The organism is Herbaspirillum rhizosphaerae (genome assembly GCF_001189965.1).
GTDB classification, from domain to species: Bacteria; Pseudomonadota; Gammaproteobacteria; order Burkholderiales; family Burkholderiaceae_D; genus Herbaspirillum; species Herbaspirillum rhizosphaerae.
The window spans coordinates 228,916-317,085 of record NZ_LFLU01000005.1 but is presented as its reverse complement, the minus strand read 5'-3'; the positions used below and the strand labels follow the sequence as shown (position 1 = coordinate 317,085).

Sequence of the window (88,170 nt, the reverse complement as noted above, 5' to 3'; positions counted from 1 at the left end):
GTGTGTATTTGTCCAAAGAGCTCCGGGGACGCCTGTCTGCATAGGCCGGCTCAATGGTTTCAGCGCGAATGTAGCGCCTGACAGTGTTGCGTGAGATGCCTAAACGTCTGGCGATCTCTCGCAATGGGACCTGGTCACGAAGGTGCCAGCGTCGAATAATGCCTAGTAATGCCACGTCGATCACTCCGATCTCCTGCTTATGGTCATAAGCAGAATTGTGTTCTAAACGTGGGTCAATTCTCGGTGCAATTTATGCGGCAAAGTGGGTCAATTTTCGACGCAAATCAACAGATTTCTACGTCGGACTTGTAATCAGGCGCTTCAGACGGCAAAACGCCCGCAATACGCGGGCGCTTTTTCTTGCATGTCGGATGTCCTCTTCTGGCAGGTGCCGGATACTTCATAAAGTTTCGACGATGAACAGGCAGCCAAATAATCGCGATAGAAAAGCCAGCTATATAGCTGGCTTTTCAGAGTATGGCTTTATAAAGTTCAATAAAGTGCTAGGGCTTATTTAAAATCGTAGGTTGTGTAGAGCTGACCGGCAATGGTCCCGAGATTTAACGTTACCGACAATCCCACGCCAGCGGGCAGGTCAACTGGATAAGGAAGCACGACCATTGGTGATACCCCCGTCCAACTAACCAGGAATGCAATGGTGCGTGTACTTCCATCGGGATAAACCGCATTGACGAACATCTGACTCCCGTTAGTTGCACTGCCGCTCAGAGTCTTAATGGTCGCTCCGTTAACGTTACTTGCTGGAGAAAAAATAACTGTCGTTGCATTAGTCGGCACGACTGCTCCGAAGTAACGCGCCCCTATCGTTTCGGCAGCATTAGCTTGAGAACAGACAATCAATAATCCTGCAATTAGTGACGTAAAAAATTTCAGATGTTTCATGGATTTTTCTCTCTTAAGATTATAAAAAATGGAGCGCTCTATTAGGCACCCCATCTTGGTCGTTTCTTTCTGGTAAAACGACCTTCTGCATTTATACTCCTGCTAAGAAAATTTTGTTGATTTGCTCGCCGCGATCAAATTGCTTCAGTCACATCGGCATGAAACTGGCCGATAGGTTGTGCATCTTCAACGCATCCCTGCGTCCGACTTTGCCCCTGCGAATATGGCTGCAAACCTGAATTTTAAATTGCAGGCTATGGCTGCAGATATCTGACTGAGGGCAATTTGGTCGATTTCTACATACGCAGTCAGCTTGTGTAATTTGGGACGTAATGACAGCTCTTTGCCAGCATTTCCAACGACGCCGCGCAGATATTGGACATAACGTTAATTCGAATCCCCCGATAGAAAAAGCCCGCATCGAGCGGGCTTTTTTGTTCCTTGTGAATGTCCGTTATTGGCCGATTACAGACATCCGCATTCACCGGTTGAACCCGCCCTCCAAAGCAGACATTGTGCTGCACGGCTAACTTGGCTTTCTTCCATTCTGTTCACTTTCGCGCGTGATCTCACGATAAATAAGCACCGAGGCGGAAAACCAATGCACAACCCCAATGAGAACCTCCGGATGAAGCACAGTTTTTCCCGGAAGGTCAAACCTCAGCAGCACTGAACGACTCGGGTCGCTGCGTAAGCAGATGAGACAGTCGTTGAAGACCTGCTCGCAAGCGTCCACGGTCCTTGATGCTGCCCAAAGATATCCGAATGGCGTTCACGGATCCGCTGCCGGTTGCGAATGCCTCCGCCGGCGTGACGGCAATGCCCGCGCTGTCGGCTGCACGCGCAAGCTGTGAGGAGTTCCAATACGACGGCAACTCGAGCCATACATGCAGGCCGTCTCCCGCTGCGCCGCCGCTGTAGCGCCCTGCCAGAATATCCCCGGCCATCCTGTGCCGCAGGCGCGCCTCGTTGCGCACACCTTCCATCAATCCGTCAGCCGAACCGTCGAGGATCCACTGCGTGGCCAGTGCAGCCGTCAGAGGAGCGACCATCAGTGCAAATGATCTTAGCGCGATCAGGAAACGTTCGCGTTCGTGCGGGTCGCGTATGAGCACGAAGGCGACACGCAAGCCGGGTGTCAGGCATTTCGACAGGGTCGAGATGTAGTACGCCTGTTCCGGGGCAAACGTGGCGACAGGTGGCGGCGGGGCATCGGCAAGGAGCCAGTAGGGATCGTCCTCGACGAGGCGTACATTGCAGCGCTTCGCGACGCCGGCGAGCTCCTTGCGCCGAAGTTCCGGGATGGTGACGGCGGTCGGGTTCTGTAATGTCGGATTGAGATAGACCAGCCCGGGCTTGTGCCGGCGGCACGCTTGCTCAAGCATCTCAGGCAGCATCCCGTGCTTGTCCGCGTCCACCGCAATGATGCGCCGGCCGAATTGGGTCGCTGCGGCACGCAAGCCGGGATAACTCATCGGCTCTGCCAGGATGACATCGCCAGGCTCCGTCAGCGCGAGGATCAATGCGGCGATCGCCGCTTGCGCACCCGGACAGACAACAAGCTGTCGATAATCCAGATGTCCAAACATCGGCGCCAGCCATTTGGCTCCAGCCTTACGATCAGAGTCGCTGCCACCGGCCAGGTGGTAAGTCATCAGCAATTCATTGTCGGCCCTCATCAGCACCTGAGACAAACCTTGCTTCAACATGTCGTCGAAGTCCACGCCATCCGGCGGTGGCGGGGTATTCATGCTCAGATCGAGGATAGGGGTCAATTCGACTTTCGGCGCCGCGACATAGGTGCCGCGAGCGCCGCGCCCCTCCAACAAATTGCGGCGTCTGGCTTCGTCGTATGCGCGCGTGATCGTCGTCAGGTCGACGTCCAGTTGTGCTGCCAACTGGCGCTGCGGAGGCAGACGGTCGCCCGGTTTCAGCGATCCGTCTGCCATCGCCGCCTGCAAGGCATCGGCAATCTGCAAGAAACGCGGCCCGCCGTGCACGGCCAGTCGCGGCAACCAGATGGGCACATTGTCGTCTTGCATGGTTTTCAGCTGGGACATTTTGTCTCAATGTATGGAAATTGCTTTTAAGTAGTATGCATCAGAACGTGCCGCAACATCATCCTTGCACGGCAGTCGCGGACGTTCTCTCCTATCTCATCTGCATTCGGCAAGTCGCTCCGCCGGATGCCGTTGTTATTTCACAGACAGAGGTAATGAAGGATTCAAGCGGGATGCCTGGGGAATGGCCAGAACAAAAATGAAGCTGCGGAAGCGGCGTTTTGAGGTAGTGTTCCTCACGATAGATAGTGTCAATTAATAGCCTGGAAATACTCGAAATGATGGATTGGGTCCCGATAGTCTTCGTTACGTTCAAAGTTCTCGTGCTCGGCATAGGCATGTTCTTCGCCATCAAGTGGCATTACGATCAGGGGAAGAAAGAGAAGAAGAGCGAAACAGAAAAGCGCGCGGTGCTGCGCGCGAGCGGCAAGGTAGCCGCAGTTTTCGTGTTATCGCTGCTGGGCCTGGGGCTAGCCACCTTCTTCCTTGGCAGCACACTTGGTTTGGACTTGACCTTCCCGTGATATTTTGCCGGACGATGCGACGCTCATCTCTTGATGATCGCCTGCTTCCTGACACCGTTCCGATGCAACGGACCGGCTCGTAAAAAAAACCGCATGAACCTTGATTCATGCGGTTTTCCATCAATGGCATTGCGCCCGATGCCGCCGCACGATACCGATCAGACCTGCGTCCAACCGCCATCGACCACCAGCTCGGAGCCCGTCATGTAGCTGCTTTCGTCCGAAGCCAGGAAGAACGCCGCCGCGCCCAATTCCTCGGCGGTGCCGAGACGGCTGAGAGGCACCATGCTGGAGAACATCTTGCGCGCCTCGTCCGCTTCTTCCCGGCTGTTGAACTGGCCGTCGATGATCGGCGTTTCGGTGGCGCCCGGGCTCAATGTGTTGACGCGAATCTTGCGATCCTTAAGTTCCGCCGCCATGCTTCTGGTGAATGAACGCACCACCGCTTTGGTAGCTGAATACACCGTGTATTGCGGCAGGCCCTTCATGTGCAGACACGACGAGACGAGCACGATGGATCCGCCGTCCTGCAGCAAGGGCAAGGCCTTCTGCACCGTGAACAGCATGCCGCGCGCATTGATGTTGAATGTCTTGTCGAAGTGTTCCGGCGTGATGTCCGCGAGCGTGCCGAATTCCACGAAACCGGCGCTGGCGACGATGATGTCCACCTTGCCTTTTTCGGATTTCACGGTGCGGTACAGGCGGTCCAGGTCGTCGAGATTGGCGACGTCGCCCTGCACGGCGGTTACGTTATTGCCGAGCAGATCCTTGGCCTTGTCCAGCTCAGATTGGCGGCGCCCCGTGATGAAGACATGCGCGCCGGCTTCTACCAGACGTTTGGCGGTGGCAAGGCCGATGCCGCTGCTGCCGCCGGTGACGACCGCGATTTTTCCGTTCAATTTGCTCATGATGCATTTCTCTTTCTATGTGATGGTGATTGATTCCGCCAGCGATGTGCGCCGGCGATTTACATATCTCGCAGGCCGCCGTCGAGCAGGATTTCCGCGCCGAGCATGAACGCCGACTCGTCCGAGGCGAGATAGGCGGCAGCCGCTGCAATCTCTTCCGGCGCTCCCAGCCGCTTTACCGGTGTGAACTCGCCCATGGCCGCCGCCATCGCCTTGGCTTCGTCGGCGCTGCTGGTGACGGTATCGAAGACGGGGGTATCGATGGGGCCAGGCGTCAAGGCGTTGACCCGGATTTTCCGGCCCAGCAAATCCGCCGAGAAGCTGCGCGCCAGCGAGCGCACCGCCGCCTTGGTCGCCGAATAGGCTGCATGATTGGGAAAGCCCTTGCCGTTGACGGTCGAAGAAACCAGCACAATCGACGCGCCGTCGTTCAGCACGGGCAGTGCCTTCTGCACGCTGAAGAAAGCGCCCTTGAAATTGATGTCGCTAACTTTGTCGAACTGCTCTTCCGTAAAATCGGCCAGCGATCCCAATATGTAGACGCCGGCATTGACGACCAGTGCATCTACCTTGCCAAGCTTGCTTGCGACTGTTGCATAGATGCGTTCCAGGTCGCGCAGACTGGACACGTCGCCCTGAATCGCGAGCGCGGATACGCCCAATTCGCGCACGGCTGCGTCCAGCGTCTGCTGATTGCGTCCGGTAATGGCCACCTTGGCGCCTTCGGCAATGAACCGCTTGGCGGTCGCCAGGCCGATGCCGCTACTGCCGCCGGTGATGACGGCTACTTTTCCATTCAATCTTTGCATGATGTCGATCTCTTTCTTCAGGTCGTTATGATTCAAGGCGCACAAGCTCACACCCATGCGTTGCTGCGACGCAGCTGTTGCTTAAAAAATCCAGGAAACCGTCTCTTATTGCCAGGCCTCGCCGACAGGCGCTTTCAGACGTTTGAGCACGGGCATCAGACGCGCAAGATCGGCGTCGAAATTGAAATCGGGATTGACTTCGGCATAGACGATCACGCCGTCGGGCGCGATCACGAAACAGGCCGGCATGGGCAGCGTCCAGCCCGGCTCGCCGTCGGCGGCGTTGTTCTGAGCATCGCAAAGGATGGAGAAATCGAACGCGCTTTCATCGATCGGCTCGCGGCCGTGGCCCGGCGGCTGCGCGGATACCGCGACCAGCCTGACGCCATGCATCCCTGCCCCTGGCCACGCGGCCTGCATCGCCTGCAATTCCGGATAGGCGCCGGCCTGGCGAATGCCGCGATAAAACATCAGCAGCAGCGGCCCCTGCGCCCGCAGATCGGCATAGGAAACCGCGTTGCCGCCGAGATCGCGCAGCGTGAATGCCGGCGCCGCATCATCGGCCTTGGGCAGGCGGGCAAGCTTGAGCAAGTCCGCGGTTGCGCGGTGCATGGCGGCATGCAGACGCGCCGACGCATTGGCGTGCGCGTTGCCGGAAGCCGGCATCGGATCTGATTTGCGGGAATGCGGAGTAGCGTGGGGTTTCATGATCGTTCCGGGTCGGCAGTGCGTTAAGTCGTCTTGGCAGCAACTATCGTTTATTTGCCAAATGCGCACTAGACCATGAATACCGATATGATATATTTGGAAATCAAATGAATGACCGCATCCTTTCTCTTCGCCTATTTACCCGTGTCGCCCGGACTGGAAGCTTTTCCCGTGCGGGGCGCGAACTCGGCCTGACCCAGTCTTCCGTCTCGCGTATCGTGGCGGCGCTGGAGGGCGAGCTGGGGGTGGCGCTATTGACGCGCACCACGCGTGCGGTCACGCTGAGCGAAGCCGGAACCGATTATCTGGCCCGCATCGAGCCGATACTGGCGGCATTGGAAGAAGCCGACCAGGCCGCCAGGGGAACCGGTGAACTGCACGGCATTCTGCGTATCGGTGTGTCGTCGAGTTTTGCGGTGCGTGAACTGGCGCCGCGACTGCCGGCCTTCATGAATGCTCATCCGGCGCTGCGCGTCGAATTGCTCATGAACGATCAGCGCCAGGAACTGGTCGCCGAAGGTGTGGACGTGGCGCTGCGTTTCGGCAAGCTGGCCGATTCGACTGCGACGGCGCGGCGTCTGGGTGCGATCGGCTGTCTGCTGGTCGCGTCACCCGCCTATCTGAAAAAACACGGCATGCCGGACAGCCCGGCCGCCATCGCCGACCATTCGGTCATCGTCGGGCCGGTCGGATCCGGACGCAGCTGGACCTTCCAGAAAGACGGCCGCGTGACGTCGATCAGGATCGACGGCCGGCTGCTGATTTCCACCAATGAAGCAGCCATCGCAGCGGCGACAGCGGGCCTGGGCATTGCATCGACATCGCTTTGGGGTTGCCGCGCCGAACTGGCAGCCGGCGCCCTTGTGCAGGTGCTCCCTGAATGGGAAATAGCGCCTGTCGAGTTGCACGCCGTGTTTGCGGCAGGGCGAGCGGTAAAGCTCTCGGCGCGTATGTTCGGGGACTGGCTGGCGGAGTCGCTGGCCGATGGCGGGGAAAGCGCGCAAACGATCGCCGCTTAAAAAATGTCATGAGATGCGAAATGATCTTGCAGCGGCACAAAGCGCCATGGTAGATGGCGGATGAGTCGGGAACGGCGGCAGGCGTCGCTTGCCGCGCGTTCGCACCCGCAAATTAATTGTTAGCAGGCCCTAGTGCGGACGGTACTTGGGATTCAGAATGACCTCGCCGGTGAATAATCCGTTTGAATCCACCTTCCAAGCCCCGATCACTGAGCTACAAGAAGCATATTCACCGGGATTGAGAACTTCGTCTATTTTATAAATCCATCCTTTCGGATTTTCTTGCGCTTCCAGAACCATGTCTGGGGTGATATATAAAAGCTTATCTTCGTATCCCATCGTCTTCTCCCGTCTCATGGTTTGCTCTCGCAGCATGAGAGGTACTTTAGATCAGCGATGTTGCAAAAAATATCAGAGAATCCCTTAGAAGCCGGATAGCCGTGAGATTTATTCAATCTTCCTTAGCTTTGCGGGGCATCATGCCTGATGGGTAGCCTCAACGTAAAAGTGGTGCCTTGACCCATGATGCTATTTACCTGAATGCTGCCCTGATGCTTCTGCATGATGCCGTACGATAAAGACAAACCTAGTCCTGTTCCTTGACCAACGGGTTTGGTAGTGAAAAACGGATCAAATATTCTGGAGAGGTTTTCAGGAGCGATCCCGGCCCCGGTATCTTCCACTTCAATCTGAACGTCCGCATCGACTACCTTGGTGGTGATGGATATGGTGCCGCGCCCTCCGTTGATGGCGTGGGCGGCATTGACGACCAGATTCATCACTACCTGATTGATCTGGCTCGGCAAACATTCAACATCCGGCAGGTTTCCATAGTTTTTGATGACATCTGCTTTATATTTGATTTCGTTATTGACGATGTTCAATGTTGAATCTATGCCCTGATGCAAGTTGGCCCATTGCCATTCCAAAGCGGTGTCGGTTCGGGAGAAATCCTTAAGGTCTTGCACAATCTTTCTGACGCGTGTGATTCCTTCTCGGGACTCGCTCATCAACGCGGGAATATCCTCTTTCAAATAATCTATTTCAACGTCTTTCCGCACAGCGTTCAGCTCCTGATAAAGCACTGTTGAACCTCGATCTTTATCTAACTTTTCATAGGCCGTGAGTATTTTTAATAGTGAATCGATATAAATTTCGAGTGTGCTGAAATTCGAAAAAATATATCCGATTGGATTGTTGATTTCATGGGCAACTCCAGCAGCAAGCTGGCCGATGGAGGCAAGCTTTTCAGATTGCATCAGCTGCTCTTGGGTCATGGATAATTTTCGATTGACTTCAGTCAGCTCTGCGTTTCTCCGAACAAGCTCAGCCTCTGCCGCCGTGAGGCGCCGCAAATCCTCTTCCATTTTTTCATTGGCTGCAGCAAGTTCATGTGTGCGCTTCACCACCTGAAGCTCCAGATCCTGATGCATTCTTCTCAAATCCAACTCTGCGGACTTTTGGGCGGTAACATCCTGCAGTACCTCGATGGCGCCGACAATCTCCCCGGAAGGTGCGCGTAAGGGCGCCGCCGAAAAGTATAACCACCGACCATCATGTCCAAGATGAGGAAAGAATTTTTCAGCCTCTACGGCGCCCGGAATGACTACCGAACTACGAAACTTATCGTCGTCGTGGTAATAGGTTCCTACGACATTCTCGAGAGATCCGGCAACAATCAGATCCGCAAGCACGGGCCGCTCATACAGATAGAACGGCTTCCATTGATTTTTTGTCCCCACCATCTGCGCCGCAGATACGCCGAGAATATGCTCGCAGGCCTTATTCCAATGCGTAATAAGATGATTGCTGTCGATCGCGAATGCAGGTACGGGACAGCCATCAAAGAACTCGGATATCTGCGGCTCTGACAGCTGATTCTGCGAACTGAGAAATGACACGATTTCTACCTCCCAAATAATCCAGACTTCTATCTGTCTCCTGCATTGGCGCCCAGGATCGTGCAAGCTTCTTTGAATTGTCTTTCAGTGGCGCTGAAAACCTCCATCAGTGTCTGTTGGTCCATATTCAGGAGATCCCATTCCTGTTGCGGAATCACAGGAACGCGATCATGTTCTCCACCACTCAGATCCAGCCCGTAGGCAATGGCATCGGCAACGCTCACAATGGACGCCGCCAGAGAGTGCGAAGGAAGGCTGTTATTTCCGGGTGTATTCAATGTCTCGACAATTGATGTCGGGAACTTCCAGTGCGCAAGAACCGCACTACCGGCCACTTTATGATCGATGCCAAAGATGTGAATTTCTGCAGCCACCAAGTCGCCGTCATGCTGAGAACGCCATTTCAGCACCTCTTGATAGCGCGATGGAGAATACGTTGCCAGCACTAATCGACCAATGTTATGCAAGAGCCCACCGATGAAAGCCTGATCTTCGTTTCCTCCGCAACTTCTTGCGATCGCTTTAGCCGTCAATGCCGTCGCAATGGCATGCTTCCAAAATTCCGTGTAGTTAAGTTCCTTCGACTTTCCCTCAGAAAAAGTTCCTACAATTGCAGCAGCTGTAACCAGAGAACGAACGCTATTGAATCCCAGTACGGCAACTGCATGTGGGATAGATCCCACTTTGCTTTGCATTCCGTAAAACGACGAATTGGCCAACCCCAGCACCTTCGCAGTCAAGGCCTGGTCGTGCGAGATTTTTTGTGCAAGCGTATTGGTGTCCACATCGCCGTTGTCAAGCGCGTCAACAAGCTCCATCACGATGTGGGGTAGCGAAGGAAGCCGGAGAACCGCCTCGCTGATTTCCTCGCCGGTTAAGGGGGTCATGGCATCTTCCTGTAACGCCTGAGCGAATCCAGCAGGAGCCGATTGGCTTCTCCGTCGAGACTGTTCCTGAACAGCGCATCTAATCTTTGCAGTTTCTGCTCCTGTGCTTCGTTGTGTCCATCTTCTGTAACCGACGGCTGTACTGTGATGCTTTGTATGCCGCGCTGCTTCAATGCGTGAATCGATTTTTCAGTCAATTCCACACCGGGAGAAATCAAGCGAGTACCGGCCTTGTCCAGCACTGCTTCCGCCAATACCATGCCTGGCTTTGCGTCACTCAGGAGTGTCTCGCGAGACGAATCAATTTCGGCCATGGTTGTTTAGCTCGCGTCCAATTTAATGAGTGTCATCAGCTTCCCTTTGGAGCGAGAGTTTTTCCCCATAGGATGGGTGAGAACCTTATAACGCTCGTTGTGAAAGATAATTTCTGTGCTGGCTTGATTCAGCGCCTGTTCCAATTGGGGAGCATTACGCGCCATCTTCATACCGAGAAAAGTATTGGAGTGACCCAGAAGCTCTTGCGCTGCAGCATTGATGAACACGATATTTTTCTCATCATCGATGCCAAGTATGGGGGTACTGACATGCGCCAGGATCTCATGCGTAATTTGCAGGCTCACTTCATCATTTTCAATCCGCTCTTCCTGCTCTCTCAGCAATTTGTCCAACGCATGATTCGTGCTCTCCAGTGCTGAATTTGCTATTTGAAGCTGACGTTGCAGACGCAGATTTTCATCTGCCATTTCTTTTCTTCGGAAGGCTTCCGCCACATGTCCTCTTAGTTGAACATCGTCCCAAGGCTTGGTAAGAAATTTATACACAGCGCCTTCATTGACCGCATCAGTGACCGACTGTAGCTCCGTATAGCCGCTCAGAACAATCCTAATGGTGTCCGGATAGGATTCTTTGGCCAGACGCAAAAACTCTACGCCTGTCATTCCTGGCATACGTTGATCTGTGACGATGACGTCTACTGGATTTTCCTTCAAAGCATCCAAAGCTTCTTGGCCGTTGTTAGCAGTCATGATGTCGTACTTGTCTTGACGCAGCAGGCGTTTCAGGGCCGACAAGATGTTGATTTCATCATCGACCAACAACAATCGGCGCCGAAATGCCTCAGGAATCGCTTCTTCCGACATAGTTTTTCGCTCCTCCGCTAAGCATCTTTTTCCAAAATCTTGACCGATATCTGCAAAGCGGTGTCTTCCAATTGTTCGAACTTGCGGATCTGTTGAATGTTGTTTGCGGAAATAATGGAATCCCGGACGATAAGAAGCACTCCCTCATTAGTCCGCAAGTCCTCCGCCAGTTGCATGCCGACCTCAAGGTCGCGTGACTTGATATCTCTCGATTGTTCAGACAGCAGAGAGTCGCCCTCATTGACGAGTGCAACAAAACTATCCACCACAGCGGGATCGTAACGATGACCGCTTTGGGATTTGATGATTTGTACCGACTTGTCCAGCGGAAGAGGCAGCGTGGCAATTGCCCCGGATCGCAAGGCCTCGAAATCCCGTGCGACAGCCAGAATACGAGCGCCCAGGGGAATCTTGTCTCCGGCAATTCCTTCCGGCAGGCCCCTCCCGTCGTAACGCTCATATTGGTAAAGAATCAGATCGCCGACATCATTAAATGCAGCTACAGGCGTCAACACCATATGCCCTTTGACGGGATGCGTCATGAAAGCCCGTGATTCCTCACCGGACATCTTCTCTTGAGGCTTGCGAATGAGTTCATCAGGCAATCCGATTTTCCCGATGGCATGGAGTAGCCCTGCAATTGCCAGATCCTGTATTTCAATTTCAGGCAGCTTGAATTTTTTTCCCAAGCTGCGGCACAACGCGCTGACGCGGTCAGATTGTCCACCGAGCATGCCCGAGCGCAACTCAATCATGTTCGAGAAGACCTTGAGCATCGTCAAGAAATTCAGTTTAATTTCTGCCTGGCTGTTTTCAAGGAACATCACTGTCTGGCGAATTTCTTCAGTACGAGCCTGAACTTGTTTTTCTAGCCGTGCATTAAATGTCAGGAGTTCTTCGTTCTGTTTTCGAACCACTTCATTAAGTCTTGCCGCTTCCCTTTTTAGTTGTTGCTGCTCCAAGGCGCGCTGTATCGTCAATATGAGATCTTGTTCATCCCAAGGTTTTTGAAGATAGTGATAAATGCCACCGTCATTAATGGCAGACACTGTCGATGTAATTTCTGAGTATCCCGTCAACAGAATGCGCGTCACCTCTGGATAGCGTTCTTTGGCCTTTCCCAGAAACTGCGCGCCTGTCATCTCCGGCATACGCATATCGGAGATGATCAGATCGACCGCATGTTCTTCGAGAAGCCGCAGCCCTTCGGCGCCACTTTCCGCAGTGATAAGCGTATAGCCTTTAGGCCGGAGTACACGCTTAAGGGATGACAAGATGCTCGCTTCATCGTCAACGAGGAGAATGACGGAAGGCGACATGATGCTCCCTGCATCTGGAGAATCCGAAGCGGTATTGGTATTCGACATACTTAAGGCCCTTTTCTATCAACTCTGCACTACGAGTTCTCAGGTGTATGAATTTGTCGCAGACTACTGACTGACGGGAAGACAGACTGTAAAACTTGTGCCGATACCTACTTCGCTTTGCACCTCGATCCGTCCATTGTGTTTTTGTACAATCCCATAGGACAACGACAAGCCCAGTCCCGTGCCGCTTCCAACAGGCTTGGTCGTGAAAAATGGTTCAAAAATGCGCGACAGATTTTCTGGAGGGATGCCGCAGCCGGTATCTTGAATCCGTATGAACACCCAATCTTCTTTGCATTCTGTATGGATACTGATAGTGCCTCTTTCAGAGATAGCATGTGCAGCGTTTACCAGAAGGTTCATGAATACCTGATTCAATTGAGAAGCAAGACCTTTTATCAGAGGCAACACACCGTAATGCTTTTCAATGACAGCTTTGTATTTAAGTTCATTGTTGGCGATAGTGATCGTGCTTTCCAAGCCTTTGGCAACATCTACCATCTGCCAGTCGCTTTCACCGACGTGCGAAAAGTCCTTCAAGGACTGAACGATGTCTTTCACGCGCTTAAGGCCGTCCAAAGACTCGGCAATCAGATCGACGACGTCTTCTCTCAGATACGCCAGATCTGCCTCCATGCTTAATTTCTTCGCCTGGCTTTTCAGATCGGCGCTGAGTTCATCTTGTTGCAACAATTCTTCTTGCCGCATGACCACTTGCAGCAGCTTATCGACATAGGTATTCAAGGATTTCATGTTGGAACTGACGAACCCAACAGGATTGTTGATTTCATGTGCAACGCCTGCTGCCAGTTGACCAATCGAAGCCATCTTTTCCGACTGCAGAAGCTGGGCTTGCGTCTCCTTCAGCTTTTCAATCAGATTGCGTTGCTCCTCTCCCGTACGGTGCAGAGCTTCTTCCATCAACTTTCTCTCGGTGATGTTGGTTAAGGAGCCTATAACCTCGATCGGATTGTTATTTTCATCTCGGATAAGACGCAAGCTGTCGTGCATCCACAAATACCGCCTGTCTTTGGTGAGAAAACGATACTCATAGGCCCGCTCTCCCTCAACAAACAACAGGGCCAGGCTGGAGAATATGTTCGGCGCATCGTCGGGATGAATATGGTCGAACCAGAAATTGGGATCGTCAACCATCTCCTGGGGAGCATAGCCCAACACTCTCGACGCGTTTTCACTGACGAAGGTCATCTTGAAATCCCCCGACGGCACACTGCTATAGATGATTGCAGGAGTGTTCGCGATCAGATACTCAAATCTCTGCGTCATCTCCATCGGCTGGGCGATGGGCGCGTTCGATTCGAAGGTTTCGAATTGTTGGTTCATGATCTATAGGGTAATAGCCTTACAGACGCTTGATAACAACTGGCAGCCGGTATTTATAGTTCCTTTTTGTACGACTATCCTGCCAATGCTGTCTCCTGTAGACACATTATTATCAGCAAAGACCAATACAAGCAATTCAATTCAGCAACTCTCTTGACTGGTTGAGGACAGAGATACGTTGTCTTTAACCTGCCATAGGCATACCATGAAATTCAGTGTCGGGCGTAGCAGCAATTTTCGCGGCCAATTTCGGTCCAGATCTTTCCTTCCGGTACAAAGTCTATGTATAAAGCGGCGCTTGCTGAGTTTCCTTCATACTCAGAAGAAAACCTTCGCATTATCTTTGTCGAGGATGTAATTGAAGACGCTCAGCTCGTGTATCACGAACTTGAACGATCCGGCCTGCACTCTTCTTTTGAACGTGTTGACACACCTGCCGATTTTCTGCATGCACTGCAAGGTCGCGTAGACATCATCTTGTGCGACTTTTCGCTGCCGGTTTTTGACGGAATGACTGCTCTGCGCATTGCCAAGGAACAAACTCCTGACGTCCCCTTTATCTTTGTCTCCGGAACAATTGGCGAAGAACTTGCGATTCAGGCACTGAGGGTGGGCGCCTACGACTATGTCCTTAAAAGTAATATTGCGCGCCTGCCGTCGTCCGTACGCCGTGCACTACAAGAGTCCCATGAACGTGCAATTAGACGAAGAACCGAAGAGATACTATATGCAGAGAGTCATCTGCTTTCCACTGTCTTTGACACCGCCGGCGCCATAGGCGTCATGCTCGATTTAGAAGGTCGCATACTTCGCTTCAACCATGCAGGAGAAAAGTCCACCGGCTATGCAGGCGCGGATGTTCTGGGATTGTGCTTCTGGGATGTGTTCTTTACTCCCTCCCAGGCACTCGACGAAAAAGAGCGCTATCAAAAAACTGAACGGTCATTGTTTCCGCTGCAGTATCAGAGTGAATGGCTTGCACACGATGGCCGGCCACGTACCATTCTCTGCTCTCTGAATATTTTGGAAAATCGTTATTTCAAAACTATTTTCATCATTAGCGGCATCGATATTACTGAGTGGCAAGAGGCTGAAGAAAAAATTTATCAATTGAGCCACTTCGACCACGTTACAGGATTACCAAATCGCGTAGTTTTGCGAGATCGTTTAAACCAAGCCATTCTGCGGAGGGAATCAGACGACACGTTGGTTGTACTTCTGCTCGTTGAATTGAACGGTCATACTCAGATCCGGGACGCACTCGGCACACAGGCAAGCATCGCTCTATCTATCGCCGTGGCACAACGCCTGCAGTCCTGGAAACGTCCTGAAGAAGCAACAATTGCACAATATTCCGATGGCGTTTTTGCTGTCTTGTTAGAAGGTGCAGAGCAGAACGAGCTGGATATTGTCATTGGAGATTTGATTCGAATATTAATGGATCCTTATCCGATCCCGGATCAACCCAGCGTCCACCTGTTTCCCAAACTTGGCATTTCCATTTCCCCCAACGACACTCACACGTCAGAAACTCTATTGCACTATGCCGAAATTGCTTTGCATCGTGCACAGTTGAGTATCCACGACCATCATCAATTCTATTCTCCAGACTTCAATAAGGAAATTGCACTCCGCCATGTTCTCGCTACTCAGCTGAGAGATGCCATCCGACATGATGCCCTTGTATTGCACTATCAGCCGCAGGTATCTTTGAAGAATGGAAGAATCGCCGGATTCGAAGCATTGGTTCGATGGAATCATCCTGAAAGAGGATTGCTCATGCCCGCCGAATTTATCGCGTTGGCGGAAGAGTCCGATTTGATCTTTGAATTGGGCGAATGGGTACTGAGAACGGCATGTCGCCAGTGCAAGGCGTGGCAAGAGATGGGATTCAAGCCGGGGACTATCGCGGTAAACCTATCCGCGATGCAGTTCACGGAAAAAGATCTCAAGGTACTACTTGGCCACATTCTTGACGAATCTAAACTAGACCCTCAGTTTCTCGAATTGGAGTTGACCGAGAGTGTTTCGATGGACGATCCTGAGAAGAGTATTGCCATCATGGTCCATTTGCGAAAACTCGGCATTACGCTTTCTATTGATGATTTCGGTACCGGTTATTCCAATCTGAGTTATCTGAAGAGATTTCCTGTCGGCCGGCTTAAGATCGACAGGTCGTTTGTGCGCGATCTGGTGGAAGATCCGCATGACTTGGCCATTTGCAGATCCATTATTGCCATCGCAAAAAGCCTGCGTCTGGAAGTCATCGCCGAGGGTGTTGAAACTATCAGCCAACTCAAAATGCTCCATGCCGAGGGATGCGACAAAATTCAAGGCTACTATTTCAGTACGCCTCTGCCGGCCCAGGACTGCACCTCGCTGCTTGAGCGTGATATTTCTTTACCAATGGAATCCATTCGCCGGCAATCCTATGCCCGCGCATTGCTTGTCGTAGACGATGAGGTGAATATCCTCTCCGCAATACGACGCACACTGAGCCGTTCCGGTTATCAGATATTTACAGCCAGTCACGCGACGGAAGCCTTCGAAATCCTGGCGAAACATCAAATCGGTGTCGTACTTACGGATCATCAGATGCCTGATGTATTGGGAACTGAATTGTTGGAAAAGGTGAGCCACATGTTTCCCAACACGGTACGGATCATGTTAACAGGGCATGCGAATCTGCAAAGCGTCACGCAGGCAATTAACCAGGGCGCCATATATAAATTCCTCGTCAAGCCTTGGGATAACGACGAGTTGGAAAAAACCGTCCTGGAGGCCTTCGAGAAATTTGAAGCGACAACGAAATTGCAGTAAACATCGACTACACCAATCAACCTTCCGCGATTTGTTCATGGACTGAATTGCAAGGCTAAAAGATTTACCGGGGAGCATTCGACAAAAGCAACGCTCCTGCACGGATCGCCAATAAAAAAACCCGCAGTGGCGACACTGCGGGGTTTTATCGTTTCGCCGTCTGCTCGATGCCTCAGGCGATCCGTTGTTCCGAAGCCGGATCAAACAACAAGGCCTTGGTCAGATCGAAGGCCAGTTTAAGCGGTTCGTTTGGCAAGGCGCCTGCGCGCGGGTGCGTGCGGCACGTCACCGGCGCGTCGTTGAAACGGGCCACCACCAAGGTATCCGGGCCGGTTGGCTCGGTCAGCTCGACCGTGCAGTCGACTTCGGTTGGGCGATAGCTGCCGGTGGTGCTGAGCGGGTCTCCGTTGCGAGCGCTCATGGCGTCGGTGACGTGTTCCGGACGAATGCCGAGCACGATGTCGCGGCCGACCCACTTTGCAACTGCGTCGGTGTGACCGTTCAGCGGCAAAGTCAGCAAGGTCTTGCGACCGCCGTGGTCCAGTTCGAATGCCGGTGCGGAGCCGTCAGTAGTCAGTTTGCCGCGCAGGAAGTTCATCGACGGCGAGCCGATGAAGCCGGCAACGAACAGGTTGCTCGGCGAGTCGTAAATCTCTTGCGGGCTGCCGAACTGCTGAACCACGCCGTCCTTCATGACGGCGATGCGGTCGCCCAGCGTCATTGCTTCGATCTGGTCGTGCGTGACGTAGACGATGGTGCTGCCGAGGCGTTGATGCATGCGCTTGATTTCGGCGCGCATTTCGACGCGCAGCTTGGCGTCCAGGTTCGACAGCGGTTCGTCGAACAGGAACAGCGAGGGATCGCGCGCAATCGCGCGGCCCATCGCCACGCGCTGGCGCTGGCCGCCGGACAGCAGCGCCGGCTTGCGATCCAGCAGATGGGTGATCTGCAGGATGTTGGCGACGCGCTCGACGATTTCCTTTTGCTCGGCTTTGGGGATCTTGCGAATGCCGAGGCCGAAGGAAATGTTTTCGCGCACTGTCATGGTCGGATACAGCGCATACGACTGGAACACCATGGCGATGTCGCGTTCTTTCGGGGCGACGTTGTTGACGACGCGGTCGCCGATCATGATCTCGCCTTCGGAAACGGTCTCCAGGCCGGCGATCATGTTGAGCAGGGTCGACTTGCCGCAGCCGGAGCCGCCGACCAGAATCAGGAACTGGCCGTCTTCGATTTCCAGATCGATGCCCTTGAGGACTTCATTGCCGTTGGGGTAAACCTTGCGTACGTTGCGAATTGATAAGCTTGCCATTTCTTTTACATCTCCATGAATTCTGTTCTTGAACTGCTTAACCCTTGACGGCGCCGGCTGTCAGTCCACGCACAAAGTATTTACCAGCGAGGATATATACCAGCAGCGTCGGTAGCGCCGCGATGATCGCCGCCGCCATATTGACGTTGTACTCGGTCACACCGGTCGAGGTATTGACCAGGTTGTTCAGCGCCACGGTCACCGGTTTCGCATCCGAACCGCCGAACACCACGCCGAACAGGAAGTCGTTCCAGATCTGCGTGAACTGCCAGATGAAGCAGACCATGAAAATCGGCAGCGACAGCGGGAAGATGATCTTGCGGTAGGTCAGGAAGAATCCGGCGCCGTCGATGCGCGCTGCCTTGACCAGTTCTTCCGGCACCGTGACGTAGTAGTTGCGGAAGAACAGCGTGGTGAAGGCAATACCGTAGACGATGTGCACGAAGATCAGGCCCGGCGTGGTGTTAGCCAGGTCGAACATGCCCAGCAAGCGCGCCATCGGCAGGATCACCACCTGGAACGGAATGAAGCAGCCCACCATCAGTGCTGCGAACAGCGCCTCGGAACCACGAAAACGCCAGTGCGCCAGCACGTAGCCGTTGAGCGAGCCGATCAGTGTCGAGATCAGCACGGCCGGGATCGTCATCTTCAACGAATTCCAGAAGAACGGCGCCAGGCCGCCGCAGTCGACGCCGGTGCAGGCGCTGTCCCAGGCTTTACCCCAGGCGGCAGTGGTCGGCGACATCGGCGGCGCCAGCAGGTTGCTGGTGCGGATTTCGTCGAGCGATTTCAGCGAGGTGGTGATCATCACGTACAGCGGCGCGAGGTAGTACAGCGCCACCAACACCAGCAGGATATAGATCAGCACGCGGCCGATAGTCAGCGGCTTGCGCTCCTGGTTCAGCCCGCCCTTGGGAGCAAATGTATCAACGGCCATTGCGGGTTCCTTTCGTTTCCAGATACATCAAAGGCACCAGCACGGCCAGCACGGTCGCCAACATCATCACGGCAGAAGCGGCGCCCAGGCCGAGCTGTCCGCGCGTGAAAGAGAACTGATACATGAAGATCGCCGGCAAGTCCGACGAGGTGCCGGGGCCGCCTGCGGTCAATGCCATCACCAGGTCGAAACTCTTGATCGCGATATGGCCGAGCACCAGCAGCACGCTGAAGAACACCGGGCGCAGCGCCGGGATGACGATGCGGCGATAAATGGTCGGCAAGCTGGCGCCGTCGACCATCGCCGCCTTGATGATGGCGTCGTCGATGCCGCGCAAACCGGCCAGGAACAGCGCCATCACAAACCCCGACGACTGCCACACGCCGGCAATGACGACGGTGTAGATCGCCATGTCGGAGTTGACCAGCCAGTCGAAGGTAAAGTTGGCGAAGCCCCAGTCATGCATCATTTTTTCCAGGCCGAGGCCGGGATTGAGAATCCATTTCCAGGCGGCGCCGGTCACGATGAAGGACAGCGCCATCGGGTACAGATACACCGCGCGCAATGCGCCTTCGGCGCGGATCTTCTGATCCAGCAAAATTGCCATGAACAGGCCGATGACCAGGCACAGCAGGATGAACAGCCCGCCGAAAATGCCCAGGTTGGCTGCAGCCGTCCACCAGCGGTCGAGGGCGAACAATCGGGTGTATTGATCGAATCCGGCAAATTCGTAGTTGGGCATCAGGCGCGAATTGGTCAGCGACAGATAGCCGGTGAGTGCGATGAAGCCGTAAACAAAGACCAGCGACAAAATGATGGTCGGCGATAAGACCAGACGCGGCAGCCAGTTATCGGCCAGCGCGGCGAATTTTCCACTGTGTCGGCGCGCGGGCTTGCCGGCTGCGTTCGAACCAGTCGACGACAGGGAAACTGTTGAGTTGGACATGCATGTCTCCTGAACCCGGGGAAATATCGCGAAGCCGGCCGGACAATCTTGCCGGCCTTTCACGACGATGGGCGCCTGACCGCTGCGCCCGCCCCGTAAATACCCTGTCCGCAAACACGCCGGAGCGTGCTGCGGAGCAGGCCTTATTACACTGCTTCTAATTACTTCTTATTGCTTATTGAGTTTTAGCTGCTTTTGCCAGGGCTTGCACGGCGGCTTGCGAAGTCATGTTGGAATTCATGAACTTGGCAATCACGTCGAACATCGCGCCTTGAGCGGCCGAGCTGATGGCCATACCGTGGGCCATGCTTGGCTCCAGTGTATTGGCTTTGCTCGATGCGGCAAAGTCGTCCATCGACTTGGTGGCGCAGCTGTCGAATTTGCCGCGCGGGATATCAGGACGGACCGGGATCGAACCCTTGTTCAGGTTGAATACTTCCTGGAATTCCGGGCTCATGATGGCGGTTGCCAAGGTCAGCTGCGCCTTTTGCGAGTCAGGATTCTTGACCTTGAACATGGCGATCGAGTCGATGTTGAAGGTGTAGGACTTGTCGGTGCCCGGTGCTGCTACGCACAGATAGTCCTTGCCCGGCTGCTTGCCGGCGGTGGTGAACTCGCCCTTGGCCCAGTCGCCCATGAATTGCATGCCGGCCTTGCCGTTGATGACCATGGCGGTCGCCAGGTTCCAGTCGCGGCCTGCAGAATCCTTGTCGATGTAGGTCTTGATCTTGCCCAGTGTGTCAAAAGTCTTGACCATGTTGGCGCTGGTCAGGGCTGTTTGGTCCAGTTTCACCAACGCCTTCTGATAGAAGTCGGCGCCGCCGACGCCCAGGGCGACGGTTTCAAACACGGTGGCGTCCTGCCATGGCTGGCCGCCATGGGCAACGGCGACGAAGCCGGCCTTCTTGATCTTTTCTGCAGCGTCGAAGAATTCATCCCAGGTGGTCGGGGTCTTGGCGCCGGCTTTTTTCAGCACTTCCGGGTTGATCCACAGCCAGTTCACACGGTGCACGTTGACCGGTGCGGCGACGTAGTGGCCTTGATACTTCATCACGCTGGAGACCGACTTCGGCAACAGGGAATCCCACTTGCCGGCGGTGGCGGCGGAATCAATATTGGCCAACACACCTTCCTGACCCCATTCCTGAATGGCAGGGCCCTTGATCTGGGCGGCTGTCGGAGGGCTGCCGGCGATGACGCGCGCCTTCAGCGCGGTCGTGGCGTTCTCACCCGCGCCGCCTGCAACGGCGAAATCTTTCCAGGTAACGCCCTTGGCTTCCATGATTTTTTTCAGTTCAGCAACCGATTTTGCTTCACCGCCGGAGGTCCAGTAATGCAGCACTTCCACTTCCGCGGCATACGCTACGGTGGAAGCTGCGATCAGGCTGGTGGCGATCAGACTTTTTTTAATGGCGTGCTTCAACATCATTTTTTATCTCCTGTGTTTTAAAAATTGCCGGCGACTTGCATCGCGGCAAGGTCAGCGTTCCCGGGGGAGAGAACTTGCTACTGGTTGGCGGTGCCTGGTGGACACTCTTTGCCCTGAGACCTGAATAGATCCCAGTCACTTTACTAAAACTACAAAAACTGCCGCAATAAAATTTAATTATTAGGGCAAACTCCCGTCGCTCGCTTGTAATTGTAGTAATGCTACAGTAACATTGCAACACAAGTTTTTGTTTAGTTACATCAAAATCACATGCAAGAAGAAACCAAGTTCAATTTCGTCCTGTTTGGAGCGACAGGCGATCTGGCGATGCGCAAGATCATTCCAGCGCTGTTCTCCGCGCATCTTGACGGCAAATTGCATCAAGACGGTCGCATCATTTGCGTTTCCAACCAGCAATTGAGCCAGGAGGCTTATCTCGACTGGGCGCACACCCAGGCTGGCATGCATGTCAGCGAAGGCATTGCTGCTGAGAACGCAAAAAAATGGCAAAGTTTTCTTCAACGCATTACTTATGTTGTGCTGGATGCCACCAACGCGGCCGACTACGCCCTGCTCGGCCGGCAACTGAGCGGTGAAGCCGTCACGGTGTTTTATCTGGCGACCTCGCCGAAACTGTTTGAACCGATCTGCAACCATCTGGCCGCCAGCGGCATCGCGCTGGACAACGCCCGCGTCGTGCTGGAAAAGCCGCTGGGCCACGACCTGCAGTCCTCGCGCGCCATCAACGACGCCGTGGCGCGCGTGTTCGCGGAAGACCAGATCTACCGCATCGATCACTATTTAGGCAAGGAGTCGGTGCAGAACCTGCTGGCGCTGCGCTTCGCCAACAGCCTGTTCGAACCGCTGTGGCGGCGCGAATCGATCGAACACGTGCAACTGACCATCGCTGAACAGCTCGGAGTGGAAGGCCGCGGCGAGTTCTACGACGGCACCGGCGCCTTGCGCGACATGGTGCAGAACCATTTGCTGCAACTGTTGTGCATGGTGGCGATGGAACCTCCGACCTCGCTTGATGCCAACGCTATACGGGATGAAAAAGTACGCGTGCTGCGCGCCCTGAAACCGTTCAGCCGCGACGACCTGGAATCGCACGCCGTGCGCGGCCAATACGCCGCGGGCGCGGTGCGCGGCCAGCCGGTCGTCGGCTATCACCAGGAAGCAGGCATCCCGAAGCAATCCAAGACGGAAAGCTTTATCGCCCTGCACGCCGAAATCAACAACTGGCGCTGGGCCGGCGTGCCGTTTTTCTTGCGCACCGGCAAGCGCCTGGCGGAACGCACTGCGGAAATCGTGATTACCTTCCGGCCGATTCCGCACGCGATCCTGCCGATGCCGAGCGGCATCCCGACCAGCAATCGGCTGGTGATCCGCCTGCAGCCGGAAGAATCGATACAACTGCATTGCTTTGCCAAAGAGCCCGGCGACGGCATGGCGATCCAGCCGGTGGCGCTGGATCTGGCCTTCGACCAGGCGTTCAAGCAAAAGCGAGCCGATGCGTATGAACGTCTGCTATTGGACGTCATCCGCGGCAATCTGTCTTTATTTGTACGCCGCGATGAGCAGGAAGCTGCGTGGCGCTGGGTGGAGCCGCTGCTCAGCCACTGGCAGAGCACCTCGGCCGCACCGAAATCGTATTTGGCTGGAAGTTGGGGACCCAGTGCATCGTCGGCAATGATGTCGCGCGCCGGCGCGCACTGGCCAGAAGACCGGTGATCGAACCGGTAAAGCGGTCGCGCCGGCAGGATCAGGCGTTAAAGCTTTACCAAAACGGATTTGCGCAAAGCGAGCTACTATACGCCACTGCGATCTGCATACCGTTCAGAATCACCGATAACGCATAACCGTTTTTATTCGGAAAGTTTTACTACATGTCTTCAGCATCGCTCATACATGGCAGTTACAACCCGTCGAACACCTTCATGGATGGTCCGCGCTTGTTGGCTGATATCGGCGGCACCAATGCCCGCTTCGCGCTGGAACGCGCGCCCGGGCAGATAGACACCATCCAGACGCTGCGCTGCGCCGATTACCCGGAGTTTTCGCAGGCGGTCAAAGCTTATCTGGCGACCAACGATCATCCGGCGATTCACCACGCGGCTATCGCCATCGCCAATCCGGTGCAGGGCGACCAGATCAAGATGACCAATCACCACTGGGCGTTTTCGATTGAAGAGACGCGCAAGCTGCTCGGCCTCGACACGCTGCTGGTGGTCAATGACTTCACCGCGCTGTCGATGGCGCTGCCGCATCTGGAGCAGTCGCACTGCATACAGGTCGGCGGCGGACAAGGGCTGGAAGGCGGCGTGATCGGCCTGGTCGGCGCCGGCACCGGCCTCGGCGTGGGCGGCCTGATCCCGAGCGAAGGCCGCTGGATTGCGCTGGGCAGCGAAGGCGGTCACGTCTCGTTCTCGCCGGCCGATGAAAAAGAAGCGGCGATCCTGCAGTATTGCTGGCGCACTTACAAGCACGTCTCGGCTGAACGCCTGATCTCCGGCCCCGGCCTGGAAATGATTTACAGCGCACTGTGCGAGATCAACAAGATCAAGAACGCCGAAGAATTGAGCGCGCCGCAGATCGTCGACCGCGCGCTGAACCAGAACGACGCACTGTGCCTGGAAGTGATCGATTGCTTCTGCGGCATGCTCGGCACGCTGGCATCCAACGTCGCCGTCACGCTGGGCACGCTGGGCGGGATTTATATCGGCGGCGGCGTGGTGCCGCACCTGGGCGATTACTTTGCACGCTCGGCCTTCCGCGCCCGCTTCGAAAGCAAAGGGCGTTTCGACGCCTACATGCAAAAGATCCCGACCTTTGTCATCACCGCACCCTACCCGGCGTTTGTCGGCGTCGCCGCGATCCTGGCGGAACGCCTGGGCGGCGGCAATGCCGTGCCTTTCCTGGAGCGCATCCGCAAGGCGCGCTCGCAATTCTCGCCGGCCGAAGAACGCGTCGCCAGCCTGATCCTGGCGCACCCGCGCGCCGTCATGAGCGAACCGATTTCGGAAATCGCCCGTCGCGCCAACGTCAGCCAGCCGACCGTGATCCGCTTCTGCCGCACCATGGGCTGCCAGGGCCTGGCCGACTTCAAGCTGAAGCTGGCCTCCGGCGTCACCGGCACCGTGCCGGTCGCGCACAGCCAGGTGCACGTCGGCGACTCGCCGCTGGACGTCGGCGTCAAGGTGGTCGACAACACCATCGCGGCCATGATGGAAGTGCGCGACAGTCTCAATGCCGACACCCTGAGCAAGGTCATCGAAGTGCTGAGCCACGCCACCCGCGTGGAGTTCTACGGTTTCGGCAGCTGCGGCCTGGTGGCGGAAGACGCGCAACAAAAGTTCTTCCGCCTCGGCATCCCGTCGACCGCCTACACCGATCCGCAATTGCAGGAAGTGTCGGCATCGCTGTTGAAGAACACGGACGTCGCCGTGATCATCTCCAACTCGGGCCGCCTGCGCCATCTGGCGACCACGGTCGAAGTGGCGGTCAACTCCGGCGCGACCATCATCGCGCTGGCGCCGAGCAATTCGCAACTGGCCAAGCGCGCCGACTTCACGCTGGCGGTCGAGCACGATGAAGGCAGCACCATGCACATCCCGATGGTGTCGCGCATCCTGCTGCTGCTGCTGGTAGATGTGCTGGCAGTCGGCGTGTCGTTGAACCGCTCCAGCCCGTTCGCCGAGCTGCAACGCCAGGCCAAGCGGGGCATCCTGGCGCACATCGCCTCCACGCATGACGTCATCGGCGACAAGGTGTCGGCTGCGGATGATCATCCGGCCGATCGCAGCGAAGAAGGCGGCAAACCCAATCTGATCTCGCATACCAAGTAAGCGAGCGCATCGGTTCACCAGTTAAGCGGCGGAGACAAAGAAGGCAGGCGCAACATATAAGCCTTTTGCATAAAAACAACCGGCAAGACCTTTGGGTCTTGCCGGTTTTTCTTTGCGCCTTGCCAATTTGATTGATGCAAAAAAGTGTATCCCCGTCGTCCTGACGAAAGTCAGGACCCAGCGTCGTATCGGAGGTCGTTACGACACTGGGGCCCGGCATTCGCTGGGACGACTGCAAACCATCCAAGGCGTCAATGTCTCAGAACCAGTGATTGGCCTGCTTCAGATCGTTGCGCAACTCGCGGAAGCAGTGATCGGTCCATTCGCTGCGGCTGACTTCATTACGCCGCATCAGCACGATCTTGCGCTTGAGCGTGGGAAAGCGCAGCGGCGCGACGTGCAGCGTGTCGTCGCGCAGATAGCTGGTGTACAGGCTCGGCATGATCCCGATGGCGATGCCCGAACGCACCACGCCGTACAGCGACTCGCTGTGCACGACCTGATAGCGCTTGGACGACGACAAACCATGCTGCAGCAAGGCCGCCGAGGCGAATTCCCATACGCTGCCCTGGGTGAACAAGACGATCTCCTCGCCCGCCATCTGCCGCCAATGCACTTCCTTGGAACCGGCCAGCGGATGCTCGCGCGACACGATCAGCACCAGTTCATCCTCGAACAGCGTGACGGTATCGAGCGATGCCGCGTCCGGGTCGGGCGGCTTGATGCCGACGCAAAAGTCCAGCTTGCCGGTATGCAGCGCCGCCAGCAGTGCGTCGTTGGGCATGTCCGACAACATGATTTCCACATGTTCGTCATGGGCGGCGTTATAGCGCGCGATCACCGCCGCGGTCAGCGTGACCGCCGAGGGAATGGCGCCGATGCGGATACGATGCCGTCCGGTGCCGATGACGTGCTGGATGTCGTTGAAGGTGTTGGCCGCCGTATTGAGCAGATGCCTGGCGTATTCCAGCACCACCGCGCCCTGCGCCGTCAGGCCGATCTGGTGCGTGGTGCGGTCGAACAGCTTGGTGCCGAGCTGGTTCTCCAGCTGCTTGATGGAGGCGCTGAGCGCCGGCTGCGTCACGGACAGCTCTTCCGCCGCCCGGCTGAAACTGTTGGTGGAAGCCAACGTCGCCAGCGCCTGCAAGTGGCGCAAGGTAACCTTGTTATTGAGCTTGATCATGGCTATGGCCCGCTTTCACCGCCCCATGCGCGTTACCTGCCGGATACGCGCAAGACGGTTATAAGTTAAATTTATGAAATTATAAAAATAAACAAATTATATTATTTATCTAATTATCATATTCTGCATCCCGGTGGCATAACGCCTAAAACGTATTTTTTATTTTCTCGGGCTCTGCGCCCGATTTCCGGGGGGATGATGATGATGAAGCAATGGATGATCGGCACAATGGCAATTCCAGCGCTGTTGGCAGGTGCCCAGGCACAGGCGCAAAGCAAGGTGGAAATTTACGGTTTGATCTCCGGCGGCATCGGCTATCTGAGCAACCAGGGCGGCCCGCACAACCTGGAAGCCCTGAGCGGCACCAACCAGAATCCGCGCATCGGCTTCCGCGGCCAGGAAGACCTGGGCGGCGGCTCGAAAGCCATCTTCAATCTGGAAAACGGCTTCAACATGATGACCGGCGCCGCGTCTCAAAACGGCCGCCTGTTCGGCCGCCTGTCCTACGTCGGCCTGAGCAACAACAGCATGGGTACGCTGACCGTAGGTCGCCAGTACGAAGCGGTCAAGGACTATCTCGGCCCGGTGGTGATTGCCAGTAACGGCGTGCATATCGGCGACAACGACAACGGCTACAACAACCTGCGCGCGCAAAACTCCGTCAAATACATCAGCCCGACTTTCAACAATTTCAACGTCACTGCGCTGTACGGTTTCGGCGAAGTGGCGGGCGACACCAGCATCAACCGCGTCATGAGCATCGGCTCCGGCTACAAGAGCGAGCGCTTCAAGTGGGCCGTGGCCTATACCCAGATGGATACCCCCAACAGCGCCCAGAGCCCTGACGGCGCCATGTCCAACGACTACGCCAGCTCGCTGCTGCTGTTCAACAAGAGCGCCGTCCACAGCACCGTCGGCGTACAAAAGCAACGCATCCTCGGCACCGGCGGCTTTTACACCGTGGGCGATACCGACTTCGGCATGATGTACAGCAACGTCAAGTACGACTACCTGGACAACACCAAGCTGACGCTGCAAAACCTGGATCTGAACCTGGTGCACCACATGACGCCGGCGCTGAACCTGGGCGCGTCCTATTTCTACACCGTCGGCAAGTACGACACCATCAACACCAATCCGAAGTGGCACCAGGTCAACTTCCAGGCCGATTACTTCCTGTCCAAGCGCACCGACGTGGCGATCACCTACAGCTACCAGATCGCTGCCGGCGACGCCAAGAACGCCACCATCTTCGGCTTCCCGTCGTCGAGCGACAAGCATCAAGGCGTCCTCATGTTAGGCATGCGTCACGTCTTTTAAGCAAGGCCCGGGCCTGTCTTCACATGGACAGGCCTAAAATAGGCATCGCATCTGATTATGTCTAAAGGAAATCTATTTTGAAAAAAGCAAGTTTGGCGGGCATGCTTGCCCTGCTCGGTACGGGCCTGCTCACCCTGGCAGTCTCCCCAGCCCATGCCGAGAAACGTACGTTGGTATTGTCCGCCTACCCGATCGCACAGCCGCTGTTCAACAAGTACGTGTATGCGCCGTTCAAGGAAAAATGCGGCTGTGAAATCGTGGTCGAAACCGGCAACAACGCCGACCGTATCGCCAAGCTGGATGCGCGCCGCGACAATCCGGTGGTCGATCTGGTGTTGTTGTCGGACTTCGGCATGCTGGAGGCCTCGCGCAAGGGGCTGATCCAGCCGCTGGACTACAGCAAGCTCAAGAACTATAGCCAGATCTATCCGTTCGCGCGCAATCCCATCGGCGGCAACTACGCGGTCGGCTACACCATTTATTCGGTCGGCCTGGTGTACCGCACCGACAAGATCAAGTCGCTGACCTCGTGGAAAGACCTGTGGCGCGACGACATGAAGGGCCGCATCGCGCTGCCCGACGTCAGCACCACGCAAGGCCCGCTGGCGCTGCAAATGGCGGACATCGCCTGGGGCGGCAAGACTGAAAACTTCAGCACCGGCATGCAAAAGATCCTGGCCATCAAGAACAACGTGGTGACCTTCTCCAAAAACAGTGCGCAATTGTCCTCGCTGTTTGCCCAGGATGAAATCTGGGCCGCGCCGGTGGCGCGCTTCACCTGGGCGCAGTTGATGAAGACCGGCATGCCGCTGAAATGGAGCATTCCGGCCGAAGGCCAGGCCGCCGGCATGAACGTGATGGGCATCGTCAACAAATCCAAAAATGCCGATCTGGCTTATCAGCTGATGGACTTCTGGCTGTCGAAGGAAGTACAGACTGCACTGGCGATGGATCTGGTCGATTCGCCCGTGAACACCCAGGTGGTGCTGCCGAAAGACAAGGCCGAGTTCAACACCTACGGCGGCGAACACATTGCCTCGCTCAAGTTCGTCAAGCCGGAAACCCTGCTCAAGCATCGTTCCGCATGGCTGGAGCAGTGGAACAAGGGCATCAGCAGTAAATAAGCCCTGACAGCTTCACTTGAAGCCCGGGATCGCGGCCACGCCATCCCGGGCTTGCGCATCTGAAGCAGCAAGCAAGTACCAACAAGTAAACGAAGTACAACGGAGTCGCAACACATGGTTGCACATGATAAAAAACGCTTAGGCATCCTGCTGGTGACGCCGGCCCTGATCTTTACGGTGGTGTGCTTCCTGCTGCCGGTGCTGGCGCTGTTGCTGGATGCCTTCCGCGTCGGCGGTCCGGACAGCGTCGACGGCGCAGCGGTGCACTGGGGCGTGGATCGCTTCATTGCCTTCTTTGCCGAACCGCTCAATCGCCAGGTCTTCCTGCGCACCTTGCGCATCGCAGCGTTGGTGACATTGTTCTCGGCGCTGCTGTCGTATCCCGCGGCACAAGCCATCGTGCGCGTGTCGCCGCGCTATCGCGGCCTGGTGCTGGGCATGATGATCCTGCCGCTGATGGTGTCGCCGATTGCGCGCACCTATGCCTGGATCGTGCTGTTCGGCCGCAACGGCGCGATCAATTCCATCCTGTTGCACCTGGGCCTGGCCGATGAGCCGCAGCGCCTGCTGTTCAGCGAAATGGCGGTCTTCGTCGGCCTGCTGCAATTGCTGCTGCCGCTGATGCTGATGTCGCTGGTCAGCTCGATGGAGAATCTGTCGCGCGACATCACGCTGGCCGCCTCCACGCTCGGCGCCAATGCCTGGCAGGTATTCACCCGCGTCACGCTGCCCTTGACGCAGGAAGGCCTGATCGTCGGCGGCACGCTGGTGTTTACCGGCTGCGTCACTGCCTATGTCACGCCGGCATTGCTGGGCGGCCCCAAGGTGCTGATGCTGGAAACCCTGCTCTACCAAAAAGTCAGCGTCGAAAGCGATTTCGGCACCGCCAATGTGATCGCCGTGATACTGGTCGCCATGACGCTGGCCGTCAACGCCGGATTGAAACGCATCTCTTCCAGCCGGAGCTCCACATGAAAGAAGGTCTGTTTTCCCGCACCATCCTGTGGCTGGTGTTCCTGTTCCTGCTGGGACCGTTCATCATCGTCTTCCTGGCCGGTTTCAGCGCCGGCGAAACGCTGGCGTTTCCGCCGACGTCGTATTCGCTGCGCTGGATCGTTGAAGTGCTGGCGGCGGAAGAATTCCAGCGCGCCTTCCAGACCAGCCTTGAAATCGGCTTGCTGGCGACCGTGATCGCCTTGCTGCTGGGCGTGCCGGTGGCCTACGCCATGTCGCGCATGCCGCCGCCGGGCATGGGCGCGATCAAGCAGATCCTGACCTCGCCGCTGATCGTTCCGGCGATGCTGGTCGGCCTCGGCCTGCTACGCCATTTCGTGTTGCTGGTGGATGCACCGGTCTTCCTCGGCTTGCTGATCGGCCACATTGGTTTGCTCACGCCGTATGCGGTGCGCGTGGTGTACGCCAGCCTGGTAAACCTGCGCGTCGACATCGAAGAAGCCGCGATCACGCTGGGCGCCTCGCGCGCGCAGACCTTCTTCCTGATCGTGCTGCCGAATATCCGCAGCGCCGTCATTGCCGCTTTCTTCCTGGCCTTTGTCACCTCGTTCAACCAGGTGCCGGTCTCGCTGTTCCTGACCGGCCCCGGCATCAGCACCTTGCCGATCGAGATGCTGGGCCATATGGAAAACAGTTTCGATCCTTCGATCGCCGCCCTGTCGACCTTGCTGGTCCTGTTCACCATGGCCTTCGTGCTGGTGACCGAGAAGGTGCTGGGAATTTCAAAATACATGTGAGACGCGAGAGCACGATGAGCTATCTGGAATTGCGCCAACTGGCGCTGGGTTACGGCAAAAGCAATGCCGCGGTGGAAAAGCTGGACCTGTCGGTCGAACAAGGCGAACTGATTTCGCTGCTCGGCCCGAGCGGCTGCGGCAAGACCACCACCATGCGCGCCATTGCCGGCCTGATCGACCTGCGTGCCGGCAGCATCACGCTGGACGGCCGCGACATCGGCCGCCTGCCGCCCAACAAACGCAACATCGGCATGGTGTTCCAGTCGTATGCCCTGTTTCCGCATCTGAACGTATTCGACAACGTCGCCTTCGGCCTGCGCCTGCGCAAGGTCGACGACAAGACGCTGCGCGCGAAAGTGGAAAAAGTCATCGCCGCCGTCGGTCTCGCCGGTTTCGAAGCCCGCCTGCCGGCGCAGATGTCGGGCGGCCAGCAACAGCGCGTCGCCCTGGCGCGCGCGATTGTCATCGAACCCAAGCTGCTGTTGCTGGACGAGCCGCTGTCCAACCTCGACGCCAAGCTGCGCGTGCAGATGCGCGCGGAGCTGCGCCGCATCCAGCGCGAGCTCGGCATCACCATGCTGTACGTCACCCATGACCAGGAAGAAGCGCTGGCGCTGTCGGACCGCATCGTGGTGATGAATGCCGGCAAGATCGAGCAGATGGATGCGCCGGAAAACCTGTTCCGCCAGCCGCGCACGCGTTTCGTCGCCAACTTCATGGGCTTTGAAAACATCTTCGATTATCGCGACGGCAACTTGCAGGGCAACGACCAACAGCTGTCATTCGGCGCGGCCGTGCCTGCCGGCACCGCCTGCATCGGCTGGCGTCCGGAGCGCGTGATCGTCGGCATCGGCACCTACATGGGCACCGTCCTGTCGCGCGGCTTCCTCGGCGACTCGGTGGAGTATTTGCTGCAAACGCCATTGGGCGAAGTCAAAGGTTTTGCCGAGGCGCGCTTTGCGACATGGCGTGAAGGCGACACGGTCTCGTTCGATCTGCCGTCAGACAGCGCCTTGTTTTTGCCGGCCTAGAACAACAAGAAAATCACACGCAAGAAAGAATTCATCATGCAAAAAATCTGGCTGGATACCGATCCCGGCTTCGACGACTGGCTCGCGATGCTGATGCTGTCGGCCAATCTCGACGTGCAATGGCTGGGCGTCTCCGTCGTGGCCGGCAACGCTCCGCTGGCGACGACTTACGACAACGCCTTGCGCATCAGGAAACACTATCACCTCGACGTACCGGTCTATGCCGGTTGCGACGCGCCGCTGGCAGGCGCACAGGAAACTGCGCAATGCATCCTCGGCGCCGACGGCATGGCAACCACCGGCGAGCCCCTGCCGACCGTCGACATCCGCCAGTCGGAAGCGGAGCAGGAAGCGCGCGAACAGCGCAGCCCCTTGCCTCATGCGGTCGACGCATTGATTGAAGCGGTGCGCAAGCATCCGGGCGAACTGACGCTGATGTGCATCGCGCCGATGACCAACATCGCCACCGCCTTGCAGCGCGCGCCAGACATCGCGGCGCAGATCAGGGAAATCATCCTCATGGGAGGTTCGGCCGACCAGGGCAACCACACCGCCGCCGCAGAATTCAACATCTTCGCCGATCCGGAAGCGGCCGACATCGTCTTCAACGCCGGTATCCCCTTGCGCATGTTCGGCCTGAACCTGTGCCGCCAGTTGCTGGTGACCTCGGCCGAAGTGCAGCAAGTGCGCGCACTCGGCACGCCGCGCGCAAAATGGCTGGCGGGATACTTCGACGCCTACCTGCGCATCCGCAGCGCCGACGGTTCGGTGCCGATGCCGATGTACGACCCGGCCGTAGCGATCTACCTGCGTCGGCCGGAATTGTTTTCCTTCAAGCCGGCGCGCGTGGACATTGAAGTGCAAGGCCGCCTCACGCGCGGCATGACGGTGTGCGAGTTCCGCGTCCCGCGCCGCGCCGAAGCCAACACCGAAGTCGCCATGACCGTCGACGGTCCGCGCGCCATGGAATGCATGATGCGGGAATTGCTGGGCACGCTGTCGTAGCTCACTTCCCGGCAGCGTACACAAAACGCGTAGAACAGAAAAAACAGCAGCAGAACAGAATGGATTCAGGTTTTATGAAAGCAGTTGATTCATCCGTCATCGCCACGCGCTCCGTGATTTTTGCAATTCAAGGAGCGCGCCATGCATAGCGACAACACAACGCCGCTGAGCCTGGAACAGTTCGTGCGCGCCATGCCCAAGATGGAATTGCATTGCCATTTGTTCGGCGCGGTGCGCAGGCAGACTTTCATCGACTTGTCGGAGAAATCGGGCAACCGCGTGTCGCGCGAAGATATCGATGCGTTCTACACCCGCGGCGAAAAGCCGGTCGGCGTGTTGCGCGTGCTGCGCGCGCTGGATGCACACCTGATCCAGGGCCCGAGCGACCTGCATCGCATCACTTACGAATATCTGGAAGACCTGCACAGCCATGGCGTGCGCTACACCGAATTCTTTTGGAATCCGACCGGCACGGTGCGCGTGTCCGGCATCAGCTATGCCTCGGCGCAGGCGGCCATTGTGCTGGCGATTCGCGAGGCGCAACGCGACTTTGGCGTGATCGGCAGGCTGATCCCCAGCATCGACCGCGAAGCAGATCCGCTGGAAGCAGTCGCCATGGTGCGCTGGATGGCCGAACATCGCCAGCCGGAAGTCATCGGCATCGGCATGGACTACCGCGAAAACGATAGACCGCCGGAACTGTTCCTGCAGGCCTATCGCGATGCGCAAGCCGCCGGTTTCAGGACCACCGCGCACGCCGGCGAATTCGGCATGCCCTGGGTCAATGTGGAAACGGCGATTGAGAAGTTGAAGGTCGACCGCGTCGATCACGGCTACACCATCGTCGATAATCCGGCCTACATGCAGGAATGCATCGCCAAAGACATGATCTTCACCGTGGTGCCGACCAACTCCTACTATCTGCGCACCCTGCCGCCGGAACGCTGGGCGCAGGATCACCCGATCCGCGCCATGGTCAACGCCGGCGTGCGCGTGCATCCCAACACCGACGATCCCACGCTGCACCTGGTGACGCCGACGCGCGCCTGGCTGATGATGACGGAATTCGGTTTCGGCGTGGACGACATGCGTAACTTCATGCTCAACGGCCTTGACGCGGCCTGGATCAGCGACGATCAGCGCAGCCGCTGGCGCGCCGAGTGGACGGCTTCTTTCGATGCGCTACGCATCAGGCTCGCTACGGACTGACTGCGCAATGACGATGGCGAGATGATGAAAATGCAGCGGCAATAAAAAAGCCCGCTCAACATCGAACGGGCCAAGAGGGGGAGTTCCTCAGGATGTCACTACACCTACGACTACTCTGCGTTACGTGTGCCGCCCGACTAAAGTACAGCACGTTTGCTGCAGACCCGCGCAGGACGCCCCTGCCGCGACTATGAACGGCAGAATCATGCCCGCGAGGACGGTGCCGGGGTCGCGGGACCCCGGACTTGTCTTACGTCAGAACAATTAGAACGAGTGGCTGATACCAGTGTAGAACGCGTTCTGGTTTTGGCCCTTGATGCCGCCGCCGCCGTATTCGACCGCGAAGTCGGAGTTGGCGCCGTTACGAACCGTACCAACGGTTGCGTACAGCAGAGTGCGCTTGGACAGGCTGTAGTTGCCGCCGAGGACGAACAGGTTTGCGCTGCCGACGCCTGCATTGACGTTGACGTGATAGGCAGCACCGATCAGCGTCAGAGCCGGAGTGATCTGGTAGTTGGCGCCCAACCAGTAGTGATTGGCGCGATCAGGATTACCTGTCGCTACCGAGTTCGCACGCAGGTTTTCATAACCGGCGAACAATTTCAGCTTGTCGATAGTCAGGGTGCCGCCCAGTGTCAACTCCTTGGAGGAGCTGAACAGCGAGGAGTACTGACCGTTGGTGTCGCGTTGCACATCATAGATGGCGCGCAGTTCGTAGTTCGGTTGCACGAAGGCCAGAGAAATACCGTCGCGGCTGCCGTTGGTGGTGACGGTTGAGCCAACGCCCTTGGTGAACGAACCTGCTGCCTCACCGAAGCCGTGCATCACCGTTGCCGAGAAGCCACCGAAGTTTGGCGACTCATAGCTGACCATGTTGTTGGTTTGCGGCCAGTTACGTTCCTTGACCAGCGTCGCAGTGCTCAATGCTTGTTGACCAGTTGGGTCCAGCGCCCAGATCGGATCGCTTTGGATCGCCAGATCTTTACCCATCTTGATCGTACCGGCAGAACCGCTCAGACCGACGAAAGAACGACGCGACCACAATGTACCCGGATTGGAGGAGGATCCATTGACGCTGCCGTTGGAAGCGTCGAAGCCGCTCTCAATGGTAAACAACGCTTTCAACCCGCCGCCCAGATCTTCATTGCCCTTGAAGCCGAACATGCTGGTGCCCCATTCGTTGCCGTCGATACCCCACTTGCTGCCGCGAGTGCCGTTGGCGTTCAATTGGTTGCTTTGATAGTTGATGCCGGCATCGATACGACCATAGACGGTCACATTGGTCTGAGCCTGAACGGCAGCGGATGCGCATGCCAGAACGGCTGCAACAGCGAGCGGCTTCGCAATAAATGCGACTTTTGAAGCTTTTTTCATTTCATCTCCTAAATTTGCTTGTGGGACTTCCACTATTTTTCGAGCATTGCACCCGAATTCTTTTTTATGGGCATTGTTTCCGTACAGCCATGTAACGGTCCGTACTTCTTTTTGCCTCTCTACATTTTATGTAGTTTTACTAAAAATTTTATTTAATTCTACACATTAAAATTTTTATTTCCATCACTTTTTTACCTCAACTACACAGATTCAATAGATTTAATGCGAATTACAACACTCTTTACCTATAACGCCGAATAATATATGTACTAATGTTACAAGTAGCTTTGCTACTTGCACTTAGTTTTAAAACTACATTTCAGGACCAGGAAAGTTGTTCAGCGGAATGAAAGCTTGCTGTCAGGAACAGATTTGAAGAGAAATTAAAATTATTGCTTAAAAACAATAAAAATCAAATCTACCTACCTATAAGAACGTCGATGAAAAAACAAAGGGTTAGCAGAATCTGCTAACCCTTTTTCCATCTGTTACAGCAACGGCGGTCAACCCGCCTGAGAAATTTTCGAATCCGGTGGGTTCAGCGCACCGGCGCAAACAGCTTGCCGAAATCGATCTCCGCCGGCTGCGTCGGCTCTGCCAGCAGACCCAGCGCATATTCGCCGAGATGATGTTCCATCAGGCGCGCCGCCAGCGCCGGCTGGCCTTGCTCGATCGCATCCAGGATGGCGATGTGCTCGTCGGCCGAGCAGCTGTTGCGCTTGGGCGTCTCGTAGAGACCGATCAGCAGCGAGGTGCGGGCGATCAGGGTCCGCAGATAGCCGCTGACAATGTCGTTCTGATTCACCTCGGCCAGCTTGATGTGGAATTCGCCTGAAAGACGGATCCAGTCGCGCCAGTTGCCGTCTTCGCGCAGGGCGTGTTCTTTTTTGATCATCTCGCGCAGCTCGGCGAAGGCCTTGTTCTTGTTGCCCGGCTTGGCCGCCAGTCCCTTGACGGAGCCGACCTCCAGGATGACGCGCGCCTCAAACACTTCGCGCGCCTCGCCGATGTCATGCAGGGCGATGATGGCGCCGCGATTGGGTTGCAGCTCGATGACGCGTTCATGCGCCAGTTTGACGAAAACCCGCCGCAAGGTGCCGCGGGTGACGCCGAAGGCTTCGCACAATGGCGCTTCGACCAGCCGCGTGCCGGGTGGCAGCTTGTGATCGAGGATGGCGTCGATGAGCGCCATATATATACGCGCATCGACGGCGTCGTTGCTGAGCTCTTTACCCTTTTCCGCTTTGGCTTCGCTCATTCCGCCTCCCGGCGGGCGATGGAGGGACTGCCCATTGTGCTCAATCGACGCATAGATCGTAGAAAATATTTGTACATATGTTCACAGTATAAGTGCTTCGCTCGCGACCTGCACGAGACACACCCACTCCGGATCCAGCCCTGCATCACGCCGCAACCGGGCGTCAGCGGAGCGATCTCCGCGCCGTGCGGAACCCGCCCGGCCGCACGCACCAAAATCTGATCGCGGCTCTCAAATTGTGCACAATCGTGACAATAAGGTGCACAACCCTGGATTTTGTCAGCCTTCCGACAGCATCCACCCGCAGTCCTTCTGCTCGCGACATCCCACATCGCGCCCCGGATACTTCCCTGAAAGCCTTTATCCATGGTGCTTTTCACCACTGCACCCCAACTTTTCGACCGCTCTGGCACGTTTTTCGCTTATCCCCAACTCTAAGATTGTGCACAATCCTAATTGAAATTGTATTCATCTGAACAAGGCCCGCTGATGCCCGGCAGTTTGCATCGGCCGGTGCGACAGACTCGCAGCACGCAACACATGTACCTCGGCAATCCTCGTGGCAACGCGTGAAAAGCCGGTCCGGCAGGGAGCAGGGGGCGGACCGTTATCGCAAACCTATTGAAAACATCAATCAAGACAAGAAGGAAAACATGAGCACTTTCATCAAATTCGGGGCAGCAGCCATCCTCACACTGGGCGCAAGCGGCGTCGCCTGTGCACAATCGAGCGTCACCATCTCCGGCGTCATCGACACCGGCTTCGGCTACACCAGCAATGTCGGCAACGGCTCGCAAAACAAAGTCGGCGCACTCAACAGCATCCTGGGCGTCTCCAATGTCGGCTTCCGCGGCAAGGAAGATCTCGGCGGCGGCCTCAATGCGGTGTTCAACCTGCAGGCCGGCTTCAATCCGACCAACGGTTCGCAATCGGCCAGCGGCCAACTGTTCTCGCGCAACTCCCTGGTCGGCCTGGAAAGCTCGTCCGGCGCGCTGACCGTCGGCAAGCAATGGAACTTCAACGATGACTGGCTGGTGGGCAGCGTGTTCAAGGGCGGCTACAACTCCGGCGCCATCTTCAAGTTTTCCGAGTTCGATGCGGTCAGCGAAATCTATAACAACACCATCAAGTACGTGTCGCCTGAAGTCGGCGGCTTCCAGGGCGGCGTGATGTACGGCTTCGGCGAAGCGGCCGGCAGCCTGCGCACCGGCCAGGTGTACAACATCGCGGCGAAATACACGCAAGGCCCCTTCTTCGTCGGCCTGACCTTCGACCGCGAACAGGACGCCACCATCGGCCTCACCAACACCGGCAACGTGATGAAGCTGACCACGCTCGGCGCCAGCTACACCATCAACGCACTCAAGCTGCGCCTGGGCGCAGCGCGCAGCGATATCTCCGGCCCCGGCTCGTTCCAGTCGATCCCGTCGCTGCCGACTGCACGCAAGGCCTATGCCGTGGAAGCCGGCGTCGACTACACCTTCACGCCTGCCTTCACCGGTTCGGCTGACGTGCTGTATCGCAAGAACACCACGCTCTCCAACAACACCAAGGTCTATCGCCTGCTCGGCATCTACAGCCTGTCCAAGCGCACCAGCCTGATCGCCAACCTGGCGTATCTGAGCAACGGCGACGGCGCCACCGAATCGCTGATCAGCACCAACTCGACCGCCATCGGCGGCGGTTACGCCAACCAGCATCAGACCGCGCTGGCGCTCGGCATCCGTCACACGTTCTAACCAGAAGTACGCGCATACAGATCAGAAGCGGCACGGCGTGATCCTTGCTTGATTCCTTATCTGAGAATTCTTGAATCGACTTTTCTGTTTTCCATTTTTCAAACGGGAGTAATGATGAACAAACGCATGTCCTTGAAAACCTTGGCCGCATTGACGCTGGCCATGTTCGCCGCAGTGCCTGCAACATACGCCGCCGACAACGTCCTGAAGATCGGCGTCAACGGCGTCATGTCCGGCGCCGCCGCATCGTGGGGCCTGGTCAACAAATACTGCGCCGAGACCACTGCCGAAATGTATAACGCCAAGGGCGGCGTCGACATCGGCGGCAAGAAGTACAAGATCGAAATCGTCGCCCTCGACGACAAGAACGATCCGAAGATCTCCATCTCCAACGCCGAAAAACTCGCCAGCGACGGCGTCAAGTACATCATCGGACCGAACATCGACACCACCGCCATCGCGGTCAAGCCGGTGATGGAACGCGCCAAGGCGATGAACTTCCCGTACGCCTTCTCCAAGGAGCTGTACACCGCGCCGGCCAACGCATCGGTGCTCGGCATGGTGGCCTCGTACCAGGTCGGCCCGGTGGTCTACAAATACCTGATGGACAAGAAGGGCGTGAAGAGCATTTCCTTCGTCGCGCGTAACGAGTCCGACGCCAAGAACCAGCAGGAAGAAGGCGTGGCCGCGGCCAAGAGCCTGGGCCTGAAGGTACTGGCCGACAAGGAAAGCTACGAGCCGGGCACCACCGACTTCATGCCCATCATGTCCAAACTGGTACGCGCCAAACCTGACGCCATCGTGCTCTCGGGCGTGGCGCCGTCCGATGCGCCGCTGCTGATCAAGGCCGCACGCGACCTCGGCTTCAAGGGCCAGCTGTCGACCGAGACAGGACAGGACGCCAAGATCCTGGAACAGGTCGCCGGTGAAAAAGCGGCTGGCTTCCTCTCCGTCGGCGGCGCATCGACGCCGGCGATCCAGTCCGACTACATGAAGCAATTCGTCGAGGTCTACAAGAAGCGCGTGGGCGAGTGGAATGACGAAGCCGGCACCAAGGCTTATGCACTGGAACTGATCCTGGCCGTGCTGCAAAAGAATCCGAAGGCATTGACCGACGTCGAGCAATTCCGCAAGGAGATGCCGGCCTTCAAGATGACCAATCCCTTCGTGAAGGACAAGACCACGCTGCAATTCGTCGGCAAGAAAGACTTCGGCCGTCAGTCGCAGGTGGGCGTGCCGCTGGTGGTCAATGCCTATAAGGGCGGCGGTTTCGAAGCGGTCTACGTCGGCCAGGTCGCGAACTGAGAATGCAGCGGTAACGAGCGTTGTTGTACCCCGCCACACGTTGTCCCGCGTGCAGCGGGTTTAGTAGAAGCAAAGCAGTAGGTAGTAAAAAGTAACAACCTGTTCAGGGTCTGTAGCGAGAGGCCGTCAGCCGGTGCCGACCGGAGCGCAGGATACCGGAGTGTACTTGAGTACACGAGGATTCCGAGCACCGTACGGCGCTGGATCACGGCCTCGCAGTAAGACCATGAGCAGGTTGGCTGTAAAAATAGTCTGCTTCACCCATTGCCCGCCCGGCCTCCCTTCCGGCGCGGGCAATACCCCGACATTCATGCAACAACAGAGGATTCATCAACCGACATGCTGCAAATTCTCATCAACGGACTCATCCTCGGCTCGGCCTATGCGCTCATTGCGCTGGGACTGACCATGGTCTTCAGCATCATGCGCGTGGTCAATTTCGCGCATGGCCAGATGTACATGCTGGGCGGCTTCGTCATGTACTACCTGTACGGACAATTCGGCTTCCCGTTCTGGCTGGCGCTGCTGCTGGCGGGCGCGACGCTGGGAGTGATCGGCATGGCGTTCAACCGATTCCTGTTCCAGCCGGTGCTGGCGACGTCCAAGCGCGAAGAAAGCAGCATGCTGATGGCGGTCGGCACTGCGCTGCTGCTGGAAAACGTCGCGCTCTCGCTGTTCGGCGAAAAACAGCGCGGCGTGCCGACGCTGATCGACGGCGTGCTGATCCTCAACGACGGCGATGCTTACCTGCCCTATTCGAATCTCGCGGTCGCTGCGATCTCGATCGGCTTCATCGTCGCGCTGCTGCTGTTCGTGCAATACACCAAGCCCGGCCGTGCCCTGCGCGCCGTGGCGCAAGACAAGGAAGCGGCGCTGCTGCAAGGCGTCAACGTCAAGTTCATCACCACGCTGGGTTTCGCCATCGGCGCGGCGCTGGCCGGCATCGCCGGCGGCCTGCTGGTGACGCTGTACGGCGTCAACGCCGGCGTCGGCACCAACATCTCGACCAAGGCCTTCATCATGATCATGATCGGCGGCGCCGGCGTGACCTCGGGCGCCATCGTCGGCGGCTTCGTGCTCGGCATGGCGGAAGCAGTCGGCTACGACCTGCTGCCGAGCAGCATGACCTACCTGCTGATCTTCGTCGCCATGATCGTGTTCCTGATCTTCAAACCGAACGGCTTGTTCGGCAAACCCTGGGGTTGATCATGACTTCATCCATTGCGTCTCTTCTTCCCCGAGGTACCATGAAATTCGATAAACGCCGCGACTTCTCGGTGATCCTGCTGATACTCGGCGTGCTGATCGTGCTGCCGCTGGGCATCGGCCACTCGCGCTACCTGATGTCGGTGCTGATGAACTGCGCCGGCGTGGCGGTCATCGCCAGCGGCGTGTGGCTGACCTTCTGCATCGGCCGCATCAACATCTGCCAGGCCGGCTTCGCGCTGATCGGCGGCTACGTCACCGCCATCCTGATCGCCAAGGCCGGGCTCAGCTTCTGGATCGCGCTGCCGCTGTCCTGCCTGGCGTCAGCGCTGTGCGGCGCGCTGATCGGCAGCGTCATCCTCAAGCTCAAGGGCATCTATTTTTCCATGCTGACCATCTGCCTGACGGAAGCGATTCGCCTCGCCTTCCTCAACGGCGGCGACCTGACGCAAGGTTCCAGGGGCATCACCGGTTTGCCGCAACCGTTCTCCGGCGATTCGCCGCTGCCGCTGTACTACGTCGGCATCGCATTGCTGGCGATCGCGCTCGGCGTGGTCTGGCGCGTGCACTATTCGCGCCTGGGCGGCATCTTCCGCGCCATGCGCCTGAATGAAGACCTGGCAGAGAGCTTCGGCGTCAACGTCTGGCGTTACCGCATCATGGCCTTCTCCATCGCCTGCGCGCTGGGCGGCCTGGGCGGCAGCTATTTTTCCGTGTTCACGCAGAGCGTGTATCCGCAAAGCTTTACCGTCGAGCACAGCATCTACTACATGCTGTTCTGCTTCCTCGGCGGGCTGGAATACGTCAGCGGCGCGATGATCGGCGCCTTTGCGCTGACCATCCTGTTCGAGCTGCTGCAGGATTTCCAGCAGTATCAATCGCTGATCTACGGCGTGCTGATGATCGTGGTCATGCTGACGCTGCCGAACGGATTGATGGCGCTGCGCGGCTTCTCGTTCTCGCTGCCGTTCCGCAAAGGAGAGGCAAAATGAGCGCCTCCATGAACCCGGTGAGCCCGTCCGTCGTCCCGGCGCCGGACAAGCGCGTCATCCTCGAAGCCAGCAGCCTGAGCAAACGTTTCGGCGGCCTGCTGGCCAACGACGACGTCTCGCTCTCGCTCGGCACCGAGACCGGCAAGGTCACCTCGGTGATCGGCCCCAACGGCGCCGGCAAGAGCACCTTCTTCAAAATGCTGGCGGGATTCTGCACACCGACCACCGGCAAGGTGCGCCTGTTCGGCGAAGACATCACCGGCCTGAATCCGCACAAGATCTCCGCCCGGGGCCTGGTGCGCACCTTCCAGGAAACCACCATCTTCCCCGAGCTGACCGCGCTGGAACATGTCGCGCTGGCGCGCCAGCTCTCGCGCAGCGCCAACGACTTCCAGGTCTTCGCCAACACTGCCTCGGCGCGCCGCGATGAAGACCGCATGCGCGCCGACGCGCTGGAGATCCTGCGCTTCCTCGACCTCGACGGCGTCGCCGACAGCGTCGCCAAAACGCTGCCGCACGGCTACCTGCGCCTGCTCGGCATCGCCATGGGCATGGCCGCCAGTCCCAAAGTGCTGCTGCTGGACGAACCCTATGCCGGACTCAATCCCGACGAAACCGACCGTGCCGTCGAACTGACGCGCAAGATCGCCGCCAGCGGCGTCTCCATCCTGCTGGTGGAACACGACATGAAAGCCGTGATGAAAATCTCCGACCATATCCACGTGCTCTATTTCGGCAAGAAAATCGCCGAAGGCACGCCGGAAGAAATCCGCAACAACGAACAGGTAATCGAAGCCTATCTGGGCAAGGAAGACGAGGATATCGGCCTATGAACGCGACACTGGAATCCGCAGCAATCGCGGCGCCGGCTACCGATGCCGTCCCGCATCTGCAGCTGCAGAACGTTTCGCTCAACTACGGCCAGGTGCGCGCACTGCAGGACGTCAGCCTGCGCGTCGACCGGGGCAGCGTGGTAGCGCTGATCGGCGCCAACGGCGCCGGTAAGTCCTCGACCCTGCGCGCCGTCACCGGCCTGTCGCCGGTGTGCGGCGGCCAGGTGCTGCTCAACGGCGGCAACGTCACCGGTACTTCGGCGCACAAGCTGGTCGAGCAAGGCGTGGCGATGGTGCCGGAAGGCCGCCACGTTTTCCCGTTCATGTCGATCAAGGACAACCTGCTGATGGGCGCCTACACGCGCTCCGACAAGGGCGGCATCGCGGCCGATCTGGACAAGGTGCTGACGCGCTTCCCGCGTCTGAAGGAGCGCTTCGGCCAGCAGGCATCGAGCCTGTCCGGCGGCGAGCAGCAGATGGTCGCCATCGGCCGTGCACTGATGGCGCGACCGCGGCTGCTGTTGCTGGACGAACCGTCGCTGGGCATCGCGCCGCAATTCATCCGCCTGATCGCGCGCACCATCCTGGAAATCAACAAGGACGAAGGCGTCACCATCATGCTGGTCGAACAGAACAGCCGCATGGCGCTGATGATTTCGCGCTACGCCTACATCCTCGCCACCGGGCGCATCGAACTGGAAGGCGTCTCGCGCGAGCTGCTCGACCATCCCGACATCAAGCGCCTGTATCTGGGCGCATAGCATCACAAGGCCAGCGAACACCCGTATCAGCATCAACCACAAAGAACAGTCGAGACAACGTGAAGATCAACATCGTCAACCCCAACACCACCGCCAGCATGACGGCCAAGATCGGCGACTGCGCCCGCCAGGTCGCGGCGCCAGGCACCGACATCTGGGCCTGCAACCCCGCCACCGGACCGGCCTCGATCGAAGGCCACTATGACGAAGCCATGTGCGTGCCCGGCCTGCTGGCGGAGATCCGCCGCGCCGAAGCCGCCGGCGCCGATGCCCACATCATCGCCTGCTTCGGCGACCCCGGGCTGGAAGCCGCGCGCGAAATCGCCAGCGGCCCGGTGTTCGGCATCGCCGAAGCAGCCATGCATGCCGCCAGTTTCGTCGGCAAGCATTTCAGCATCGTCACTACTTTGGGAAGAACCTGCGGCATCGCCGCGCATCTGGCCGAACGCTACGGCATGCAACGCTTCTGCCGCAACATCCGCGCCTGCGAAATCGCCGTGCTGGATCTCGACAATCCAGCCTCCGACGCCTACGCCGCGATCATGCAGGAATGCCATCTCGCGCTGGAGCAGGACGACGTCGACTGCATCGTACTGGGATGCGCCGGCATGGCCGACTTGTGCCAGGCCATCAGCAAGGAACTGGGCGTGCCGGTGATCGACGGCGTTGCTGCCGCGGTGACGTTTGCGGAAAGCCTGGTGCGGCTTGGATTACACACCAGCAAGCGAGGCGAGTGGAATTATCCGCTGCCGAAACAGTATCTGTAAGACACCGCCCGCTCAGTCCGGGTCAGTCCAGATCGGCAAGCGCGCCGCTCGACTGCACGTTGTTGCGGCCTTTGCCCTTGGCCGCATACAAGGCGCCGTCCGCAGCGCTCAGCACCGCTTCAATCGAGTCATGCGCGCCGTGCTCATACGTGGCGGCGCCGATGCTCGCCGTCACATGCCCGCTCTGGCTTTTTGAATGCGGAATGCCCAGCGCTTCAATGGCGCTCCTGATTTTTTCGCCGACCAGCGCGGCGCCGTCCCGATCGGTTTCCGGCAGCACCGCGATGAATTCTTCACCGCCGTAGCGCGCCGCGATATCCGAGCTGCGCGGCAGCTGCGCCGAGATGGCGCGCGCCACGGACACCAGGACGTCGTCGCCCTTCTGGTGCCCATACGTGTCGTTGTAGAACTTGAAATAGTCGACATCGATGAACAAGATGGAGAAGATGCCGTTGCTGCGCCGGTTGCGATTCCACAGATCGCGCAACATGTCATCCAGCGCGCGACGGTTGAGCAGGCTGGTGAGACCATCGACACGCGCCAGCTGGCGCAGTTTCTCTTCCGCCTCGACACGCTTCTTCAGCTCTTTGCGTAATATCCAGAACAAGACCATGCACACCGGCGCGAACAGAAACATCATGGCGACGATGGTGTAGAGATTGTCGATCCAATGCTTGTAGATGTCGGTCTCGGCACGGCCCACGAATACAACGAGCTGCGTGTCCGGAATCCGCCTGAACGCATACAGGCGCTGCACCCCGTCGCTGAGCGCACGTGCAGAGAAGCTACCGCTGTCCTGCTGCATCAGCGGCCGGATCTGCGCGAAGCTGGCGCTGCTGCTGATGTCGCGGCCGATCAGGGACTGCGAATACGGCAAGCGCATGTACACCACGCCGTCGCTGGAATACAGAGACATCACGCCGTTCTCCCCGAGCGCGACGCCGCTGAACAATTCACGGAAATAGGCCAGGTCCAGCGCCATGACGACGACCCCGGCAAAGCTGCCGTCGGACTTCGACAACCGCTTGGACAGCACGATCACCTGCATGTCTTTGGCGAATTTGGCGACGATGGGCCTGGAGATATACAGGCCGGTATCGGGCTGGTCGCGCTGGATGGTGAAGTAAGGCCGGTCGCCGTAAGTATTGGCCGGCGCACCTGGCAGCGATGACACCGAGACCTTGCCGGTTGGATCCAGCACCGCCATGACGACGACGTGCTTTGCCGCCAGCGTGCTGCCGAACAGATAGGAATGTTGCTGGTTGTGCGTGAGCGTCGCGAACATGGGGTTCTGGTAGCGATTGGCCAGCGCGTCCAGGGACAGGGACAGGATCTCGATATTCCTGACGATATCGCGCTGCGCGATGAGCGTAATGTTCTGCGAAGTCTCGACGGCGTAGTGGCGCGCCTCTTCATGGCTCTTGTAGAGCACCCAGGCGCACAAGCCGCACATCATGGCGACCAGCAAGACGCCAATGATCCCCAAGACCTTTCGTAAGCGATTAATTTTACATCCCTATCTGCACCAATGCCAGATCAGAAAATTTCCCCGCCGTCCGGATGCCTGGCAAGCCGGCGACATTTACCTGCGGAAATTCTTTGAGTAGAAATTCGACAGACGGAATTAACGCACAAAAGCACTGCTTTAAACATGCTTCTGCCGGGCAACGTGTGCGAAAGGCGACATTCCCCATGCGCCGCTTTGACGAGGAAATGTCTTGTGCTATGGCCTTGTGGCCGGATCAGATGAGGAGAACAGGATTCTGCAAAAGTCATACCGGACGCGCCGGTCCTTGCTATACGGAAAGATAGGCGCGCCGCGCATCCTCATCTGCCGCCAGCTGCGTCATCGTGCCCTGATAGCGGACATGTCCGTTCTCGAGCACATAGGCGCGATCGCTGACCAGCCCGGCGAAATGCAGGTTCTGTTCCGACAGCAGGATGGACATGCCTTCCCGTTTTAGCTTGAGGATCATCTCGGCCATCTGCTCGACGATCACCGGCGCCACGCCTTCCGACGGTTCGTCCAGCAGCACCAGATAGGGATTGCCCATGAGCGTGCGCGCGACGGTCAGCATCTGCTGCTCGCCGCCGCTCATCTGGCCGCCGGGGCGTTGCGGCATTTCGCCGAGGTTGGGAAACAGGTCGAACAGTTTCTGCGGCGTCCACGCGAAGGCATCGGGGCGCGAAGGCTGACGGCCGACTTCCAGGTTTTCCAGCACCGTCAGGTCGGTGAATATACGCCGGTCTTCCGGCACATAGCCCATGCCCATGCGCGCGATCTGATGCGGCCGGGCGCGGCTGACATCCCGACCGTGAAAATGCACCTTGCCCTGCACGCGATCCAGCATGCCCATGACGGCTTTCATGGTGGTCGACTTGCCGGCGCCGTTGCGCCCCATCAGCGCCACCACTTCGCCACGCCGCACCTCCAGGCCGACGTCGAACAAGATATGGGCGCGGTCGTACCAGGCGTTGAGGCCCTCGACCCTGAGCAGCACGTCGCTCATGCCGGCCTCCCTGTCTGGACAACGTCTTGTTTCTCAAAAGTTTTGCCGGAGCCGAAATAGACTTCCTGCACCCTGGGATGATTGCGGATCGTCTCGCCGTCGCCCTCGGCGATCAGCTGTCCGCGCGCCAGCACGATCATGCGATCGGCGAAGGCGAATACGACGTCCATGCTGTGTTCGGTAAACAGCACCGACAACTGGCGTTCGGTCACCAGTTTCTTGGTCAGCGCCATCAGTTCATTGCGCTCCTGCGGCGCCATGCCGGCGGTGGGTTCATCCATCAGCAGCAAGCGCGGACGATTGGCCAGCGCCACCGCCAGTTCGACGCGCTTGATATCGCCGTAAGCCAGCACGCCGCAGGCGCGCTCCGCCTGCGCCGCCATGCCGACTTGCTCAAGCAGCGCCATGGCTTCATCGCGATACAGCGACGCCGCCGGCCGCCATAACTGGAACAACTTGCGCTCGCGCGAGACCAGCGCCATCTGCACGTTTTCCACCGCGGTCATCGAGGCGAAGGTGGCCGATATCTGAAAAGTCCGTCCGACGCCGAGACGCCAGATGTCGCGCGGCTTCATGCCTGCGATGTCGCGTCCGTCGAGCAGCACCGATCCGGCATCGGGCCGGTACTGGCCGTTGAGGATATTGAAGCAGGTCGACTTGCCCGCGCCATTCGGGCCGAGCAAGGCCAGCAATTGGCCGGCAGGAAGATCGAAGGACACGTCGTCGACCGCCTTGACGCCGCCGAAGGATTTGCTGATGTTGCGCACTTGAAGCAGGCTCATGCAGCATCTCCCTCACGCCGACGTGCGGTGATGCGTTCGAAGAAACCCGCAATGCCGTCCGGGAACAGCAGCACCAGCGCCAGCATGACGATGCCCAGCAAGGCGCGCCAGTAATCGGTCTCGCGCGCAATCACATCCTGCAGCCAGGTGAATGCCACAGCGCCGACCACCGGCCCCAGCAAGGTTTGCAAGCCACCCAGCATGACCATCACCAGGCCGTCGACCGAGCGGCCGATGCTGATCGCTTCCGGCGAAATGCTGCCCTTGGAAAACGCAAACAGCGCGCCCGCCATGCCGCAGAACAAACCTGCCACGACGAACGCCATCCATTGCACGCGCTTGACGTCGATGCCGATCGCCTCGGCGCGCAAGGGTGAATCGCGGCCTGCGCGCATGGTGTAACCGAAAGGAGAAAACAGCACGCGCCGCAACAGCAGTACGCCCGCAACGCTGAACGCCAGCGCCAGATAGTAGAAAGCCGTCGGCGACGCCGCCCACTCCGACGGCCAGATGCCGATCAGGCCGTTGCTGCCGCCGGTGACCTCGTCCCATTGAAAGATGATGGCCCAGACGATCTGCGCAAACGCCAGCGTCAACATTGCCAGATACACGCCCGACAAGCGCACGCAGAACCAGCCGAACAGCAAGGCGCCCGCTGCGGCGACCAGAGGACCGACGACCAGCGCCGCTTCCATCGGTAAATGCAATCCGGTCAGCACCAGTGCGGCAGCGTAAGCGCCAAGCCCGAAGTACGCGGCATGGCCGAAGGAATGCATGCCGCCCGGCCCCATCATGAAATGCAGGCTGGCGGCGAACAAGACCGCAATCAGGATTTCCACCAGCAACACGGTGAGATAGGGAAAACTGCCCGACAACAGCGGCGCCGCCAGCAACAGCAGCAAGCCGGCCAGGGCAAGTTTGCGCTGCAGTGAACCTGCCGGACGCAGCGGCGCTTCCGCTACGCCGCCGCTGCGGCTGACGGCCTGCGGTTTGCCGAGCAAGCCCCAGGGACGCACCACCAGGATCACCGCCATTACCAGGAACTCCACCACCAGCGTCAGCTTGGACAAAGAGATATCGATGCCGCCGATGGACACTTGTCCGAGCGCCACGCACAAGGCCTTGATCTCGGCAATCAGCAGCGCAGCCAGGAAGGCGCCGCTGACCGAACCCATGCCGCCGACCACGACGACGACAAACGCGTTACCGATGGTTTCCAGATCGAGCGCCAGGTTGGCGGGCATGCGCGGCCCCTGCAGGGCGCCGCCCAGGCCGGCGAGAAAGCATCCCAGCGTAAACACGCCGGTAAAGAGCCTGGACTGATTGATCCCAAGCGCGCCGGCCATTTCGCGGTCTTGCGTGGCCGCGCGGATCAGGGTGCCCCAGCGCGTGCGATTAAGCAGCAGCCACAGCAGGCCGAGCACCACCGGGCCAATGACGATCAGCACCAGATCGTATTGCGGCAGGCGGCGTCCCAGCAACTCGACAGAACCGGCCAGCCCGGGTGCGCGCGGACCGAACAGGTCTTCCGGTCCCCACAGATACAAGGCGGCGTCTTTAAGTACCAGCACCAGCGCAAAGGTCGCCAGCAACTGGAACAGTTCCGGTGCGCGATAAATGCGACGCAAGATGACGATCTCGACCACTGCGCCCAGCAGCGCTACCGCGCAGGCCGATAACAGCACCGCGCTCCAGAAACCGAAACCGCTGGCGCCGATCAGACTGACCAGGGTATACGCAACGAAAATGCCCAGCATGTAAAACGAACCGTGGGCAAAGTTGACGATGCGCGTCACGCCGAAAATCAGCGACAGGCCGGCCGCCACCAGAAACATGGCGGAAGCGTCGGCCAGACCGTTGATCAACTGTACTATCAGACTTGAGAGCGTCATTCCCTGTTCCCTGAGGCGCTTTCGGAGGCGAAAACTTGCAAGCCCGCTATTGTAGTCGCGTGGCGGCGCAAGCGTTGCAAGCGCGACCGTGCGCAACATGGCGGTTTACGGCTAAAGTATACGGTCTGGCCGTTTCCACGCCGGTTTCCAAGCCTGTTTCCCACCTTGTTCCGCATCTGATGGAGTTCCCGATGTTTCTGGATTTTTCTCAAGTCGATCCGCGCCAGGCCTATAGCTGGCTGGCTTCGGCCGTCATTCCCCGTCCGGTGGCCTGGGTGTCGACCGTCTCCGCCGCGGGCGTGAACAACCTGGCGCCGTTCAGCTTCTTCCAGATGGTCACCGGCAAGCCGCCCACCGTCATGATTTCGCCGCTGGTGCAGCGTGACGGCAGCATCAAGGACACCGTACGCAATGCCCAGGAAACCGGCCAACTGGTGGTCAACCTGGTCGGTTTCGAGCTGGCCGACGCCATGAACGAGACCTCGTTTTCCTATGACGCCGACATCAGCGAATTCGAACGCTGCGGCATCGCCTCCACGCCGTCGTCGCTGGTGCGTCCGCCGCGTGTTGCGGCCGCGCCGGTCAGCCTGGAATGCGAACTGGTCAGTTGCATGCCCTACCCGGCCGAGGCGCCGTCTTGCCATCTCCTGCTGGCGCGCGTGCTGGCGGCGCATTTCGACGAGCGCATCCTCAACGACAAGCAGTTGCCCGATCCGGAAAAACTGAATCTGCTCTCGCGCATGGGCGGCGACTGGTACGGCCGCACGCGCAGCGACGCCAACTTCGCACTGTCGCGGCCGCGGGGCTGGGAAAAATAAGACCGGCCGGCAGCATCAACGCAGTCGTTGTCCGAATCCCAGCTCGACAGCGCCCAGCCCGTCTATCTCCGCGTTCACCTTGAGCGCCGCATCGGCAAACAACATACCGGTACAGGATCCGGTGGTAATGATCTGCCCCTTCCGCAAAGGCATGCCGCGCAGCGAACAATGCCGCGCCAGCCATGCCAGCACCGGCCAGACGTCGCCCGCCGGATTGCCGCCGACCGTGCGGGCGACTTCGACGCCGTCAAACGACAGCCTCGCTTCTGTCCGCAGCAAATCGGTCACCGCTGCGGACAATGGCATCGCCGCACCGACAACCAAGGCGCCATGACTTTGCAGGTCCGCCAATTGCGTGAGCTTACTGCTGTGAGGGTAGTCGGCCAGGCGGCTTTCCACGACTTCAATCGCGGGCAGCATCGCCTCCAGCGCATCGATGATTTCCGCCTGCTCCGGCAAACGGTCGCCGACATCGAAATCCCGGCCCAGCCGGAAGGCTAGCTCCACCTCCATGCCGCGCAGCGGATAAGCCCCACTCAGCCTCACGCCCGAAGACAGCACGCCGCGCGCAGGCAAGGGTGCGCAGATCGGTTCCTGACGCGGCCCTTTGGCGCCGACCTTCCAAGCGGCGACAGGGCCCAGTTCTCGCAACAACGCGTCCTGCACCGCATAAGCCTGCGCCTGATCCAATACCGGATCGACAGTCGCGCGCTTCCCCTCCGCGCGCGCGTTCAACAGCAATTGCGCAATCGTATTGGCGTCCATCTGCTACTCCATTTGTTCTTATTGAAGACGGATTGCCGCTCACATCGGCAAACGTTCCAGCCAGGGGTGTGCATGTTCATATTGCTGCGCCAGCGCCAGCAATCCGGCATCCCGCCCCTGCATGCCGATCAGTTGCAAACCGGTCGGCATGCCCTCGACCAGGCCGGTCGGCAAGACGATCGCCGGCAATCCGGCGGCATTGGCGAACGCGGTGAAAATGGCATGTCCGCGCGGCCCGACGGCAGTGCCGTCGATCTCGTCCGGATGCGTCTGTTCTGCGGGCCAGGGCAGCGCCGCGGTAGCCGGCGTCAGGATGGCGTCGTACCGGCTGAAAACCTCACGCAGACGCAGCTTGAGCGTATGCACCGCCGCCAGCGTTTCAAACAGGGCCGACGGCGCCAGCTTACGCCCTGCAGATAAATTCTCGCGGGCGGCGTCGCCCAGCAGCAGTTCCGGTTCCTCGCCGCTGCTGCATGCGGCGGCAAATTCCGGATAAGCGGCGACGCGCTCCATCATCCACGCAAGGCCGGCAGTCGAGAGTGCCGACCAACGCTGATTGATCTCTTCGGCAAGATCGAAATATTCGCTGCGTACAACGTCGTGGCCGAGCGCCGCAAACCGATCGGCCGCCTGCGCCAGCTGTGCGGCGATGCCGGCGTCCACCGGATGATCGCCAAAGCGCGGTGCGAACAGGATGCGCGCCGTATACGGCACCGGCGCCGTCAGGTCGCGCCCGGCCAGTACGCTGGTCAACGCCGTGACATCGGCAACGCTGCGGCCGATGCCGCCGGCAACTTCATAGTCGAGAAAAATTTCCGGCAGGCCGCCGCCGCGCGGCACCATGTCGGCCGACGGTTTGAACCCCACCAGTCCGCAATGCGATGCCGGACGCCGGATCGAACCGCCGCCGTCCGTCGCCAGCGCCAGCGGACCGCAACCGGCGGCAACCGCAGCCGCCGCGCCGCCGGACGATCCGCCGGGCGTCATCGCCGTGTTCCATGGATTGCGTGCGGCGCCGTGCAAGGCATTCCACGTATATCCCTGCATGGCGAACTCCGGCAGATTGGTTTTGCCGATCAGCACCGCACCGGCACTGCGCAGACGCGCCACCGGCAACTCATCGCGGGCGGCGACGAAACCCTGCAGCAGGCGGCTGCCCCAGCTTGTCGGCATGCCGGCCACATGCATGTTGTCCTTGACGTTGACCGGCACGCCGTCAAGCGGCCCGAGCGGCGCCGCTGCTTTCCATCGCGCGCTGCTGGCTTGCGCCGCGGCACGCGCGCCATCGGCGTCGACCAGCACCATCGCGTTGATCGCCGGCTGGCATTGTGCGATGCGTGCCAAGCAAGCCTCCAGCGCATCCACCGGCGTGAAAGCGCCGCTGCGGTACCCCGCCGCGAGCTGAGCAGCGCCGAGGCGCCACAGTTCGTCTTTCATGGTCTGCATCAACTTATTCCGGCAGGTCGCCCGCCGGACGGCTCAGCCATTTTTGCGACAGCTTGTCGAGCTCGCCGCTCTTCTTCGCTTCCGCCAGGATCTCGTTCAGACGGCTGCGCAGCTTGTCTTCGTTCTTGGCCAGACCGATGAAGTTCGGCGACACCTTGAGCACGAACTTGAACTCGGTGCCCATTTGCGGGCTCTTCTTTATCATCACGTCGGCCACCTGCACGCTGGTGGCGACCAGTTGCGTCTGTCCTGCCATATAGGCGGAGATGGTCGTGTTGTTGTCTTCGAAACGGCGCAGGGCGGTGGTAGCCGGAGCGATCTTGGTCAGCTCCATGTCGTCCATCGAACCGCGCGTCACGGCGATCGACTTGCCGGCCAGGTCCGTGCCGGATTTGACCGCCATGGCCTTGGGACCGAACACGCCGATGAAGAACGGCGAGTAGGCAATCGTGAAGTCGATCGCTTTTTCGCGTTCAGGATTCTTGCCCAGCGTGGAGATGACGATATCGACCTTTTTGGTCTGCAGGTAAGGAATACGGTTGGCGCTGGTCACCGGCACCAGCATCACCTTGACGCCCAGCCTGGCGCCGACGTAGTTGGCCATGTCAATGTCCAGCCCCTGCGGATGCAGGTCGGCGTCGACAAATCCGTAAGGCGCAAAGTCGGTAGGGATAGCGATGCGGATCTGCTTCGCCTTTTGAATATCGTCGAGCGCGGTCTGCGCCTGTGCGCCGCAAGCCGATGCGAACAGCGCCAACGCAGCGATACCGAGGGAAAAACGACGTTTGGTGATGGTCATCATTACATTACTCCAGGTCAGGTTGAACGGGGCGGCCGCGCGCTGCGGCCCTTTGCTGCGGTTTTCGGCGGCGGATTGCGAAGCGCGCCGGATACGGAAGATGCGCCATGCACATCCAGCGGCTGCAAGACCTCCTGCAGCGTCATCAGGGGATCGGGAGTCTGGGGAATGCCGGCAGCCTCTGCATCGGCCTGCATCGGCAGCTTGACGTGCCAGGTGCCGAGATGCGCCGCCATCAGTTTCTCTGCGCGCACCAGATTGCCGGCCTCGAGCGCCTCGACGATTTGCGCGTGTTCTTCGCAGGAGTGCGCCGCATCGGCGTCGCTCTGATGCTCAATCGCGATCAGCGTAGTGCGCGCCGTCAGGTCTTTCAGGGTATTGGCCAGCACCGCGTTGCCCAGGCATTGCGCCAGGCAGACATGGAAGTCGCCCAGCAAGAAACTGCGCAAGCCGGCGTCGCCGCTCTTGAGCGCGCGGCGCTGCTGCTGCAGATGCTGGCGCAGACGTTTGAGGCCGGCGCTGTCGAGACGCTCCCTGCTGCGCAGCAGGCCGGTCTCGATCACGCGCCGCGCTTCAAAGGTTTCGCTCGCCTCTTCCTGCGTGGGCGCAGCGATATACCAGCCGCTGCCGACGCTGGACACCACGAGTTGCCGCACCGACAAGCGCGTCAGGGCTTCGCGCACGATGGTCCGGCTGCAGCCGAACAGGGTTGCCAGCTGTTGTTCGCTCAGCCGCGCTCCCGGCAGCAGGCGCTTGGCCAGCACGGACTCGAGGATGCGGTCGCTGATTTCGGATGAAGTAGTCATGCCAAAGCTGTATGCAGCTTTCATGCCAAGCTGTATACAGGTTGAATAGCAGGATTTTGCACAACGATGAAGCACGCCTCCAGGCAGCTTGCACAGTTAAGGGCCGTTGCGCTCCCTGACGGCGCAGGCAGGAGGATGATGTCCGCAGGACTACCGCAAGGTAATGGGAATAAAAAAAGCGTGCCGTCCCTGCAGACGACACGCTTCCGGCAACAATGCCGGCTCCTCAAGACCTCAATAAATCAACACATCAGAAGGTATGGCGAATGCCGGTCATCACGCCCAGCTGGTTCATGCCGGTGCCGACCGTGCCGCCCGCATCGACCGCAATCGCCGATGTGCCGGAATTCTTGATGTAACCCACCGACGTGTACAAGGCCGTGCGCTTCGACAAGCTATAAGTCAGGCGCGCCACCGAGAGTGTGGCCGAGTTCGCCGTACCCTTGAACTTCAATCGCGAAATCTGCGTATCCAGCACCAGCGCCACGGTGAACGGATAGCTCAGGCCGAGGTAGTACAGATCGGAATCGCTCTTGGTCGCCGTCTGTGTCTTGCGATCCAGCACACCCAAACCAATGCGCGCATCGCTGATCATGAAGTAGCCGTGCAGGCCGATGCGGGTGTCGGTGTAGCTGCTGCTGTTCATGCCGAAGATGGCGCTGGGGCCGCCGTTGAGCTTGTCGTACGCCAGGTTGACGCCGAAGGCTTTGTTGTCGTAACCGAGCAGGCCGGTGTACTGGCGGCAGGCCTTGCTGTCGCCGGCAGTCTCGCCGGCGCAATTGGTCGATGCCGGGCCGCCTGCTGCGGTGGCGTCGCGGCCGAAGCTGTAGGTCGCGCCCACGGTCACGTCGGAGAAGGTGCCGAGATATCCAATGGAGTTATCGCTGCGCGCATTCGGCAGGTAGGCGTCGAGATTGCCGATGCTGTGGATGTTCGGTCCCATCACGTCGGACTTCAGCGTGGACAGGTAAGTCATGTTGACCTGGCGACCCAGCATGACGCTTTGCGTGGCGTTCTTCAGGCCGACATAGGATTGACGCCCGAACAGGCGGTTTCCCTGCCCCATGCCGCCGGTGTCGACCGCCATGCCGGCTTCCAGCACGAACATCGCCTGCAGGCCGCCGCCGAGATCTTCCGTGCCCCTGAAGCCGATGCGCGAAGGAAACGAACCCGTCAGCGACGGCATCTTGACGACCGAGTTGCCGGCCGCGTTGGCGTTGGTGACGTATTCGACGCCGGTATCGATCAGGCCGTAAATCGTCACCTGCGATTGCGCCATCGCCGACGGCGACAGCAAGGCTGCGGCGATGGTGACTATTGCACCGATTGCACCGGTTACGTTCACGGCGCGTACTGATTTTTTCATCTCTGTGTCTCCTCCAAGGGTTTTCTGTTTGTATGTTCGTTATGTTTTTTCTTTGCGACGCAAGCGATCTGGATGTCGCTTTTTTCTGCGGCAAAGCCATGCAAAAACGCTGCATTCGTATCGATGATTCAGCGTGAATCATTCTAGCGACGAGCCTGCCCGCTTCTGTTGCCGATTGCCGCGGTGGTCGATCTAATCTGTTTATGACGACACAGAAAACGACACTTCTTTTGTTTGCATTTTTCAGATCCAGAACGATCCGCGCCGCTCGCTGAATTTCCATCCCTGCGCAGTGAGCAACAGGCGATCTTCAAAAGTGCCCGGCGCCGGCGGTTTGGACACCGCGTCGACAGTCGCTGCACCGAGCTCCGAACGCGGACCGGACAGCAGCACGATGCGCGAGCGCGCGGTGGCGTGTTCGCGGTCTTCGATCTCAACGATCACATCGGTGCACAAGTGGAAAGTGCGCACACCGGCAGGCCGGCTGCGAAACGATGCCAGGATCGCTTCGCGCCCCACCAGCGGTGTCGTCGGCGCCGAAGGACGGTACAAGATCGCATCGTCGGTGAACAGATCGATGAGCGCGTCGAAGTCGCGTTCGTCGTTGAGATAGGCGTAGCGATGAATCAGGCGTTGGCATGCCTGCCCGATCAGCAGGCGTTGAAGTGCATCGAAAGGCATGGCTGTCAGCTCGCGAGTTTGAGGTCGGGTTTCCGCGCAACGTCGGCATTGTGTTCATGCGCCAGACCGAGCAGCTGATGCATGGTGGCGTCATCCTTGAGCAACTGTTCGCTGCTGCCGTCATGCACGATGCGGCCACGGTCCATGATGACGACGCGGTCGGTGACTTCCAGCGCCAGATGCGCGTGCTGTTCTACCAGGATCAGCGTGAGGCCGCTTTGCTTGAGCTGCTTGACCGCATCCAGCAGGATATCCATCATCACCGGCGACAAGCCTTCCAGCGGCTCATCGAGCAAGAGCAATTTGGGGTTGCCGACCAGCGCGCGCGCCATGGCCAGCATCTGCTGCTCGCCGCCGGACAACTGGTTGCCGTAGTTGTTGCGGCGTTCTTCCAACCGGGGAAACAGCTTGTATGCCGCCGCGATATTCCATTCGCCGGGACGCGCGGCAACACGCATGTTTTGCTCGACAGTCAGCGAAGCAAAGATTTCACGCTCTTGCGGCACGTAGCCGAGACCCATGCGATTGCGCTGGTAGTTGGCGCTGTTGCCGATGTTCTTGCCGTCGAATTCGAGGCAGCCTTTGCTGACCGTGGTCAGTCCCATCATGGTCGCCAGCAGCGTACTCTTGCCGACGCCGTTCCGGCCCAGCAGGCTGACGGCTTCGCCTTGCGCAATGCTGAACGAAAGATCGTCGATGACGACGGCGTCGCGATAGCCGGCGGTTAGCTTGTGGATGTCGAACAGCTTAGCCATGGCGACGCCCCAGATAGACATTGCGCACGCGCTCGTCGGCGCGGATGTCGGCGGGCGTGCCTTCCGTCAGCACGCTGCCTTCGACCAGCACGGTGATTTTTTTGGCGAAGCGGAATACCAGGTTCATGTCGTGTTCGATAAACAGGATGGAAATATCTTCAGGCAGGCGCTCCAGCAGATCGAGGATCATGCCGCTCTCGCCGTTGGGGATGCCGGCCGCCGGCTCATCCAGCAACAGCACCTGCGGCTTCAACGCCAGCGCGATGGCGATCTCGATCATGCGGCGCTGGCCGTAAGCCAGTTCATTGACGCGTCGTGAAGCAAGTTCCAGCAAGCCGAGTTGTTCCAGCAAGGCTGCCGCCTCCTCGACCACGCCGGCATGATGCGCCGGCTTGCCCCACAGCTTCCACGCAATACCCATGCGCTGGCCGAGAGGGATGGCGACGTTTTCGGCCACGGTCAGTTCCGTGAACAAGGTATTGATCTGGAAGGTGCGCGCCAGGCCGCCGGCGACCCGCTTCTGCGGACTGGCCTGGGTGACGTCGCGTCCTTCCAGGTAAATGCTGCCGGCGGTCGGCGCCACCACGCCGGTCACCAGATTGACGAAGGTCGTCTTGCCGGCACCGTTGGGACCGATCAGCGCATGGCGCGCGCCGCGTTCGATGCGCAGGTCGACGTTACGCGTGACTTCGATGGCGCCGTAGCGCTTGCACAGTCCGCGCGTTTCCAATGCGCAGGGAAGCGAGGAAGTGCTCATCGGAGACGCCATGTCCGCATGTGCGGTTTGCAGGACGGGATTCATTTCTGCTCCTTCGCGAGATTGATCGACAGCCGGCTGCGCAGGCGTTCGAACAGCGTGCCGCCCAAGGCCAGCAAACCGCCCGGCGCAAAGCGCACCAGCACGATCAGCGCAACGCCGACAAAGAACATCCAGTGAAACGGATCGATCGCCGCAGCGCGATCCAGCAACAGCATGTACAGGGGGATCCCGATAAACGCGCCATACAGACGGCCGACGCCGCCGATGATGAGCATGATCAGGATGTTGCCCGACAGCTGAAAGCTCAGCAGATCCAGGCTGACCGTGCGCGTGATCTGTGCGCTCAGTCCGCCTGCGATGCCAGCGATCGCCGCCGACAGCGTATAGGCGAGAATCAGCTTGGCATGCACCGGCGTGCCGACCAGCAGCATGCGTTTGGCGTTTTCGCGGATACCGCGGATCGACAGGCCGAACGGCGAATTCGCGATGATGCGCACCGCAACGAACACGAGGAACAGCACGCCGAGTGCATACAGATAGGCCGTCTTGCCGTATAGGTCGAATGCGAACAGGCCGAACAGCGGCGCCGTCTCCATGCCGGACAAACCGTCCGCGCCGCCGGTGACGCCGCGCCAGGTATTGGCGATCTCATGCAGCACGACGGTGGTGACCATGGTCAGCATCAACAATGCCAGCCCGCTGGTGCGCAACAGCAGCCAGCCCGACAGCAGACCGATCAGCGCCGCCAGGCCGGCGGCAGCCAGCAGGCCGCTGAACGGCTCCGGCGAAACGTGCAGCGAGAAATAACCGGCCGCATAGGCGCCGATGCCGAAGAAGGCGGCGTGGCCGAGGGTATTGATGCCGGCGAAGCCGAGCGCGAGATCAAGCGAAATGCCGAAGATCACCATGATCAGGATCTGCGAACCGATCGACATGTAGGTATCGAAGGTGAAGAACGCGGCCAGCGCGACTACCCATGGCAATACATCGGCAAGTCGGATGCGGTAGAACGGCAGCGCGCCGGCCGGCAGAATGTGGCGCATCGTGGCTGTGGTGATTTTCATGCTGTTTGCCTTCCGAAGAGTCCTTGAGGGCGCACCAGCAGTAGTACCAGCGTCGCCAGATAAATCACCAGGCCGCCCGCTTCCGGCAAGAAGTAGCGTCCCAGCGTGTCGATCATGCCCAGCACCAGCGCGGCGATGAGCGTGCCCTTGATGCTGCCGAGTCCGCCGACCGAGACCACGATCAGCACCAGCACCAGATAGTTGAGCGCGTAGAACGGCTCCAGCGGAAACATGTCGGCCCCGAGCGCGCCGCCCAGTCCGGCAAAGCCGCAACCGATGGCGAAGGTGACGGCGAAAAAGGCCTTGACGTTCATGCCGATGCAGCCGGCCATTTTGGCGTTATCCACCGCTGCGCGCAGCCTGGCGCCGACTTGCGTACGCTCCAGCACGTACCAGATCGCCAACGCACAGGTGCAGCTGACGGCGATCAGGAACAGGCGATAGACCGGCAGGCCGATCGCGCCAAGCTGATACGTGCCGCGCAAGGCGCCGGGCACCGGGATGTCCTGGATGGTGGAGCCGAACATGGCGTTGGCGGTGGCGATCATGACGAAGGTCAGGCCGATGGTCATGAGCACCTGGCCCAGCTCGCTCTGGACATAGATCCACGAATACACAGTGCGCTCCAGCAGCGCACCGAGCAGCATGGTGCCGATCACCGCCAGCGGCACGGCGGCGGCATACGGCAGCTGCGCCTGCGTCACCAGCATGAAGGTCATGTAGCCGCCGGCCATGGCGAAGCTGCAATGCGCCAGATTGACCACGCGCATGACGCCCATCGTGATCGACATGCCGATCGAAATCAGGAACAGGATCATGCCGAAGGCGAGGCCGTCGAACAGGAGCGAAACAAGAGAAATGGCAAAGCGGGATAACATGGTTTTCCTTGACTGACTTCACATGGCGAACAAGAACATCGGCATCACGGCCACACCCGATGCGGCACATACACCTGGCCGTCGAGCAACATGCGTGCGGTGCGCAGCAAACCCGAACTGAGGAAACGCATCTCGCTGCCGTGCAGCCCGGTGTGCAATTCAGTACGCAAGGCAACGGTGAACTCGCCGCTAGGATGTTCCACCGAGATCTCGACGTCGGCGCCCTGCGGAAGTCTCGTCATGCCCTCGGCCACCGATCCCGGCAGCAGGCAGGCGCTGGCCACGCTCACCGCGCCGAGCACGCCGATGGCGCTGTGGCAGCGATGCGGAATGAAGGTGCGCGTGGAGATGTGACCGCCGTTGACGGCCGGCGAAATGAGGGTCATCTTCGGCACCACCTTGTTGCGCACGTCGCCCAGGCCCATCAGTTCGCCGGCCTGCAGGCGTACGGCTTCCAGCCGTTGCTTGAATTCAGCGTCGGCGTCGAGCTGCTGCGGCGTCTCCTGCCCGGTCTTGCCGAAGGCGTCGGCACGCATGACCACCACCGGCATGCCGTTGTCGATGCAGGTCGCTTCAATGCCGTTAAAAACGTCGCGCGTGCGGCCGGTCGGCAGCAGGCTGCCGCAGGCCGAACCGGCGGTGTCGCGAAAGGCGATGTTGATCGGCGCCGAGGTGCCGGGCACGCCGGCAATCCTGGCGTCGCCGTCATACACCACGCGACCGCCCGCGGTCTGCACCGTCGCCGTGGCGATATTGCCGCTGTTGACCATGTGGATCACCACCGGCGTACTGTCGCCGCGTATCGCCACCAGCCCGCGCTCGATCGCAAACGGACCGACGCCGGCCAGCATGTTGCCGCAGTTGGGCGAAACATCCACCAGCGGCTTGTCCACCGCCACCTGGGCAAACAGGAAATCGACATCGACGCCCGGCATCGATGATGGCGAAACGATGGCGACCTTGCTGGTCAGCGTGTCGCTGCCGCCCAGTCCGTCGATCTGGCGCGGATCGGGCGATCCCATCACCGCCAGCAGTACCGCATCGCGCGTGGCAATGTCCTGCGGCAAATCAGCAGCCAGGAAGAACGGGCCGCGCGAGGTGCCGCCGCGCATAAAGGCGCAGGGAATGGCGCGCTGTGAAGCTTGCATGGTCGGCCTTCTCAGAGGTAAGTCAGCCCGGCAGCGGCCAGCTTGGCGCGCATGTCGTAGATATCGAGGCCAAGTTCGCCGGCGGCGAGGCGCTTGCGCTTTTGCTCTTCATTGGCGGCGCGCGCTGCACAGGCGTCGGCGACGCTGGCTAGTTGTTCACGCGAGACGACGACTACGCCGTCGTCGTCGGCCACGATCACGTCGCCCGGCTGGATCAGCTGTTCGCCGCACACCAGCGGCAAGTTGACCGAACCGACCGTCGCCTTGACCGTGCCTTGTGCGCAGACGGCGCGCGACCAGACCGGAAAATTCATCTCGCGCAAGGTGCGCACGTCGCGCACGCCGGCATCGATCACCAGGCCGAGCACGCCGCGCGCCTGCAGCGAGGTCGCCAGCAGGTCGCCGAAGTAACCGTCCTCGCAATGCGACGTCGGGCTGACGACCAGTATGTCGCCCGGCTGGCACAACTCGACGGCAACGTGCAGCATCCAGTTGTCGCCCGGCGCCACGCTGACGGTGACGGCCGATCCGGCGATGCAGGTATCGGCGACAACCGGACGCAGGCGATGATGTAGCAAGCCGCTGCGGCCTTGCGCTTCGTGCACGGTGGCGACGCCGTATTGCGCCAGCGCGGCGACGCGCTCGACCGGCGCGCGCGGGATAGTGCGCACGGCAACGTTGCGGCTCATGAGAACTCTCCGCACACTTGCGGAAACACGCGCTGATAGCCTTCGCCGTACTTGATGCTGCGCGACGAATTGCGCGATGCCTGCACGCCGCGTTGCAGCGCCACGCGGGTGTAGTACTCCCACAGGTGCTCTTGCGCATTCATGGTTTCGAAGGCAGCTTTTTTCTTTTCCCAGACGGAGGAAATGTCGAGCAGCACGTCGGGCTTCCAGCCGCATTGCTCGGGTTGGTGAGGTTCATACAGCAGCACCGGCGGTGCGCCGATGACGGGCTGTTCGGGATTGTGGCCATGCGCCTGCGCGATGATGCGTGCTTCCTGCGCGACATGCGTGGCCAGCGGATGATCGAAGTTGTAGGGGTCGTGCAGCGAGTGGCTGAGCACGAACTCCGGACGCAGCTCGCGGTAGATGTCGACCAGCTGGTACAACACCTCGTCGCTGACGCGCATCGGGTAATCGCCGATATCCAAAAATGCTATCTCGGCACCGAGGATGTCGGCGGCCCTGGCGGCTTCTTCGCGACGCGCGTCCTTGACCTTGGACAGTGTCATGTCCGGTTGCTTCCACATCTTGGCCGACTCGCCGCGCTCGCCGTAAGAGAGGCACACCACTTTCACGCGATAGCCGCGTTCGCTGTACAACGCCACCGCGCCGCCGGCGCGCCAGACGAAATCCGCAGCGTGCGCGCTGACCACCAGCAGCGACGGTTGTTGAGTCTTTTCCATGTTTGTCCTGTTGATTCGATAAAAATGAATTGGCTTGTTTGTCTCGTGTCTTTTAATTCTTATTGCGGTCCCTGTGCGCTCGCCGGCCTTGTCTTATTGCCGGTTTTCAGCGCCGCTTTAACGATCTTTGTTAAGTCGATTTATTCTAGGGCAGCGCCTGTCCGCTCGCGTTTCCGTTTGCCTGATAGCGCATCTAATTTACTTATCGACAGCTGCAATGGAGAGAAACCGGGCATATCAAAAAGCGTATTGCGCGGCAAAAGTAAGTCAACACGGACGAAAAAAAACGGCGTTCCTGCCGTGACAGCGAACGCCGTGAATGCTCAAGAAGAATTGTTATGCGGATTCGGGAACGCGCCGCGTCTTGAGGAAGGCTTCCAGCGTCTCGCCGCGCATGGAGGCGTAGACCGCCAGGTTGGACATCTTCACCACGCGGGCGAATTTTTCCAGCACGAAAAAGCTCACGCCGTATCGGATCAGGCCCAGCCAGTCCTGGTTGCTCACCAGCGTGCGCTCTTCATCGCTGAGTTTCAGCTCATCGCAGGCGGCCTTGAAATCGCGCGCCAGCAGCGCGCGGAACTCCGGTTCGCGATGACGCCAGAAGAAGCGGTTCAGGCGCAGCGATTTGACGCTCTGGCGCACGTCGAAGACATAAGTGCCTTCGATGTCTTCGATACCTTCAAGTTGTGGATTCATCGTTTCATTCTCTTCAGGCTTGTTCGTAAATCGCCACGGCCATCGCGGTCGTGGTCGCCAGATAGACGTTCTGGTGGATGCATTTGATCTTGTCGTCGAGCGCGCCGCGCATGGCCAGCCACATGATGACCTCGACGCTCTCGGCGCCGCCCAGGCGCACGAAGTCGGCGTGCTTGAGTTTGGTCAGGCTGTGCGGATCGTCGACGATGCGGCGCAGGAATTCGTCGTCCCATTCCGGATTGTTGAAGCCGGTGCGCTCGCCGTGGATCTGGTGCGACAGGCCGCCGGTACCGACCACTGCGACCTTGAGGTCTTCCGGGAAGGATTCGATGGCGCGGCGCACCGCCTGGCCGAGCTTGTAGCAACGGGCAGCGGTCGGCAGCGGATATTGCAGCACGTTGATTTCTATCGGCACGATGGCGCCCGGCCACGCCGGCTCGTGCGGCCACATCAGCGACAGCGGCGAGTTGCAGCCGTGATCGAGCGCGCGATCCTGGAACAGCGTCATATCGAATTCGTCGTTGACCAGGCATTCCGCCAGATGCGCCGCCAGTTCCGGATGACCGTTGATGTCCGGCAGGGGACGCTTGCCGGCGCCTTCGTCGGCCATTTCAAAACTCGGCGAAACGCCCAGCGCAAAGGTCGGATAACAGTCGAAGAAGAAGCTGTTGGCGTGGTCGTTGTAGAACATGACCAACACATCCGGCGCCTGCTCGCGCAACCATTGCGCGACCGGCTCATAGCCCTTGAACAGCGGCGCCCAGGCCGGGTCGTTCTGCCGTCCCTTGTCGTACGCCAGGCCGATGGTGGGCACATGAGACGTGCCGATTCCTCCTACGATTCTTGCCATGTTTTCCTCAATACGCTTTCAACTCATTCAATAAATCAATACATTTTCACGGCAACGCTGGGCGGATTTTCCGCCTGCACCGTCTCTGCTTCAGCAAGGCGCAGCAGCGTCTTGCGCATGGCCAGGCCGGGACGGTCGGGGCCAAAACTGAGTTCATCCGGCGGGCCGTCGCCCTTCTCGACTTCTTCCTGGATCCAGGTCAGGGCGTCGACGTCTTCCATGTAGGCCTTGACCGAAGCGGATGCCAGGTACTCGCTGGCGCTTGCATCGTCCAGCGCGAAATCGCGGCTGTTGAACCACCAGTAGTGGATCGTGCCCTGAAACTCCGGCGTGAACAAGTGCGTAATATTCACGCGATAGTCGGTGTGCTCGCCTTCGCGCGGTTCCAGATTGGCAATGCGCGCAAACGCGATGTGCCCCGCCGGGGAAACGAAACGGCTGTCGGAGAAACGATCCACCGGACGGCCCGTCAGCTTCATCGGAATGCCGTAGATCGGCGGCGGCGGCGAGTTTTTCAGCTCGCGGCGGATGCGCACGACATCGCCTTCGTTATGGATCTCCAGGCTGGAGCGCGAATACTCGGGCGTGCCGACCGTGTCCGCATGCAGGATCGGGAAGTGGGTCTGGTCCAGCAGGTTTTCGTGCATGGCGACGTAGTTGGATTTCATGTGGAAGTAGCCGGTGACGGTGGTCCACTCCGGCGCATCCAGCCACGAGGTATCGGGGATCAGCGCCGGATCGGCCTTGGCGGCGTCGCCCATCCAGACCCAGATCAGCGGCCCCTTCTCTTGCACCGGATAAGACGCGATGCGCGCGTGCGTCGGCGGATTGGCCAGCGAGGGCATGTGCACGCACTGGCCTTCCGGGTTATAGGCCATGCCGTGATAGCCGCACACCACCTGATCGCCGTCAAGACTGCCCTTCGACAGGGGGAAGGAACGATGAGCGCAACGGTTTTGCATGATGACGGGCGCTCCGTCGACCTTGCGATACATCAGCACGGTCTTGCCGAGCAGGGTGCGCTCCAGCAGCTCGCGCGTGACTTCACGCGACAGGGCGGCGACGTACCAGCAATCCCTGATCAGCGGCGTGGTGTGATTGGCCATCTTCGGCTTGGCGGCTGCAGCTTTCTGAAGCATGGAGAACTCCTCTAAACGATAAGCGGCGAGCGTGGCCGTCGCCGCAATGAACATGGTGTGCGTGACGACTACTGCACCTTCACGCCTGGATCCTTGATTGCCGGATAAGTCTTGAACGGCTTGTTGACGTAGACGCCGTCGACCTTCTCGATGCGGCGGATGTAGATGTTCTGCGTCATTTCGCGTGTCTGCGGATCGATGCTGACCGGGCCGCGCGGGCTTTCCCACGCGTAGCCCTTGATCGCCGCCATGGCCTTGTCGCCGTCCTGCTTGCCGCCGGTGGCGCGGATCATTTCATAGATCATCTTCATCGAATCGTAGGCGGCGATCGACGCCACGTTCGGCGTCTTGTCGGCGCCGTATTTCTTGCGGAAGGCGTTGACGAACGCCACGTTGACCGGCGAGGTGCCGGCCGGCGAATAATGCAGCGCGGTCACGATGCCGACCGCCGCGTCGCCGTAGGAAGGCAGCTCGCTCTCTTCGGTTTCAGCAGTCGCCAGCAGCTTGATGCCGGACTTGTCCAGGCCGCGCTCGACGAAGGCCTTGATGAACGCCACCGCCATCGGACCGACCGGCGTGAACATGTAGACGTAATCGGGATTGGCTTCCTTGATCTTTTGCATGTAGGTCGAAAAGTCGGAGGTGTTGAGCGGCATCTTCAGCTCGGCCACGACCTGGCCTTTTTCTTCGGTGAAGGATTTCTTGAACGAGGTCAGCGCATCGGCGCCCGGCGCGTAATCGGCCACTGCCAGCGCCACGCGCTTGCCGCCCTGCTCTGCGGTCCACTTCGCCAATGGCGTCGCCACCATCCATTGCGTGTAGCCCGCACGCAGCAGGTAAGGCGACTTGCTCAGGATGCCGGAGGTGCCGGCATTGATGATGACGATAGGCACCTTGGCTTGCGTGGCGACGTCGGCCACGGCCAGCGCGGTCGGCGTGAATTCGAGGCCGCTGATGTATTGCACCTTGTCGCGCACGACCAGCTCTTCAGCCAGCTGGCGGGCGCGCGCAGGATTGTTGCCGCCGACGTCGCGATAGATGATCTTGATCGTGTGCTCGCCGGCGCGGCCGTTGTTTTGCGCGAGGAACAGCTCGGTGGCGTCCTGGATCTGTTTGCCCCAGTTGCTGTACGGACCGCTGAAAGCGGCGATCACGCCGATGCGGATTTCATCGGCATGCGCGGCGGGAGTGGTCGCAAATACGGCGGCGCCGGCGAGCGGCAAGGCGAACTTCATGAATCGGTGCAACATCGGTGGTCTCCTGTTGTAGGGAATGTTGTTGTCGGCTTGCTGCCGTTGTTATGGGTGCATTATCGGGTTCAGCGCATGCCGGCGTTATACATTTAGCCTTCCCTCCCCATCTAATTTACTTATTGATTTTTTGAAAGTTGCTGATCGACGGCAAGCTCTCCGCTTGCAACGATAAATTTAAACCCTTTAAAATCAACAAATTAAGATGATTCAACAGAATGAAAACGCTATATCGGCATTGCTGCAGCATGTCAAACTGACTGATTGAGCCGGAATGCCCGGCTGGACACAGGCAAGTCGTTTGGATACATTGCATCTCGTTTTTCACCCTTTCGGAAGCGACATGAAAACGATTTATCTGCTGTGCGGTTTGTTGTGCGACGACGTCGTCTGGGAAGCGCAGGCCAAGGCGCTGCGCGAAAAACACGATGCCGATGTGCGCGTCGTGAGTTTTCAGCAGGATGACTCGATTGCCGGCATGGCGAGCCGTGTGCTGCAGGATGCGCCTGAACAGTTCTGGCTGGCGGGACATTCGATGGGCGGCCGTGTTGCGCTGGAGGTGTATCGCCAGGCGGCGCAGCGCGTGCAACGGCTGGCGTTGCTGGACACTGGCTATGAAGCCGCGACGCCGGGCGAAGATGTGCGCCGTGCAGTGCTGGTCGATCGCGCGCGCGCCGACGGCATCAACGCCATTGCCGAGACTTGGGCCATGCCGATGCTGGCGCCCGGCAATCGCAACAACGCCCCTTTGGTGAACAGTATTCTGGAGATGGTGGGACGCATGTCGCCCGAGATTTACGCAGCGCAAACGCGCGCGCTACTGGGCCGTCCGGATGCGACGCCGGTGTTGTCGGCAATCGCCTGTCCGACCCTGATCCTGTGCGGCGCCGAAGACGCCTGGAGTCCGCCGGAACGGCATGCCCGCATGGCGGCGCTGGTGAAGGGCAGCGTGCTGACCGAGATCCCCGCCTGCGGCCACATGTCGACCATGGAAGAAGCAGACGCCGTCACGCAGGCATTGCTGCGCTGGGCCGCCTGAGCAGACAACAATTCAATTTATCAAGCGGTCATTGCACCGGCAACGCTGCGTCACCAATGACCGCTGTTGGCGGCGCGCCGCTCCATCTGCGCCGTCACTTCGCGGATCGCATCCATCAGCACCACCGCACCCGGCGACGGATGGCTTTCTTCGCGCTGCGTGATGCCGATGGTGCGCGAAGTGCGCGGCAGGTCGAAATCCAGCACCTGCAGCGCATTGGAGTGAATCTCATATTCCAGCTGCTGGGCCGAAATCGCGGTGACCATATCGCTATGCAACAGCAAGCCGCGCAAGATGGCGAGGTCGCTGGTTTCCACAACCTCGGTCGGGGCCGGCGTGTCCTTGCGGCTCATCGACAATTCAAACAGCGTCCGCGCCGGCGTGCCCTTGCCCGACAAGATCCACTGCGCGCGCATCAGGTCGTCGAGCGTCACCTTGGATTTTTGCGTCAGCGGATGGCCGCGTCGCACGATCACCGACATCTTGTCCTCCAGCAGCGGCTCGCCGTGCAAGTCGTTGGCATATTCCGGCGGGCGCAGCGCGCCCAGAATGAAGTCGATGTCGCCCGCGCGCAGGCGCGCCGCCAGGCTGTCGAACGGCCCCTCAATGGTGGTGATGCGCAATTGCGGATGCGCTGCGATCACGCTGGCGATCGCGCGCGGGAGGATGGTGGTGCGGCTCAGCGGCAAGGCGCCGACCACCACGCGGCCTTGCGTGGTGCCCTTGAGCGCCGAGATGTCGGCCTCGGCATGCCGCAGTTCGGCCAGCGCGCGCTTGGCGCGAAACAGCAGCAAGGCGCCGGCTTCGGTCAGCAGCATGCCCTTGGGCGTGCGCTGGAACAAGGTGGCGCCGAGGCTGGTTTCCAGGTCCGAGATGGAAGCGCTGACCGCCGGTTGCGTGATGCCGAGCGCGTTGGCGACCGTGGGCATGTGATGCGATTCGGCCAGCTTGACGAAGATCTGCAGACGACGCTCGTTGAACAGCATCGACAGGATGGAGGTCTTCATCGCGCCGGCCGGCGTCTTGATCTTGCTATAGATTTCATCGCGCGCCAGCTCGAACTCCTGCGCCGCTCTGCGTGCACGGAACAGCAGCGTGTTGCCGAACACCGTCAGCAGCATGCCGCTGGACTTGCGTTCGAACAGCGACTCGCCGATAACCGTTTCAAGCTCGTGTACCGAACGCGTAATCGCCGATTGCGCGCGATACAGCGCATCGGCGGCGCGCGTGACGCTGCCCAGTTCGGCCACGGTGATGAAGGCGCGCAGATGTCGCAGGCTTACGGTGGAAGTCATAGAAAGAGAGCGGCTCCTGGCGTTGCGGAAGAATAATTTTCGGTATCTTTTTTTGTAGGATGAAGGATATGCGCGGTTTTGACAAGCTCGCATTGCGACTACGCGCGAGGTCACGCCACAGCTTATGCAATCGACATCAATTCTTCCACTCCAATAAGAAAATTAGATGGCTATGCGGGCGAATTCGGCTGGTCCGCCGAAGCGAATTCCCACAGAATCGGACGACCGCCCGGTTGCCGGGCTTCTCTTTTTCTCGCGGAAACTCTCATGACTGTGGCCGTGTCCACCCCTGCCCTGATTTCTGTCTGCCTCATCGGTTACGGCGAGGCCGGCAAGATCCTTGCGCAAGGTTTATCGGCGACGGGACGCTGCACCGTATCGGCTTACGACATCTTGCTGCACGATGCCGTCGCCGCGCAAACCATGCACGAGGCAGCCTCTGCCGCCGGCGTGAGGTTATGCGCAGATTCCGTGTCCGCCATCGCCGACGCCGACGTCATCATCTCTGCGGTGACGGCAAGCGCTGCGCGCGAGGTCGCCGTGCAGACGGCGGCGTCGATACGCCCGGGACAATTTTTCCTCGATATCAATTCCGTCTCGCCGGCGCTCAAGCAAGAGAGCTTCGCGCTGCTCACGCGCCGCCGCGCCCTCTATGTGGAAGCCGCGGTGATGGCGTCGATCCCGCCCTACGGCATTGCCGTGCCGATGATGCTGGGCGGCCCGCATGCAGCGGAATTCATGGCGCTGATGGCGACCTCCGGCATGAAGATGACGCACGCATCACCCGACATCGGCTTAGCCTCGGCCATCAAGATGTGCCGCAGCGTGATGATCAAGGGCCTGGAAGCGCTCACCGTCGAGAGCATGTTCACCGCGCGCCACTATGGAGTGGAACAAGAAGTGCTGGCCTCGCTGGCGGAGACGTTTCCCGGTATCGACTGGCAGCACCAGGCCGATTACCTCGTCTCGCGCGTGGTGCAGCACGGCCGGCGCCGCGCCGCTGAAATGCGCGAAGTCGCCCACACCGTCGGCGATGCAGGCCTGACGCCCTGGTTGTCGTCGGCCATCGCCGAGCGCCAGGATTGGCTGGCCGACCAGGTGCTGGCGGGCATCGTCGACAAACAGGAAAAGAGCTGGCGCGAGGTTGCCGACCGTATTGCCGCAGTCTCTGCAACGGCGACCGATATCAAGGTCTCGAAGAAGACTGCCTGATCTGCATCATCCGATTTCAGATCATGGATTAATCAGATTGCAACAGGGATTTACCCATAACAAAGGAGATGATTCATGGCAGAAAATCGTGGTGTGGTGTACGTCGCGCACGGGCGCGTCGAAGTGCAGTCGATTCCGTTTCCCAAGTTCGACAATCCGCAAGGCCGGAAGATCGAACATGGCGTCATCCTCAAGGTCGTGACGACCAACATCTGCGGCTCGGACCAGCACATGGTGCGCGGCCGCACGACCGCGCCGTCGGGATTGGTGCTGGGGCACGAGATCACCGGCGAAGTGATCGAAGTCGGCAAGGACGTCGAAACGCTCAAAAAGGGCGATCTGGTCTCGGTGCCCTTCAACGTCGCCTGCGGCCGCTGCCGCACCTGCAAGGAGCAGCACACCGGCGTCTGCCTCAGCGTCAACCCGGCACGCGCAGGCGGCGCCTACGGCTACGTCGACATGGGCGGCTGGATCGGCGGACAGGCGGAATACGTCATGGTGCCGTACGCCGACTTCAACCTGCTGCGCTTTCCCGACAAGGACAAGGCGATGGAAAAGATCACCGACCTGACCTGCCTGTCCGATATCTTGCCGACCGGTTTCCACGGCGCTGTGACGGCGGGCGTCGGCCCGGGCTCCACGGTATATGTCGCCGGCGCCGGCCCGGTCGGTCTGGCGGCAGCAGCATCGGCGCGACTGCTGGGAGCAGCGGTGGTGATCGTCGGCGACGTCAACGCGACCCGCCTGCAACATGCACGCAGCGTCGGCTTTGAAACCGTCGATCTGTCGCAGGATGCGACGCTGGCCGACCAGATCGCCGCTATCCTCGGCGACTCGGAGGTCGACTGCGCCATCGACTGCGTCGGCTTCGAAGCGCGCGGCCACGGTCACAGCGGTTCACAGGTGGAAGCGCCGGCCACCGTGCTGAATTCGCTCATGGAAATCACCCGCGCCGCCGGCCGCATCGGCATTCCCGGCCTCTACGTCACCGACGATCCGGGCGCGGTCGACAGCGCCGCCAAGCACGGCAGCCTCAGCATCCGCCTGGGGCTGGGATGGGCCAAGTCGCACAGCCTGCATACCGGCCAGACTCCGGTGATGAAATACAACCGCCAGCTCATGCAAGCCATCCTGTGGGACCGCCTGCACATCGCCGACATCGTCGGCGTGCAAGTGATCTCGCTGGATCAGGCGCCGGGCGGCTACGGTGAGTTCGATGCGGGTGCGCCGAAGAAGTTTGTGATTGATCCGCACGGGGCGCTGGCGGCCTAGCTGTTGTTTGCAGCCTTTTGCAGTCGTTCTTCGAAAAAGGGCTTACGGCGCACCGTAAGCCCTTTTCATTGCGGAAGTACAGCCTGAACGCACGGCATCGCTACAAGAACGATGACGACGGCGCAGGCTAAGAGCGATCCGTCGTGTTCGCGCCACCATGATTCCGGCGCACGACATAGGTCGGACGCTGCTTTGTTTCCATGTAAATCCGCCCCACGTATTCGCCAAGGATCCCAATCCCGATCAACTGCAGACTTCCGACGAACAGCACGGCAACCAGCAGCGAGGCATAACCCGGCACGTCGACCCCGTGAATCAGTGTCCTGAAAACGATGTACAGCGCATAAAACAAGGTGATCAGCGTCCCGGCGCCGCCGATGTAGGTCATCAGCTTTAACGGTGCGGTACTGAAACTCGTAATGCCCTCAAGGGCGAAATTCCACAGCTTCCAGCCCGAGAACTTCGTGGTGCCGACTTCTCGCGCACTGCGCTTGTAATCCACGGTGGTCGTCTTGAAACCCACCCAGGCGAACAAGCCCTTCATGAAACGCTGCCGCTCCGGCAGCTGTTTAAGTACGTCAACCGCGGTACGATCCATCAGGCGGAAGTCGCCGACATTTTCCGGAATCTTGATGTGCGACAGGCGATTGTGGAATCGGTAGAACAATTCCGCCGTCTTGCGTTTCATATACGTGTCTGTGCTTCTGTCCATCCGTCGCGCCAGGACCACTTCCGCACCCTTTTCCCACTCGGCGATCATTGCAGAAATCAGCTCGGGAGGATCCTGCAAATCCGCATCGATGGGAATCACGGCATCGCCAACCGCCGCGTCAATCCCGGCGGTCAGCGCCGCTTCTTTCCCGAAATTGCGAGAAAGCTCGACAACGCGGAAGCGTTGATCTTGCGCTGCGATCGATATCAGCTGTTGCAAGGTATCATCCTTGCTGCCGTCGTCGACGCAAATCACTTCAAAGTCATATGCCGGCATGGCATCAAGGATTTCTCGGATCGCATTCCAGAACAGGACGACACCTTCGCCCTCGTTATAGAACGGCGCCACGATCGATACGGATTTTCTTTTGATCACCATGCTTTTCTCATTAAACTCCCCACTCGCGCTGGAGAAAGATGCCATTCTAATGAATTGTGGATACCCTGTGCCATGCAAATTTCCGGCTTTCACCGCATAAGCGGAAAATGCGTCCTTGCCTGCCCGGTGGCGATGGAAATACAATCCCGCGTGATAGTTCGACAAATGCTTCACATATCAAATAGACAAGAAACGCGATACCGATTTGACTACCGAAAAAATATCCTCCGCCACAACACCCGGAAACAGCGTGTTCGACATCTCCGACCGACGGCTTTCGCAAATTTGCCTGATTGTCTTCTCCCTGCTGGGCGTAGCGTTTTTGGGCTGGATTGTATGGAATGCGCTTCTGGCGATCCCTGCGGTCGACGATTTCTGCTATGGCGCCGGCGCGCATGAGCGCGGCGTTATCCAGAACGTCGTGATTGAATACTTCACGTGGGGAGGCCGGTATACGGCAGCTTTCCTGATCAGCGCATTTGCGGGAGCGGACACGCTGCTGTTTCACTATTATTATCTCGTCCCGCTGACGATCCTGGTCCTCAATTTTTTCGCCGTCCGCCATTTCCTGTCCAGCGTCGATCTGAAAACAAAGGCAATGCTGTTGTTGTTCTTTGTCATTCTCATGACGACATTCCGTATGCGGGAATCACTGTTCTGGCTTTCCGGCGGCGCCACGTACGGGGTATCCTGCGCGCTTTTTCTTGTACTGATCGCGGAAGAATGGCGCATCTTTACCGGCGCGGTCCAGTTGCGCTGGCAGCGCACCCTGGTGCTTTCCCTGGCAAGCATACTGCTGGCCAGCTTCAATGAAACGGTCATGCTCGCGCATGTCACCCTGCTCTTTCCCCTGCTCGTCGTTTCGCTCGCAACGAAAAACAACCGAGCCGTTGCATGGATCATGGCTGCGGCAATCGTCGGCGCCCTGATTTCCGGCCTCGCTCCCGGCAACTTCCTGCGGGCCGGTCTGACGCCCCACAACACCAATGTACTGATCGCCGCCTGGGTATCGTTCACGCTGCTGGTGACCAAATACGCGCTGCCGATACTGGTCAGCGTTCTGATGTTCCGTTGCCTGCTGTGGTTCTGCCGCGTCCGCCGGGATTTTTCTTTCACGCGCAACCAGGCTTTTGCGTTCTGCCTGTTTCTTCTCCTCGCGCTGTGGGCCAGTATTTTTGCCAGAGCGTATGCACTCAATGAGCTGGGGCCGGAGAGAGCCAGAACGATTGATTTTCTGCTGGTGAACCTGATCGGATTCTTTGTTGCGACCCAGCTGTATCAACGCAGCCGCGCGAGATCCGAAGGCCAACCCCGGCCGCTCCTGGCAGGCCTGATCGCGTGTGCACTCATTGCCACGATAGTAAGTTCAGTCTTTGCCCCCCATCTGACCTGGAAACCGCTGCTGGATGGCATGCAGGAAAGCGTCCGGTTACGGGACCTGATCACCGCCCGGCTGAACCTCGTCAGTTCGGCAAAAGGCCAGACGCTGGTCGTAGAGGCTTATACGCAAGATCAGAAGCCGATCACCTTCTTCAACGATATTAAGGAAGATCCCAAGCAATGGGAGAACGGCTGCTTTGCGAAGTATTTCGGATTAAAAGAAATTCGCACCAGGAATTGAGCGCGACTTATCGCCAGAATCCCGTATGGAAAAAGGGCCTGCGTTGCAGGCCCTTTTTGTTTCTATCGTTGCATGTCCGGCTCAGTGCGGAGTCGATGGCGGCGATGACAACAACGCCACGATGCTGCGAAACGCAGCAACCGTCAACGCCTCGTCCTGCTCCGCACCGTGATCGCTCAGCTTGACGATGACAGTATCGCTGACCGGATCGATATAGACATACTGCCCGTGGATACCGATGGCCGTGTAATCCTGCCCGTTGGTGGCGCGGCGCGGCAACCACCAGCCGCGGCCGTAGGCAAAGTCCGCATCCGCGACACCGACCTGCTCCGGCCGCTGCATCCAGCTCTCCGGCAATACTACTTTGCCGTTCGCCTGCCCGCGGCGCACATGCAGCAACCCGTAACGCGCAAAATCGACGGCGCGCGCATTGATGCAGCAAAAACTCTTCTCCACCCCACCGGCGTCGCTATCCACACTCCAGCTCGCCGGAAACTGCGCGCCCATCGGCTGCCACAGCTTGTCCTGCAGATAGCGCGTCAACGGCTCTCCTGTCGCCGCCGACAACACCATGCCCAGCAACAGATAGTCGATGCTGCGATAGACAAACCCCTCGCCCGGCGTGAACTGCGTCGCCCCAAGCCCGCGCACGAAACGCTTGAGATCAGTGGTGATGTACATGTAAGCGATCTGCGAAAACACGCTGTCGTATTTCTCATCGACGTGGATGCCGGAATGCATGTTGAGCAGGTCGCTCACTTTCAGCGAATCGAATTTCTCCGGAAGGTACGGGAGATATTTGCGCACCGGATCAGCGAGGGAAAGTTTACCTTCTTGCACGGCGATGCCGGTCAGGTCGGACAGGATGGACTTGGCGACGGAATACGAGGGGAAGATGGTTTCCCGGTTTGCACCGAGTGGATAGAGTTCCTGAACGAGCTGGCCGCGATGAATGACCAGCAAGGCATCGGTGTGGGTTTCGCTTAAAAATTGTGCGAGGCCGATGGTTCCGCCATTGCGCCAGGCCACTTGCTGGGACAGGAATGGCGATGGTGCGGTCGATTGCGCTGGGGACGGTGCTTGCAACGCTTGCGGATTCGTACTCGCTGCGAGCGGGGCGCTGTCGAAATAGACGTAGCTTTGCGAAAACGGCCGCAACTCAAGCGCCAGGCCGACCAACGCTGTGGGTGACGGCAGACGCAAAAAGCGCGTGACGGGCCAGCACAAGCCCGCCAGCAAGCTCAAGCCGACGGCGCAATACAACGTGATCTTCAGGTATTTAGGCATTGTTTCCGTCTGGTGGTGTGTTGCCCGTTCGTCGACAGCACTAATGTCGCAACAGCAAAGCATGCAGTGGAGCGATAGCAGGCTCTTCAGAAACAGCATTAAACACTATTTCAAACTGACGCAGAACCACCAAAACAAAAAGGGCTTACGTTTTACCGTAAGCCCTTCTGAATTGCTGGTGGCCCCCCCGTGAGTCGAACACGGCACCAACGGATTATGAGTCCGCTGCTCTAACCAAGCATGAGCTAGGGGGCCTGAGTCTGGCCGGGACGTGAATCCCGGTCTGACTTAGTTACCTTCCAGGAAGCTCTTGAGCTTGTCGGAGCGCGACGGATGGCGCAGCTTGCGCAGCGCTTTTGCTTCTATCTGACGGATACGCTCGCGGGTGACGTCGAATTGCTTGCCGACTTCTTCCAGCGTGTGGTCGGTCGACATTTCGATACCGAAACGCATGCGCAGCACCTTGGCTTCGCGTGGCGTCAGGGAGTCGAGGATGTCCTTGACCACGCCGCGCATCGAAGCATGCAACGCCGCATCGGCCGGGGCCAATGTGTTGTTGTCTTCGATGAAGTCGCCCAGGTGCGAATCGTCGTCGTCGCCGATCGGCGTTTCCATGGAGATAGGCTCTTTGGCGATCTTCATGATCTTGCGGATCTTGTCTTCCGGCATTTCCATCTTGATGGCCAGCGTCGCCGGATCAGGTTCTGCACCGGTTTCCTGCAGGATCTGACGCGAGATGCGGTTCATCTTGTTGATGGTTTCGATCATGTGCACCGGAATACGGATGGTGCGCGCCTGGTCGGCGATCGAACGCGTGATGGCCTGGCGAATCCACCATGTCGCATAGGTCGAGAACTTGTAGCCGCGACGGTATTCGAACTTGTCCACTGCCTTCATCAGGCCGATGTTGCCTTCCTGGATCAGGTCGAGGAATTGCAGGCCGCGGTTGGTGTACTTCTTGGCGATCGAGATCACGAGACGCAGGTTGGCCTCGGTCATTTCACGCTTGGCCATGCGCGCCTTCTTCTCGCCGGCGCCCATCTTCTTGTTGATGCCGCGCAGGTCCGGCAGCGGCAACACGACGCGCGCTTGCAGGTCGATCAGCTTTTGTTGCAGTTCTTTGATGGCAGGCACGTTACGGCTCAGCACGGTGCTGTAGTCGTGGTTGGCGCTGACTTCGCCATCAACCCAGTCTAGGTTGATTTCGTTGCCGGGGAACACCTTGATGAAATGCGCGCGCGGCATGTTGCACTTGTTGACGGCGACGTCGAGGATCTGACGTTCGATCTGACGCACCTGGTCAACTTGCGCACGCAGGGTGTCGCACAGCTTTTCAACGACTTTGGCGGTGAAGCGGATGCCCAGCAGCTCGTTGGAAATGATTTCCTGCGCCTTGACGTAGGGCTTCGAGTTGTAGCCTTCTTTTTCGAAGGCCTTGCGCATGTTGTCGAATTGGGTCGAAATGGTCGCGAACTTGCCGAGCGCGTCGCGCTTCAACTGTTCCAGCTGTTCAGCGGAGAAACCGGCTGCACCGGAACCGCTGCTTTCGCCTTCTTCTTCTTCGTCTTCTTCTTCGTCCTCGTCTTCTTCGTCTTCTTCCTCATCGGAAGCAGCGGCGGCAACGACGACTTCGCCTTCACTCATGTCGACGAGGCCGTCGACGATTTCGTCGACCTTGATTTCGTCGTTCTTGATCTTGTCGGCTGCGGCCAGGATTTCAGCGATGGTGGTCGGGCAAGCCGAGATCGCCTGGATCATGTCCTTCAGGCCGTCTTCGATACGCTTGGCGATTTCGATTTCGCCTTCGCGGGTCAGCAGTTCCACCGAACCCATTTCGCGCATGTACATACGCACCGGATCGGTCGTACGGCCGAAATCGGAGTCGACGGTCGACAACGCTGCTTCGGCAGCGGCTTCCGCGTCGTCGTCGCTGGCGACGTTGGCGACGTTGTCGGACAGCAGCAATGTTTCAGCATCCGGCGCGTGTTCGTACACGGAGATGCCCATGTCGTTGAACGTGCCGATGATGCCTTCGATTGCTTCCGGATCGACGATGTTTTCCGGCAGGTGATCGTTGATTTCGGAGAAGGTCAGGTAGCCGCGCTCTTTACCTTGCTTGATCAGGGTCTTGAGCTTTTGACGGCGGCGTTCGAGTTCTTCTTCGGTCGCTTCTGTGTCGGACGAGAAAGCGTCTTTCAGCAAGGCCTTTTCCTTGGCCTTGCGGTCCTTGGCCTTGGCTTTGTCGACAGCCTTGAGTTCAGCACGCTCGACCGCGTTCAACGCGGCGATTTCGTCGTTCTCAGGCTGGAATTCCTTCGGCTTGCGGCCGCGGCGGCCAGGCACCTTGACGGACGGCAAGATGTAGCCGGACGTGTCAATGGCTGCCAGCACGGCGGCATCGGTCGTTTGGCTCACGCCAGGCGCGATCATGACGCTGACGTCTTTGGCTTCGCTCTTGGCTGCTGCTTTGACGGCAGGCTTAGCGGTTTTCGGTTCAGGTTTCTTGGTTGTCACAGAAGCTTTCGATTGCACAGAAGCCGTCTTCACGTTGGCTTCAGATAAGTTCTTCTTCGTTGGCGTCGCAGTCGCCCTGGCTGCCGGTTTGGCTACCACTGGCGCTGCAGCGCGAACCGCTTTGGGAGCAGTTTTGGCACTGGATTTTTTCGCCGCCGCTGCCGGTGCAGCTTTCGCTGGCGACGTTACCGCCTTTACTGCCGTTGCTGCTACTTTGCCGGTGGGCTTGGCAACAGCTGCTTTCTTTGGGACCGATCGTGCTGCAGATGCCGAAGGGGTCGATTTGCTTGCCGGCTTGGTGGCCGGTTTGGTGCTCTTTGCGGAAGGTGTCGGAGTTTTTGCGGTTTTCTTCATTGCATTTGCCATAGAATCAAAGCCAAGTGAGTTACCTCATCGCGCCAATCAAACCATGTACTTCATGCAACCCGTTCCCGATATTATTCGGTAGACACGGACTGACCGCGCAACGTTCCTAAATCTTTCGTCCCTTGCTTTCTGCTGTGTCCATGCGATAGCTTATGTGCTGTAAATCGCCCTATGGACCGATGGTTCAATGAATCTTTTCCGCATCACGGAGTATGTTTCGCCGCGGAACTAAAGCCCTAGATTATACCATATATAGGGTGTTTCTCCCCAAGATCAAGCTAATCCTGCACAACATCCGGCATTTCGCAGTGCAGGCCCGACCTTCATTTCAACTGAATTCGGCGCCGCTCAGACGCTTCAAGTGCTCTTTTTGCTGCATCAGTTCGCGGTAGCGGCTGCGCGCGGCATCGTCCCTGAGCCCGCTGCTTGCCAATTGTTCCATCTCATCCTCAACGCCGCGCATCTTGGTCTGGCGGACAGCGCCGGCCATTTCTTGCCTGACGACATCGAATTCGGACTCGGTTTCAGCCGCGATTTCGGCAATCAGGCTTTCAAAATCCGGCCCGGCGTCGCGCAACAGCTCGACCAGCGTGGCGAAATTGGCTTGCTCGCCCATGCTCTGGCAGGCCTCGACCAGCCGCGACAACATGTCGGCGCGGTCAGGCGCCTGGCGGCCGATGGCTTGCATCGCCCCGTCGTCCAGATCCGCCGCCAGCGCGGGATGCGCCACCAGCAGGCGAATGATCTGCCGCTCCAGCCCGACCGGCGCCATGCGCTTGCTCTTGGGCGGCGGTGCGCGGCGTGCAGTGGTCTGCACCACCGGCTTGGCCAGCTCGAACAAGGCCTCGATCTCGGCCGGCGAGGTCTGCGTGACCTGCGCCAGGCTGCGCACGATTTGCAGGCGCAAGGACGACGGCGGCAGTGCCTGCAGCATCGGCTTGGCGTCAAACTGCGCGCGGGCGCGGCCCTCCGGTGTGGTCATGTCGTTGTCGCCGACCACTTCCTTGATCAGGAACTGCGACAGCGGCATGGCTTCTTTAATCTGTTGTTCAAACGCTTCGGCGCCCATTTCGCGCACATAGCTGTCCGGATCGTGCTCGGTCGGCAAGAACAGGAACTTGATGATCTTGTTGTCCGAGGCATGCACCAGGCAGGCGTCCAGCGCCCGTCGTGCAGCGCGCCGACCGGCCGAATCGCCGTCGAAGCTGAACACCACTTCGTCGGTCTGGCGCAACAACTTCTGCACGTGGATCGGCGTACACGCCGTACCTAGGGTCGCCACCGCCTGCGGGAAACCCAGCTGCGCCAGCGCCACCACATCCATATAACCTTCGGTCACCAGCACGTAACCCGCTTCGCGGATCGCCTGGCGCGCTTCGAACAGGCCGTACAACTCGCTACCCTTTTGAAATAGCGGCGTTTCCGGAGAGTTCAAGTATTTCGGTTCGCCGCCGTCCATGACGCGGCCGCCGAAGCCGATGACCTGGCCCTTGGTATTGCGAATCGGAAACATGACGCGATGACGGAAACGGTCATAGCGCTTGCGCCCCATGCGCTGTGAACCCTCTTCTTCACTCTTGTCGATCACCAGGCCGGCCTCGACCAGCGCCGGCACTTCATAATCCGGAAATACCTTGCGCAGGCTGTCCCATTCGTCGGGCGAGTAACCCAGGCCGAACTTGGCGGCGATTTCGCCGGTCAGTCCGCGGCCTTTCAGATACTCGACCGCATTCGGTGCCGCACGCAGCTGCTGGCGATAAAAGTCGCAGGCCGCCGACATCGCATCCGACAAGGCCATGCTCTTGGCCTGCTGTTCGGCGCGCTGCTGCGGCGGGATGCGGTCGTCATTGTCCGGCACCGTCATGCCCACGCCCTGCGCGAGATCTTTGACCGCCTCGACAAAGCCCAGGCCGGAATACTCGATCAGGAAACTGATGGCCGTTCCATGCGCGCCGCAGCCGAAGCAGTGATAGAACTGCTTGGTCGGACTGACCGTGAAGCTCGGCGATTTTTCGTTATGGAACGGGCACAGGCCCATGAAGTTGGCGCCGCCCTTTTTGAGCTGCACATACTTGCCAACCACATCGACTATATCGACGCGGTTGAGCAAATCCTGAATGAACGACTGTGGAATCACAGGGAATTAGCGTCCTGACAAGATTCAGGCAGCGGTCAAGGCAGCCTTGACCAACGCGGAAACGGCGGTCATGTCGGCGCGGCCGGCCAGCTTCGGCTTCAACACGCCCATGACCTTGCCCATGTCCTGCGGACCGGCGGCGCCGGTAGCGGCCACGGCGGCCTGCACTTCCGCCTTGATTTCGTCTTCCGACAGGCCGGCCGGCATATAGGTTGTCAGAATGGCCAGCTCGGCCTTTTCGATATCGGCCAGATCCTGGCGACCGCCGGCTTCGAACTGGCTGATGGAATCCTTGCGCTGCTTGACCATCTTGTCGATGATCGCCAGCACCATCGCGTCGTCGAGCTCAACGCGCTCATCGACTTCCTTTTGCTTCATCGCCGCCGTGATCAGACGAATCGTACCCAGCTTGGCCGCCTCTTTGGCGCGCATCGCCGCCTTCATGTCTTCGGTGATTTGCTCTTTCAGACCCATTGCATTCTCCAGAGATAGCGATTTATTCAGACTAGCACAAGCCTCACATCCCAGCCGCTGAAGTGCGTAGCAAGGGATTGATATGAGACCGCGTAGGCCGTCGATAAGCGTAGCGAGCAGGACCGACATGTGGATCGAGGAGCTCAATCGTACTCAAGTACGATGAGCACCGCAGGCCGCATGCCGGTTCGCGCAGTAGCTTAGCGATGGCCTACGAATGCGAAAACCCGCTGTGGTCGGACCAGAGCGGGTTTAACGTGGTCGCGCCGCACCCTACAACGAGGCGGCGCGACGGGAATTTCTTAGTACAGCTTCTTAGGCAGTTGCTGGCTGCGGATGCGCTTGTAATGACGCTTCACTGCAGCTGCCAGCTTGCGCTTGCGTTCTGCTGTCGGCTTTTCGTAAAACTCGCGCGCGCGCAACTCGGTCAACAGGCCGGTTTTTTCAATAGTGCGCTTGAAGCGGCGCATGGCGACTTCGAACGGCTCGTTTTCTTTAAGACGAATAGTGGTCATGTAGATTCAAACCAAAGAGGTTAGGTTAGATACGGAAAGAACGCGATTTTAGCAGACCGCGACACCAAATGGAAGCTAATGCGTGGCTTTTTTCCAACCAGCACGCAAAAAACCCAAATAAATCAAGGAATTGGGATGCGTTCCGGAAACATACACCCTGGCATACACGCCCCAGCCTATTCAATAGACTGTCCCGCCGCCACGCCCGAAGCCCAGGCCCACTGGAAGTTATAGCCGCCCAGCCAACCGGTGACGTCCACCGCCTCGCCGATAAAATGCAGGCCCGGCACCTTGGTGACCATCATGCTTTGCTGCGACAGCTCGCGCGTATCGACGCCGCCCATGGTGACTTCTGCCTTGCGGTAGCCTTCCGAGCCGGTCGGCTTGATGGTCCAGCGGTTGAGCGCTTCGCCCAGCTTGCGCAGCTCTTTATCAGGCATGTCAGCAATGCGCGCTGCGCCGTCGAAACCGTTGGCCTTGAGCAAGCCGTCCGCCAGCCGCGCCGGCAGCCATTGCGCCAGCAAATTGCCGAGATTCTTTTTGAGCGTGGTCTTGCCCTCAATAAAGGTTTCGGCAACGTCGATCTGCGGCAACAGATTCAGCGTGAGCGATGCGCCCGGCTGCCAGAAGCTGGAAATCTGCAGGATCGCCGGACCGGACAGGCCACGATGTGTAAACAACAAGTCTTCCAGGAAATAGCCGCGTTCTTTCTTGACGCCGGTTTCAACCTCGACTTCCAGCGCGATGCCGGCCAGGTCGACGAAAGGCTGCCAGCCGGCGCCGTCGAAGGTCAGCGGCACCAGGCCTGGACGCGGCTCGACCAGCTTGAGGTCGAATTGCTTGGCGATGCGGTAGGCGAAGTCGGTCGCGCCGATCTTGGGGATCGACAAGCCGCCGGTGGCGATGACGACATGGCGCGCCAGGATCTCGCCGCTGTCCGTTTCCAGGCGGAACAGGTCGCCTTCCTTGCCGACCGAGGCCACGCCGCAAGGCATGCGCCATTCGACGTGACCGAGATCGCACTCGGCCTTGAGCATCTCGATGATGTCTTCCGCCGTGTCGTCGCAGAACAGCTGGCCCTTGTGCTTCTCGTGGAAGCCGATGCGGTAGCGTTTGACCAGCGCGAGGAAATCCTGAGGCGTGTAGCGCGACAAGGCGCTTTTGCAGAAATGGGGATTTTGCGAGAGGAAATTCTGCGGCGTCGCGCCGATGTTGGTGAAATTGCAGCGACCGCCGCCGGAGATGCGGATCTTCTCGGCCAGCTTGGCGGAATGATCGATCAGCACGACCGACTTGCCGCGCTGCCCGGCCACGGCCGCGCACATCATGCCGGCGGCGCCGGCGCCGATTACTGCTACATCGAATGGTGTTGTCATGTTTGCTTTCGCCAACCTCTTTCGTTGGCGAAAGCAGGCGGGACTATTGGAAGTAAGAAGGCGGAGACTGATCCATCCACAGCTCGGACGACATGCGCATCATATCGTTGAGCGAACCGCGCTGGGTAAACGCCTGACGCAACCAGCCGGCATCGCTGAGCCGGTTGTGCGCCATGTGGCGCAAGCGCTTCAGGGTAATCAGTTCGACCTCGTTTTGCACATACGGCTGCAACAACTGCAATTGCAGCAACAAATGCTCGAAGATCGGCAGTTTACTCGAAGTCGCGGGCGTGTCGCCATGTAAGGCCAGCATGCCGTTCAGGCCGAAGCGGCTGGCTTCGAAACGATTGTACTGGTACAGCAGGTAGAAATCGTCGCGCATCTCGAACGGCCGCTCGGTCAGGATCCAGCGCGCCAACAGCTGCGCGTAGGCGCCCAGATGGGCGGCGTGCTCGATGGTCAGCGGCGTGTCGCACACGCGGATTTCGACGGTGCCGTATTCGGGCTTGGGGCGGATGTCCCAGTAAAAATCCTTCATGCTGCCGATGATGCCCATCTGCAGCAGCTCGTCGTAATAGGTTTCGAACTCGCTCCACTTGGTCTGCACCGGCGCCGTACCCGACAGCGGGAAGGCGCGCACCACGTTGCTGCGCGAGGAGTCGAACTTGGTGTCCGCGCCCTGATAGAACGGCGACGCCGCCGACAGCGCGATGAAATGCGGCACGAAACGCGAAAACGCGTGCGTCAGGTAGAGCGCATCGTCGCCGTTGGGTACGCCGATGTGGATATGCTGGCCGAACACGGTGAAGGTCTTGGCCAGATAGCCATATTTCTCATGCAGATGGAAGAAGCGCTCGCTCGGCGTGATGCGCTGCTCGTTCCAATGCTGGAAAGGATGCGCGCCGCCGCCGGAGACATCGATGTTGAGATGCTGCGCGCCGCGATTCAATGCCGCGCGCAAGCCCTTGAGTTCTTCGATCAGGTCGTCGACGCGCGTATGGATGCCCGAGTTGAGCTCGATCATCCCCTGCGTCATCTCCAGCTTGATCTGCTTTTGCAACTCGCGCGGCGCAATCCAGGTCAGCAGATCGACCGCATCGCTGGCGAGGTTGTAGTTGCGGCGATTGACCAGTTGCAGCTCCAGCTCGATGCCCATGGTGAACGGCGTCGATGACGTGAACGGCAGGATGCCTGCGCTGCTGGTAGCGTGCTGAGTCAGGTGCGGACTGGCGGGAGCCTGCGCCGCCAGTGCGTCTTCTTGGATAAGTGTAGTTGTCATTCGCGTCCACTTTCACCAGATTTGATTAAGGCGAATTGCGTGGCGACCGGGCCAAACAATTCGAGCACGATCAGGCATCCCGCCAAGAGCGGCACGACATCGGCGGTCGTGTGCGGATACAGGCTGGAAATCGTCTGCATCAGGCCGAGCCCGGCTTCCGTCATCGGCAAGGTGCCCAGCGTGAGCAAGCCGGCCTGCTTCCAGTTCATGCGCGCAAAACGGGCAAAGACGAAGACGCCGCAGCCCATCGCCACGAAACGCGCCGCGATCAGGATCAGCACCGACCAGCCGACCATGGTCAGGTCCGCCAGACGCATCGAGGCGCCCACCGTCACGAACAGCATCACCACGAACAATTCGTTGGCGACGCCGAATTCCAGTTCCATCAGGTCGTACTGGCGATCCAGGTTCTTCGACAGGATGGCGAAGATCAGCATCGTCAGCATCACCGGCAGATGCAAGGCGTGCGCCACGCCGATGGCCAGCGCGATGACCGAAATCACCAGCACGAACTGGCGGCTGCCCTGGCGTCCCAGCAAACGCGCCAGCGGCATCATCAGCCAATAGGTCAGATACGCCAGCACGAAGGACCCGATCAGCGAATACGCCGTGTGCTCGACCAGCGTCAGCACCGGCGTGCCGGACTCGTGCGCAATCACCGGCAGCAAAGCGTACGCCGCAAGGATCGCGACGAAATTATTCAGCGCCGTCATCGTCGCCAGGCGGCGCGTGACCTGGCCTTCGGCCTTCAGATCGCGCAACACCACCAGCACCACCGCCGGCGCCGTGGCAATCGCCCACACGCCGCCCAGCAAGGCCAGCACCTGCGAAGTGCCGAACCACGACAAGGCCAGACTGACGAACACGAAACACAACACGGCCGAGGTCGCGACGGTGGCCAGCAGCCACTTCTCGCGCTTGAGCCAGCCGATGTCGACATAACGCCCGAGCTGATACACGACCAGCGCGACGGCAATGTCGGCAAAAATATTGGTGACGCTCAGCACATCGCCCGACAACCAGTTCAGGCCGCCGCCGCCGAGAATGAAACCGACGATCAGGTAACCGGTGATACGCGGCACCCATGGCGACTTCGACACGATATGACCGGCTATCAGCCCGAACAGCAACAAACTGCCGAACAGCAGCAACGCGTTCCATTGAACCGGTTGCGCAAGGGCGAAAGACGGAAGAGTCCACTGCATAGCTCCTCCTGACAGTTATAGATTTTGACGTGCATCCGGCGGCGTCGGTTGTTCCGGGATATCCCCTGCCCGACGCGTAAGTGCTGATGCAATGATGATGAAAATGAAGCGACGCTTAGTGAAACGCTTGAAACGCTTATTGAACATTACCCCGAGAGCGAACCCGAGGATAAACCAGTTTTATATTAAACGAAATTTTTTCCTATCTTATGATCGTCATGTTTTGAATGGTGAAAGCGCCATCATTGTTCCCAAAATTGCCCGTCGGCAGTTATCAGTGCAGACCTGATTCGTTTGTCAGAAAACACTGACAACGCCGCGTCGCGATAGCGTGCAAGCTGCGCTGCATAAGCAGCGCGTTCGCTGTCGAGCAGATTACGCTTGTAGTCGAGAATCCAGACCTCCTCATCGAACACCACCACGCGATCGCAGCGCAACACGCCGTCGCCGGTCACGATATCCATTTCATTACGCGCGTGACGATACAGCGCAGGATTGAAGAAGCGCTCCAGCGCCGGCTGCGCCAGCATGTTTGCTGCCTGCGCGCGTATGGTCGCTGCCAATGGACGCGGGCATGGCAGCCAGCGTGCGATCACCGCATCGTCCGGCAATACCGGCGGCCACGTGCGTGCGTGCGTCATGCGCTCCAGCAAGGCATGCAAGGCGACGCCTTCTTCGATGGCATCGTTGCTGTAATTTTCCGGCGCCGGCGCAACCGACACCGGTTGCGGCTCCGGATCGAACAAAGCCAATGAAAACGTTTTTTCCCCCGTAGCGATCTCGTCGTTGCGTTGCGCTTCAGGATGCACTTCTTCCATGCCCGCGACATCGCCGCTGCGGTCGAACAGCCGGTGATACCAGCTACCTTCCTGCACGCCGCCGTCCAGCGCGCCGCGCGTGCTTGCCACGCCGCCGACGATCAGCAACTGCTTGGCGCGCGTGATGGCGACGTAAAGCAGATTCCAGTCTTCCTGTTGCTTGAAACCTTCTTCCGCATCGAACCAGCGATCGCGCGCCAGGCCGCGTTCGCTCTTGCGTCCGAAGGCGGAGAAATGCGTCGGCGCATCTTCGTCCTGCGGCCAGTCGCACAGGATGCCGACGTTGTCGTTGGCGGGGTCGCTGTGGTTGGTGTCGAGCATCACGACCACCGGCGCCTCCAATCCTTTCGCGCTGTGCACGGTGAGAATGCGCACGGCGTCGGCAGCGGCATCGATGCTGGCCTCGTCCGGCGCATCGCTCTCGGCATGGCGTTGCAGGACACGCAAGGCGTCGATGAATTTCGGCAGGCTGGGATAGCGGCCGGCATCCAGATTGAGCGCCAGCTCGACGAAGGCTTCGATGTTGCCCAGCGCCTGCGTGCGCATGGCCGGCGCCACCGATTGCGCATAGCGCGCCACCAGCTGGCCCTGATGCAAGATCATGTCCAGCAAGTCGTGCACCGGATAATGCGGCGCTGCGTCCAGCCATTGCGACAGCAGCTGCACCGCGCGGCCGATCGCAGGCGACGCATTGCTGCTGTGCTGCTGCGCCCGGACGCGATGCCACCAGTCGCCCTCTTCACGCTGCGCCAGCGCGATCAGATCGTCATCGGAAGCGCCGATGATGGGGCTCTTCAACACATGTGTCAGCGCACGCGCGTCGTTGGGCGTGATCAGGAAAGTGAGCAAGGCGATCAGATCGGCGATTTCCAGCGAGTCCAGCAGACCGCCGCGCTTGTCGGAAACGAAGGGAATGCCGGCCTCGCGCAAGGCGCTTTCGTAAACGATCAGATGGCGACGCTTTTTCACCAGCAGCATCACGTCGCCCCACTTGAGCGCACGTTCGCCATCTTCGCCTTTGACGGTGATGCTGCTGCGCGCCTGCAAGATCGCCTGTGCAATCAACGTGCCTTCATCGCGGCGGCGCGCGTCGTCTTCTTCCTCGCGCGGCGTGGTCAGCGGATTGCGCATCGGCGTCTGTGCATCGGCATCTGCGTCGGCCGTTGCTTCTTCTGCTGCAGCCTCCGGCGCCTGCACCAGCGGTAGTTTCCACACACCGCCGCCCGGCATGCCCAGCGTGGTCTGCGGTGCGAACAAGGCATTGCGTCCGGTGAAGCTGGTATTGAGCACATCGACGATTGCGGTCGCATTGCGGCGCGTCTGGTTGGCGCGCAATACGGCAGCGCCCTGCGCTTGCAACATGTCGCGCGCCGCCGAGAACACGCGCGGTTCGGCGCGGCGGAAGCGGTAAATCGATTGCTTCGGATCGCCCACCACAAACACCGTCGGCTGCGCCGCATCGCCGCCATAGGCGCGCAGCCAGGAGCGCACGATGCTCCATTGCAGCGGATTGGTATCCTGGAATTCGTCCAGCAGGATGTGTTTGTAGCGCGCGTCGAGGCGGCTTTGCAGATAAGCGGCGCTCTCTTCGTTGGTCAGCAGGCGATAGGCTTGCCATTCCAGATCGGCGAAGTCGAAGACGCGCTGCTCAGCCTTCACTTCCTGATACGCATCGAGATACGCGCGCCCGGCGATGAACAAGGCGCGATTGAGCTTGAGCACGATGCCTTCGGCGCTGCGGCGTTGCAGGCGCTTGAGCGCATTGCCGGTCAGTTCGAAAGTCTCTTCGAACAGCGAGACGGCGACTTCTTCATCCACACCGTAGTGTGCGACCAGCGCCGCCTTGAGCGCCTTGGTGCGCGCATTGTTGCCGCGCGTCTTCTCCGCATCGTCATAGAACTGCGATGCCAGCGCGGCGAAATTTTCCGCTGAAGCTTCGCCCGTGACCAGCGCTTCGATAATAGTCGCGCGCTTCTGATTGGCGGCGGCGCCGTTGCCCAGCACGGAAGAAATTTCGTACAGCTTCGCCTTCAGCGCTTCATCCGACCAGACGTCGAGGCGCGCATCGCGTTGCGCATCGGGTCCGCACAAGCTCTCCAGCCATTGCAACGGCATCTCGTCGGAAGACAGCGGCGGCATGGTCGCCGCCCACCATTCGGCGCGCTTGTCGAGGAAAGAATCCAGCAGCCGCTTGGCGCCACTGTCGCCGGCCAGGTCGTATAACTCCAGCAGGGCTTGTTTGATGTCGCCCTGCGGCGGCTTTTGCACGGCTTGCATGAAGCGGCGATAGGCTTCATTCATCAGCTCGCCGTTCTTTTCGGTCAGCGCATAGCCGTGCGGCACTCCCGACGCCAGCGGCGCGATTTGCAGCAAGCGCGCAAACCAGCTGTGGAAAGTATCGATGGAAAGGCTTTGCTGCCCCGACAAAATCTGTTCGTACAGCGCGCGCGCCTGCGGCATCACGCGCGACAGTTCCGCTTCGCCGATGCCGCGCTCCAGCAGCAATCCGCGCGCCTTGTCCGCCGGCGCCAGCGTCAGTTCATGCAACAGCTCCATCAGGCGCTCGCGCATTTCCTGCGCAGCTTTGCGGGTAAAGGTAATCGCCAGCAACTCGGCCGGCTTGGCGCCGGCCAGCAGCAGACGCAGCATGCGCGCCACCAGCAGCCAGGTCTTGCCGCTGCCGGCGCAGGCTTCCACCACCACCGAATGGCGCGGATCGCAGGCGGCGGCGGTGAAGGCTGCAGCCTCGGCAGGCTGGCCGTTGATCTCATAAGCTGAGATAGGCCCGGTATCTTTTTCAGTACTTTCCATGGCGCTCATTGCCAGACTCCCTTGCGACACAAGCCGCGTACTTCGCAATACTGGCAAACCGATTCGATGCCGTTGGCGGGCAGCGGCGCGCCCTGCGTGACGGCGTGCATGACGGTGCCGATCTGCTGTTGCAATGCTTGCTGCTGGCGTTCGAAATCCGGCGCAGCGACGTCACCGGTTTTATCCTTGAAGGTTTCCAGCGCCACGTAATGTGCGGCTGCCATGGTTTGTCCGGACAGCAAACCGTAAAACGGCAACTGATGATCTTCGGCATCCTTCAGCTTGGTGACCAGCGACGGCAAGGGACGCGTCTTGTAGTCG

The 88,170-nt window shown here is 59.2% G+C and carries 78 protein-coding genes and 1 tRNA gene (1 of these 79 only partly in view); 25 read left to right on the top strand and 54 right to left on the bottom strand.

The window, feature by feature from the left end; all coding sequences use genetic code 11:
* From AKL25_RS23705 to AKL25_RS10385, 3 genes are all read right to left on the bottom strand, one after another.
* Positions 1 to 184: helix-turn-helix domain-containing protein (locus AKL25_RS23705; protein ID WP_205627229.1), on the bottom strand; the 184-nt coding region annotated here is incomplete at its 3' end.
* A 326-nt stretch (positions 185 to 510) separates the two neighbouring features.
* Complete coding sequence (locus tag AKL25_RS24165) at positions 511 to 903, bottom strand: hypothetical protein (RefSeq protein ID WP_157050569.1); 393 nt, start codon at positions 901 to 903, stop codon at positions 511 to 513.
* A gap of 653 nt (positions 904 to 1,556) precedes the next feature.
* Positions 1,557 to 2,945: an aminotransferase-like domain-containing protein gene (locus tag AKL25_RS10385; protein WP_050477587.1), complete on the bottom strand. Its 1,389-nt coding sequence runs from the start codon at positions 2,943 to 2,945 to the stop codon at positions 1,557 to 1,559.
* Between the two features lie 296 nt (positions 2,946 to 3,241).
* Between AKL25_RS10385 and AKL25_RS10380 the strand changes: the two genes are divergently transcribed.
* The gene (locus tag AKL25_RS10380; RefSeq protein ID WP_050477550.1) at positions 3,242 to 3,487 is read left to right on the top strand and encodes a hypothetical protein; all 246 of its coding nucleotides are present in this window, start codon (positions 3,242 to 3,244) and stop codon (positions 3,485 to 3,487) included.
* Between the two features lie 158 nt (positions 3,488 to 3,645).
* Here the strand turns inward: AKL25_RS10380 and AKL25_RS10375 are convergent, their stop codons facing one another.
* The 3 genes from AKL25_RS10375 to AKL25_RS10365 all read right to left on the bottom strand — a co-directional run bounded on the left by AKL25_RS10375 (position 3,646) and on the right by AKL25_RS10365 (position 5,912).
* Positions 3,646 to 4,395: an SDR family NAD(P)-dependent oxidoreductase gene (locus AKL25_RS10375; RefSeq protein ID WP_050477549.1), complete on the bottom strand. Its 750-nt coding sequence runs from the start codon at positions 4,393 to 4,395 to the stop codon at positions 3,646 to 3,648.
* Between the two features lie 59 nt (positions 4,396 to 4,454).
* Positions 4,455 to 5,204 (bottom strand): SDR family oxidoreductase, encoded by a 750-nt coding sequence (locus AKL25_RS10370; protein ID WP_050477586.1) that lies wholly within the window; start codon positions 5,202 to 5,204, stop codon positions 4,455 to 4,457.
* Between the two features lie 105 nt (positions 5,205 to 5,309).
* Positions 5,310 to 5,912, bottom strand: coding sequence for a redoxin domain-containing protein (locus AKL25_RS10365; RefSeq protein ID WP_083444637.1), 603 nt, complete (start codon positions 5,910 to 5,912; stop codon positions 5,310 to 5,312).
* A 107-nt stretch (positions 5,913 to 6,019) separates the two neighbouring features.
* Between AKL25_RS10365 and AKL25_RS10360 the strand changes: the two genes are divergently transcribed.
* Complete coding sequence (locus AKL25_RS10360; RefSeq protein WP_050477547.1) at positions 6,020 to 6,931, top strand: LysR family transcriptional regulator; 912 nt, start codon at positions 6,020 to 6,022, stop codon at positions 6,929 to 6,931.
* A 129-nt stretch (positions 6,932 to 7,060) separates the two neighbouring features.
* Here AKL25_RS10360 and AKL25_RS10355 read toward each other — a convergent pair whose 3' ends face one another.
* From AKL25_RS10355 to AKL25_RS10325, 7 genes are all read right to left on the bottom strand, one after another.
* Positions 7,061 to 7,270, bottom strand: a complete 210-nt coding sequence (locus AKL25_RS10355) for a hypothetical protein (RefSeq protein ID WP_050477585.1) — start codon at positions 7,268 to 7,270, stop codon at positions 7,061 to 7,063.
* A 122-nt stretch (positions 7,271 to 7,392) separates the two neighbouring features.
* Positions 7,393 to 8,832, bottom strand: coding sequence for an ATP-binding protein (locus AKL25_RS24750; protein WP_276203009.1), 1,440 nt, complete (start codon positions 8,830 to 8,832; stop codon positions 7,393 to 7,395).
* A gap of 29 nt (positions 8,833 to 8,861) precedes the next feature.
* Positions 8,862 to 9,719 (bottom strand): HDOD domain-containing protein, encoded by an 858-nt coding sequence (locus AKL25_RS10345; protein WP_050477546.1) that lies wholly within the window; start codon positions 9,717 to 9,719, stop codon positions 8,862 to 8,864.
* Positions 9,716 to 10,033 carry a hypothetical protein gene (locus tag AKL25_RS10340; protein ID WP_157050568.1) on the bottom strand — a complete coding sequence of 106 codons (318 nt, stop codon included), beginning with the start codon at positions 10,031 to 10,033 and terminating at the stop codon, positions 9,716 to 9,718. Before AKL25_RS10340 ends, AKL25_RS10345 begins: the two co-directional genes overlap by 4 nt.
* A 6-nt stretch (positions 10,034 to 10,039) precedes the next feature.
* On the bottom strand, positions 10,040 to 10,858 hold the full coding sequence (locus tag AKL25_RS10335; RefSeq protein WP_050477544.1) for a response regulator: 819 nt from the start codon (positions 10,856 to 10,858) through the stop codon (positions 10,040 to 10,042).
* Between the two features lie 17 nt (positions 10,859 to 10,875).
* On the bottom strand, positions 10,876 to 12,177 hold the full coding sequence (gene nosR, locus AKL25_RS10330) for a response regulator c-di-GMP phosphodiesterase, NosR family (RefSeq protein ID WP_240475703.1): 1,302 nt from the start codon (positions 12,175 to 12,177) through the stop codon (positions 10,876 to 10,878).
* 111 nt (positions 12,178 to 12,288) lie between these two features.
* Positions 12,289 to 13,569, bottom strand: a complete 1,281-nt coding sequence (locus AKL25_RS10325) for an ATP-binding protein (protein ID WP_050477542.1) — start codon at positions 13,567 to 13,569, stop codon at positions 12,289 to 12,291.
* A 282-nt stretch (positions 13,570 to 13,851) separates the two neighbouring features.
* Here AKL25_RS10325 and AKL25_RS10320 point away from each other — a divergent pair, with 282 nt between their 5' ends.
* Positions 13,852 to 16,389 (top strand): EAL domain-containing protein, encoded by a 2,538-nt coding sequence (locus AKL25_RS10320; protein WP_050477541.1) that lies wholly within the window; start codon positions 13,852 to 13,854, stop codon positions 16,387 to 16,389.
* A gap of 172 nt (positions 16,390 to 16,561) precedes the next feature.
* Here AKL25_RS10320 and AKL25_RS10315 read toward each other — a convergent pair whose 3' ends face one another.
* The 4 genes from AKL25_RS10315 to AKL25_RS10300 all read right to left on the bottom strand — a co-directional run bounded on the left by AKL25_RS10315 (position 16,562) and on the right by AKL25_RS10300 (position 21,016).
* Positions 16,562 to 17,704: an ABC transporter ATP-binding protein gene (locus AKL25_RS10315; RefSeq protein ID WP_050477540.1), complete on the bottom strand. Its 1,143-nt coding sequence runs from the start codon at positions 17,702 to 17,704 to the stop codon at positions 16,562 to 16,564.
* Positions 17,705 to 17,741: 37 nt separating this feature from the next.
* On the bottom strand, positions 17,742 to 18,641 hold the full coding sequence (locus AKL25_RS10310) for a carbohydrate ABC transporter permease (protein ID WP_050477539.1): 900 nt from the start codon (positions 18,639 to 18,641) through the stop codon (positions 17,742 to 17,744).
* A complete protein-coding gene (locus AKL25_RS10305) occupies positions 18,631 to 19,587 on the bottom strand; it encodes a carbohydrate ABC transporter permease (protein ID WP_050477538.1) in 957 nt (318 codons plus the stop codon). Before AKL25_RS10305 ends, AKL25_RS10310 begins: the two co-directional genes overlap by 11 nt.
* A gap of 175 nt (positions 19,588 to 19,762) precedes the next feature.
* Positions 19,763 to 21,016 (bottom strand): ABC transporter substrate-binding protein, encoded by a 1,254-nt coding sequence (locus AKL25_RS10300; RefSeq protein ID WP_050477537.1) that lies wholly within the window; start codon positions 21,014 to 21,016, stop codon positions 19,763 to 19,765.
* A 270-nt stretch (positions 21,017 to 21,286) separates the two neighbouring features.
* Between AKL25_RS10300 and zwf the strand changes: the two genes are divergently transcribed.
* Together zwf and AKL25_RS10290 are read left to right on the top strand one after the other, a co-directional pair.
* On the top strand, positions 21,287 to 22,750 hold the full coding sequence (gene zwf, locus AKL25_RS10295) for a glucose-6-phosphate dehydrogenase (RefSeq protein WP_050477536.1): 1,464 nt from the start codon (positions 21,287 to 21,289) through the stop codon (positions 22,748 to 22,750).
* Between the two features lie 155 nt (positions 22,751 to 22,905).
* Positions 22,906 to 24,864, top strand: coding sequence for a glucokinase (locus AKL25_RS10290; RefSeq protein WP_050477535.1), 1,959 nt, complete (start codon positions 22,906 to 22,908; stop codon positions 24,862 to 24,864).
* Positions 24,865 to 25,123: 259 nt separating this feature from the next.
* Here AKL25_RS10290 and AKL25_RS10285 read toward each other — a convergent pair whose 3' ends face one another.
* The gene (locus AKL25_RS10285) at positions 25,124 to 26,047 is read right to left on the bottom strand and encodes a LysR family transcriptional regulator (protein WP_050477534.1); all 924 of its coding nucleotides are present in this window, start codon (positions 26,045 to 26,047) and stop codon (positions 25,124 to 25,126) included.
* A gap of 216 nt (positions 26,048 to 26,263) precedes the next feature.
* On the opposite strand from AKL25_RS10285, the gene AKL25_RS10280 reads away from it, so the two are divergent.
* The 7 genes from AKL25_RS10280 (at position 26,264) to AKL25_RS10250 (ending at position 33,487) form a co-directional block, all read left to right on the top strand.
* Entirely contained in the window at positions 26,264 to 27,367 is a 1,104-nt protein-coding gene (locus AKL25_RS10280; protein ID WP_083444642.1) for a porin, read from the top strand.
* A gap of 101 nt (positions 27,368 to 27,468) precedes the next feature.
* On the top strand, positions 27,469 to 28,491 hold the full coding sequence (locus AKL25_RS10275; RefSeq protein ID WP_050477581.1) for an extracellular solute-binding protein: 1,023 nt from the start codon (positions 27,469 to 27,471) through the stop codon (positions 28,489 to 28,491).
* A gap of 114 nt (positions 28,492 to 28,605) precedes the next feature.
* Positions 28,606 to 29,466 carry an ABC transporter permease gene (locus AKL25_RS10270; protein WP_050477533.1) on the top strand — a complete coding sequence of 287 codons (861 nt, stop codon included), beginning with the start codon at positions 28,606 to 28,608 and terminating at the stop codon, positions 29,464 to 29,466.
* Positions 29,463 to 30,242 (top strand): ABC transporter permease, encoded by a 780-nt coding sequence (locus tag AKL25_RS10265; RefSeq protein WP_050477532.1) that lies wholly within the window; start codon positions 29,463 to 29,465, stop codon positions 30,240 to 30,242. Before AKL25_RS10270 ends, AKL25_RS10265 begins: the two co-directional genes overlap by 4 nt.
* 14 nt (positions 30,243 to 30,256) lie before the next feature.
* Positions 30,257 to 31,273 (top strand): ABC transporter ATP-binding protein, encoded by a 1,017-nt coding sequence (locus AKL25_RS10260; protein WP_050477531.1) that lies wholly within the window; start codon positions 30,257 to 30,259, stop codon positions 31,271 to 31,273.
* Between the two features lie 36 nt (positions 31,274 to 31,309).
* Positions 31,310 to 32,278 (top strand): nucleoside hydrolase, encoded by a 969-nt coding sequence (locus tag AKL25_RS10255; protein ID WP_050477530.1) that lies wholly within the window; start codon positions 31,310 to 31,312, stop codon positions 32,276 to 32,278.
* A gap of 141 nt (positions 32,279 to 32,419) precedes the next feature.
* A complete protein-coding gene (locus tag AKL25_RS10250; protein ID WP_050477529.1) occupies positions 32,420 to 33,487 on the top strand; it encodes an adenosine deaminase family protein in 1,068 nt (355 codons plus the stop codon).
* A gap of 264 nt (positions 33,488 to 33,751) precedes the next feature.
* On the opposite strand, the gene AKL25_RS10245 is transcribed toward AKL25_RS10250, so the two are convergent.
* Positions 33,752 to 34,861 carry a porin gene (locus AKL25_RS10245; RefSeq protein ID WP_050477528.1) on the bottom strand — a complete coding sequence of 370 codons (1,110 nt, stop codon included), beginning with the start codon at positions 34,859 to 34,861 and terminating at the stop codon, positions 33,752 to 33,754.
* A gap of 538 nt (positions 34,862 to 35,399) precedes the next feature.
* On the bottom strand, positions 35,400 to 36,119 hold the full coding sequence (locus tag AKL25_RS10240) for a GntR family transcriptional regulator (protein WP_050477527.1): 720 nt from the start codon (positions 36,117 to 36,119) through the stop codon (positions 35,400 to 35,402).
* 653 nt (positions 36,120 to 36,772) lie between these two features.
* Here AKL25_RS10240 and AKL25_RS10235 point away from each other — a divergent pair.
* From AKL25_RS10235 to AKL25_RS10205, 7 genes are all read left to right on the top strand, one after another.
* The gene (locus tag AKL25_RS10235; RefSeq protein WP_083444641.1) at positions 36,773 to 37,858 is read left to right on the top strand and encodes a porin; all 1,086 of its coding nucleotides are present in this window, start codon (positions 36,773 to 36,775) and stop codon (positions 37,856 to 37,858) included.
* A gap of 126 nt (positions 37,859 to 37,984) precedes the next feature.
* Positions 37,985 to 39,163 (top strand): ABC transporter substrate-binding protein, encoded by a 1,179-nt coding sequence (locus AKL25_RS10230; RefSeq protein ID WP_240475701.1) that lies wholly within the window; start codon positions 37,985 to 37,987, stop codon positions 39,161 to 39,163.
* 339 nt (positions 39,164 to 39,502) lie between these two features.
* On the top strand, positions 39,503 to 40,369 hold the full coding sequence (locus AKL25_RS10225; RefSeq protein ID WP_050477525.1) for a branched-chain amino acid ABC transporter permease: 867 nt from the start codon (positions 39,503 to 39,505) through the stop codon (positions 40,367 to 40,369).
* A 41-nt stretch (positions 40,370 to 40,410) separates the two neighbouring features.
* Complete coding sequence (locus AKL25_RS10220) at positions 40,411 to 41,361, top strand: branched-chain amino acid ABC transporter permease (RefSeq protein WP_050477524.1); 951 nt, start codon at positions 40,411 to 40,413, stop codon at positions 41,359 to 41,361.
* Positions 41,358 to 42,194: an ABC transporter ATP-binding protein gene (locus tag AKL25_RS10215; RefSeq protein ID WP_083444636.1), complete on the top strand. Its 837-nt coding sequence runs from the start codon at positions 41,358 to 41,360 to the stop codon at positions 42,192 to 42,194. The genes AKL25_RS10220 and AKL25_RS10215 overlap by 4 nt, the downstream gene beginning before the upstream one ends.
* Entirely contained in the window at positions 42,191 to 42,955 is a 765-nt protein-coding gene (locus AKL25_RS10210) for an ABC transporter ATP-binding protein (RefSeq protein WP_157050566.1), read from the top strand. Before AKL25_RS10215 ends, AKL25_RS10210 begins: the two co-directional genes overlap by 4 nt.
* Before the next feature lie 59 nt (positions 42,956 to 43,014).
* Positions 43,015 to 43,722 carry an aspartate/glutamate racemase family protein gene (locus AKL25_RS10205; protein WP_050477523.1) on the top strand — a complete coding sequence of 236 codons (708 nt, stop codon included), beginning with the start codon at positions 43,015 to 43,017 and terminating at the stop codon, positions 43,720 to 43,722.
* 22 nt (positions 43,723 to 43,744) lie between these two features.
* On the opposite strand, the gene AKL25_RS10200 is transcribed toward AKL25_RS10205, so the two are convergent.
* The 4 genes from AKL25_RS10200 to AKL25_RS10185 all read right to left on the bottom strand — a co-directional run bounded on the left by AKL25_RS10200 (position 43,745) and on the right by AKL25_RS10185 (position 48,906).
* Positions 43,745 to 45,208 (bottom strand): diguanylate cyclase, encoded by a 1,464-nt coding sequence (locus AKL25_RS10200; protein WP_050477522.1) that lies wholly within the window; start codon positions 45,206 to 45,208, stop codon positions 43,745 to 43,747.
* Positions 45,209 to 45,518: 310 nt separating this feature from the next.
* Positions 45,519 to 46,232 carry an ABC transporter ATP-binding protein gene (locus AKL25_RS10195; RefSeq protein ID WP_050477521.1) on the bottom strand — a complete coding sequence of 238 codons (714 nt, stop codon included), beginning with the start codon at positions 46,230 to 46,232 and terminating at the stop codon, positions 45,519 to 45,521.
* The gene (locus AKL25_RS10190) at positions 46,229 to 47,014 is read right to left on the bottom strand and encodes an ABC transporter ATP-binding protein (protein ID WP_050477520.1); all 786 of its coding nucleotides are present in this window, start codon (positions 47,012 to 47,014) and stop codon (positions 46,229 to 46,231) included. The genes AKL25_RS10195 and AKL25_RS10190 overlap by 4 nt, the downstream gene beginning before the upstream one ends.
* Complete coding sequence (locus AKL25_RS10185; RefSeq protein WP_050477519.1) at positions 47,011 to 48,906, bottom strand: ABC transporter permease; 1,896 nt, start codon at positions 48,904 to 48,906, stop codon at positions 47,011 to 47,013. The genes AKL25_RS10190 and AKL25_RS10185 overlap by 4 nt, the downstream gene beginning before the upstream one ends.
* Before the next feature lie 191 nt (positions 48,907 to 49,097).
* Between AKL25_RS10185 and AKL25_RS10180 the strand changes: the two genes are divergently transcribed.
* Complete coding sequence (locus AKL25_RS10180; RefSeq protein ID WP_050477518.1) at positions 49,098 to 49,724, top strand: flavin reductase family protein; 627 nt, start codon at positions 49,098 to 49,100, stop codon at positions 49,722 to 49,724.
* Positions 49,725 to 49,739: 15 nt separating this feature from the next.
* Here the strand turns inward: AKL25_RS10180 and AKL25_RS10175 are convergent, their stop codons facing one another.
* The 17 genes from AKL25_RS10175 to AKL25_RS10095 form a co-directional block, all read right to left on the bottom strand.
* Complete coding sequence (locus tag AKL25_RS10175) at positions 49,740 to 50,489, bottom strand: 2-keto-4-pentenoate hydratase (protein WP_050477517.1); 750 nt, start codon at positions 50,487 to 50,489, stop codon at positions 49,740 to 49,742.
* A gap of 39 nt (positions 50,490 to 50,528) precedes the next feature.
* Positions 50,529 to 51,935 (bottom strand): amidase, encoded by a 1,407-nt coding sequence (locus AKL25_RS10170; RefSeq protein WP_240475700.1) that lies wholly within the window; start codon positions 51,933 to 51,935, stop codon positions 50,529 to 50,531.
* Between the two features lie 4 nt (positions 51,936 to 51,939).
* Positions 51,940 to 52,737, bottom strand: a complete 798-nt coding sequence (locus AKL25_RS10165; RefSeq protein ID WP_083444635.1) for a transporter substrate-binding domain-containing protein — start codon at positions 52,735 to 52,737, stop codon at positions 51,940 to 51,942.
* A gap of 14 nt (positions 52,738 to 52,751) precedes the next feature.
* Positions 52,752 to 53,540, bottom strand: a complete 789-nt coding sequence (locus AKL25_RS10160; RefSeq protein WP_050477573.1) for a GntR family transcriptional regulator — start codon at positions 53,538 to 53,540, stop codon at positions 52,752 to 52,754.
* 250 nt (positions 53,541 to 53,790) lie between these two features.
* On the bottom strand, positions 53,791 to 54,906 hold the full coding sequence (locus AKL25_RS10155) for a porin (protein ID WP_050477516.1): 1,116 nt from the start codon (positions 54,904 to 54,906) through the stop codon (positions 53,791 to 53,793).
* A gap of 243 nt (positions 54,907 to 55,149) precedes the next feature.
* On the bottom strand, positions 55,150 to 55,587 hold the full coding sequence (locus AKL25_RS10150; protein WP_050477515.1) for a nuclear transport factor 2 family protein: 438 nt from the start codon (positions 55,585 to 55,587) through the stop codon (positions 55,150 to 55,152).
* Between the two features lie 5 nt (positions 55,588 to 55,592).
* Positions 55,593 to 56,342, bottom strand: coding sequence for an ABC transporter ATP-binding protein (locus tag AKL25_RS10145; RefSeq protein WP_050477514.1), 750 nt, complete (start codon positions 56,340 to 56,342; stop codon positions 55,593 to 55,595).
* Positions 56,335 to 57,099 carry an ABC transporter ATP-binding protein gene (locus AKL25_RS10140; RefSeq protein WP_050477572.1) on the bottom strand — a complete coding sequence of 255 codons (765 nt, stop codon included), beginning with the start codon at positions 57,097 to 57,099 and terminating at the stop codon, positions 56,335 to 56,337. The genes AKL25_RS10145 and AKL25_RS10140 overlap by 8 nt, the downstream gene beginning before the upstream one ends.
* A gap of 41 nt (positions 57,100 to 57,140) precedes the next feature.
* The gene (locus AKL25_RS10135; protein WP_240475699.1) at positions 57,141 to 58,166 is read right to left on the bottom strand and encodes a branched-chain amino acid ABC transporter permease; all 1,026 of its coding nucleotides are present in this window, start codon (positions 58,164 to 58,166) and stop codon (positions 57,141 to 57,143) included.
* The gene (locus AKL25_RS10130) at positions 58,163 to 59,044 is read right to left on the bottom strand and encodes a branched-chain amino acid ABC transporter permease (protein ID WP_050477513.1); all 882 of its coding nucleotides are present in this window, start codon (positions 59,042 to 59,044) and stop codon (positions 58,163 to 58,165) included. The genes AKL25_RS10135 and AKL25_RS10130 overlap by 4 nt, the downstream gene beginning before the upstream one ends.
* A 44-nt stretch (positions 59,045 to 59,088) precedes the next feature.
* On the bottom strand, positions 59,089 to 60,192 hold the full coding sequence (locus tag AKL25_RS10125) for a 4-oxalomesaconate tautomerase (protein WP_050477512.1): 1,104 nt from the start codon (positions 60,190 to 60,192) through the stop codon (positions 59,089 to 59,091).
* Positions 60,193 to 60,203: 11 nt separating this feature from the next.
* Positions 60,204 to 60,881: a 4-carboxy-4-hydroxy-2-oxoadipate aldolase/oxaloacetate decarboxylase gene (locus AKL25_RS10120; protein WP_050477511.1), complete on the bottom strand. Its 678-nt coding sequence runs from the start codon at positions 60,879 to 60,881 to the stop codon at positions 60,204 to 60,206.
* The gene (locus AKL25_RS10115) at positions 60,878 to 61,603 is read right to left on the bottom strand and encodes a PIG-L deacetylase family protein (RefSeq protein WP_050477510.1); all 726 of its coding nucleotides are present in this window, start codon (positions 61,601 to 61,603) and stop codon (positions 60,878 to 60,880) included. Before AKL25_RS10115 ends, AKL25_RS10120 begins: the two co-directional genes overlap by 4 nt.
* A gap of 336 nt (positions 61,604 to 61,939) precedes the next feature.
* Positions 61,940 to 62,299 carry a protocatechuate 3,4-dioxygenase gene (locus AKL25_RS10110; protein ID WP_050477509.1) on the bottom strand — a complete coding sequence of 120 codons (360 nt, stop codon included), beginning with the start codon at positions 62,297 to 62,299 and terminating at the stop codon, positions 61,940 to 61,942.
* A 13-nt stretch (positions 62,300 to 62,312) separates the two neighbouring features.
* Positions 62,313 to 63,149 (bottom strand): gallate dioxygenase, encoded by an 837-nt coding sequence (locus AKL25_RS10105; RefSeq protein WP_050477508.1) that lies wholly within the window; start codon positions 63,147 to 63,149, stop codon positions 62,313 to 62,315.
* A 35-nt stretch (positions 63,150 to 63,184) separates the two neighbouring features.
* The gene (locus tag AKL25_RS10100) at positions 63,185 to 64,288 is read right to left on the bottom strand and encodes an aromatic ring-hydroxylating oxygenase subunit alpha (RefSeq protein WP_050477570.1); all 1,104 of its coding nucleotides are present in this window, start codon (positions 64,286 to 64,288) and stop codon (positions 63,185 to 63,187) included.
* A gap of 68 nt (positions 64,289 to 64,356) precedes the next feature.
* On the bottom strand, positions 64,357 to 65,538 hold the full coding sequence (locus AKL25_RS10095; RefSeq protein WP_050477507.1) for an ABC transporter substrate-binding protein: 1,182 nt from the start codon (positions 65,536 to 65,538) through the stop codon (positions 64,357 to 64,359).
* A 343-nt stretch (positions 65,539 to 65,881) separates the two neighbouring features.
* Here AKL25_RS10095 and AKL25_RS10090 point away from each other — a divergent pair, with 343 nt between their 5' ends.
* Entirely contained in the window at positions 65,882 to 66,577 is a 696-nt protein-coding gene (locus tag AKL25_RS10090; protein WP_050477506.1) for an alpha/beta fold hydrolase, read from the top strand.
* A 50-nt stretch (positions 66,578 to 66,627) separates the two neighbouring features.
* Here the strand turns inward: AKL25_RS10090 and AKL25_RS10085 are convergent, their stop codons facing one another.
* Positions 66,628 to 67,872 carry a LysR family transcriptional regulator gene (locus tag AKL25_RS10085; protein ID WP_050477505.1) on the bottom strand — a complete coding sequence of 415 codons (1,245 nt, stop codon included), beginning with the start codon at positions 67,870 to 67,872 and terminating at the stop codon, positions 66,628 to 66,630.
* A 279-nt stretch (positions 67,873 to 68,151) separates the two neighbouring features.
* Between AKL25_RS10085 and AKL25_RS10080 the strand changes: the two genes are divergently transcribed.
* The gene (locus AKL25_RS10080) at positions 68,152 to 69,084 is read left to right on the top strand and encodes an NAD(P)-dependent oxidoreductase (RefSeq protein WP_240475698.1); all 933 of its coding nucleotides are present in this window, start codon (positions 68,152 to 68,154) and stop codon (positions 69,082 to 69,084) included.
* A gap of 75 nt (positions 69,085 to 69,159) precedes the next feature.
* Positions 69,160 to 70,356 (top strand): formaldehyde dehydrogenase, glutathione-independent, encoded by a 1,197-nt coding sequence (gene fdhA, locus AKL25_RS10075; RefSeq protein WP_050477503.1) that lies wholly within the window; start codon positions 69,160 to 69,162, stop codon positions 70,354 to 70,356.
* Between the two features lie 127 nt (positions 70,357 to 70,483).
* On the opposite strand, the gene AKL25_RS10070 is transcribed toward fdhA, so the two are convergent.
* On the bottom strand, positions 70,484 to 71,446 hold the full coding sequence (locus AKL25_RS10070) for a glycosyltransferase family 2 protein (protein WP_050477502.1): 963 nt from the start codon (positions 71,444 to 71,446) through the stop codon (positions 70,484 to 70,486).
* A gap of 250 nt (positions 71,447 to 71,696) precedes the next feature.
* On the opposite strand from AKL25_RS10070, the gene AKL25_RS10065 reads away from it, so the two are divergent.
* The gene (locus AKL25_RS10065; protein ID WP_050477501.1) at positions 71,697 to 73,067 is read left to right on the top strand and encodes a DUF6056 family protein; all 1,371 of its coding nucleotides are present in this window, start codon (positions 71,697 to 71,699) and stop codon (positions 73,065 to 73,067) included.
* An 81-nt stretch (positions 73,068 to 73,148) separates the two neighbouring features.
* On the opposite strand, the gene AKL25_RS10060 is transcribed toward AKL25_RS10065, so the two are convergent.
* From AKL25_RS10060 to rpoD, 3 genes are all read right to left on the bottom strand, one after another.
* Positions 73,149 to 74,453 (bottom strand): serine hydrolase domain-containing protein, encoded by a 1,305-nt coding sequence (locus AKL25_RS10060; protein ID WP_083444632.1) that lies wholly within the window; start codon positions 74,451 to 74,453, stop codon positions 73,149 to 73,151.
* A gap of 77 nt (positions 74,454 to 74,530) precedes the next feature.
* Positions 74,531 to 74,609, bottom strand: a tRNA-Ile gene (locus AKL25_RS10055).
* A 33-nt stretch (positions 74,610 to 74,642) separates the two neighbouring features.
* Complete coding sequence (gene rpoD / locus AKL25_RS10050) at positions 74,643 to 76,868, bottom strand: RNA polymerase sigma factor RpoD (protein WP_240475697.1); 2,226 nt, start codon at positions 76,866 to 76,868, stop codon at positions 74,643 to 74,645.
* Between rpoD and AKL25_RS24630 the strand changes: the two genes are divergently transcribed.
* The gene (locus AKL25_RS24630) at positions 76,783 to 77,316 is read left to right on the top strand and encodes a hypothetical protein (RefSeq protein ID WP_240475707.1); all 534 of its coding nucleotides are present in this window, start codon (positions 76,783 to 76,785) and stop codon (positions 77,314 to 77,316) included. The two genes, rpoD and AKL25_RS24630, sit on opposite strands and share 86 nt — an antisense overlap.
* Before the next feature lie 246 nt (positions 77,317 to 77,562).
* Here the strand turns inward: AKL25_RS24630 and dnaG are convergent, their stop codons facing one another.
* The 8 genes from dnaG to AKL25_RS10010 form a co-directional block, all read right to left on the bottom strand.
* A complete protein-coding gene (dnaG, locus tag AKL25_RS10045) occupies positions 77,563 to 79,371 on the bottom strand; it encodes a DNA primase (RefSeq protein ID WP_050477498.1) in 1,809 nt (602 codons plus the stop codon).
* A 24-nt stretch (positions 79,372 to 79,395) separates the two neighbouring features.
* Complete coding sequence (locus AKL25_RS10040; RefSeq protein WP_050477497.1) at positions 79,396 to 79,845, bottom strand: GatB/YqeY domain-containing protein; 450 nt, start codon at positions 79,843 to 79,845, stop codon at positions 79,396 to 79,398.
* Between the two features lie 302 nt (positions 79,846 to 80,147).
* Positions 80,148 to 80,360: a 30S ribosomal protein S21 gene (gene rpsU / locus AKL25_RS10035; RefSeq protein WP_005665410.1), complete on the bottom strand. Its 213-nt coding sequence runs from the start codon at positions 80,358 to 80,360 to the stop codon at positions 80,148 to 80,150.
* A 176-nt stretch (positions 80,361 to 80,536) separates the two neighbouring features.
* Positions 80,537 to 81,736, bottom strand: a complete 1,200-nt coding sequence (locus AKL25_RS10030; protein ID WP_050477496.1) for a BaiN/RdsA family NAD(P)/FAD-dependent oxidoreductase — start codon at positions 81,734 to 81,736, stop codon at positions 80,537 to 80,539.
* Positions 81,737 to 81,779: 43 nt separating this feature from the next.
* Positions 81,780 to 83,015, bottom strand: coding sequence for a YbdK family carboxylate-amine ligase (locus AKL25_RS10025; RefSeq protein WP_157050564.1), 1,236 nt, complete (start codon positions 83,013 to 83,015; stop codon positions 81,780 to 81,782).
* Positions 83,012 to 84,220 carry a cation:proton antiporter gene (locus tag AKL25_RS10020; RefSeq protein ID WP_050477495.1) on the bottom strand — a complete coding sequence of 403 codons (1,209 nt, stop codon included), beginning with the start codon at positions 84,218 to 84,220 and terminating at the stop codon, positions 83,012 to 83,014. The genes AKL25_RS10025 and AKL25_RS10020 overlap by 4 nt, the downstream gene beginning before the upstream one ends.
* 242 nt (positions 84,221 to 84,462) lie before the next feature.
* A complete protein-coding gene (locus AKL25_RS10015; protein WP_157050562.1) occupies positions 84,463 to 87,858 on the bottom strand; it encodes a UvrD-helicase domain-containing protein in 3,396 nt (1,131 codons plus the stop codon).
* Positions 87,855 to 88,170, bottom strand: partial view of a PD-(D/E)XK nuclease family protein gene (locus AKL25_RS10010; protein ID WP_050477493.1) — the final stretch only. Its footprint extends 2,420 nt past the window's final position; only the last 316 of its 2,736 coding nucleotides appear in the window; its start codon lies beyond the right edge, outside the window; its stop codon occupies positions 87,855 to 87,857. Before AKL25_RS10010 ends, AKL25_RS10015 begins: the two co-directional genes overlap by 4 nt.

Bases quoted from the DNA above. Each gene is read 5' to 3' on its own strand.
- AKL25_RS24165 (WP_157050569.1), bottom strand. From the start codon at position 903: ATGAAACATCTGAAATTTTTTACGTCACTAATTGCAGGATTATTGATT.
- AKL25_RS10385 (WP_050477587.1), bottom strand. From the start codon at position 2,945: ATGCAAGACGACAATGTGCCCATCTGGTTGCCGCGACTGGCCGTGCAC.
- AKL25_RS10380 (WP_050477550.1), top strand. From the start codon at position 3,242: ATGATGGATTGGGTCCCGATAGTCTTCGTTACGTTCAAAGTTCTCGTG.
- AKL25_RS10375 (WP_050477549.1), bottom strand. From the start codon at position 4,395: ATGAGCAAATTGAACGGAAAAATCGCGGTCGTCACCGGCGGCAGCAGC.
- AKL25_RS10370 (WP_050477586.1), bottom strand. From the start codon at position 5,204: ATGCAAAGATTGAATGGAAAAGTAGCCGTCATCACCGGCGGCAGTAGC.
- AKL25_RS10365 (WP_083444637.1), bottom strand. From the start codon at position 5,912: ATGAAACCCCACGCTACTCCGCATTCCCGCAAATCAGATCCGATGCCG.
- AKL25_RS10360 (WP_050477547.1), top strand. From the start codon at position 6,020: ATGAATGACCGCATCCTTTCTCTTCGCCTATTTACCCGTGTCGCCCGG.
- AKL25_RS10355 (WP_050477585.1), bottom strand. From the start codon at position 7,270: ATGGGATACGAAGATAAGCTTTTATATATCACCCCAGACATGGTTCTG.
- AKL25_RS10345 (WP_050477546.1), bottom strand. From the start codon at position 9,719: ATGACCCCCTTAACCGGCGAGGAAATCAGCGAGGCGGTTCTCCGGCTT.
- AKL25_RS10340 (WP_157050568.1), bottom strand. From the start codon at position 10,033: ATGGCCGAAATTGATTCGTCTCGCGAGACACTCCTGAGTGACGCAAAG.
- AKL25_RS10335 (WP_050477544.1), bottom strand. From the start codon at position 10,858: ATGTCGGAAGAAGCGATTCCTGAGGCATTTCGGCGCCGATTGTTGTTG.
- nosR (WP_240475703.1), bottom strand. From the start codon at position 12,177: ATGTCGCCTTCCGTCATTCTCCTCGTTGACGATGAAGCGAGCATCTTG.
- AKL25_RS10325 (WP_050477542.1), bottom strand. From the start codon at position 13,569: ATGAACCAACAATTCGAAACCTTCGAATCGAACGCGCCCATCGCCCAG.
- AKL25_RS10320 (WP_050477541.1), top strand. From the start codon at position 13,852: ATGTATAAAGCGGCGCTTGCTGAGTTTCCTTCATACTCAGAAGAAAAC.
- AKL25_RS10315 (WP_050477540.1), bottom strand. From the start codon at position 17,704: ATGGCAAGCTTATCAATTCGCAACGTACGCAAGGTTTACCCCAACGGC.
- AKL25_RS10310 (WP_050477539.1), bottom strand. From the start codon at position 18,641: ATGGCCGTTGATACATTTGCTCCCAAGGGCGGGCTGAACCAGGAGCGC.
- AKL25_RS10305 (WP_050477538.1), bottom strand. From the start codon at position 19,587: ATGTCCAACTCAACAGTTTCCCTGTCGTCGACTGGTTCGAACGCAGCC.
- AKL25_RS10300 (WP_050477537.1), bottom strand. From the start codon at position 21,016: ATGATGTTGAAGCACGCCATTAAAAAAAGTCTGATCGCCACCAGCCTG.
- zwf (WP_050477536.1), top strand. From the start codon at position 21,287: ATGCAAGAAGAAACCAAGTTCAATTTCGTCCTGTTTGGAGCGACAGGC.
- AKL25_RS10290 (WP_050477535.1), top strand. From the start codon at position 22,906: ATGTCTTCAGCATCGCTCATACATGGCAGTTACAACCCGTCGAACACC.
- AKL25_RS10285 (WP_050477534.1), bottom strand. From the start codon at position 26,047: ATGATCAAGCTCAATAACAAGGTTACCTTGCGCCACTTGCAGGCGCTG.
- AKL25_RS10280 (WP_083444642.1), top strand. From the start codon at position 26,264: ATGATCGGCACAATGGCAATTCCAGCGCTGTTGGCAGGTGCCCAGGCA.
- AKL25_RS10275 (WP_050477581.1), top strand. From the start codon at position 27,469: ATGCTTGCCCTGCTCGGTACGGGCCTGCTCACCCTGGCAGTCTCCCCA.
- AKL25_RS10270 (WP_050477533.1), top strand. From the start codon at position 28,606: ATGGTTGCACATGATAAAAAACGCTTAGGCATCCTGCTGGTGACGCCG.
- AKL25_RS10265 (WP_050477532.1), top strand. From the start codon at position 29,463: ATGAAAGAAGGTCTGTTTTCCCGCACCATCCTGTGGCTGGTGTTCCTG.
- AKL25_RS10260 (WP_050477531.1), top strand. From the start codon at position 30,257: ATGAGCTATCTGGAATTGCGCCAACTGGCGCTGGGTTACGGCAAAAGC.
- AKL25_RS10255 (WP_050477530.1), top strand. From the start codon at position 31,310: ATGCAAAAAATCTGGCTGGATACCGATCCCGGCTTCGACGACTGGCTC.
- AKL25_RS10250 (WP_050477529.1), top strand. From the start codon at position 32,420: ATGCATAGCGACAACACAACGCCGCTGAGCCTGGAACAGTTCGTGCGC.
- AKL25_RS10245 (WP_050477528.1), bottom strand. From the start codon at position 34,861: ATGAAAAAAGCTTCAAAAGTCGCATTTATTGCGAAGCCGCTCGCTGTT.
- AKL25_RS10240 (WP_050477527.1), bottom strand. From the start codon at position 36,119: ATGAGCGAAGCCAAAGCGGAAAAGGGTAAAGAGCTCAGCAACGACGCC.
- AKL25_RS10235 (WP_083444641.1), top strand. From the start codon at position 36,773: ATGAGCACTTTCATCAAATTCGGGGCAGCAGCCATCCTCACACTGGGC.
- AKL25_RS10230 (WP_240475701.1), top strand. From the start codon at position 37,985: ATGTCCTTGAAAACCTTGGCCGCATTGACGCTGGCCATGTTCGCCGCA.
- AKL25_RS10225 (WP_050477525.1), top strand. From the start codon at position 39,503: ATGCTGCAAATTCTCATCAACGGACTCATCCTCGGCTCGGCCTATGCG.
- AKL25_RS10220 (WP_050477524.1), top strand. From the start codon at position 40,411: ATGAAATTCGATAAACGCCGCGACTTCTCGGTGATCCTGCTGATACTC.
- AKL25_RS10215 (WP_083444636.1), top strand. From the start codon at position 41,358: ATGAGCGCCTCCATGAACCCGGTGAGCCCGTCCGTCGTCCCGGCGCCG.
- AKL25_RS10210 (WP_157050566.1), top strand. From the start codon at position 42,191: ATGAACGCGACACTGGAATCCGCAGCAATCGCGGCGCCGGCTACCGAT.
- AKL25_RS10195 (WP_050477521.1), bottom strand. From the start codon at position 46,232: ATGAGCGACGTGCTGCTCAGGGTCGAGGGCCTCAACGCCTGGTACGAC.
- AKL25_RS10190 (WP_050477520.1), bottom strand. From the start codon at position 47,014: ATGAGCCTGCTTCAAGTGCGCAACATCAGCAAATCCTTCGGCGGCGTC.
- AKL25_RS10185 (WP_050477519.1), bottom strand. From the start codon at position 48,906: ATGACGCTCTCAAGTCTGATAGTACAGTTGATCAACGGTCTGGCCGAC.
- AKL25_RS10180 (WP_050477518.1), top strand. From the start codon at position 49,098: ATGTTTCTGGATTTTTCTCAAGTCGATCCGCGCCAGGCCTATAGCTGG.
- AKL25_RS10175 (WP_050477517.1), bottom strand. From the start codon at position 50,489: ATGGACGCCAATACGATTGCGCAATTGCTGTTGAACGCGCGCGCGGAG.
- AKL25_RS10170 (WP_240475700.1), bottom strand. From the start codon at position 51,935: ATGCAGACCATGAAAGACGAACTGTGGCGCCTCGGCGCTGCTCAGCTC.
- AKL25_RS10165 (WP_083444635.1), bottom strand. From the start codon at position 52,737: ATGATGACCATCACCAAACGTCGTTTTTCCCTCGGTATCGCTGCGTTG.
- AKL25_RS10160 (WP_050477573.1), bottom strand. From the start codon at position 53,540: ATGACTACTTCATCCGAAATCAGCGACCGCATCCTCGAGTCCGTGCTG.
- AKL25_RS10155 (WP_050477516.1), bottom strand. From the start codon at position 54,906: ATGAAAAAATCAGTACGCGCCGTGAACGTAACCGGTGCAATCGGTGCA.
- AKL25_RS10150 (WP_050477515.1), bottom strand. From the start codon at position 55,587: ATGCCTTTCGATGCACTTCAACGCCTGCTGATCGGGCAGGCATGCCAA.
- AKL25_RS10145 (WP_050477514.1), bottom strand. From the start codon at position 56,342: ATGGCTAAGCTGTTCGACATCCACAAGCTAACCGCCGGCTATCGCGAC.
- AKL25_RS10140 (WP_050477572.1), bottom strand. From the start codon at position 57,099: ATGAGCACTTCCTCGCTTCCCTGCGCATTGGAAACGCGCGGACTGTGC.
- AKL25_RS10135 (WP_240475699.1), bottom strand. From the start codon at position 58,166: ATGAAAATCACCACAGCCACGATGCGCCACATTCTGCCGGCCGGCGCG.
- AKL25_RS10130 (WP_050477513.1), bottom strand. From the start codon at position 59,044: ATGTTATCCCGCTTTGCCATTTCTCTTGTTTCGCTCCTGTTCGACGGC.
- AKL25_RS10125 (WP_050477512.1), bottom strand. From the start codon at position 60,192: ATGCAAGCTTCACAGCGCGCCATTCCCTGCGCCTTTATGCGCGGCGGC.
- AKL25_RS10120 (WP_050477511.1), bottom strand. From the start codon at position 60,881: ATGAGCCGCAACGTTGCCGTGCGCACTATCCCGCGCGCGCCGGTCGAG.
- AKL25_RS10115 (WP_050477510.1), bottom strand. From the start codon at position 61,603: ATGGAAAAGACTCAACAACCGTCGCTGCTGGTGGTCAGCGCGCACGCT.
- AKL25_RS10110 (WP_050477509.1), bottom strand. From the start codon at position 62,299: ATGAATCCACAACTTGAAGGTATCGAAGACATCGAAGGCACTTATGTC.
- AKL25_RS10105 (WP_050477508.1), bottom strand. From the start codon at position 63,149: ATGGCAAGAATCGTAGGAGGAATCGGCACGTCTCATGTGCCCACCATC.
- AKL25_RS10100 (WP_050477570.1), bottom strand. From the start codon at position 64,288: ATGCTTCAGAAAGCTGCAGCCGCCAAGCCGAAGATGGCCAATCACACC.
- AKL25_RS10095 (WP_050477507.1), bottom strand. From the start codon at position 65,538: ATGTTGCACCGATTCATGAAGTTCGCCTTGCCGCTCGCCGGCGCCGCC.
- AKL25_RS10090 (WP_050477506.1), top strand. From the start codon at position 65,882: ATGAAAACGATTTATCTGCTGTGCGGTTTGTTGTGCGACGACGTCGTC.
- AKL25_RS10085 (WP_050477505.1), bottom strand. From the start codon at position 67,872: ATGACTTCCACCGTAAGCCTGCGACATCTGCGCGCCTTCATCACCGTG.
- fdhA (WP_050477503.1), top strand. From the start codon at position 69,160: ATGGCAGAAAATCGTGGTGTGGTGTACGTCGCGCACGGGCGCGTCGAA.
- AKL25_RS10070 (WP_050477502.1), bottom strand. From the start codon at position 71,446: ATGGTGATCAAAAGAAAATCCGTATCGATCGTGGCGCCGTTCTATAAC.
- AKL25_RS10060 (WP_083444632.1), bottom strand. From the start codon at position 74,453: ATGCTGTTTCTGAAGAGCCTGCTATCGCTCCACTGCATGCTTTGCTGT.
- AKL25_RS24630 (WP_240475707.1), top strand. From the start codon at position 76,783: ATGACGCTGACGTCTTTGGCTTCGCTCTTGGCTGCTGCTTTGACGGCA.
- AKL25_RS10040 (WP_050477497.1), bottom strand. From the start codon at position 79,845: ATGGGTCTGAAAGAGCAAATCACCGAAGACATGAAGGCGGCGATGCGC.
- rpsU (WP_005665410.1), bottom strand. From the start codon at position 80,360: ATGACCACTATTCGTCTTAAAGAAAACGAGCCGTTCGAAGTCGCCATG.
- AKL25_RS10030 (WP_050477496.1), bottom strand. From the start codon at position 81,736: ATGACAACACCATTCGATGTAGCAGTAATCGGCGCCGGCGCCGCCGGC.
- AKL25_RS10025 (WP_157050564.1), bottom strand. From the start codon at position 83,015: ATGACAACTACACTTATCCAAGAAGACGCACTGGCGGCGCAGGCTCCC.
- AKL25_RS10020 (WP_050477495.1), bottom strand. From the start codon at position 84,220: ATGCAGTGGACTCTTCCGTCTTTCGCCCTTGCGCAACCGGTTCAATGG.
- AKL25_RS10015 (WP_157050562.1), bottom strand. From the start codon at position 87,858: ATGAGCGCCATGGAAAGTACTGAAAAAGATACCGGGCCTATCTCAGCT.